The 96,123-nt window shown below is 66.7% G+C and carries 83 protein-coding genes, 2 tRNA genes and 1 pseudogene (1 of these 86 running past the window's edge); 39 read left to right on the forward strand and 47 right to left on the reverse strand.

Translation table 11 applies throughout. The features are described 5' to 3' along the window. Both ACFDR9_RS00910 and ACFDR9_RS00915 read right to left on the reverse strand, forming a co-directional pair. A protein-coding gene (locus tag ACFDR9_RS00910) for an SAM-dependent methyltransferase (RefSeq protein WP_409029756.1) crosses the window boundary here: on the reverse strand, nt 1-887 show its 5' end (the start). 1,003 nt of this gene lie to the left of the window's left edge; only the first 887 of its 1,890 coding nucleotides appear in the window; its start codon is at nt 885-887; the stop codon falls past the left edge of the window. Nucleotides 888-994: 107 nt separating this feature from the next. Continuing rightward, on the reverse strand, nt 995-1,558 hold the full coding sequence (locus ACFDR9_RS00915; protein WP_017875686.1) for a TetR/AcrR family transcriptional regulator: 564 nt from the start codon (nt 1,556-1,558) through the stop codon (nt 995-997). Between the two features lie 197 nt (nt 1,559-1,755). On the opposite strand from ACFDR9_RS00915, the gene ACFDR9_RS00920 reads away from it, so the two are divergent. Then, the gene (locus ACFDR9_RS00920; protein ID WP_409029757.1) at nt 1,756-2,046 is read left to right on the forward strand and encodes an antibiotic biosynthesis monooxygenase family protein; all 291 of its coding nucleotides are present in this window, start codon (nt 1,756-1,758) and stop codon (nt 2,044-2,046) included. A 327-nt stretch (nt 2,047-2,373) separates the two neighbouring features. On the opposite strand, the gene ACFDR9_RS00925 is transcribed toward ACFDR9_RS00920, so the two are convergent. The 3 genes from ACFDR9_RS00925 to ACFDR9_RS00935 all read right to left on the reverse strand — a co-directional run bounded on the left by ACFDR9_RS00925 (nt 2,374) and on the right by ACFDR9_RS00935 (nt 7,851). After that, a complete protein-coding gene (locus ACFDR9_RS00925; protein ID WP_409029758.1) occupies nt 2,374-4,557 on the reverse strand; it encodes a prolyl oligopeptidase family serine peptidase in 2,184 nt (727 codons plus the stop codon). A 205-nt stretch (nt 4,558-4,762) separates the two neighbouring features. Further along, complete coding sequence (locus ACFDR9_RS00930) at nt 4,763-7,195, reverse strand: putative bifunctional diguanylate cyclase/phosphodiesterase (RefSeq protein ID WP_409029759.1); 2,433 nt, start codon at nt 7,193-7,195, stop codon at nt 4,763-4,765. Nucleotides 7,196-7,203: 8 nt separating this feature from the next. After that, the gene (locus ACFDR9_RS00935) at nt 7,204-7,851 is read right to left on the reverse strand and encodes a methylamine utilization protein (RefSeq protein WP_051068235.1); all 648 of its coding nucleotides are present in this window, start codon (nt 7,849-7,851) and stop codon (nt 7,204-7,206) included. A 365-nt stretch (nt 7,852-8,216) separates the two neighbouring features. Here ACFDR9_RS00935 and ACFDR9_RS00940 point away from each other — a divergent pair, with 365 nt between their 5' ends. Beyond that, a complete protein-coding gene (locus tag ACFDR9_RS00940; protein WP_035788306.1) occupies nt 8,217-9,998 on the forward strand; it encodes a GGDEF domain-containing protein in 1,782 nt (593 codons plus the stop codon). A gap of 25 nt (nt 9,999-10,023) precedes the next feature. Here the strand turns inward: ACFDR9_RS00940 and ACFDR9_RS00945 are convergent, their stop codons facing one another. From ACFDR9_RS00945 to ACFDR9_RS00975, 7 genes are all read right to left on the reverse strand, one after another. Continuing rightward, nucleotides 10,024-11,394: a tetratricopeptide repeat protein gene (locus ACFDR9_RS00945; protein ID WP_409029760.1), complete on the reverse strand. Its 1,371-nt coding sequence runs from the start codon at nt 11,392-11,394 to the stop codon at nt 10,024-10,026. Between the two features lie 309 nt (nt 11,395-11,703). Beyond that, nucleotides 11,704-12,468, reverse strand: a complete 765-nt coding sequence (locus ACFDR9_RS00950; RefSeq protein ID WP_409029761.1) for a metal ABC transporter permease — start codon at nt 12,466-12,468, stop codon at nt 11,704-11,706. Then, nucleotides 12,468-13,385, reverse strand: coding sequence for a metal ABC transporter solute-binding protein, Zn/Mn family (locus ACFDR9_RS00955; protein WP_017875694.1), 918 nt, complete (start codon nt 13,383-13,385; stop codon nt 12,468-12,470). Before ACFDR9_RS00955 ends, ACFDR9_RS00950 begins: the two co-directional genes overlap by 1 nt. A gap of 10 nt (nt 13,386-13,395) precedes the next feature. After that, entirely contained in the window at nt 13,396-14,745 is a 1,350-nt protein-coding gene (locus ACFDR9_RS00960; RefSeq protein ID WP_409029762.1) for a hypothetical protein, read from the reverse strand. Between the two features lie 80 nt (nt 14,746-14,825). Continuing rightward, complete coding sequence (locus ACFDR9_RS00965; protein WP_017875696.1) at nt 14,826-15,137, reverse strand: hypothetical protein; 312 nt, start codon at nt 15,135-15,137, stop codon at nt 14,826-14,828. A 223-nt stretch (nt 15,138-15,360) separates the two neighbouring features. Beyond that, nucleotides 15,361-15,996, reverse strand: coding sequence for a PolC-type DNA polymerase III (locus tag ACFDR9_RS00970; RefSeq protein ID WP_409029763.1), 636 nt, complete (start codon nt 15,994-15,996; stop codon nt 15,361-15,363). Nucleotides 15,997-16,065: 69 nt separating this feature from the next. Beyond that, the gene (locus ACFDR9_RS00975) at nt 16,066-17,316 is read right to left on the reverse strand and encodes an Hsp70 family protein (RefSeq protein ID WP_026132651.1); all 1,251 of its coding nucleotides are present in this window, start codon (nt 17,314-17,316) and stop codon (nt 16,066-16,068) included. 198 nt (nt 17,317-17,514) lie between these two features. Between ACFDR9_RS00975 and ACFDR9_RS00980 the strand changes: the two genes are divergently transcribed. Then, nucleotides 17,515-19,563 (forward strand): Ig-like group 1 domain-containing protein, encoded by a 2,049-nt coding sequence (locus ACFDR9_RS00980; protein ID WP_409029764.1) that lies wholly within the window; start codon nt 17,515-17,517, stop codon nt 19,561-19,563. A 66-nt stretch (nt 19,564-19,629) separates the two neighbouring features. On the opposite strand, the gene ACFDR9_RS00985 is transcribed toward ACFDR9_RS00980, so the two are convergent. Continuing rightward, nucleotides 19,630-20,307 (reverse strand): YidB family protein, encoded by a 678-nt coding sequence (locus ACFDR9_RS00985; protein WP_409029765.1) that lies wholly within the window; start codon nt 20,305-20,307, stop codon nt 19,630-19,632. 32 nt (nt 20,308-20,339) lie between these two features. Here ACFDR9_RS00985 and ligA point away from each other — a divergent pair, with 32 nt between their 5' ends. Genes ligA through ACFDR9_RS01000 form a run of 3 tightly spaced genes read left to right on the forward strand, consistent with a single transcriptional unit; the run spans nt 20,340 to nt 22,771 of the window. Then, the gene (gene ligA, locus ACFDR9_RS00990) at nt 20,340-21,329 is read left to right on the forward strand and encodes an NAD-dependent DNA ligase LigA (protein WP_409029766.1); all 990 of its coding nucleotides are present in this window, start codon (nt 20,340-20,342) and stop codon (nt 21,327-21,329) included. A gap of 25 nt (nt 21,330-21,354) precedes the next feature. Next, nucleotides 21,355-21,897 carry a GNAT family N-acetyltransferase gene (locus tag ACFDR9_RS00995; protein WP_409029767.1) on the forward strand — a complete coding sequence of 181 codons (543 nt, stop codon included), beginning with the start codon at nt 21,355-21,357 and terminating at the stop codon, nt 21,895-21,897. 52 nt (nt 21,898-21,949) lie between these two features. Beyond that, nucleotides 21,950-22,771, forward strand: a complete 822-nt coding sequence (locus tag ACFDR9_RS01000; RefSeq protein ID WP_017875703.1) for a TlpA disulfide reductase family protein — start codon at nt 21,950-21,952, stop codon at nt 22,769-22,771. Nucleotides 22,772-22,877: 106 nt separating this feature from the next. On the opposite strand, the gene ACFDR9_RS01005 is transcribed toward ACFDR9_RS01000, so the two are convergent. Both ACFDR9_RS01005 and ACFDR9_RS01010 read right to left on the reverse strand, forming a co-directional pair. Then, a complete protein-coding gene (locus ACFDR9_RS01005) occupies nt 22,878-24,842 on the reverse strand; it encodes a methyl-accepting chemotaxis protein (RefSeq protein WP_157406487.1) in 1,965 nt (654 codons plus the stop codon). An 87-nt stretch (nt 24,843-24,929) separates the two neighbouring features. Beyond that, complete coding sequence (locus tag ACFDR9_RS01010; protein ID WP_409029768.1) at nt 24,930-25,739, reverse strand: TorF family putative porin; 810 nt, start codon at nt 25,737-25,739, stop codon at nt 24,930-24,932. 394 nt (nt 25,740-26,133) lie between these two features. Here ACFDR9_RS01010 and ACFDR9_RS01015 point away from each other — a divergent pair, with 394 nt between their 5' ends. Then, on the forward strand, nt 26,134-26,634 hold the full coding sequence (locus ACFDR9_RS01015) for an MgtC/SapB family protein (protein WP_409029769.1): 501 nt from the start codon (nt 26,134-26,136) through the stop codon (nt 26,632-26,634). A gap of 28 nt (nt 26,635-26,662) precedes the next feature. On the opposite strand, the gene ACFDR9_RS01020 is transcribed toward ACFDR9_RS01015, so the two are convergent. Beyond that, nucleotides 26,663-27,598: an SDR family oxidoreductase gene (locus ACFDR9_RS01020; RefSeq protein WP_409029770.1), complete on the reverse strand. Its 936-nt coding sequence runs from the start codon at nt 27,596-27,598 to the stop codon at nt 26,663-26,665. A gap of 497 nt (nt 27,599-28,095) precedes the next feature. Between ACFDR9_RS01020 and ACFDR9_RS01025 the strand changes: the two genes are divergently transcribed. The 4 genes from ACFDR9_RS01025 (at nt 28,096) to ACFDR9_RS01040 (ending at nt 35,541) form a co-directional block, all read left to right on the forward strand. After that, nucleotides 28,096-31,269 (forward strand): lantibiotic dehydratase, encoded by a 3,174-nt coding sequence (locus ACFDR9_RS01025; RefSeq protein WP_409029771.1) that lies wholly within the window; start codon nt 28,096-28,098, stop codon nt 31,267-31,269. Further along, nucleotides 31,266-32,492 carry a lanthionine synthetase LanC family protein gene (locus tag ACFDR9_RS01030; RefSeq protein WP_409029772.1) on the forward strand — a complete coding sequence of 409 codons (1,227 nt, stop codon included), beginning with the start codon at nt 31,266-31,268 and terminating at the stop codon, nt 32,490-32,492. The genes ACFDR9_RS01025 and ACFDR9_RS01030 overlap by 4 nt, the downstream gene beginning before the upstream one ends. A gap of 410 nt (nt 32,493-32,902) precedes the next feature. After that, nucleotides 32,903-33,418 carry a hypothetical protein gene (locus ACFDR9_RS01035; RefSeq protein WP_409029773.1) on the forward strand — a complete coding sequence of 172 codons (516 nt, stop codon included), beginning with the start codon at nt 32,903-32,905 and terminating at the stop codon, nt 33,416-33,418. Then, nucleotides 33,415-35,541, forward strand: a complete 2,127-nt coding sequence (locus ACFDR9_RS01040) for a peptidase domain-containing ABC transporter (RefSeq protein WP_409029774.1) — start codon at nt 33,415-33,417, stop codon at nt 35,539-35,541. The genes ACFDR9_RS01035 and ACFDR9_RS01040 overlap by 4 nt, the downstream gene beginning before the upstream one ends. Before the next feature lie 84 nt (nt 35,542-35,625). Here ACFDR9_RS01040 and ACFDR9_RS01045 read toward each other — a convergent pair. Together ACFDR9_RS01045 and ACFDR9_RS01050 are read right to left on the reverse strand one after the other, a co-directional pair. Beyond that, nucleotides 35,626-35,700, reverse strand: a tRNA-Val gene (locus tag ACFDR9_RS01045). A 222-nt stretch (nt 35,701-35,922) separates the two neighbouring features. Continuing rightward, entirely contained in the window at nt 35,923-36,819 is an 897-nt protein-coding gene (locus ACFDR9_RS01050; RefSeq protein WP_017875713.1) for a LysR substrate-binding domain-containing protein, read from the reverse strand. A gap of 156 nt (nt 36,820-36,975) precedes the next feature. Here ACFDR9_RS01050 and ACFDR9_RS01055 point away from each other — a divergent pair, with 156 nt between their 5' ends. From ACFDR9_RS01055 to ACFDR9_RS01065, 3 genes are read left to right on the forward strand one after another with little or no spacing between them, the layout of a single operon-like run. Further along, nucleotides 36,976-37,851, forward strand: coding sequence for a xanthine dehydrogenase family protein subunit M (locus tag ACFDR9_RS01055; RefSeq protein WP_017875714.1), 876 nt, complete (start codon nt 36,976-36,978; stop codon nt 37,849-37,851). A gap of 5 nt (nt 37,852-37,856) precedes the next feature. Beyond that, a complete protein-coding gene (locus tag ACFDR9_RS01060) occupies nt 37,857-38,336 on the forward strand; it encodes a (2Fe-2S)-binding protein (protein WP_409029814.1) in 480 nt (159 codons plus the stop codon). Beyond that, nucleotides 38,333-40,615: a xanthine dehydrogenase family protein molybdopterin-binding subunit gene (locus ACFDR9_RS01065; protein WP_409029775.1), complete on the forward strand. Its 2,283-nt coding sequence runs from the start codon at nt 38,333-38,335 to the stop codon at nt 40,613-40,615. Before ACFDR9_RS01060 ends, ACFDR9_RS01065 begins: the two co-directional genes overlap by 4 nt. 248 nt (nt 40,616-40,863) lie before the next feature. Here the strand turns inward: ACFDR9_RS01065 and ACFDR9_RS01070 are convergent, their stop codons facing one another. From ACFDR9_RS01070 to ACFDR9_RS01130, 13 genes are all read right to left on the reverse strand, one after another. Beyond that, entirely contained in the window at nt 40,864-42,246 is a 1,383-nt protein-coding gene (locus tag ACFDR9_RS01070) for a UbiD family decarboxylase (protein ID WP_409029776.1), read from the reverse strand. 94 nt (nt 42,247-42,340) lie between these two features. Continuing rightward, nucleotides 42,341-43,255 (reverse strand): amidohydrolase family protein, encoded by a 915-nt coding sequence (locus tag ACFDR9_RS01075; RefSeq protein ID WP_017875718.1) that lies wholly within the window; start codon nt 43,253-43,255, stop codon nt 42,341-42,343. Nucleotides 43,256-43,301: 46 nt separating this feature from the next. Beyond that, nucleotides 43,302-44,216: an amidohydrolase family protein gene (locus ACFDR9_RS01080; protein WP_409029777.1), complete on the reverse strand. Its 915-nt coding sequence runs from the start codon at nt 44,214-44,216 to the stop codon at nt 43,302-43,304. A 348-nt stretch (nt 44,217-44,564) separates the two neighbouring features. After that, nucleotides 44,565-45,983, reverse strand: coding sequence for an amidohydrolase family protein (locus ACFDR9_RS01085; protein WP_017875720.1), 1,419 nt, complete (start codon nt 45,981-45,983; stop codon nt 44,565-44,567). A gap of 89 nt (nt 45,984-46,072) precedes the next feature. After that, the gene (locus ACFDR9_RS01090) at nt 46,073-47,182 is read right to left on the reverse strand and encodes a BMP family ABC transporter substrate-binding protein (RefSeq protein ID WP_026132656.1); all 1,110 of its coding nucleotides are present in this window, start codon (nt 47,180-47,182) and stop codon (nt 46,073-46,075) included. Between the two features lie 91 nt (nt 47,183-47,273). Beyond that, complete coding sequence (locus ACFDR9_RS01095) at nt 47,274-48,206, reverse strand: ABC transporter permease (protein WP_409029778.1); 933 nt, start codon at nt 48,204-48,206, stop codon at nt 47,274-47,276. Further along, a complete protein-coding gene (locus ACFDR9_RS01100) occupies nt 48,191-49,285 on the reverse strand; it encodes an ABC transporter permease (RefSeq protein WP_409029779.1) in 1,095 nt (364 codons plus the stop codon). Before ACFDR9_RS01100 ends, ACFDR9_RS01095 begins: the two co-directional genes overlap by 16 nt. Continuing rightward, nucleotides 49,275-50,849, reverse strand: a complete 1,575-nt coding sequence (locus ACFDR9_RS01105; RefSeq protein ID WP_409029780.1) for an ABC transporter ATP-binding protein — start codon at nt 50,847-50,849, stop codon at nt 49,275-49,277. Before ACFDR9_RS01105 ends, ACFDR9_RS01100 begins: the two co-directional genes overlap by 11 nt. Further along, nucleotides 50,846-52,063 carry a CobW family GTP-binding protein gene (locus ACFDR9_RS01110; RefSeq protein ID WP_409029781.1) on the reverse strand — a complete coding sequence of 406 codons (1,218 nt, stop codon included), beginning with the start codon at nt 52,061-52,063 and terminating at the stop codon, nt 50,846-50,848. Before ACFDR9_RS01110 ends, ACFDR9_RS01105 begins: the two co-directional genes overlap by 4 nt. Then, nucleotides 52,060-52,266, reverse strand: coding sequence for a hypothetical protein (locus ACFDR9_RS01115; protein WP_409029782.1), 207 nt, complete (start codon nt 52,264-52,266; stop codon nt 52,060-52,062). Before ACFDR9_RS01115 ends, ACFDR9_RS01110 begins: the two co-directional genes overlap by 4 nt. 167 nt (nt 52,267-52,433) lie before the next feature. Beyond that, a complete protein-coding gene (locus ACFDR9_RS01120; RefSeq protein WP_409029783.1) occupies nt 52,434-53,075 on the reverse strand; it encodes a UbiX family flavin prenyltransferase in 642 nt (213 codons plus the stop codon). Next, nucleotides 53,072-54,091: an XdhC family protein gene (locus ACFDR9_RS01125; RefSeq protein WP_409029784.1), complete on the reverse strand. Its 1,020-nt coding sequence runs from the start codon at nt 54,089-54,091 to the stop codon at nt 53,072-53,074. The genes ACFDR9_RS01120 and ACFDR9_RS01125 overlap by 4 nt, the downstream gene beginning before the upstream one ends. Before the next feature lie 28 nt (nt 54,092-54,119). Then, nucleotides 54,120-55,505, reverse strand: coding sequence for a nucleobase:cation symporter-2 family protein (locus tag ACFDR9_RS01130; protein WP_409029785.1), 1,386 nt, complete (start codon nt 55,503-55,505; stop codon nt 54,120-54,122). 424 nt (nt 55,506-55,929) lie between these two features. Here ACFDR9_RS01130 and ACFDR9_RS01135 point away from each other — a divergent pair, with 424 nt between their 5' ends. The 4 genes from ACFDR9_RS01135 (at nt 55,930) to ACFDR9_RS01150 (ending at nt 58,162) form a co-directional block, all read left to right on the forward strand. Further along, entirely contained in the window at nt 55,930-56,841 is a 912-nt protein-coding gene (locus ACFDR9_RS01135; protein WP_409029786.1) for a LysR family transcriptional regulator, read from the forward strand. Between the two features lie 182 nt (nt 56,842-57,023). After that, nucleotides 57,024-57,350, forward strand: a complete 327-nt coding sequence (locus ACFDR9_RS01140) for a BON domain-containing protein (protein ID WP_409029787.1) — start codon at nt 57,024-57,026, stop codon at nt 57,348-57,350. A gap of 15 nt (nt 57,351-57,365) precedes the next feature. After that, the gene (locus ACFDR9_RS01145; protein ID WP_409029788.1) at nt 57,366-57,893 is read left to right on the forward strand and encodes a hypothetical protein; all 528 of its coding nucleotides are present in this window, start codon (nt 57,366-57,368) and stop codon (nt 57,891-57,893) included. A 98-nt stretch (nt 57,894-57,991) separates the two neighbouring features. Next, nucleotides 57,992-58,162, forward strand: coding sequence for a hypothetical protein (locus ACFDR9_RS01150; RefSeq protein ID WP_409029789.1), 171 nt, complete (start codon nt 57,992-57,994; stop codon nt 58,160-58,162). Here ACFDR9_RS01150 and ACFDR9_RS01155 read toward each other — a convergent pair. Continuing rightward, complete coding sequence (locus ACFDR9_RS01155; RefSeq protein ID WP_409029790.1) at nt 58,134-59,234, reverse strand: catalase family protein; 1,101 nt, start codon at nt 59,232-59,234, stop codon at nt 58,134-58,136. The genes ACFDR9_RS01150 and ACFDR9_RS01155 overlap by 29 nt on opposite strands. 150 nt (nt 59,235-59,384) lie before the next feature. Beyond that, nucleotides 59,385-59,459, reverse strand: a tRNA-Val gene (locus ACFDR9_RS01160). A gap of 152 nt (nt 59,460-59,611) precedes the next feature. Between ACFDR9_RS01160 and ACFDR9_RS01165 the strand changes: the two genes are divergently transcribed. Then, nucleotides 59,612-60,214 carry a substrate-binding periplasmic protein gene (locus ACFDR9_RS01165; RefSeq protein ID WP_409029791.1) on the forward strand — a complete coding sequence of 201 codons (603 nt, stop codon included), beginning with the start codon at nt 59,612-59,614 and terminating at the stop codon, nt 60,212-60,214. Nucleotides 60,215-60,224: 10 nt separating this feature from the next. Here ACFDR9_RS01165 and dnaQ read toward each other — a convergent pair whose 3' ends face one another. The 3 genes from dnaQ to ACFDR9_RS01180 all read right to left on the reverse strand — a co-directional run bounded on the left by dnaQ (nt 60,225) and on the right by ACFDR9_RS01180 (nt 62,284). After that, entirely contained in the window at nt 60,225-60,932 is a 708-nt protein-coding gene (gene dnaQ, locus ACFDR9_RS01170; RefSeq protein ID WP_026132660.1) for a DNA polymerase III subunit epsilon, read from the reverse strand. Between the two features lie 133 nt (nt 60,933-61,065). Beyond that, nucleotides 61,066-61,509 carry a ribonuclease HI gene (rnhA, locus tag ACFDR9_RS01175; protein WP_409029792.1) on the reverse strand — a complete coding sequence of 148 codons (444 nt, stop codon included), beginning with the start codon at nt 61,507-61,509 and terminating at the stop codon, nt 61,066-61,068. Then, entirely contained in the window at nt 61,502-62,284 is a 783-nt protein-coding gene (locus ACFDR9_RS01180; protein ID WP_409029793.1) for a class I SAM-dependent methyltransferase, read from the reverse strand. Before ACFDR9_RS01180 ends, rnhA begins: the two co-directional genes overlap by 8 nt. Nucleotides 62,285-62,303: 19 nt before the next feature. On the opposite strand from ACFDR9_RS01180, the gene gloB reads away from it, so the two are divergent. Continuing rightward, nucleotides 62,304-63,107 carry a hydroxyacylglutathione hydrolase gene (gene gloB, locus ACFDR9_RS01185; RefSeq protein WP_409029794.1) on the forward strand — a complete coding sequence of 268 codons (804 nt, stop codon included), beginning with the start codon at nt 62,304-62,306 and terminating at the stop codon, nt 63,105-63,107. Between the two features lie 85 nt (nt 63,108-63,192). On the opposite strand, the gene aceB is transcribed toward gloB, so the two are convergent. After that, nucleotides 63,193-64,791, reverse strand: a complete 1,599-nt coding sequence (gene aceB, locus ACFDR9_RS01190; RefSeq protein ID WP_026132663.1) for a malate synthase A — start codon at nt 64,789-64,791, stop codon at nt 63,193-63,195. Between the two features lie 214 nt (nt 64,792-65,005). Between aceB and ACFDR9_RS01195 the strand changes: the two genes are divergently transcribed. After that, complete coding sequence (locus ACFDR9_RS01195) at nt 65,006-65,917, forward strand: LysR family transcriptional regulator (RefSeq protein WP_017875742.1); 912 nt, start codon at nt 65,006-65,008, stop codon at nt 65,915-65,917. Between the two features lie 156 nt (nt 65,918-66,073). Here the strand turns inward: ACFDR9_RS01195 and ACFDR9_RS01200 are convergent, their stop codons facing one another. The 5 genes from ACFDR9_RS01200 to ACFDR9_RS01220 form a co-directional block, all read right to left on the reverse strand. Beyond that, the gene (locus tag ACFDR9_RS01200) at nt 66,074-66,277 is read right to left on the reverse strand and encodes a cold-shock protein (RefSeq protein WP_010398811.1); all 204 of its coding nucleotides are present in this window, start codon (nt 66,275-66,277) and stop codon (nt 66,074-66,076) included. Between the two features lie 285 nt (nt 66,278-66,562). Then, on the reverse strand, nt 66,563-66,922 hold the full coding sequence (locus ACFDR9_RS01205; RefSeq protein ID WP_017875743.1) for an Hpt domain-containing protein: 360 nt from the start codon (nt 66,920-66,922) through the stop codon (nt 66,563-66,565). Between the two features lie 16 nt (nt 66,923-66,938). Continuing rightward, nucleotides 66,939-67,589 carry a uracil phosphoribosyltransferase gene (gene upp / locus ACFDR9_RS01210; protein WP_017875744.1) on the reverse strand — a complete coding sequence of 217 codons (651 nt, stop codon included), beginning with the start codon at nt 67,587-67,589 and terminating at the stop codon, nt 66,939-66,941. 127 nt (nt 67,590-67,716) lie between these two features. Then, the gene (locus ACFDR9_RS01215; RefSeq protein WP_017875745.1) at nt 67,717-68,331 is read right to left on the reverse strand and encodes a TetR/AcrR family transcriptional regulator; all 615 of its coding nucleotides are present in this window, start codon (nt 68,329-68,331) and stop codon (nt 67,717-67,719) included. Continuing rightward, entirely contained in the window at nt 68,332-70,008 is a 1,677-nt protein-coding gene (locus ACFDR9_RS01220; RefSeq protein WP_026132664.1) for an isovaleryl-CoA dehydrogenase, read from the reverse strand. Nucleotides 70,009-70,359: 351 nt separating this feature from the next. On the opposite strand from ACFDR9_RS01220, the pseudogene ACFDR9_RS01225 reads away from it, so the two are divergent. The 3 genes and pseudogenes from ACFDR9_RS01225 to ACFDR9_RS01235 form a co-directional block, all read left to right on the forward strand. Next, nucleotides 70,360-70,473, forward strand: a pseudogene (locus ACFDR9_RS01225) (hypothetical protein); the annotation flags it as partial. Between the two features lie 379 nt (nt 70,474-70,852). Next, nucleotides 70,853-72,577 carry a bifunctional diguanylate cyclase/phosphodiesterase gene (locus tag ACFDR9_RS01230; protein WP_017875749.1) on the forward strand — a complete coding sequence of 575 codons (1,725 nt, stop codon included), beginning with the start codon at nt 70,853-70,855 and terminating at the stop codon, nt 72,575-72,577. After that, nucleotides 72,574-74,067: an HDOD domain-containing protein gene (locus tag ACFDR9_RS01235; protein WP_017875750.1), complete on the forward strand. Its 1,494-nt coding sequence runs from the start codon at nt 72,574-72,576 to the stop codon at nt 74,065-74,067. Before ACFDR9_RS01230 ends, ACFDR9_RS01235 begins: the two co-directional genes overlap by 4 nt. A 74-nt stretch (nt 74,068-74,141) precedes the next feature. Here ACFDR9_RS01235 and aroC read toward each other — a convergent pair whose 3' ends face one another. Then, nucleotides 74,142-75,236: a chorismate synthase gene (gene aroC, locus ACFDR9_RS01240; RefSeq protein ID WP_017875751.1), complete on the reverse strand. Its 1,095-nt coding sequence runs from the start codon at nt 75,234-75,236 to the stop codon at nt 74,142-74,144. Between the two features lie 304 nt (nt 75,237-75,540). Between aroC and ACFDR9_RS01245 the strand changes: the two genes are divergently transcribed. Further along, entirely contained in the window at nt 75,541-77,802 is a 2,262-nt protein-coding gene (locus tag ACFDR9_RS01245; RefSeq protein ID WP_409029795.1) for a putative bifunctional diguanylate cyclase/phosphodiesterase, read from the forward strand. A gap of 44 nt (nt 77,803-77,846) precedes the next feature. Here ACFDR9_RS01245 and ACFDR9_RS01250 read toward each other — a convergent pair whose 3' ends face one another. Next, a complete protein-coding gene (locus tag ACFDR9_RS01250; protein ID WP_409029796.1) occupies nt 77,847-78,710 on the reverse strand; it encodes a LysR substrate-binding domain-containing protein in 864 nt (287 codons plus the stop codon). A gap of 133 nt (nt 78,711-78,843) precedes the next feature. Between ACFDR9_RS01250 and ACFDR9_RS01255 the strand changes: the two genes are divergently transcribed. From ACFDR9_RS01255 to ACFDR9_RS01265, 3 genes are read left to right on the forward strand one after another with little or no spacing between them, the layout of a single operon-like run. Next, a complete protein-coding gene (locus tag ACFDR9_RS01255) occupies nt 78,844-79,185 on the forward strand; it encodes a carboxymuconolactone decarboxylase family protein (protein ID WP_409029797.1) in 342 nt (113 codons plus the stop codon). Next, nucleotides 79,176-79,577 (forward strand): tautomerase family protein, encoded by a 402-nt coding sequence (locus tag ACFDR9_RS01260; protein ID WP_409029798.1) that lies wholly within the window; start codon nt 79,176-79,178, stop codon nt 79,575-79,577. Before ACFDR9_RS01255 ends, ACFDR9_RS01260 begins: the two co-directional genes overlap by 10 nt. Next, nucleotides 79,574-80,164 (forward strand): DUF4865 family protein, encoded by a 591-nt coding sequence (locus ACFDR9_RS01265; protein WP_409029799.1) that lies wholly within the window; start codon nt 79,574-79,576, stop codon nt 80,162-80,164. Before ACFDR9_RS01260 ends, ACFDR9_RS01265 begins: the two co-directional genes overlap by 4 nt. Before the next feature lie 152 nt (nt 80,165-80,316). On the opposite strand, the gene ACFDR9_RS01270 is transcribed toward ACFDR9_RS01265, so the two are convergent. Continuing rightward, nucleotides 80,317-80,763, reverse strand: coding sequence for a CBS domain-containing protein (locus tag ACFDR9_RS01270; RefSeq protein ID WP_026132667.1), 447 nt, complete (start codon nt 80,761-80,763; stop codon nt 80,317-80,319). Between the two features lie 184 nt (nt 80,764-80,947). Between ACFDR9_RS01270 and ACFDR9_RS01275 the strand changes: the two genes are divergently transcribed. Together ACFDR9_RS01275 and ACFDR9_RS01280 are read left to right on the forward strand one after the other, a co-directional pair. Then, nucleotides 80,948-82,258, forward strand: coding sequence for an O-acetylhomoserine aminocarboxypropyltransferase (locus ACFDR9_RS01275; protein ID WP_409029800.1), 1,311 nt, complete (start codon nt 80,948-80,950; stop codon nt 82,256-82,258). A gap of 1 nt (nt 82,259) precedes the next feature. Then, entirely contained in the window at nt 82,260-83,075 is an 816-nt protein-coding gene (locus ACFDR9_RS01280) for an alpha/beta fold hydrolase (RefSeq protein ID WP_409029801.1), read from the forward strand. A gap of 75 nt (nt 83,076-83,150) precedes the next feature. Here ACFDR9_RS01280 and ACFDR9_RS01285 read toward each other — a convergent pair whose 3' ends face one another. After that, the gene (locus ACFDR9_RS01285) at nt 83,151-84,521 is read right to left on the reverse strand and encodes a YihY family inner membrane protein (RefSeq protein WP_409029802.1); all 1,371 of its coding nucleotides are present in this window, start codon (nt 84,519-84,521) and stop codon (nt 83,151-83,153) included. Between the two features lie 68 nt (nt 84,522-84,589). On the opposite strand from ACFDR9_RS01285, the gene wrbA reads away from it, so the two are divergent. Genes wrbA through ACFDR9_RS01320 form a run of 7 tightly spaced genes read left to right on the forward strand, consistent with a single transcriptional unit; the run spans nt 84,590 to nt 92,974 of the window. Next, on the forward strand, nt 84,590-85,198 hold the full coding sequence (wrbA, locus tag ACFDR9_RS01290) for an NAD(P)H:quinone oxidoreductase (protein WP_026132668.1): 609 nt from the start codon (nt 84,590-84,592) through the stop codon (nt 85,196-85,198). After that, nucleotides 85,198-85,599, forward strand: a complete 402-nt coding sequence (locus ACFDR9_RS01295) for a DUF2069 domain-containing protein (RefSeq protein ID WP_409029815.1) — start codon at nt 85,198-85,200, stop codon at nt 85,597-85,599. Before wrbA ends, ACFDR9_RS01295 begins: the two co-directional genes overlap by 1 nt. After that, a complete protein-coding gene (locus ACFDR9_RS01300) occupies nt 85,596-87,014 on the forward strand; it encodes an FAD-binding oxidoreductase (RefSeq protein WP_409029803.1) in 1,419 nt (472 codons plus the stop codon). The genes ACFDR9_RS01295 and ACFDR9_RS01300 overlap by 4 nt, the downstream gene beginning before the upstream one ends. Then, nucleotides 87,011-87,448, forward strand: a complete 438-nt coding sequence (locus ACFDR9_RS01305) for a DUF4124 domain-containing protein (protein ID WP_409029804.1) — start codon at nt 87,011-87,013, stop codon at nt 87,446-87,448. Before ACFDR9_RS01300 ends, ACFDR9_RS01305 begins: the two co-directional genes overlap by 4 nt. Next, nucleotides 87,445-90,006 carry an FtsX-like permease family protein gene (locus tag ACFDR9_RS01310; RefSeq protein WP_409029816.1) on the forward strand — a complete coding sequence of 854 codons (2,562 nt, stop codon included), beginning with the start codon at nt 87,445-87,447 and terminating at the stop codon, nt 90,004-90,006. Before ACFDR9_RS01305 ends, ACFDR9_RS01310 begins: the two co-directional genes overlap by 4 nt. Beyond that, nucleotides 90,006-91,082 (forward strand): lipocalin-like domain-containing protein, encoded by a 1,077-nt coding sequence (locus tag ACFDR9_RS01315; RefSeq protein WP_409029805.1) that lies wholly within the window; start codon nt 90,006-90,008, stop codon nt 91,080-91,082. Before ACFDR9_RS01310 ends, ACFDR9_RS01315 begins: the two co-directional genes overlap by 1 nt. 29 nt (nt 91,083-91,111) lie before the next feature. After that, on the forward strand, nt 91,112-92,974 hold the full coding sequence (locus tag ACFDR9_RS01320) for an ABC transporter transmembrane domain-containing protein (protein WP_409029806.1): 1,863 nt from the start codon (nt 91,112-91,114) through the stop codon (nt 92,972-92,974). A 101-nt stretch (nt 92,975-93,075) separates the two neighbouring features. On the opposite strand, the gene ACFDR9_RS01325 is transcribed toward ACFDR9_RS01320, so the two are convergent. Further along, nucleotides 93,076-94,638, reverse strand: a complete 1,563-nt coding sequence (locus ACFDR9_RS01325; RefSeq protein WP_409029807.1) for a methyl-accepting chemotaxis protein — start codon at nt 94,636-94,638, stop codon at nt 93,076-93,078. A gap of 276 nt (nt 94,639-94,914) precedes the next feature. Between ACFDR9_RS01325 and ACFDR9_RS01330 the strand changes: the two genes are divergently transcribed. Both ACFDR9_RS01330 and ACFDR9_RS01335 read left to right on the forward strand, forming a co-directional pair. Continuing rightward, a complete protein-coding gene (locus tag ACFDR9_RS01330; protein WP_409029808.1) occupies nt 94,915-95,562 on the forward strand; it encodes a class I SAM-dependent methyltransferase in 648 nt (215 codons plus the stop codon). 84 nt (nt 95,563-95,646) lie between these two features. Further along, the coding region (locus ACFDR9_RS01335; protein WP_409029817.1) for a transposase DNA-binding-containing protein at nt 95,647-96,123 on the forward strand (477 nt) is incomplete at its 3' end.

Raw genomic sequence — 96,123 nt, forward strand, 5'->3', positions numbered from 1 at the left:
CGGAACAGCGCCTCCCAACGGCGCGCCAGCGCCTGCACGGCCGGTTCGTCGAGGCCGGCGCCGGCGTCCATCTGCCGGCGCAGCTGCTCGATCAGCGGATGCCATTGCGGGGCGTGCGCAACCATGCGCCGGCGCACCTGCTCGAACTCGGCCGGCGTCAGATGGCATTCGAACAGGCTGGCGCGGGCGCAGGCGAAGGCCGCCAGTATCCATTCGATCATCGCCGGCGTGATGCCGGTGATCTGCTGCGCCCTGCTCTCGCTTTCCTGCATGGTTTGCAGCTTGATGGCCAGGCCGATGTCGCTGCCGGTGCCCTGGTCGAGCAGGCGCATCCAGCGCTGCGCCAGCGAGCGCGCCAGTTCGCCGCTTGCCGGCAGCGCCTGGTCGAGCGCGTTTTGCACCTGCGCGATCAACGCCTTCCAGGCACTGTCGGCGGCCGGGCCGGCCTGCTCCTGGCGCGCGCGCAGCGCGCCCAATTCGGCTTTTGAAAAGTATTTTTCGTACATTGTCATTTTCTCCATGAGGGTGAGCCACTCGTCGACGCTGGTATCGCGGCCGTCGCTGAGTTCCCTGAGCATCAGCCGAAGGCGCTGTCCGAGTCGCTGTCCACGCTGGACCTGATCGTCCACAGCGGCGATCTGGTGCGTGATGACGTCGACCGGCGAGATACCGGTGCCGTCCAGCAGCGCGCCGATGTCGGCCAGCGAACAACCAAGTTGCTTCAGGGCGTGGATGCGGTGCAGGCGCACCACGTCGTCCTGGTTGTACAGCCTGAAGCCGCTGTTCGAGCGCGCCGACGGGGAAAGCAGACCGATGCTGTCGTAGTGGTGCAAAGTGCGTACGGTCAGACCGGCCCGCTTTGCGAGTTCACCAATTTTCAAGGGCATCGCCGCTTCCTCCATGCAAACCATCGTAGAACCTGACGTAAGGTCAGGATCAAGGGAAAAATCGTTTTGACACAAATATGGAATGGGCGGCTGGGGGCGGCCGATGCCTAACACGTCATCAGCAAACGTTCCAAGGCGCCGATTTGCGCCTCGGTGTAGGCGGCTAGCCCGCGCTCGCGGGTCAGCAACTCGCCCATGGCCCAGGCATAGATGATGTGCGCCCGCACTTGCGCCTCGCCCGCCTCCAGGCCCAGCTCCCCCAGCAACTTGGCCAAAAAATGCACGCGCCTGTCGTGCACGCGACGCAGCACGGCAGCCAATTCCGGGTTTTGCCCGCCCAGGTGGTTGATGGCCTCGTAAAACTGGATATCCATCCGCCCCACCTTGCGCAGCAGAAAACGCAGTTTTTCAATGGCGCTGCCCTGCTGGCGCTCGACCAGCGCCATCACCTGCTCGGTGGCCCTGGCTTCCCAGCGCTCCACCACCGCCAGCATGAAACTGCCCGCACTCTCAAAGTGCCAGTAAAAACTGCCGCGGGTGACGCCCAGGCGTTTGCACAGCGGCTCTGCTTTCAGCGCCTGCGCCCCCTCGTCGCGCAGCACGGTCAAACCAAAATCAAGCCAATCTTCGCGTGACAGGCGCTGCTTCGGGGCGGCCGGCGGTTGGATCATTACGACTCCTAAAAAAATTCAAACAACGGGGGCGGTCGTGGCGCGACGCGGGCAAATCATATCCTATGAGCTTAAGATTGCAAGATTGGCAACGGCGCGGTATAGTCTTACCATACATACTGTACTGACGGTCGGCAGGCCGCTTCGCCGCCGACTGCCGGTACGCCGCCGCCGATTTATTAACGCTGGAGAAAACCATGTTCGCAAGAGTGACCCATGTTCAATCAAAACCCGAAAAACTCGATGAAATCGTCGCGCTATTTCAGGATTCCGTCATGCCGCTCTTGAAGCAGCAGCAAGGATTCAAGAGCAGCTTGCTGCTGACCGACCCGGCCACCGGGAAAGGCATGTCAATTACGATATGGGAATCGGAAGCGGATCTGCAGGCTGGCGACAGCAATGCCGTGCTGCTGGAACAGGTGCTCAAAGTCATGCCCATGCTGGCCGCGCCGCCGGTGCCGGAGATTTTCGTCGCCGCTTTGGCATAAGGCTATTCTGTGGCAGCGCACAAGGTGTATCCGTGCATACGACATGGCTATACCAGAGCGCTGCACAGCTGCTGCCGGGCTTGAAGCGAGGCGCGATCGACAGTCGCGGCTTGCTCGCTACCTATCCGGCACGGATTGACGTGCGGCGGCGGCGCTGGCGGCGGGATTTAGCGCGCTGGAACTGGGCGGCGATGTCGGCGGTTCGATCCGCATTCCGGCCCACTTTTGCGGCATGTATGGATTTCATGGCCGGCGCCGCGCAAAGCCAAAGGCGGGCGACGCCGCCGCCCGCCCCCGCTGCGCCCGCCTATTACGGCGCCGTGGCGCTTACTGCGCGGCGACCTTGGCCGGTTCGCCCGCCTCGTTCATCCGCAGCGCGCGGCTGAGGAAGCCCCAGCGGTCGGCCACTTCCTCGATCTGCTTGGCGGTCGGCTTGCCGGCGCCGTGGCCGGCCTTGCGGTCGATGCGGATCAGGATCGGCGCCGGGCCGCCCTGCGCCGCCTGCGCGGCGGCGGCGAACTTGAAGCTGTGCGCCGGCACGACGCGGTCGTCGTGGTCGGCGGTGGTGATCATCGTGGCCGGGTAGCAGCGGCCCTTTTTCACGTTGTGCAGCGGCGAGTAGGCCATCAGCGCCTTGAACTCGTCGGCGTTGTCGGACGAGCCGTAGTCCGATGTCCAGGCCCAGCCGATGGTGAACTTGTGGAAGCGCAGCATGTCGAGCACGCCCACCTGCGGGATCGCCGCGGCGAACAACTCGGGACGCTGGGTCATTGCCGCGCCGACCAGCAGGCCGCCGTTGCTGCCGCCGCCGATGGCCAGCTTGGCCGGCGAGCTGACCTTGTTATCGACCAGCCACTCGGCCGCGCCGATGAAGTCGTCGAACACGTTTTGCTTGTGCAGCTTGGTGCCGGCGGTGTGCCAGGCCTCGCCGTATTCGCCGCCGCCGCGCAGGTTGGCCATCACGTAGACGCCGCCCATTTCAAGCCAGGCCAGGTTGGCCACCGAGAAGGCGGGCGTGAGCGAGACGTTGAAGCCGCCGTAGCCGTACAGGTAGGTCGGGTTCGAACCGTCGAGCTTGATGCCCTTTTTCGAGACGATGAACATCGGCACCTTGGTGCCGTCGCGGCTGGTGAAGAACTGCTGCCGCGTGTCGAAATCGCTCGGGTCGAAGTCGACCTTTGGCTGGCGGTAGACGCTGCTCTTGCCGGTTTTCATGTCGTAGCGGTAGATGGTCGTCGGCGTCGTGAAGCTGGTGTACGAGTAGAAGGTTTCGGTATCGCCGCGCTTGCCGCCGAAGCCGCTGGCCGAACCGATGCCCGGCAGCGCCACCTCGCGCACCGGTTTGCCTTTCAGGTCGACCACCTTGACCTGGCTGCGCGCGTCGCTCAGGTACTCCAGCACCAGTTGGCGGTTGACGATGCCGGCGTTGGTCAGCGTCTGGGCCGCCTGCGGCACGATCTCCTTCCAGTTGGCCGCTTGCGGGCGGCGCGTGTCGATGGCGACCACGCGCGACGTCGGCGCCTTGTTGTCGGTCATGAACCAGAACACCGGGCCGTCGTTGTCGATGAATTCATAGGACGCGTCGAAGCCGTCGAGCAGGGTCGCGACCTTGCCGTCCTTGCGCCGCAAGTCTTTGTAGAAGACGCGGTTCTTGTGCGCCGTGCCCTGGGTGGCGGTGATCACCAGGTAGTTGCCGTCGTCGCTGACTTTGCCGCCGAAACCCCATTCCTTCTGGTCCGGGCGGTCATAGACCAGCACGTCGCTGCTTTGCGGCGTGCCGACCTGATGGAAGTACAATTTCTGGAAGTAGTTGATGTCGGCCAGCTTGGTGGCCTCCTGTGGCGCGTCGTAGCGGCTGTAGAAGAAGCCGCTGCCATCCTTGGTCCACGAGGCGCCGGAAAATTTGACCCACTTCAGCTCGTCGTCGAGGTCCTTGCCGGTGTCGATGTCGCGCACCTTCCAGACGTTCCAGTCGGAGCCGGAGGCGGCCGTGCCGTAGGCCAGGTATTTGCCGTTCGGGCTGACCGAGGTGCCGGCCAGCGCCACGGTGCCGTCGGCGGCCAGGGTGTTCGGGTCGAGCAGCAGGCGCGGCGTGTCATCCAGCGACGCCAGCGTGTACAGCACGGCCTGGTTCTGCAGGCCGTCGTTGCGGCTGTAGAAGTAGCGCCCGCCCTCTTTGAACGGCACGCTGAAGCGCTCGTAGTTCCACAGCTTGGTCAGGCGCTGCTTGATGCCGTCGCGCCCGGCGATTTGGCCCAGGTAGGATTGGGTCAGCTGGTTTTGCGACTCGACCCAGTCGTGGGTCTCGGCGCTGTTGGCGTCTTCCAGCCAGCGGTAGGGATCGGCGACCTGGGTGCCGTGGTAGTTGTCTTGCTGGTCGCCGGTCTTGCTGTTCGGGTAGCCGGGGGCCGCGCCGGCGCCGAAGGCCGAGGCCGGGCAGCTCTGCGCGCCGGCGTTGCCGCCGAGGCTGGCGATCAAACTGAATATCAGGGTGGCGCTACGTACATGCATGGGTGATCCGTATCATCGAAGAGCAAAGTGGATGGCGGCGCCGGGCCGGCGCCGCCGTTGCAGGACAGGATGGGGTGGGAGGAAAATCCGACCGCTTCTTTCGCCGATGAAATCATAGCGCGAAATGTGGCCTTTAAAGCACACTAATCGCGCCGCGCCGCCATATTTTATTTGGCCGCCCGCCGCGGTTTAGGATGACGCCGAGCTAATCCGAGCTGCGGCGCTGTGGCGTCGTCGTCGCCGGCGCGCGCGCCCGCCATGTGGCCAGCCAGGCCAGCAACTGCTCGCCGGGCATCGGCCGGCTCATGAAGTAGCCCTGGCCCTGGTCGCAGCCCATTTCGGCCAGCAGGCGCCAGACCGCTTCGCTTTCGATGCCCTCGGCGACGACGCGCAAGCCCATGTTGTGGCCCAGGTCGATGGTCGAGCGCACGATCTTGGTGTCGCCCTCGTCGTGCTCCATGTTGAGCACGAAGGATTTGTCGATTTTCAGTTCGTCCACCGGCAACCGTTTCAGGTAGGCCAGCGAGGAGTAGCCGGTGCCGAAGTCGTCGATCGACAGGTCGACGCCCATCGCGTGCAGGCGCTCCAGCGTCAGCTGGGCGCGCACCGGGTCGTCCATGATCGCGCTCTCGGTGATTTCCAGACAGAACGAGGACGGCTGCAAGCGATAACGCGCCAGGATCTCGGCGAATTTCACCGGCAGGTTCTGGTCCAGCAGGTCGCGCGTCGACAGGTTCACCGACACTTTCAAGTGCACGCCCTCGGCCGCCAGTTGCTGGCACAGCGCCGCCGATTTCTCCAGCACCCAGCGGGTCAGCACGCGGATGAAGCCGCTCTGCTCGGCGAACGGGATGAAGTCGTCGGGGAAGACGTTGCCGCGCTCGGGGTGCTGCCAGCGCACCAGCGCCTCGACGCCGACCACGTCGCCGCTGCCGAGCATGATCTTCGGTTGCACGTGCAGGCGGAACTGCTCGCCCTCGATGGCGTTGCGCAGTTCGGTCAGCAGCGACAGGCTTTGCTCGCTCGCCTTGTCCAGGCCGGCCTGGTACACCACGGCGCCGTCGTTGCGCTGCTTGGCCGCGTACATCGCCACCTCGGCCATGCTCAGCAAGGCTTCGCCGGTGCCGGCGTGCGACGGGTAGCCGGCGATGCCCAGGCCGGCGCCGATGTCGACCATCTGGTCCTCCAGCGACAGCGGGCTTTCCAGCGCGGCCAGCACCTGCGCCGCCGTAAGGCGGGCCTGCTCCAGGCTGGCGTTGGGCAACAGGATGGCGAACTCGTCGCCGCCCAGGCGCGCCACCTGGGCGGCGCCGTGCCGGTCCTGCGCCAGTTGCAGTTGCAGGCGCTCGGCCACCTGGCGCAGCAGCGCGTCGCCGAAGCTGTGGCCCATGACGTCGTTGACGTGCTTGAAGCGGTCCAGGTCCATCATCAGCACGAACACTTGCTCGTCGCGGCGGCCAGCCTGCTCGATCGAGTCGTCCAGCAGCAGCACGAACTGGGCGCGGTTCGGCAGGCCGGTCAGCGAGTCCCAGTACGCCAACCGGCGGATTTCCTGTTCGCGCTTGGCGATCCCGTCGCGCATGCTCTCGAAGGCCTGTGCCAGCGCGCCGATCTGGTCGTCGCGCTTGATGTCGAGCTGGCCCTTGTAGTCGCCCTGTTCGAGCCGCTTGGCGGTGGCCGCCAGCGCGCTCAGCGGCTGGGCGATGCGCTTGGCGGTGAGCACGCTGGCGAGCGCGGCGACGCCGATGCCGGCCACGCTGAGCGCCAGCAACAGGCGCCGCAGGCTGGTGTATTCGGCCATCGCCTCGTCGATCGAACGCGCCAGCACGACGCTGGCGACGCGCGCGCCGTCCTGGCCGATCGGCAGCAGGCGCGCGCTGTAGTGGCTGCCCTCGACGTCCAACTCAAGGTCGACGACGGCGTCGCTGTCGAGCTGGGCCGACAACGGCGCCGCCGGCAGCGCCTGGATGCGCGCCAGCGCCGGGCCCACCGACGTCACCGGCAGCGTGGTGGCGGTGGCGAGCCAGTCGCCGCCCTCGTCGCGCGTCAGGACCGCCACCTGCAGCGAGGAGATGTCGCGCATGTCGTTGGCCAACTGGCGGTCGATCGGGAATGCCATGACGACGTAGCCGATGATAATCGGCGCGCGCACCGGCACCACCACGATCTGGTAGGGGCGCCGCTCGACGATGGCGATGCCGCTGGCGCCGTCATACTGCTCGGCCTTGTCGAGCATGCTGACGACGAGTTGCTCCAGGCCGGCCGACTGGGCCGCGTTGGTCGAGGCCTTGATGGTGCGCTCGGCGCCGACCAGCATCGTCAGCGAGGCCTTGATGCGCCGCCCGCTGTTGGCCAGCGCCGATTCGATGGTGGCGCGGTCGCTCTCGTCGTCGTTGCCGATGGCCTGCACGAAGGCGGTGTCGCGCGCCAGCACGCTGGCGCCGAAGCGCAGCTTTTGCGCGTTCTGTTCGAGCAGGCGGCGGAACACCTTGGCGCCGGTGCCCAGCTCGGCGCTGATGGCGCTGCGCGCGTTGCTGGCGATGCCCTGCTGGATCACCAGCAGGCCGAGCACCTGGACCACCACGATCAACACCAGGAACAGCGTGACGATCCGGCTTTCGAGACTGCGAAAACGCATGGTCGCGCCTAGTAACTGGCGTTGGCGTCGGCGTCGGCGGCGCCGGCCGGCTTGAGCGCGAGCTTGAAGGCAGCGGCGGTGACGCCGTCGGCCTTGACGGCGACGGCCTGCTCGGCCGTGGCGCCGCCGACGGCGTGGTAATGCCAAGCCTTGAGCACGTATTTGCCGGCCGCCGGCAGCTCGATCACGGCCGCGCCGGCGGCGTCGGTCTTGGCGAAGTACGGCGTGTCGACGACCTTGATGTAGGCGAGCATCTTGTCGTGGATATTACAACCGAGCACGACGGTGCCGGCCTTGTCGAACACCTGCGGGCTGGCCGCCACGCCCGAATACAGTTTCTGGTCGAATTTCTTGGCCGGCGAAAAGGAATAAATGTGGTGGCGCACCTTGTCGTTATTCGGGAAGCTGACGCTGCTGCCGGTTTGCACCACGCTCACCAACGGCGCGAATTTCAAGCCCTTTTGCTCGATCGAAGCCGGCCGCGGCGGCCTGGCCGCGGCGCCGTCGGCCTCGGCGTACACCACCACGTCGGCCAGCGGCAGGCCGGCGCCGTCCCTCACCTGCACCGCGATCCCGGCAGCGGAGGCGGAGGCGGAGGCGGCCGCCAGCAGGGCGGCCAACACGGTCGTGCGACGAAGCGTTGCGGAGATAGTCATGCTGTAATCCTGGCGAGTGGGGTGGTCGGGCGGCGCGGCGAAGACGACCTTGCCGGTGGGCCTATTGTAGCCCCTGCGAAATCTTCCCCAAAGAAGATTTAGGTGCCGGGCAGTATTTCCTTTGAGAAAAAATAACTGCATTTCATTAAGATGTCACATACCGGCATTAGAATTGGCAATATGACCATGGCCCCAGGGCCGTGCCGACCGCCCAGCACCGCCACCAGACCGCCGCCGTGAACTCTACCTTGCCGCTCGCCCTCTTCGCCCACCTGCCCGCCGCGCCGGCGCCACCTTCGAAGGCCGTGCATTTGCGGGCGGTGCCGGCGCCGCCGGCGCTCGCGGAACCGACTTCGGAGGACGACATGTTGCGTGAACAATTACTCGACATTATTGCGACGCGCCATCTGAGCGCCTTGTTCCAGCCCATCATCCAGATGCAAAGCGGCGACGTCATCGGTTACGAGGGCTTGATACGCGGGCCGTCCGACAGCCCGCTGCACGCGCCGATGAAGCTGTTCAAGGTGGCGCGCGCCAACGGCTTGACGCTGGAAGTGGAGCACCTGTGCCGCCAGGTGGTGCTGGAGCGCTTCGCCGAACTGGATCTGCCGGGCAAGCTATTTCTCAACGTCAGCCCGGAGTGCCTGCTGCTGCGCCACGACCGCCACGGCCACACGCTCGATTACATCGCCCGCATCGGCATCAACCCGGCGCGCGTGATCATCGAGCTGACCGAAAACCAGCCGACCTACGATTACGAGTTGATGCGCGAGGCGGTACTGCACTACCGCAAGATGGGCTTCCAGATCGCCATCGACGACCTCGGCGAGGGCTTTTCCAGCCTGCGCCTGTGGTCCGAGCTGCGCCCCGAGTACGTCAAGATCGACATGCATTTCATCCAGGGCATCAACCACGACCCGGTCAAGCTGCAGTTCGTGCGCTCGATCCAGGAAATCGCCGAACAGTCGGACACGCTGGTGATCGCCGAGGGCATCGAAACGCAGGCCGAGTTGCTGGTGCTGCGCGACCTTGGCGTCGCCTTCGGCCAGGGCTACCACCTGGGGCGGCCGCACGCGGCGCCGGCCAGCGCCGTGCCGGCCGCGGTGCGCAAGGCGCTGGGCGGCAACGGCGTGGCGGTGTACCCGCAACGCAGCGGAATCGAGAAGAACGCCGTGACTATTTTTAAACTGTTACAACAGGTGCCGGCGGTGTCGCCGGCGCTCAGCAACAACGAGGTCTACGAGTTGTTCCTGCGCGAACCCAAGCTGTTGATCATCCCGGTGGTCGACGCCGGCGTGCCGCTGGGGCTGATCAGCCGCTTCGACATGATCGACCATTTCGCCCGGCCCTACCAGCGCGAGCTGTACGGCAAGAAGCCGTGTACGCTGTTCATGGACGCCAACTCCTTGATCGCCGACAAGGACACCAGCCTGCAGGACCTGAGCTTCAGCATGGTCCAGGGCGACGCCCACCACCTGTTCAACGGCTTCATCATCACCGAGCACGGCCGCTACCTGGGCATGGGCCGCGGCCACGACCTGATGCGCGAGATCACGCAGATGCAGATCCACGCGGCGCGCTACGCCAATCCGCTGACGCAGTTGCCGGGCAACGTGCCGATCAACGAGCATATCGAGCGCTTGCTGGAAAGCGACAGCCGCTTCTGGGTCTGCTATTGCGACCTCGACCACTTCAAGCCCTTCAACGACGTCTACGGCTACCGCCGCGGCGACGACGTGATCCAGCTGTGCGGCGACATCCTCAGCCGGCACTGCGACGCCAACCGCGACTTCATCGGGCACATCGGCGGCGACGACTTCATGATCCTGTTCCAGAGCGAGGATTGGGAGGCGCGCTGCCACGCCATGCTGGCGCAGTTCGGCGCCGCCATCGACGACTTCTATAGCATCGACGACCGCGAGCGCGGCGGCTACCTCAGCGAAGACCGCCAGGGCATGAAGGTGTTTTGCTCGCTGATCGGCTTGTCGCTGGGCGTCATCAAGGTCGAACCGCGCCAGTACCACACCCACCACCAGATCGCCACGGCCGCCGCCGAGGCCAAGAAGCAGGCCAAGAAAATCCACGGCAACAGCCTGTTCCTCGACCGCCGCCAGGAGCCGCAGGGGCAGCCGCGCCGGCCGGTCTGATCGCGGCTAACCGGGGTGGCGGCCGTCAGCCCCGGTGCGCCTGGCGCCACTGCCGCGTCAAATCCAGCGCCGAACCGATTTCCGCCGCCGTCATTCTGCCGGCGAGCACGCCGCGGTTGCTGTTGGCCGTCTCGTCGCCGGCCTCCGCCGCCAGAGAAATCCACATATAGGAACGCACCGGATCGCGCTCGACGCCGCGGCCGCTGTTGTACATGCCGCCCAGATTGTACTGGGCCAGCGCATGGCCCTGCTCGGCGGCGCGGCAGTACCAGCGCACCGCCAGCGCGTCGTCCTGGGGCACGCCGTGGCCGTTGGCGTACATCACGCCGAGGTTGTTTTGCGCGCTGGCGTCGCCCTGGTCGGCGGCGATCCGATACCAGTGCACCGCGCGCTCGTCGTCCTTGTCAACGCCCTGGCCGTTGGCGTAAATGACGCCGAGGTTGAACTGCGCGTTCGGCGCGCCCTGCTCGGCCGCCTTGCGATACCACGTCAGCGCCTGTTGCAGATCGCGCTCGACGCCGCGGCCGGCCGCGTACATGCCGCCGAGATTGTATTGCGCCAGCACGTGGCCGTGCACGGCGGCCCGGCTGTACCACGAGAACGCCTTGACCTCGTCCTTGTCGACGCCCTGCCCCTTGGACAGCATGACACCCAGGTTGAACTGGGCGTCGGCGTCGCCCTGCTCGGCGGCGCGCGACAACCACGCATAGGCGCGCAACTGGTCCGGCGCCACGCCCAGGCCCTCGGCGTAGGCGACGCCGACCTGGCGCTGCGCGACGGCGGCGCCCTGGGCGGCGGCCTGGCGGAACCACGCCAGCGCCTGTTCGTCGCTCTGCGCCACGCCTTGTCCGTGCTTGTAGACCAGCCCCAGGTTGAGCTGGGCGGTGGCGTCGCCTTGCAGCGCGGCCTTGCGGAACCAGGCCAGCGCCAGGGCGGTGTTTTGCTTGGCGCCCAGCCCGCGCGCGTAGGCCTCGCCCAGCAGCGACTGGGCGCTGGCGATGCCCTGTTCGGAGGCGCGGTAGAACCAGGCCAGCGCCAGCGAGTCGCTTTGCGGCACGCCGCGGCCCTTTTTATACATCTGGCCGAGGTTTTGCTGGGCCGACGCGTCGCCTTGCCGGGCCGCGCGGCGGAACCAGAACACCGCTTCCTTGTCGCTCTGGGCCACGCCGCGGCCGTTGTAATACATGGAGCCCAGGTGGTTCTGCGCGAAGGCCAGGCCTTGCAGGGCCGCCAGGCGCAGCCAGATGAAGGCGCGCTCGTCGTCGCGGGCGATACCCTCGCCCTTTTTGTACATCAAACCAAGGTTGAATTGCGCGTAAGCGTTACCCTGCTCGGCCGCCGTCCGAAACCAGACGTAAGCCTGGTAGTTTTCCTTGGCGGTCTGTCGATTGTTCATGCTCGTCCCCGGCACTCAAATCAGCGTTGAACCGGACCAATGCCGGGCCTTCACCGGCACCTGGAACAGCCCCGGCCGGCGAATTTGGTCATACCTAAATATGTTGTTCAAATTATAAAACTTGGTTCGGCGGGGGCGTTTGACACGACTCAATGTTGATGACAAAATGTCATTTTATGGTTGAGTTCGCCAACAGATATTTCCCGTTGGATTTAAATGCGAAAAAACCCGCGGCGATCGCTCGCCGCGGGTTCTCTGTGATGCGCCGGCGCCGGGTAAACCGGCTACAGCAACGGCCCTAGCTTCGCTTCAGCGCGGACGCGCCGGTTTCGGGCCGAAGGCGTACACCAGCGTGGCCAGCAGCGTCAGGCACCAGACGATCAGCGCGCCGGACGGCAGGTCCAGCACGGTCGACAGCACCAGCCCGCTCAGGTAGCCGGCGGCGCCGACGCCGTAGGCCAGCGGCAGGCGCTGGCCGGTCGGATAATGCCGCACCGCCAGGCTGGGCACGATCAAACTCGTAAACACCAGATACACGCCGACCAATTGCACCGAGGCCGTGACCGCCAGCGCGAAGATCAGGTAGAACCCCAGCCGGCTCAGGCGCTCGTTGTAGAAGTACAGCACCGCGCCGACCAGCACCGTGCCGAACAGCGGCGCCAGCAGTTGTTGGTAGCGCACCCACAGGATCTGGCCGGCGAGCAAGTCCTGCAGGTGCTCGCCGCCGTGCGGATTGTGCGCCACCAGCAGCAGGCCGCCGGTCGCCGCCAGGATGAACAGCACGCCGATCTGCGCCTCCTGCACCTCGGGCCAGCGTTTTTCGGTCCAGGTCAGCAACAAGGCGCCCAGCACGGCGGCGATGCCGGCCGCCGCCTGCACCGCCCAGCCTTGCGGGTCGAGGTCGCCCGAGCCGGCGATGATGACGCCCAGCGCGGCGATCTGGGCGATCGCCAGATCGATGAAGACGATGCCGCGCTTGAGCACTTGCGCGCCCAGTGGAATATGCGTCGCGAGCACCAGCAGGCCGGCCACGAAGGCCGGCAAGATGATCATCAGATCGATCTGGCCCAGCATCACTTGGCCGCCTCCAGCAGGCGTTGCACGGTGCTGTCGAAGAAGCCGAACAAGTCCTTGCTCCTGTCGTCGGCGCCCACGGTGAACGGCAACACCACGGCCGGAATGCCGGCCCGCTCGGACAGCCATTGCGAGGCGCGGCCGTCTTGGTAGGCGGCGCGCAGCACCATCTTGGCCGGTTGGCGCTGCAACTGCGCCAGCAGCGCCGACAGGTGCGCCGCGCTCGGTTCGACGCCCGGCTTGGGTTCCAGCGTGCCGACCTGGCGCAGGCCGAGCCAGCCCATCAGGTACTCCATGTTTTTATGGTGTTCGACGACGGCCAGCGACTTCAACGGCGCGGCCTGCTTTTCCCATTTCAGCGTGGCGGCGCTCCAGCGCGCCGAAAAGTCCTTCAGGCGCGACTGGTACTCGGCGGCGTTGGCCGGATCCACCTCGGCCAGGCGCTTGCCCAGCGCGGCGGCGACCAGCGCGATGTTGTGCGGGTTTTGCTGGATGTGCGGGTTGCCGGCCGCGTGCACGTCGCCCTCGCTGCGGTCGACCTTGCCGGGTATGTCGAGCCGCGGCACCACGGCGCCGGCCTCGAAGTTGCCGGGCTGGCCGGGGGCGATCTTGGCGTTGCCCGATTGCTGCAGCAGCACCGGCAACCAGCCCACCTCCAGCTCCAGGCCGGTGCACACCAGCAAGTCGGCGTTGCGGGTGCGGGCGATCAGGCTGGGGCGCGCTTCGACCCGGTGCGGGTCTTGCAGGGCGGTGGTGGCGCTGCCCACTTTCACCTTGTCGCCGCCCAGTTCCTTGCTCAGCGCCTCCCACTCCGGCTCGCAGGCCAGCACGTTGATGGCGGCGTGCGCCGACAGCGGCGCCAGCGCGGCGCCGGCCAGCGCGGCGGCCAGCCAGGTTTTGTTGAATGTCGTATGCATTGCCAACTCCTTAGAAAGCGTGGGCCGCGTGCGTGCCCAGGCTCATGATGTACTGAAGGAAAATCTGCTTATCGACGACACCCGGACGCGTCTTGTCGCGCGCCAATTGCAGGCGCAGGCGTGAAAACTCGGACGGGCTGTAGTCGAACATCAGGCTGGCGCGCGACGGCGCGTACGCGTCGAGGATCGGCACGTTGGCCAGCGTCAGCTCGCCATCGAGGTCGCGGCGGCCGGACGACAGGCGGTCGTAGCGCAGGCCGGTGCGCCAGTTCGGCATGAACTGGTAGACGCCCTGCAGATACCAGCCGGACTGGGCGCTGCGATAGGCGGCGGCGCCGGCGTCGGCGACGTCCAGGCTGCCGCTTTCCTTGTTGCGGAAGTACTCGCCCTGCAGCTTGAAGTTGCTCACGGTCGAATTGCCGTTCGGCGCCCATTTATAGATGGCGTCGGCGATCCACATGGACGACTTGCCGCTAAAGCTGGACAAGTCGTCGATGGCGCGTTCGGTCGCGCCGGTGTGCAGGTAGGAGACGCCGGCGCGGTAGCTCGACGAGGCGCCGATGTCGTCGCCGACGTGGGCGAACAGCGAGGTGGCGCCAACGCCGTTCTTGTTGCGCTCGTTGCCGGGGAAACCGCCGCCGGCGGACACTTCCATGCCCAGTTCGACGAACTGGTCGGTCGGCGCCAGCCACTTCGCCTGCACGCCGTCGGCCTTGTACTGGCCGCCGAAGAAGGCCTGGTAGGCCAGCGGCGCGTCGACGAAGTCCCAGGTATGGGCGTGTTGCGAGTTCAGGTAGCCGACCGAGGACAGGAAGCGGCCGGCGCGCACGTTCACGCCGTTCGCCAGCGCGCGGGTCTGGACGAAGGCTTCCTCGACTGCGGCCTCGTTCTCGCCGCTGAGGGCGAACGTCAGCTGGCCGGCGAAGCGCGGATCGATATTCGCCGACAGCGTCAGTTCCGACTCGCCCAGGCTGAAGCCGCGCTTGCCGGGGCCGACCTCGCCGCCGGACGGCAGGAAGCCTTGCAGGCGGAAATCGGCCGGGCTGTGCGACAGGCGTGACATCGTGCCGCCCAGAACCAGCGCGACGTTCGGATTGAAGATGTTGCTGGCGGCGGCAGGGTTGGCGGCGCGCGCGTCGACCGGCGCCGGGGCGGCGGCCGGGGCCACGGCGTTGGCGGCGACGGCCTGGGCCTGCTGCAAGCGCAGCTCCAGCGCTTGCAGGCGCGCCTCGTAGGATTCCTTCATGACGCGAATCTGGTCGCGGATCTCGCCCAGCTCTGTATCGCTGGCGGCGGCGGCGACGCCCGGCGTGGAAAACGACACGGCCAGGGCGGCCGCGAGTACGGTGTATTTGAACATGAAAATCCTGCCTAAATGGGATAGATATGGCAAGCCCGCGCGCGGCAAAGCGCGCACCAGGCTGCGGCAATAACTGACAATCAGGCGAGGACGGGTGGCGCGCGGGACTGGAACACGCACACGGTGCGCAGGCAAGTGGTCGGCGTGGCGTAGGCGATGTCGGCCGCGGCGGCGGCATGGCTGGCGGCAACGGCGTGCGCCGGCGTGCCGAGCGCGGAGCCGATCTGGGCGAAGGCCAGGCACTGGGCGCAGCTCTGGTCGGGCGCCAGCGACTTGGCGGCGGCGCGCTGGTGCTGTGCGCCGCCCTGCTCGACGCGGCGGGCGTCGGTCCAATGCGACATGCCGTGCGACAGCCCCATCTGCTGGGAAAGTACCAGCAGAAGCGACAACAAGGCATAGGCAAGGGAGCGGCGTAATCTCACGGCGGATCGGATCGGGGTTGCATCGATGGCAGCATTGTAATGCCGACGGCGGAATTGCGGCGGATATTTGTGCGCGGCCGCTAACGCGCGTCAAACCAAGGGCGCAACCCTGGGTGCCAGACCCTCAGGGTCCGACTCCGGCTCGTTGCCCTTGCTTGAGCGGGACGTTAGCGGCCTGTTTGCAAAAGACCGGCTACTGCCGGCGGGCCAGCGCCTGCTTTTGCAGGAATTGCGGCACCTTGGCCGCGCTCAGCCGGTTCACCGACACCAGCAGCTCCGGGTCGACGCCGGCGATGCCGTATGCCTGGCCGAGGTGGCGGCCGATGTGGATCAGCACCTGCGCCGCCACTTCCGCGTCCGACTCGGCCCTGTGGGCGGCGCTGTTGAAGCGGATGCCGAGCTGGCCCGACAGCAGGCCCAGCTTGTAGCTGGCCAAGCCGGGAAAGACCCGGCGCGACAGTTTCAGCGAGCACACTAGCCCGCGGTGCGCCGGCGTCAGGCCGAGCCGGCCGCTTTCGGCCTGCAGGAATTTTTCATCGAAGCTGGCGTTGTGCGCCGACAGGGCGTCGCCGCCGATGAACTCCAGTAGGCGCGGCAACACCTGCGCCACCGGCGGCGCGCCGTCCACCATCGCCTGGGTGATGCCGGTCAGGCCGGTGATGAACGAGGGGATGCGGGCGTTGCAGTTGATTAGCGAGACGTAGCGGTCGACCACCTGGCCGCCGACGATGCGCAGCGCCGCCACTTCGGTGACGCGGTCGCCCATGTCGGGCGACAGGCCGGTCGTTTCAAAGTCGATCATGACGATCGGTTTTTCAAACACGTTCATGGGCGTTTCCGCTTTCGCTGTGGGTGGTGACGATGGTGGGGATGGTGGCGATGGTGACGAGCTGGCAGCCTAGCCGAATTTGCGCACGGCGTCGAGCGCCAGGCCGGCGCCGATGCTGCCGAACAGGTCGCCCTCGACGCGCCGCGCCGACGGCACCAGCGCGGCGATCTGCTCGCGCAGCAGGCGCACGCCGCTCGATCCGCCGGTGAAGAAGACGGTGTCGACCGCCTGCGGCGCCACGCCGGCGTCGCGCAACAGGTTCAGCACGGTCTGCTCGACCGAGGTGCACAGGTGGCCGATGGCGTCGTTGAACTGGCCGCGCCGCAAGGTCAGCGTGTGCGCCGGCGACAGGCGGTCGAGTTCCAGTTGGACCTCGGCGGCGTCGGACAGGGCGATCTTGCCCTCCTCCACCTTCATTGCCAGCCAGTGGCCGGCGCGCTGGTCGATCAACTTTTGCAGGCGCCCCATCTTGTCCTGCTCGCGCGCATCGCGGCAGACGTCGGCCAATTGCACCCAGATCTTCTTGGTGTAGGCTAGGTTGATGGTGTGCCAGGTGGCCAGGTTGAAGTAATAACTGGACGGCACTTCGCTGTTGTTGTTGAGCTTGCTGCCATAGCCGAGCAGCGGCATCACCGACGACAGGCTCAGGTATTTATCGAAGTCGGTGCCGCCGATGTGCACGCCGCCGGTGGCGAGGATGTCGTCGCGACGCTCGGCTTTTTTGGCGCGCTCGGGCGACAGGCGCACCAGCGAAAAGTCCGAGGTGCCACCGCCGATGTCGGCGATCAACACCAGTTCCTCGCCGGCGATCTGCGACTCGTAGTCGAACGCCGCGGCGATCGGCTCGAACTGGAAGGCGACGTTCTTGAAGCCGACCGAGTGGGCCACCTCGGCCAGCGTGTCCTGGGCCAACTGGTCGGCCGCCGGGTTGTCGTCGATGAAGAAGACCGGGCGGCCGAAGACGGCCGAATGCAATTCGCGCCCCGCCGACTGTTCGGCGCGCCGCTTGAGCTCGCCGATGAATTGCGACAGCAACAGGCGGAACGGCAGCGCGCGGCCGCCGACCTCGGTCTGGCCGTCGATCAGGCTGGTGCCCAGCAAACTTTTGAGCGAGCGCATCAAACGCCCCTCGTAACCGGCCAGATAACCGGCCAGTGCGGCACGTCCGAAGCTGACTTCTTCGTCCTCTGCGTTGAAGAATACCACCGACGGCAAGGTCGTTTTACCGTCTTCGAGAGCGAGCATGGTTGGCTGTCCCGGTCGTACCCAACCCACTGTGGAATTTGACGTGCCAAAATCGACGCCGCAAGCATTGGCCATGTCGACCCTTCACGTAATAAAGGGGCGTTATATTAACAGAAAAATTTCTGAAAATGAAGAAATTGCGCGCTTGTGCCGGGCCGCAACGATGCAGAAAAGCTTGCTCCCGATCAAAATCGGCCGCCGCCGCCAAAGATACCCTATGGAAACTGCCTGACCGCGGAGGTCGGGCGCTCCACTTTGAACCGGGGGATCATCTTGAACAGTACAGCAATGGCGGCCTGGGCCGCGGCGGCGATGACGGCGCTGGTCCTGGGCGGCTGCGGCGGCGGCGCCGCCGACCCGCAAACGAGTACCTGCTCGCTGACCAACCCGTCCGGCTGCGGCGGCAACCCGCCGACCGTGCCAGTGACGCCGCCGACGCCGCCGACGCCGACCACGCCGACCACGCCGCCCAACCCGGCCACCCAGGCGGCCACGGTCAGCCTGTTGTTTAGCAACACCGAATTGAAATCGGCCGGCGCCGCCGGCACCGAGGTCACCGTCACCGCGCTGGTGAAGAACGCCGCCAGCGCGGCGCTGCCCGGCGCCAGCATCGCCTTCAGCGCCGATTCGGGCATCCTGACGGCGGCCGACGCCGTCACCGACAAGAACGGCCAGGCCAAGGTCAAGCTGGGCATCGGCGGCTCGAACGCCAACCGCCGCATCACCGTGCTGGCCAAGGTCGGCGCGCAGAGCGGCAGCGGCACCGTCGAGGTGGTCGGCACCACCCTGGCGCTGGGCGGCCCGGTCGTCGTCAGCCAGGGCGCCAGCGCCGACTTCACCGCCACCCTGCGCGACTCGGCCGAACGCGCCATCAGCGGCGCCACGCTGACGCTCAGCGCCAAGAACGGCAACGCCCTGACGGTCAAGGGCGGCGCGCCGGCCGTCACCAACGCGCTCGGGCAGGTGGTGCTCAGCCTGAAGGGCACGCAACTGGGCGCGGAAGCGGTGTCGGTATCCGGCCTGGGCGCCAGCGTCTCGACGGCGCTCAGCGTCGAGGGTACCGATCTGCGCATCACGCCGGCCGTCGGCAGCGACGCCAACGGCGCCGAGCTGCTCAAGGAGGTGGCCACCGGCGCCTGCCAGGCGGTCGACGTGCGCTACGAAAAAGACGGCGTCGGCCAGGCCGGCATCGTCAACCTGAGCACCTCGCGCGGCCGGCTGTATGCCGACGGCGCATGCCTGCAGCAACTGTCGGGCGCGCTGACGCTGCTCAACGGCAACGCGCGCAGCTACCTGAAGTCGGGCAACGCCGGCGTCGCCAGTCTGAGCGCCGCCGTCGGCAACGGCCCCACCGCGCTCAGCCGGATTGAATTCGTCGCGCCGCTGGTGCCGTCCAGCACGCTCGCCTTGCAGGCCGAGCCGGCCGTGATCGGCAGCAACGCCGGCGCCGCCCAAACCGAACGCAGCGCATTGACCGCGGTGGTGCGCGACGGCAGCGCCGCCAACAACTTGGTCAAGGGTGCCACCGTGGTGTTCTCCATCCTAGCCGACCCCAGCGGCGGCGCGCTGGCGCAGCCGTTCAGCGTCACCACCGGCAGCGACGGCGTGGCGCGCGCGACGTACGTGGCCGGCCCGTCCGACAGCGGCACGGACGGCGTGCTGATCCAGGCGCAGATCCAGGGCATGGGTACGGCCGTCAGCGGCGCGCTGAGCAGGTTGACGGTGGCCAGGAAGGCGCTGTCGATCCAGTTCCGCACCGGCAACACCGTACTCGACTATTCGCCGTCGCTGCTGCAACAGGAGTTTTCGGTGTTGGTGTCGGACGGCGCCGGCAACGGCGTAGCCGGCGTCGACATTAGCGTGGCGGCTTGGCCGACCCACTACCGCAAGGGCTACCACCAGTTTGTGACGGACCCGCCCACGACCGCGGGCGGCGCCGTCGACCTCGACAAGGGCCAATGGCAGATGGCGCCGACGTTCTACACCTGCGCCAACGAGGACATCCTGCGCAAAGGCATCTACGAGCCGGCCTATGACCAGAACAACAACGGCGTGCTCGACCCGGGCATTCCGATTACCGTCGGCAGCAGCGGCAAGACCGACGCGCTGGGGCTGACCAAGATCGCGCTGAACTATCCGCGCGACCGCGGCCATTGGGTGAGGGTGGAACTGACGGTGCGCGGCAGCGTGGCCGGCACCGAGGCACTGGCAAGGTCGGCGCTGTGGCTGCCCGCGCTGGCGTCGGACTACGACGACCGCCGTGTTGCGCCGCCAGGCGCGACCAGTCCGTATGGCAGCGGCGCCTGCGCCAGCGCGTTCTAGCGCTAACGCCAGGTATGCCGGGGCCGGCCCGCGCCGCGCCTCTGCGGCGCGGGCCGGGCTGGCCGGTCAGCCGAACAGCTTGCCTTTCAGCAGGCTCAGCCCCTGCTGCAACAAATCGTTGTCGGGCACCTCCCCGTGCGGCGTCAGCTTGTCGATGATCTGCGGCAGCAATTGGGCCAGGCCCGTGGAGGCGTGCTCGGGTTCGATTCCGGCCTGCCGGGCGATTTGGCCGACCGCGTCCGCCCCCAGCGCGTCCTTGATCTGCTCGCCCGACACGCTCTGGTTGGCGCCCACCCCGACCCATGATGCGACTTGGTCGCCCAAGCCGCTTTCCTGGAATTTGCGCAACAGCCCGGGCAAGCCGCCGGCGCTGTCGATCAAACCCATCACACCGGTGAGCAGCGCCGATCGCGGCATCGAGTCTTGCTGCTGCGCGCCCGACGACCCCAATACCTGTCCTGCAAGTTGATCTAGCAAACCCATCATAGCTCCTTGGTGATGCTTCATCGGATACCGCGTCGCATCGATTGTACTGCAGGCGCGGCATTTTCGATGTTTGATAGTCATCAAAATGGCCCGCTCGTCCTCTAACCGGGCCATTTCTCTGCCTGCCAACCGCATCCGGGCGCCGCGGCCAGCGCGACGCCGGCCCGATTGAGCTGCCTCAATCCGGCCCGCTCCGGCGGGCGCACACTGGAGTTCGTTTTGATCCACCGCGCCGCGGCGCACATGGGAGGCAGGCATGTCAGGCAGGGGAAAAAGGATGGAAGGCGTCGATGAGCGATGAGGCCAGTGCGCTGGTACGCCACCTCGACAAGCTGCGCCGCGAAATCGACCATCACAACTATCGCTACTACGTGCTCGACCACCCGGTGATTTCGGACGCGCAATACGACCAGCTGTTTCGCGACCTGCAGACCATCGAGCTGGGCCACCCCGAGCTGCTGACGTCGGACTCCCCGACCCAGCGCGTCGGCGCGCCGCCGCGGCCCAGCTTCGGCGAAGTGCGGCACCACGTGCCGATGGCGTCGATCGCCAGCGCCTACACCGCGGCCGAGATCGAGGCTTGGGACCGGCACGTATGCCAGCATCTGGGCGCGCACGGCGACATTTCCTATACGGCCGAGCCGAAGTTCGACGGCGCCTCGGTCAGCCTGCGTTACGAGGGCGGCAAGCTGACGCTGGCCGGCACCCGCGGCGACGGCGCCACGGGCGAGGACGTTACCGCCAACGTGCGCACCATCAACAGCGTGCCGCTGCGGCTGCAAGGCAAAGACTGGCCCGACGTGCTCGAAGTGCGCGGCGAGGTATACATGCAAAAGACCGACTTCGAGCGGCTCAACGCGGCCCAGGCCGGGGCCGGCCGCACGCCCTTCGCCAACGCCCGGAACGCCGCCGCCGGCTCGCTGCGCCAGCTCGACGCCCGCGTCACCGCCGCCCGCGCGCTGGCGTTTTCGCCGTGGGGCCTGGGCCAGGCGTCTGCCGAGATCGCCCAGACCTATTCCGAGGTCACGCTGCACCTGCGCCAATGGGGCTTTCGCACCAGCGCGCTGTTCGACACCGTGCGCGGCGCCCGCGGCTGCCTCGACTACCACCGCCGCATCGCCGCCCTGCGCCAGCGCCTCGGCTACGAGGTCAATGGCGTGGTCTACAAGGTCGACGCGCTGCGCCAGCGCGAGCGGCTCGGTTTCACGGCGCGCGCGCCGCGCTGGGCCGTCGCCTACAAGTTCGCGGCGCCGACCGCCGGTCCGGCTCCCCTCGGTTAGGGACGTGCGCCCATCACGACAAAACGTGAACCTTTCAGCCAGGCAGGATGCTATCCTGAGCGTCGTCGTCCCGGTGTTCGCCAAGCGCTACCGGCCATGCTGCCACACGCCTATCCAAAAACTGCTCATGACTTGCAAGCAACTGCCCCATTTCCGCCGAGCGAACTCGCGTGACATTCCCGCGATGTCAAAGATCCGGCTAGCCGTCAGCGAAAATGTTCTGTCCAGCCTCGGTCGTATTACCGAGAAAATGTATGAAGATTATCTGGAACTGCTCGGACGAGGTTGGGTGGCGGAGGTGGATGGGATAGTCGCCGGTTTTTGCTACGCCAGCAACGCGGATGCATCGATTTGGGCGCTGTTCATCGAGCCAAGCCGCGAGGGGCGCGGACTGGGGAAGCAACTGCTCAATATGGCCGTGGACTGGCTTTTTGAGCGGGGTCACGACGTCGTCCGATTGAGCACCGGTTCGGGAACCAGAGCAGAGCGCTTTTACGCCTCCCAAGGGTGGACCCGCGAGCGAACCGAGGGGAACGATGTTTTCTACCTGCGCGGCAAGCGCCGTTAATTCAGTTTTAAGTGGCATGGGCGACAATGGCAATTTTATTTGCTAGGCAAGCATGCTAAACCTCAATATCGGCCCCTTCAACGTGCAGGTCGCGCACCTGCTGATGCTGGCCGCGCTGCTGGTCGCGGTCGTCGTCGGCAAGCTGGTCGCCCGCGGCGCCAAGCTGAACATCGGCGGCGCGCTGACCGACATGGTGCTGGCCGCGCTGCTGCTCGGCCGCGTGGTCTTTGTGGCGCTGTGGTTCGAGCTGTACCGGCGCCAGCCGTGGAGCGCCTTCGACGTCCGCGACGGCGGCCTGACGCCGTGGGCCGCCCTGGCCGGCGCCTTGGCCGTCGGCGTGTGGCACTGCTACCGCCAGCCGGCCTTGCGCCAGCCCCTGGTGGCCGCGGTCGGGGCCGGCTTGCTGGCATGGTTCTTTTCCGGTGCCAACACCATGCTGGCCGCCGCCAGGCAGCCGTTGATGCCGGCCATCGCCCTGCGTACGCTGAGCGGGCTACCGGCGACGCTACCCGGTTTGGCGCTTGGCAAACCGGCGGTGGTGAACCTGTGGGCCAGTTGGTGCGGCCCCTGTCGTCACGAAATGCCGGTATTGGCAGCGGCCCAGGCGCGCGACGCCGATATCGCCTACATCTTCGTCAACCAGGGCGAGGACGCCGGCGCCGCCGCGCCCTACCTGGGCCAACTGCAGCCGACGCTGTCGAACGTGTTGCTCGATCCGCGCGCGCAACTCGGCAAGAGCGTCGGGTCGAGCGCGCTGCCGACCACCCTGTTCTACGACGCCGGCGGAAAGCTGGTCGACCTGCATCTGGGCACGCTGTCGGAGGCAACGTTGGCCAGCCGTCTGCAGCGCCTGCGCGCGCAGCGTCCGAAATAGGAGCATGTGGGCCGAAGCGAGACGCGCTGCTCCAAGACACGGTTGTCGGGTTACGCCCGATGGGCTAGCCCGACCTACGAAAATCAGGCCAACTGAACGGCCAAATTTACAGCTTGAAGACGCTGACGGCGCGCGCCAGCTTTCCGGCCTGGTCCTGTAGGCTTTCGGCGGCGGCGGCGGCCTGCTCCACCAGCGCCGCGTTCTGCTGCGTCACGCCGTCCATTTGCACGATCGCCTGGTTGACCTGGGCAATGCCGTCGCTCTGCTCGGCCGTCGCGACGGTGATCTCGCCCATGATTTCGGTGACCCGGCGCACGCTGGCGACGACCTCGTCCATCGTGTTGCCGGCGTGGTCGACCAGCTTGCTGCCGGCGGCGACCTTGTCGACCGAGTCGCCGATCAGCGTTTTGATTTCCTTCGCCGCGGCGGCGCTGCGGTGCGCCAGGTTGCGCACCTCGGACGCCACCACGGCAAAGCCGCGTCCCTGCTCGCCGGCGCGCGCCGCCTCCACCGCCGCGTTCAACGCCAGGATGTTGGTCTGGAAGGCGATGCCGTCGATGACGCTGATGATGTCGACGATTTTTTTCGACGAATCGTTGATCGAGGCCATAGTCTGCACCACCTGGTGCACCGCCGCGCCGCTCTGCTGCGCCACCGCCGAGGCCGACGCCGCCATCTCGTTGGCCTGGCGCGCGTTGTCGGCGTTCTCGCGCACCGTGCTGGTCAGTTCCTCGATCGAAGCGGCGGTCTCCTCCAGCGAACTGGCCTGCTGCTCGGTGCGCGCGGACAGGTCGTTATTGCCCTGCGAAATTTCCGCACTGGCCCTGGCGACGTTGTCCGCGCTGGCTCGCACCTCCAGCAAAACCGCGTGGATTTTCTCGACGAAATGGTTGAAGCCGTTGCCGATGACGGCCAGCTCGTCGCTGCCGCGCACCGCCAGCTTGGCGCTCAGGTCGGCGTCGCCGCTGGCCAGGCCGGTCATCGCCTCGCCCAGGGTACGCAGGGGGCGCATCAGGCGCGACACCACCGCGATCAGGATCAAGGCCGTCGCCGCCGCGCAGATCAGGGCCACCGCCAGCGTGTACAGCAACAATTCGCGCGAGGACGCCGTCGCCACGCTTTTCGGAAAGCTCAGCCGCACGCTCCACGGCGCGATATCCGGATACACCATCAACGGTTGCAGCAAGTGGATCACACCCTGGGCGTCCTCGTATTCGTAGCTCTGGCCCTGGCGCACCCGCTCCAGGCCGGCCGCCGGCACGTCGTCGGCCTTCTTCCCAAGCAGCTCGGCCGCCGGGTGGCTGGCGTACAGGCCGCCGTTCGAGATCAGGCTCAGTTTGCCGCCCTCGATCACCTTCAGCCCCGTCAAAATCTTGCCCAGACGCGTGAGCATGAAATCGGCGCTGCCGGTGCCCTTGAACTCGCCGTTGATCATGATGGGGGCCACCAGCGAGGCCATCAGCACGCTCTTGCCGTCGACCGGATACGCATACGGTTCCGTGAAGAACACCTTGCCGGTGCGCTTGGGCACGTCGTACCAGTCGTTTGCCCCTGGCGCCGGATCGAAGACGATCGGCTCGACCTGCATCGCGCCGGTGCTGCTGCGCGTCCAGTACGGCATGAAGCGGCCGCTGGCGTCGTACAAGGGCTTCTGGCCGGCGAACTCGGCGTCCTTGCCGTCCAGGGCGTTGGCTTCCCACGTCACGGCCGCGCCGACCAGGTCGTCGGAACCGGCCAGCGTCGCCTTGACCATTTCGTTGATCTGCTCGCGTTGCAACGTCTGGTTGCCGGCCTTGGTCGCGCGCATCGCGCCGGCCAGATTGATCACCGCCGCCAGGTTCGAGCCGATCCGGCTTTGCAAGGCCCCGGCCACCTCGCGCGCCGAGGTGCGCGCCAGTTCCATCGCCGCCGCCTCGGCGGCGCTGCTGCTCTTGATGCCGATCACCACCGCCGTCATCGCCAGGCTCAACACAACCAGCGCGGTGGCCGCCACACAAATCTTGCTCTTGAGCGAAAGCGGCAGGCCAGCGAAGGCCGGCGTACCGGGCAGGCGTTTGATGGAATTATTCATGGTCGGCGTTCCTTTGTGCATGCGGGCGTTGCGGTCAACGTCGCTGAGTGTATTGTCACTGCCGGCGCGCATCCGCCGCCGGCGAATTTAGAACGTTTTGGTCAAGGAAACGACCAGCGTGCCGCTGGCCGGATTCGACGTCTCGATCACCCCGGCGGAATTCGCAATCCCGAGCGTATAGGCGTCGTAGGCGTCGCTCGCCCCTTTCGCCCGGGTATACGCGGCGGTAGCGGTCCAGCCGCCATCGAAAGCCTTGCTGAGGCCGACCTTGACGTCACGCCAATTCCAGATGTCGTTGCCGGCGCCGGCGACGCGGCCGTTGCCCGCATGCAGAATCAGGGTATAGCCGGAACCGAGGTCGACGTTGGCGCCCGCGTCCAGATAGCCGGTGCCGCGCGCATGCTTGATGCCGAAGAAATCCTGGGTGACGGTGTAGTAGTACTTGGCGTACAAAAAGCGGTAGCTCAGGCCGAGGGCAAACTCGCCGTAGTCGTATTTCGTCGCCGTCGCGCGGTATTCGGCGCCGGGATAATTGTAGTAGTACAGCATGCCGCTGTAGCCGACATCGCCGAGCGTACCGGCGTAGCCGCCATATACGTCCCATTCCAACGTGGCGTTTTCGGCAAAGCGATTGCTGACGGTGGACAACCAGGTGCCGAGCGACCAGCCGCTTGGGTGGGCATAGTCGAGACCGCCTTGCAGCGCTGGCTTGCCCCAGGTCTGGCGGAAGCCCCGCGACACGTACTGCGACGCCACGGTGACGTTCGCGGTAAAGGATGGCGCGGGCGCGGCGGCGGGCGCCGACTTGCCGTCCGCGTCCACCGTTTGGGCCTGCGCGGCGACGGCGCACAGGCTAAAGCAGAACGGCACCCAACACTGACTTGAAAAATAGTTCACGTTCACCCCTCCAATTTTAAAAACTGTAACAAACAGCTCTACGACGCCAAGTCGAGCGCGTTCGAATGAAAACAATTTGCCGGCGGGGTCGTGGCCGTGGAAAGCATTCCTTATCAACTTCGTTGCCGAGAAAATAACCTCAGGGCAACATTGTCAATTCATGGTAGGCCAGATCGGCGGGAAAAGTCAAACGCTGTCAACCAATTGCGTCAATATACGCAACGATGTCCGGCGTGCGCCGGCGGGGCGCGCCAGGTTGACACTTGAAATGTTGTCAAGTCGCCTCTTTTGGCGCAAGCTGAAACCCTCCGCCGCAAGGCGCGCCGCGAAATGATACGATGAAGATGAATCGAATGGCAGGGCCGCCGGCAACCGTCCTGCGCCGGACCGGGCCATGAACGGCCCACTGGGCAGCTACAGCGAAGTCGTCTTCCGGCTGTTTTCAGCCTTGTTGATCGGCTGCATTGTCGGTCTCGACCGCGATCTGCACGGCAAGCCAACCGGTATGAAGACCATGGGCCTGGTGTCGCTGGGCGCCTCGTTGGTGACGATGGCCAGCATGGATTTTTCCCTGACGCATGGCGGCCACAGCGCCGACGCCGTCAGCCGCACCATCCAAGGCGTGATTACAGGCATCGGTTTCCTCGGCGCGGGCGTGATTGTGCACGACCGCAACACCGAGCATATCCGCGGCCTGACGACGGCCGCGTCGATCTGGGTCACCGCCGCCCTCGGCATCGTGTGCGGCATCGGCTCCTGGCAAATCGCCGCCATTGCCATGGGCATGGTGCTACTGCTGTTTTTCGTCGGCCGGCCACTGGAAAAAATGCTGCACACAATGTGGCTCAGCAAAAGCAGCGAAGAGCGCGACGAAATATCCAAGGGCGACGAATGAGCGCGCCGGCGGCGCTGCCGCGCTGAGTCTACGCGGCAGGCGGAAGATTGCGCAGGTCCACGCAGGCCTCGTCGCCAAAGCGCGCCGACAGCACATAGTCGACAAACTGCCGTGCCGCCTCGGCGGGGCTGGCCAGCTCCCGGTTCGCCTTCATCGCCTCGAAGCGGGGCCGGTTGGGGAACGCCTCGATGCTGGCGTCGCGGATTTCGGCCTGCATCGCGGTGTCGATGACGCCCGGCGCAATGCTCGCAACGCTCAAGCCCGGCACCGCGTCGAGCTGCAGCGCCCGCGCATGGTGGTCGAGCGCGGCCTTGCCGGCCCCGTATATACTCCAGCCGGCATAGGCGCTGCGCCCGGCGCCGCTGGACACATGCGCGACGCGGCGTTCGCCACAAGCAGCCGTCGCGGCGACGAAGCCGTCGGTCAGCATCAACGGCGCGGTGACATTGATCGCCACCGCGTAGCGGATGGCGTCCGCGCCCTGCCGCCCCGGCGCGCCCATCGGCGCAAGTTGCCCGGCGTTGTTCACCAACAACACCCGCGCCGCGCCGGCCGCGAAGCGCCCGAGTTGACCCTCGTCCAGCCAGCGGGCCAACGCCGGGCTGTCGGCCAAATCCATCGCCACCTCGGTCAGGCCGGGGTAACGGCGCGCCAAATCCCGATTGCCGTCTCGCGCAATCGCCAACACGGCAAAGCCCCGCTCCAGCAAGCGTTCGGCAATCGCCGCGCCCAATCCCCGGCTGTGCCCGGTGATGAGCGCCCGGTCCCTACTTTCTGTCTTAGCCACATGCTCGTCCATATGTTTCTCCTGGTACTGCTTGGTGCGGCCACTACTTTGTGGCACGACTTCAATTAACGTTCCCTCGCGCAGACGCGCGTCGACGACGAACCGATAGGTCTGGCATATCCCCGCGCCCTGCTCGGCCACGTCGCCCATGTGGTCGAATTGCCGCGCCATTCCCATTTTTCAATAACAAATGAATTGCCAGCCAGGCCGTTTATCTGCCCCGCAGGCATAAGTATAGTGGCAACTGTTATTGATCACCGGGCAAAATCCGGCCTCGGCGCCGGGCGTGGCGGACGCACTCCTGGCGAGGCTCAAAGCCGGCGCTCGATAACACACAGTGCCGGACGCGCCGCAGCCCTGGTATTTCTACCGGCTCAGTCCCGCCACCGCGACGCCAGACGCACAGTCCAATACCACTTCAAAGCCAATTCCAATTGGTATGGCTACGTCCAGCATCCGCAGGGGCGTGACCGACCGCCCCCCATCTCCACCGGTATTGTTTTCAATAATATTGCCGAAACCACTAGACGCTACACTGGCGCGCGCCGACACTTGCTGCTCATCAAACCGCGCCTCAGGTGCTTGGGCGCGCGATGGGAATCGACCGGCCGCGCTTGCGGCCGTTTGCCAACATGGCGGCGTGCGGTGGCACGTCCCAACGGACGGATGTATTCATGACGAAGACGATCGGTAGCGCAACTTTTGCCCTCATCCGGCGCCCTTTGCTGCCGATGGCAACGTTCACCGACTGGCACGCCAGCGCCGGCGCCGAGCAGTTCGTCATCGACCAATACCTTGACCCGCTGCTGGAGGAGGCCCTGTACATCGCCAGCGCCGCCTTGCATGGGCGGCTGCTGCAATTGCGCGGAAGCGGCGCCGCCCTGGAGGGCACGGAGCGCAGGAGCGCGCTCGTCAGCCTGAGCAAATTCCTCAGCCGCGCGGCATTCCGCTGCACCCCGTTCGGTCTGTTCGCCCAGGTCCAGTACGCCCGCGTTGACGCGGCCGCAGCGCCGGCGTCCCCGCGCGCCATCCGCCGCGGCATCCACCTCGACGCCGGGGTCGAAGCGCGTCTGCTCGAAGCGGCCCTGAAGGACCACGACTGGCGCGCCACCCTGTGCTGGCAAATCAGCAGCACCGCGCACGTCGTCGGCGCCCACCTGGCCTATGTCGACTGGATTTACCAGGACAACGGACAGCGCAACTACCGCGCCATCGAGCTGGCCATGAACGAGGGCCTGGCGCTGCTCAAGCAACGCTGCCAGGAGCCGCAGCCATTCGAGCAACTGTGCGCAGCGCTGGTCGGCGAGCTGGAAGTGGACGCCGACGAGGCGCGCCAGTTCCTGCACCAGAGCATCGACCGGCGCCTGCTACTACCGCAGCTGGCGGCGACGGCGGCCAGCGGCTGCTCGCTGGACCGGTTGCTGTCCGCTGGCGCGCCGCATCCCGCTACCGCCACGCTGCGCGCGGTGCAGCGCCAACTGCACGCACTGCGCGCCCATGCCGCCAGCCCGGCCGCGCTGGTACCCCACTACCAAGCCTTGCAGGCCACCGTCGAAACCCAGGTCGACGCCGCCCACCTCAAACATGGCGCCGTCCAAGTCGACTCGATCGACGACGCCAACGCCAGCATCGAGCCGGCCGTCGCCGAACGCATCGCCGTGGCGGCGCAAATGCTGGCGCGCCACACGGCGCGCCGGCGCGGCGCGCTGGACGACTACAAGCGCCTGTTCCGCGAACGCTTCGAGGACCGCGAAGTGAACCTGGCCTACGCCCTGCATTCCGAGCTGGGCATCCCCTTCCCCGCCAAGGGCGCGCTGGGCTCGCCCCTGCTCGACGGCTTGAGACTGGCGCCGGAGGCGCCGCCGGAGAGCGCCGCGCCACTGCTGAACGCCTTCGACAAACTGCTCGTCGAGCGCTTGTTCGAGGCGGCCGCCAGCGGCCAGTCGAGCATCGTCATCAGCGCCGCCGACCTGGCCGCACTGCCGGCGCCGACGCCCTCGCCGCATCTGCTGGCCGAGGGTTTGTACGCGCATGTCAGCGTGCTGCCGGGCGCCGACGGCGCGCCGCCGCCGATCCAGTTGCACGGCGTCGACGGCCGCAACGGCCTGGAAATGCTGGGCCGCTTCTGCCACCTGAGCGACCAGCTGGGCGCCGCCGCGCGCCAGTACAGCGACAGCGGCGCGCGCGACGACGCGGCAATCTACGCCGAAATCATCCACCACCCGCAAGACCGCCTGCTCAACATCCTGCGCCGCCCGCGTCTGGGCACGCACGACATCGTCTTCGCCGGCGCCAGCGAGCTGCCGCGCGATCGGCAGCTGTGGATGGAAGACCTCACCGTGCAACTGGTCGGCGAGCGCTTCGTGCTGCGCGAGCGCGACAGCGGCCGCCAGGTCATCGCGCGCCTGACCAGCGCCCACAACTACAGCGCGCGCCAGCTCGGCACCTACCAGTTCCTGTGCCAACTGCAGGACGACGACGCGGCCTGGATCGGCTTCCACTGGCCGCACGCCACGCGCCACCTGCCGCGCCTGCCGCGCGTCGAAGTGGCCGGCCTGATCGTCGCGCGCGCCCAATGGACCTTGAAAAAGGACGACATCGAGGCGCTCAACCGGGCGCTGGTCGGCCACGCGCTGCCGCACTGGCGCAACGCGCGTCGCCTGCCGCGCTTCGTCACCATCGACCAGGGCGACAACCGCCTGCCGATCGACCTGGACAATCCAGCCTCGGCCTACATGCTGCTCGACGAAATCATCAAGCTGCCCAGCGCGACGGTGCAGGAATGCCTGGCCCTGAACTTGGCGCTGGAGCACGCCGGCATGTCGCTGCATAACCAGGAATGGGTGTTGCCGCTGAACCTGGCGCGCGCCGACCCGCCGGCGCGCAAGCCGGCCGCGGCGCCCGCCGCCCGCCCGCCGCGGCAACTGCAACGCGAAGGCCAGGTCTGCGCCGCGCTGGACGACTGGGCCTACCTGCGCATCTATACCGGTAGCGGCCATGCCGACCGGGTGCTGCGCGACGTCGTCATGCCGGCCATGCAGGCCGCTGTGGCGGCCGGCGCCATCGAACGCTGGTTTTTCGTCCGCTACCAGGACCGCTTCGAGCACCTGCGCCTGCGCTTTCACGGCCGCCGCCACGACGCCCTGCTGCACACCCTGGCGGGGCTGCACCGGGACTTGGAACGCGCGCGCGCCGACGGCTTGCTGTGGCGCGTCGTCGGCGACCACTATGTGCCGGAAACGCAGCGCTATGGCGGCGCGCCGGCGATGGCGCTGTGCGAACAGCTGTTCCGTATCGACTCCGACGACATGCGCGTGCTGCTCGATATCGAGTCGGCGCTGGCCGACAGCGCCGCCGCGGACGCGCCGCCGCGCTGGTTGTTCGCACTCGCCTCGCTCGACGCCTACGCGCTGCGCCTGTGTCCCGAGCACGCCGAACGCGAACGCATGCTCGACACCCTGGCCGCCGATTTCCTCAACGAGCAGGCGCCCGGCGCGGCCCGCTCGCAGGCGCTGGTGGCCCTCGGCGGGCGCTTCCGCGACATGCGCAAGGAGCTCGACGGCCTGCGCCACGACAGCGGCCCGCTGGCGCGCTGGCAGGCGCACCTGCACAGCCGCGCGGCCGAGCGCGACACGCTGATCGGCGCCCTGCGCGCGCAGCTGGCGCGGGAACGGCAGGCGCGCCACGAAGACGTCTGGCACAGCCTGCTGCACATGCACTGCAACCGCCTGGCGCCGAGCGAACCGCGACGCCACGAAGTGGTGCTGTACGACTTCGCCCGACGCCTTGAGCGCGCGCGCCAGGCCCAGCGCCGCGGCGCGGCGGCGGCCGCCGGAGCGAGCGCGTGACTCTGCCGATGCCGATGCCACGGCCGCCGCAAGCGCTGCGCCAGCACCTCATGCGCAGCGTACTGGCGCGGCTGGCCGCCAGCGTCGCCGGCGCATGGGACAACCCGTCCTACGCCAGTGGCGCGGCCGGCCACCTGCTGGCCATGGCCGTGCTGGCCGAGCGCTGCCCAGACGCCCGGCTCGACGTCGCGCTGATGGAAGACTGCGTGCAGCGCCTGCTCGGCGCCATTCCGCAACTGGAGCACGGCCTGTACCAGGGCGCCGAGGGCGTGATGTACGCCGCGCTGGAGCTGGACCGCCACTTCGGCTTCGGCCTGGCGCAAGACGCCGCCTGCGACTTCGACGACTATCTGCACGACTGCCTACGCCACGAGCGCGACCTGCCGTATCGCTTCGACCTCATTAGCGGCATCAGCGGGCTGGCCGTCTACGCCGGCTACCGCGCCAGGCAGGGCGCCGACCCGGCCGCGCTGCACGCGGCGCTCGACCGGCTGGGCGCCATGGCCAGCCGCGACGAGCGCGGCGCCAGCTGGTTCACGCCGCCGGCCTGGGTGCATGGCCTGCCGATGGGGCAAGCCTACCCGCTCGGCTGCGTCGACATGGGCGTCGCCCACGGCCAGGCCGGCGTGCTGGCCACGCTCGGCTATGCGCTCGCCGGCATGCCGGCGCCGCACGCCGGCGCACGCGCACTGCTGACCGAAGCTCTGGCCTTCCTGCGCCATCACGAACACACGGGCCAAAAGTCGCACTTCGGCGTCGTCGCCGGCGACGCCGACGGGGCGCGCTGCGCCTGGTGCTACGGCGACCTGGGCATGGCGGGCGCGCTGCGCCTGGCCGCCGCGGCGTTGGCCGCGCCGGCGCTGGACGACTGGGCCGACCGACTGCTGCACAGCATGCGCCGGCGTCCGCTCGGCGAACTCGGCTTCGTCGACCCGTGGTTGTGCCACGGCAGCGCCGGCGCCGGCTGGCTGCTGCGCCAGCTCGGCGGCGATAGCGCCGACCTGGCCGACATGGCCGCCGCCTGCGACGCGCTGCACCTGCACGAGGGCGCCGGCGGCGTCGTCGCGCGCCTCGAACAGGCGCCGCAGTTAAGCCTGCTCGAAGGCATGGCCGGCGTCGCGCTGGCTTGCGCGCACGTCGACGGCAGGCCGCCCGCGCTGCACTGGTCGCTGCCGCTGCTGGCCGGACGCAACGCCCTCGCCCCCCCTATTCATCCTCGATGAGGAAAGCATTGCAAGCCTGTTTGCAATACCTGTTAGCGGACCAGCAGGTTGAAAAATGGTCCTTTTTTGAAAGCAGTCAATGTCTACAAATAGCAAACTCAAGCTGAACACGACGTCCTTGCGCAATCTGAGCGACAGCGAAATGGGTGCCGCAGCCGGCGGACAGGCACAAGTATCCCATTCGTGGGTCGCTTGCGGCCAATGCCCAACGAATATCCCTTGCATCACGCTGAACGCCATGTCCGGCTGCCCTACCGGCGTGCCTCAGCGCTAAGTCCCGGCCAGATACCCGCGCCAGGTCCGTTTCCAGGACCGCGCGGGTAGGCAGCAGGCCCCGTCACCGAACCGGCAGCCGCCGGTTCGGTGTGCCACCCCCATTCCCCCTGCCCATGCTTTTTCGCGCCCAGGCCTTGAGCCACTCCCAGCAAGACCCGACCGAAGGCAGCATTCTGCTGCGCAGCCCGCGCATTCTGTGGGGCTGTTGCGGCGCCGCCCTGCTCGCCGCCGCCGGCATCGCGCTGCTGCTGTCGAGCGCCCACTACACGCCGCAGTTGCGGGTCGGCGGTCGCCTGCTGGCCGACGCGGCGGCGCCACACGGCACCACGCCAACGGCTCAATTGCTAGTCCCCGCCAGCGCCCTGCCCTTGCTGCGGCGCGGCCAGCGCATCGCGCTACGCTATCCGGCGCTGCCGGCGGACGCGGGCCGGCACGGTTACGCCAGCATCAGTTCGGTATCCCGCGCGCCGCAGCCGCAGGCCGACGCTGGCGCCCAGCCGCGCTTTAGCGTGCTGCTCGCGCCAGAAACACTGGCGCTGCAAGAGCCGCTGCAAGCAGGCATGGCGATCGAGTCCAATATCGCGCTGCCGCAAGTGCGGCTGATCGACTGGATCATTCACGCCAAGCCGGCGCAACAGGAGCAACGATGAACCCCGTTTCCGAGCTGGTATTTGGCTTTGGCAAACGCTTGCCGATGCTGCTGCAAACCGAAACGTCCGAATGCGGCGTCGCCTGCCTGGCGATGATAGGCGCCTACCACGGCCAGCGGCACGACCTGATCGGCTTGCGCGCCACCTTGCATACGTCGGCCAAGGGCGCGTCGGTCAAGGACCTGGTCGGCTATGCGGGCCAGCTCGGCCTGGCCGGCCGCGCGTTGCGGCTGGAGCTGGACGACCTAGACCAGTTGCAAACGCCGTGCATCCTGCACTGGGACCTGAACCATTTCGTCGTACTGAAGAAAGCCGGCCGGCGCGGCATCACGCTGCACGACCCGGCCACTGGCGTGCGCAAAATCGGCTGGCAGGAGGCGTCGCGCCACTTCACCGGCGTCGCGCTGGAACTGTCGCCGATGGCCGACTTCGAGCCGGCCGACCACCGCCGCAGCGTCAGCCTGGGGGCCTTGGTCGGTGGCGTCACCGGCATGAAGCGCGCGTTGACGCAGGTGCTGATGGTGTCGCTGGCGCTGGAGCTGGTGGCGGTGCTCGCGCCGTTTTTCCAGCAATGGGTACTGGACGCGGTGGTGCTGCACAACGATACCGACTTGCTGGGCGTGCTGGCGCTGGGCTTCCTGATGCTGCTGGTGCTGCAACTGGCGCTGTCGACGCTGCGCACCTGGCTGGTGATCTATTTTTCCACCCAGATCAACCTGCAATGGTCCAGCGGCGTCCTGACGCGCCTGCTGCGCCTGCCGATGGACTACTTCATCAAACGCCACCTGGGCGACGTCATCTCGCGCTTCGGCGCCGTGCAGGCGATCCGCCAGACGCTGACCACGGCCGCGCTGAGCGCCGCCCTCGACGGTCTGATGGCGGCCGTCGCCTTCGCCATGATGTGGGCCTACAGTCCCAGGCTGGCCAGCGTGACGCTGGCCGCGCTGGCCGTCTACCTGGCGGTGCGCCTGCTGTCGAACCGGCCGTTCCAGTTGGCCACCGAGGCGCGCATCGGCCACGCGGCCCGGCAGGACAGCCACCTGCTGGAAAGCGTGCGGGCGATGCAGTCGATCAAACTGTTCAACCACGAAGACCAGCGCCGCCACGCCTGGATCAACCTGCTAGTGCACACCACCAACCGCGAACTGGCGGCGCAGCGCCTGAGCACGCTGTTCCAGGGCGCCAACACGCTGGTGTTCGGCGTAGAAAACATCCTGGTGATCTACCTGGGCGCGCTGCTGATCATGCGCAACGAGATGTCGATCGGCATGACGTTCGCCTACGCCGCCTTCAAGCTGCAATTCTCGGCCCGCATCAGCGCGCTGGTGGACTTGTACTTCCAGGTGCGCCTGCTGCGCATCCAACGCGAGCGCCTGGCCGACATCGTGCTGAGCGAGGCGGAGCCGCGCGGCGGCAACGGCTTGCCGCGGGCCGGCATCCCCGACCTGGAACTGCGCGGCGTGCGCTTCCGCTACGCCAGCACCGAACCGTGGTTGTTCGACGGCCTGAACCTGCGCATCGAAGCGGGCGAATCGGTGGCCATCGTCGGCCCCTCCGGCTGCGGCAAGACCACGCTGCTCAAGCTGATGCTCGGCCTGCTCACGCCGACCGAGGGCGAGGTGCTCGTCATGGGGCGGCCGCTGGCCGCGGTGGGCCTGCAGGCGTGGCGCGCCAGGCTGGGCGCCGTGATGCAGGACGACCAACTGCTGGCCGGCACCATCGCCGACAACATCGCCTTCTTTTCCTCGCCGCTGGACCTGGAGCGGGTCGGCGCCTGTGCCCGCATGGCCGCCGTCGAGGCGGACGTGCTGGCCATGCCGATGGCGTGGCAAACCCTGATCGGCGACATGGGCGCGGCGCTGTCGGGCGGCCAGAAGCAGCGCCTATTGCTGGCGCGCGCGCTCTACAAGCGGCCCGACATCCTGTTCCTCGACGAGGCGACCAGCCACCTCGACGTCGGCTGCGAACGGCTGGTCAACGAATCGGTGTCGGCGCTGAAGCTGACCAAGGTGGTGATCGCCCACCGCCCCGACACCATTCGCATGGCCGGGCGGGTCATCGCCCTGGCGGCGAATGGCGCGGCGCTGCCGGGCGCACTGGAAAACATGCCGGAAGCTGTTTGAAGGGGAAACTACACGGGCGAAAAAAAACCGACCATCTGAGTGGTCGGCGTATTTTTTTTCGTACTAGTCCAACTAGGTATTCTTTGGTGGGAAGTGCAAGTTTCGAACTTGCGACCCCTGCAGTGTGAATGCAGTGCTCTACCCCTGAGCTAACCTCCCGAAGCGGCCGCATTATGACACATCGCGGCGGAAACGTCACCCCCGCCGGCGAAGAAATAATTCCGCAGCGCCAGATTGGCCGGCTCGGCCACATAACGCGACACCAGCGCCGCCGCCAGCGCGCTGGGCAAAACGAACAGCAGCGGCCGCGGCGGGCGCTAGGCTCGGATGGTATACGCGGCGCAGTCGATTGACCGCGACCGATAACTCACGAGTGCGTGATCACTCCATGTCGAAGCGCTTGCGCACCAGCGCGTCGCGGAAACGCTGGGCGGTCGGCGACAGCGAGCGGTCGGCGTGGCACAGCAGCGACACCTCGCGCTTGATCACCGGTTCGCTCAACGCCCGCGTGACCAGGCCCAGCGCCGTCGCCAGCCGCGTCACAGCGGTACTCATGATCGCGACGCCCAAGCCGGCCTCGACCATGCCGACCATCGTTAGCGGCAGGTATACCTCGTGCAGCCGGGTCAACACGATGCCCTCGCCGGCCAGCGCGCTGTCGAGCCGCTCCCGGATCGGATTGCCCTGGCGCGGACCGATCAAGGGCAGGTCGGCGACGTCGCGCCAGCGCACTTGGCGCCGTTCGGCCAGCGCGTGGTCGGCGCGCATGACGACGACGAAGGGGTCGGCCGACAGCAGGTGCGCCGACAGGTCGAGCTTGCTGTCGGCCTCGGTGCCGATGCCGAAGTCGACCTCGCCGGAGCGCACCATCTTGGCCACCTCGTGCTCGGCGACGTCGTGCAACTCCACCGTCACGCCCGGGTACTCGATGGAAAACTGCTTGATGAAGCGCGGCAACATCAACGCCGCCTGCACCGACGACGCCGCGATCGACACCCTGCCCCGCCCCAGCGCCTTCAATTCGCTTGAATTGAAGATGACGCTGTCGATGTCGGACACCGCCTTTTTTATCAGTGGCAAGAGGTCGGCGCCGGCCTGCGTGATGCGCAGCAAGCGCGTGTGGCGGTCGAACAGGCGCAGGCCCAGGTTGGCCTCCAACTCGTTGACCAGCGTGCTCACCGACGACTGCGACAACTCAAGCTTGTCGGCCGCGCGCGTGAAATGCTGCTCGGTGGCGACGGCGATAAAGGCGCGCAACTGGCGCAGCGAGACGTTCATATTAGCCATCGGATTCATCGCCTTTTACGATCAATAAATATGATTGTAGTCATTTACTGATGGTTGGGAAAGCGACATTATCACCTTGCCGCGGCGATGGATGCCGGGCCGCCCCGACAGCCCCGCTGCCGTCCGCCGTTTCGACAAGGAAGAACGATGAGAAATTTTGACTATTTTGAGCCGACCACGCTCGACGAGGCCGTCGCCTTGCTGCGCAGTAACCAAGGCAGCGCCAGCGTGCTGGCCGGCGGCACCGACTTGCTGGTGCAGATGAAGGAGCATTTGCGGCATCCGGCGCAGGTGATCAACATCAAAAAGATCGCCGCCATGCACGGGCTGGAATACGCCGCGCCGGACGGGCTGCGCATCGGCGCGCTGGTCACCACGCGCGCCGTCGAGACCTCGGCCGTGGCGCGCCGTCACTACGCCGGCCTGTGCCGCGCCAGCACCGACTTCGCCTCGGTCCAGGTGCGTAACCGCGCCACCGTGGTCGGCAACGTCTGCCGCGCCTCGCCGTCGGCGGACACGCTGCCGCCGCTGATCGCCGACGCCGCCGTCCTGGGCATCCACGGACCGGACGGCGCGCGCACGGTGGCGCTGGAGGATTTCTTCACCGGCGCCGGCAAGACCGTGCTGGGATTCGATGAAATCGCCACCCACGTTACGGTCCCGGCGCCGCCGCCGCACACCGGCAAGGTGTATATCAAACACGGCCGGCGTATCGCGATGGAATTAGCCACCGTCGGCGTGGCGGTGACGCTGACGCTGGAAGGCGGCGTCTGCAGCGCGGTGCGCATCGTGCTGGGCGCGGTCGCGGCCACGCCGCTGCGCGCCAGGCGGGCGGAAACCTTGCTGCTCGGCCAGCGCGTCGACGCCGCCCTGGTCGCCGCGGCGGCCGCGCAAGCGATGGCGGCGGCGCGCCCGATCAGCGACGTGCGCGCCAGCGCCGACTACCGCCGCCAGATGGTCGGCGTGCTGACCCGCCGCGCCCTGGAACAAGCACTCCAACAAGCACGGGAGAACACCCAATGAAACGCATGATTGCCGTCACCGTCAACGGCGAGGCGCGCGAGCTCGCCGTCGAGACCCACCGCAGCCTGCTCGACGCGCTGCGCACCGAAGCCGGCCTGACCGGCACCAAGAAAGGCTGCGACGTCGGCGAGTGCGGCTCCTGCACCGTCCTCCTCGACGGCAAGCCGGTCAACGCCTGCCTGGTATTGGCCGCCGAGGTCGACGGCTGCGACGTCGTCACCATCGAGGGCATCCAAAGCTCGCACCAGCAACTGCACCGGCTGCAAGAGAACTTCATGCGGTGCGGCGCGGCCCAGTGCGGCTTTTGCACGCCCGGCATCATCGTCATGGCCAAGGCGCTGCTCGACGACAACCCGGCGCCGAGCGTGGCGGAGATCCGTTTCGCCATCGCCGGCAACATCTGCCGCTGCACCGGCTACACCAAGATCATCGAGGCGATCGCCCTGACGGCGGCGCAACAAATCCTGCAGCGGGAGAACGCATGAACCACGCCATCATCGGCAAGAGTGTCACACGCACCGATTTGCTGGGCAAGGTCACCGGCGAGGCGCGCTACGCCGGCGACATCGACCTGCCCGGCCTGCTCTACGGCAAGATCAAGCGCAGCACGGTGGCGCACGCCAACATCAAGCGCATCGACACCAGCAAAGCGCTGGCGCTGCCCGGCGTGAAGGCGGTGCTCACGCATGCCAACGTGCCGCGCGTGTTGCACGCCGGCTCACCGCATCCGCGCTCGGCGTCCGTCACCTGCGACCAGTACATCCTCGACGACAAGGTGCGTTACTGGGGCGAAGGCATCGCGGCCGTGGCCGCCGTGACGGAGGAGATCGCCGAGTTGGCGCTGGCGCTGATCGAGGTCGACTACGAGGAGCTGCCCGCCGTGTTCACGGTCGAGGCGGCGCAACTGCCCGACGCGCCGACTATCCACCAAACCGGCCCCGGCGGCAACCTGGTGCTGGCCCCGGTCGCGTTCAGCCGCGGCGACGTGGCGCGCGGCTTCGCCGAGGCCGACCTCATCATCGAGGGCGAGTACGAGGGTGGGCGGCCGACGCCGGCCTATATGGAACCGAACGTCTGCGCCTGCCGCTGGGACGGCAACGGCAACCTGACGGTGTGGATCTCGACCCAGACCGCTTTCATGGTGCGCGGCATCATGGCCGAGGTGCTGGGGCTGCCGCTGCACAAGGTGCGGGTGCTGGTCGACCATATGGGTGGCGGCTTCGGCGCCAAACAGGACCTGTTCCAGCACGAATTCCTGTGCGCGCTGCTGGCCAGGGAAACCCGGCGGCCGGTGCGCATGGAATACAGCCGCGAGGAAACCTTCGTTGGCGGCCGCTCGCGCCACCCGGCCAAGATTTGGCTCAAGCAGGGTTTCCGCAAGGACGGCACGCTGACGGCGCGCCAGGCCCGCGTGGTGTTCAACTCCGGCGCGTACGGCTCGCACGGGCCGGGCGTGACCATCGTCGGCACCTCGGCGCTGCTGTCGCTGTACCGCTGCGAGCACATCCAGCTGGAGGGGCGCTGCGTCTACACCAACAGCCCGATCGCCGGCGCCTTCCGCGGCTACGGCGTGGTGCAAACCTACTACGCGCTCGACATCCAGATGGACGAGGCGGCCGCCAGGCTGGGCATCGACCCGGTCGAGCTGAAACTGAAGAACGCGGTGCGCGAGGGCGATATCGCGCCGTCCAACCACGCGCTGATCGGCCACGGGCTGGAGGACTGCATCAAGCGGGGCCGCGAGCTCAGCGGCTGGGACGCGCGACGCCGACAGGCGCGCCCGCCAACCGGAGCGCTGCGCAGCGGCTGGGGCTTGGGCTGCGAAATGCACGGCAGCAGCGCCTATCCCGGCATCCAGGAGCAAGGCAACGCCATCGTCAAAATGAACGAGGACGGCACCGTGGTGCTGCTCACCGGCACCGCCGGCCTGGGCACCGGCGCCCACACGGCGCTGGCGCAGATCGTCGCCGAGGAGCTGGGCGTGGCGTTCGACGACGTCTCGGTGGTGCACGGCGACACCGACGTGGTGCCGTGGGACATAGGCGCGTTCGCCAGCCACACCACCTATATGGGCGGGCGCGCCGCGCAGATGGCGGCGGCCGAGGTCAAGCGGCAACTGCTGGCGCGCGCGGCGCGGCAGCTCGACGTCGCGCCGGAGGAACTGGAACTGGGCCAGGGCGCCATCACCGTGCGCGGCGACGGCATGCGCGGCATGACGGTGTGCCAGGCGGTGATGGCGCGCAAGGGCGTTCCGGCCGCGCAGCTGGTCGGCACCGCCACCTACCACCCGACCAAGTCGTATTCGTTCGCGGCCCACTACGTCGAGGTCCAGGTCGACATTGAAACCGGTTACATCACCGTCAGCCAGGTCATTCCGGTGCATGAAATCGGCAAGGTGATCCATCCGGTCGGCGCCGCCGGCCAGATCGAGGGCGGCATTCAGCAAGGCATCGGCCACACGCTGTACGAGGATTACCAGATCGACCTGCGCACCGGGCGCTCGCTCAACGCCAACTTCGTCGACTACAAGATGCCGCTGTCGATGGACATGCCGCCTATCCACACGGTGATTCTGGAAACCGCGCCCGATCCGGGCGGGCCGTTCGGCGCCAAGGGCGTCGGTGAAGACCCGATCGTGGCCATCGGGCCGGCCATCGCCAACGCCGTGTACGACGCCATCGGCGTGCGCTTTCGCCACTATCCGATCAAACCGGAGCAGGTGTTGCAGGCGCTGGCGCGGCAAGCCGGTACGCCGACGGTCTAGCGGCGTTGCCGGGAAAATTTTTTGCGGACCAGACGGCGCGCGTTGCCGTCCGGTTAACGCCCTGATAGCGCCCGAGTGAGCCGTTGTTACGTACAGCGACCTCATATTCCGCTTATCGTACAACATGCGGAAGCGGATTTCGCCCGCAACGGCTACAAAAGCCAGGTACCTGAGCCGTCTTGAAAACGTCAACTGTTGGCGCTGACCGTCGACCTGGCCGGGGAGCAAGGGCGGTCGGCGCCGCCTGGCTAGGCGTGCACGCGCGCCAGGATTTGCGCGGCGCGCGCCATGGCGTCGTGGTCCAGCGTCGCGCGCACGCCGTCGAAGTCGGGGCCGCGCGTGGCGTCCAGGCCCATGCGCGAGGTGGTGCCGACCCCCGACGCCGACGGGTCCAGCGCGCTGCCCGGCAAGCCGTCGACGATGACGACGTCGCGGTGCGGTTGCAAATGCGTCGCCAGCGCCCACAGCACTTCCTCGTCGCGCGTGATGTCGACGTCGGCGTCGACCGCCACCACCGTTTTCAGGTACGGGTCCCAGCCCAGCAGGCCGAGCATGATCTGGCGCGCCTCGCCGGCGCGCGTTTGCCGCACCGCGACGTAGGCGTGGAAGTGCGTGCCCGAACTCGGATAATGCACCGCCGTCACGCCGGGGAAGCGCTCGCGCAGTTTTTCGACCATTTCGGACTCGCGCGGAATCCGGCCCAGGTTCAAGTGCTCGGCCGAATTGCCGCCAACGACGTCGACCAGGATCGCGTCGCGCCGGCGCAGCACCGACTCCACCCGCAGCAGGTTGTTGGTGGAGCGGTCGGACGAATAGCCGGTGAACTCGCCGAACGGCCCCTCCTCGACCCGCGCCTCGGGGTCGATCACGCCCTCCAGCACGAACTCGGCCGAGGCCGGCACCGCGATGCCGTATTTCGGCGTGCGCACCACCTCCAGCGGCGCGCCGAACAGGCCGCCGGCGACGTGGCGCTCGTCGACGCCGAACGGCAGCCGCGCCGCGCCGGCCAGCATGAACAGCGGATGGGCGCCGATCACCATCGCCACCGGCATCGGCCGGCGCCGCTCGATGGCGATCTGCAGCAGGCGCCACAAATGCCCGCGCGAATGCAGGCTGGTGGCGATCTCGGTCGACGAATGCAGCATCGAGCGGTGGTAACTCATATTGCCGGCGCCGCTGTCCGGGTGTTCGGCGACGATGATGGCGTTGGTAATGTACGGCCCGCGATCCGAGCCGAAGTGCTGGATAATCGGCAGCGTGCGCAGGTCGATGCCGCTGTCCTCGACGCGGTCGAGCAGCGCGCCGCTGGCGACCAGCCGCGGCGGCAGCAGGCGGCGCGCGCGCGCCTGGTATTCGGCGTGGATCTGCGCCGGCTCGACGCCGAGCATGCGCGCGACCCGTTGGCGCGAGGCGAACACGTTGGTGACCAGCCTGGCGCCGAGGTCGCGCACCCGCTCGCACACCAGCATCGGATGGCGGCCGCCCGCGGCCAGCTGCCACACCAGCGCGGTGGCGTCCTGGTTGGCGCTGATTTCCTCGCGCACCGTCAGCACGTCGTCCGGGTAGCGGTCGCGGTAGCTGGCTAAAAATTCGTGAAAGTCTTGCTGGGCTGGCGCCTGGATCGAAGTCATATCGGCTCTCTTTCGGGTTCTTTCCGCTGGGGTGCGGCGGCGCCCGGGACCAGCCCGCGCGCCGCCGCTCTTGCTCTACGACGCTTGCGCCGCCCTACTTCACACCCGCGTAGGTGTCGCTCAGGCGGGCCTGCGCGTCCTCCAGGTCGCGCGGCGGCGGCGTGGTCTTGATGCCCACCAGGCGCGCGATATTGTTGCCCATATAGTCTTCCAGGCCATCCTCGTCGAGGCCCATGCCCTGCGGCGCGGGCGAGCACAGCACTTCGAGTTCGCGCAACCACATGCCCGGCTCGTTCGGCGGCGTATCGGTACCGAAAACGATCTTGCTGCGCGGCAGTTGCTTGGCAAACTCGACGATGCGCGACTGGAAGCACCAACCCGACTCGCATACCACGTTCGGCGTGTCCATCGCCATCCAGAACGCTTCGAACGAGTAGTTGCCGCCGGTCTGGATGCCGAAGTGGCCGATGATGAAGTTCACCATCGGAAACTCGCGGATGATCGGGTAGAACTGCGTCGGGATCGTGTACGGGCCGTCGCCGGTGTGGATCAGCACGACGATGTTGTACTTGGCGCAAACCTTCATCGCCGGGCGCAGCCAGTCCAGCGCGCGGTCCGGCCGGTAGCCGTGCATGTTGGCGTGCAGCTTGAGCATCTTGAAACCGTATTCCTTGATGTGGAATTCGAGTTCCAGCGCGCCCTCCTCCGGGCCCCAGCGCGGGTTGAAGGTGAAGTTGCCGATGAAGCGGTCGGGATATTTCTGGCACAGCTCGGCGATGTAGGCCATATAGTCGCGGATGCCGTCGCGGCCGCGGCGGTTGCCGTCGCGGTAGCCGGTGTTGCCCGGCGGCGGCTGGATGAAGCCCATGTCGATGCGGCGCGGTTTGCCGTTGATCATGTAGGGGCCGTCCATCATTTTGAGCATGCGCTCGCCGTTGAACGGTTCGCCGGTGTGGCGCCACGCTTCGTCGACCAGGTTGGTTGGGTGCAGATGGGTATCGATAATCATGTGAAACTCCAAATCGGATGGATCAAATCAAGGAATAGGCGGCGCGCTAGCGCTGGTTGCTCTCGCCCAGGCGCGCCCGGGCCTCGTCGAGCGAGCGCGGCGGCGGGCTCGGCGTCAGGCCGACCATCCGGGCCAGGTTGTTGCCCAGGTAATCCTCCAGCGTGTCCTCGTCCAGGTTCAGGCCCTGCGGCGGTTCGAAGCACAGCACTTCGAGCAGGCGCAACCACATGCCCGGCTCGTTCGGCGGCGTGTCGGAACCGAACAGGATCTTGTGCGTCGGCAGGACCTTGGAAAATTCGACGATGCGCGACTGCAGGCACCAGCTCGACTCGCAATACACGTTGGGCAAGTCCATCGCCATCTGGAACGGCTCGAAGCAATACACGCCGCCGGTCTGCACGCCGAAGTGGGCCATGATGAAATTGACGGAAGGGAATTCCTTGATCATCGGCACCCATTCGGTCGGAATACTGTACGGGCCGTCGCCGGTGTGCAGCTTGACCAGCAGGCCCAGCTCGGCGCATTTTTTCAACGCCGGACGCAGCCAGTCGAGCGCCCGGTCGGGCCGGTAGGCGTGCATATTGGCCTGGAACTGGACCATCTTGAAGCCGAGTTCCTTGGCGTAATACTCGATCGCCTCGACGCCGTTCTCCACGCCGCAGCGCGGATTGTAGACGAAGCAGCCGATCAGGCGGTCCGGGTAGGTCTTCACCATCTCGACGGTGTAGGCCATGTAGGCGTCGATCGACTCGCGCCCGGTCAGCTCGCCGTCGGTCCAGGTGTAGATGGTGTTACCTTGCGGCGGCTGGATGAAGGCCTTGTCGATCCGGCGCGGCTTGCCGTTGACCATGTACGGGCCGTCCATCATCTGGATCAGGCGTTCGCCGGTGAACGGTTCGCCGTCGTGGCGCCAAGCGAGATCGACCAGGTTGGTGGGATAACAACTGGTGTCGACAATCATGGGGGTGCTCCTCACAATACTTCAGGTTGGGATGACGCGCGCCTCAAACCGAGATGCACGCTCTACTTTCCGAAGGACTGTCAGGGGCGCTCTGAAAAACAGACGAGCTGCCACTGACGAACCCTCCGCCAGTGAGCAATCTCCTGTCGAACCGTGGCGCTTGCGCGGCCGCGTATCAACTGAACGCTTCTACCCACTTAACACCGCTACTGCTACTGCTACTGCTACTGCTACCGCTATTTATACCGACTGGCGAATCACCGTGTCAATCGGCAATAAACAAGGAAATCAATATATCGGAAACGCAATGAATGGCCCGGCGTCGCCAAGGCGCCGCGCCGGGCCGCCTCACGCCGCGCGCATCAGGCGCAGCACGTCGGCGTTGGCCTCGGCCCGCAAGCGCGCCATGTCCAGGCCCGGTATGGCGTCTTCCTCGACCACCACGCGCCCGTCCACCAGCAGCCAGCGCAGGCGCGGCCGGCCGGCGCAGACCACCGGGCCGATGGCCATGTCGTGCAGGCCGAAGTAGCGCGGCGTGTCGAGGTCGTACACAGCCAGGTCGGCGGCCTGGCCGACCTCCAGCGTGCCAACGCCGTCGAAGCCGAGCACGCGCGCGCCCCCGGCCGTGGCCCAGCGCACCACTTGCTCGACCGAGACCCGGTCGGCGCCGGCCTCGCCCCCGCCTTCAAGCTTGGGGCGGGTCGCGGCGCCGGCGTGGGCGCGGTGCATCAGCCAGCAGAAATGCACCTCGCTGAGCATGTCGGCGGCCTCGTTCGAGGCGGCGCCGTCGACCCCGATCGAGACCGCCCCTCCCAGCAAGTCGAGGTCCGGCGCGCGCGCCACGCCGTCGGCCAGGCGCGCGTTGCTTTGCGGACAGTGCGCCATGCCGGTGCCGGAGCTGCCCAGCAGTCGCAGCTCGCCGTCGCTCAGGTGGGTCAGGTGGGCCAGCGAGACGTCCGGGCCTAGCCATTCGTGCTCGGCCAGATACTCGATCGGCAGACAGCCGTAGGCGGAGCGGCAATGTTCAATGACGGCGACGCTCTCCGACATGTGCGTGTGCAGGGGAATGTCCATGCCGCGGGCGGCGCGGGCGATCAAGGTCAGCTCCTCCCGGCGCACCGAGACGTTGGCGGTGGTCGGCGCCATCGACACCCGCGTGCGCGGCCGCGGCCCGCGCTGGTGGAAGCGCGCCGCGGTGCGTTCGACGCCCGCCAGCATGCCGTCCAGCGTTTCCGGCTCCAGCGAATGCCTGTCGTTCGCCTCGAGCTTGCGCGCGACGGTGGCGCCGCCGCGTTGCAGCATGAAACGCGCGCCAAGCTTGTCGGCCTCGTCAAACAGCGCCGCCGAGGCGTCGTAAGACATGCCCGGGTAATACAGATAGTGGTGGTCGGCGATCGTGGTGCAGCCCGACAGCATCAGCTCGACAATGCCGATGCGCGCCGCCAGCCGCAGCCGTTCCTCGTTGAACATGCGCCGGTAGCTGAACGGCACCGCCTGCAACCACGGGCTGAGCGTCAGGTTGATACCTGCCGGCACGCCTTTCAACAACGATTGGAACAAATGGTGGTGCGTGTTCACCCAGCCCGGGTAGATCACGCAATCGCGCGCGTCGAGCACGCGTTCGCCCGGCAACGCCGGCAAGGCCTTGCCCATCTGCGTGATGACGCCGTCGGCGACGCGCACATCGCTTGCCGGGCTGCGCGCGGCGTCGCCGCGCAAGCCGGTCAGGACGCTGTGGGCGTTCTTGATCAAGATATTGTTTGCCATGTCCTAGTTACCCTATACAAATTCAATCGGATTGCGGGCGCCGCCGGCGCGCGCCAGTGGCCGCGCGCGCCGGCCCCGCAGCGCAGCCGTCATCGCTTCGGCACGCTGCCGTCGATGCCGGTGACCAGGTAATTCATGTTGTCCAAATCGGCGTTGCCCATCACCTTGCCGGCGGCCACGCGCTGCTTGCCGCTCTGGTCGTAGATCGGTCCGGCAAACGGAAACAGCCGGCCCTCGACGATGTCGCGCTCGACGGCGGCGAACTTCTCCCGCAACTCGGGCGCCAGCGCGCCGTTCAACGGCGCCATCTTGATCATCCCCTCGCGCAATCCGCCCACCACGCTGGCCGACTTCCAGCGCCCGGCCAACACGTCGTCGACCACCTTGATGTAATAACCGCCCCAGGTTTGCAGCACCGAAGTCTGGCTGGTCTTCGGGCCGAACTTCGACATGTCCGAGTAATAGCCCAGCGTGGGGATGCCCTTTTCCTCGGCCGCGGTCACCACCGCGACGCCGGAGGTGGCGTAGGCCAGCACGTCGACGCCGAGCGTGGCGAGGGTGTTGGCGGCGTCGCGTTCCTTGCCCGGGTCGTACCAGGCGTTGACCCAGATCAGCTTGACCTGGGCGTTCGGATTGACGCTGCGCAGGCCCAGGGTAAACGCGTTCAAGCCCTGCAACACCTCGGGGATCGGGAAGGCGCCGACATAGCCAACCACGCCTTTCTTGCTGACATGGCCCGCCAGCACCCCCTCCAGATAGCGCCCTTCGTAATAGCGGCCGTTGTAGGCGCCGACGTTGGGCGCGGTCTTATAGCCGCTGGCGTTCATGAAAATCACCCGCGGCGCCTGGCGCGCCACCTTCAGGGTCGGCTCCATGAAGCCGAACGACGGAGTAAAGATCAGCTTGCAGCCTTCCTGGACGAAATTGCGGATGACCCGCTCGGCGTCCGGCCCCTCGGCCACGTTCTCGACGTATTTGGTGCTGATCTTGTCGCCGTAGGCCGCCGCCAGTTCGCGCCGCGCCAGCTCGTGCTGGTAAGTCCAGCCGCTCTCGCCGATCGGATTCGAGTACAGAAAGCACGTCTTGAGCGGCTCGGCCGCCTGGCCCTTGCCGGCCATGGCAAAGCCCAGCAGCGCGGCCAGGCCGGCCAGCAAGCGCGCGGTCTTGTTCAGGTGCGTACGGCGAAAATCGTGTGACATGTTGAGACTCCTATTTTTGATAGTTGAACAACCAACGGATGACGCGGGGTGAAGCGGGAAACACAGCAAGCGAGCGGTCCGCGGGCGGACCTCAGGCGTCCGGCCGGAACGGCTGGCCCAGCGACGCCGGCGAATGCAGCCGGATGGTGTGGGCGTTGCGCGAAATCAGCACCAGCACGACGATGGTGGCGATATAGGGCAGCGCCGACAGCAGTTGCGACGGCACGTCGAGCTTCAGGCCGGAGCCTTGCACGAATAGCTGGGCGATCATCACGCCGCCGAACAGGTAGGCGCCCAGGACCACCCGCAGCGGGCGCCAGGTGGCGAACACCACCAGCGCCAGCGCGATCCAGCCGCGGCCGGCCACCATGCCCTCGGCCCACAACGGCGTGTAATACACCGACATGAAGGCGCCGCCCATGCCGGCCGTGGCGCCGCCGAAGGCGACGGCGGCGTAGCGCAGCGCGATCACCCGGTAGCCGACCGCGTGGGCCGACGCCGGCGATTCGCCGACCGCGCGCAGCACCAGGCCCCAGCGGCTGCGGTACAGGAACCACAGCACCGCCGCCACCAGCAGCCAGGAAACATACACCATCGATTGCTGGTTGAAGCACGCCGCCCCCAGTACCGGAATATCGGCCAGGATGGGAATGCGCAGCGGCGCCACCAGCGGCAACGGCGCCGACTCGTAGGGCTTGCCGATGAAGGCGGCCAGGCCGACGCCGAAGATCGCCAGCGCCAGGCCGGAGGCGACCTGGTTGGCCAGCATCGTCAAGGTCAGGAAACCGAACAGCAGCGACAGCGCGCTGGCCGCCGCGACGCCGGCCAGCACCGCCAGCGGCGGGCTGGCGCCGGAGAAGGCGGCCGCGAACGCCGCTACCGCGCCGATCGACATCATGCCCTCGGCGCCCAGGTTCAGCACGCCGGCCTTTTCGGTGACGAGTTCGCCCATGGCGACCAGGATCAGGGGCGTGCCGGCGACGATGGCGGCGGCCAACATCGAGGTGATCAGGTGGTTTTCCATATCAACTTTCCAAGTGTGGCGTTGCGATCGAGACGCAGACGGTAGCCGATGAACAAGTCGGCCCCGAGCAGGAAGAACAGCAACATGCCCTGGAATACCTTGGAGATCGACGACGGCAGGTTGATGAACTGCTGGGCCTGTTCGCCGCCGAGGAACAGCAGCGCCATCAGCAGGCTGGCCAGACAGATGCCGAGCGGGTGCAGGCGCCCGACGAAGGCGACGATGATCGCCGCGAAGCCGTAGCCGCTGGAGATGGACTCGGTCAGCTGGCCCATCGGCCCGGCCACCTCCGCCATGCCGGCGACGCCGGCCGCGGCGCCGCCGGCCAGCAGGCCGATCCAGACGGTGCGCCGGCTCGAATAGCCGGCGTAGCGCGCCGCCGCGTCGGCCTCGCCGGCAACCCGCATCTGGTAGCCGTGGAAGCTGCGTTCGAGGAAGATGTAGCCGACCCCGAGCGCGGCCAGCGCCATCAGGAACGCCGCGTTCAGGCGGCTGCCCTCTATGAGCAGCGGCAACATGGCCGCGTCGGGGAACAGCCGGGTTTGCGGAAAATTGAAGCCCTCGGGGTTTTTCCACGGTCCGTGCACCAGCCAAGAGGCCAGCAACTGGGCGATATACACCAGCATCAGCGTCACCAAGATTTCGTTGGCGCGGAAACGGCTGCGCAGCAGCGCCGGGATCGCCGCCCACGCGGCGCCGCCCAGCGCGCCCGCCAACACCATCGCCGCCAGCAGCCAGGCGCCGCCGGCCTGCCGGAAATACAGCGCGACGCCGGTGGCGGCAATCGCGCCGAGGATGAACTGGCCCTCGGCGCCGATGTTCCACACGTTGGCGCGGTAACCGACGGCCAGGCCAATGCCGATCAGCATCAGCGGCGTCGCCTTCAACAACAATTCGGACAGCGCATACAGGTCGCGCAGCGGATTGATGAAGAACACCTTGAACCCCAGGACCGGGTCCTTGCCGAGGGCGGCGAACAGGAACAGGCTGGCCAGCAGCGTCAACGCCACCGCGATCAACGGCGACAGCGCGCGCATGCGCGGCGACGGCGCCGGCCGCGCTTCAAGTTTAAGCGACATATTCACTCCCCCTGGCGCAAGCGCCCTTGTCGGCGCCGCCCGCGCTCGCGCCGTCCCACACGCCGCTCATGCGCAGCCCGACTTCCTCGGCGTTGGTCAGATGCGTCGGCGTGGCCGGCGACAGCCGTCCGCCGGCGATGACGGCGATGCGGTCGCTGATTTCAAACAACTCGTCGAGTTCCTCCGAGATCACCAGCACCGCCGCGCCGGCGTTGCGCAGGTCCAGCAGCGACTGGCGGATGAAGGCGGCGGCGCCGACGTCCACGCCCCAGGTCGGCTGGGCGATGATCAACAGCTTGGGCTGCTGCATGATTTCGCGCCCGACGATGAACTTTTGCAGGTTGCCGCCCGACAGCGAGCGGGCCTGCGCGTCGGCGCCGCCGCACTTGACGTTGAAGCGGGCGATGCAGCGTTCGGCGAAGTCGCGCGTCGCCTTGAAGCGGATCAGCCCGTGGCGCAGCAAGCCGCTGCCGTGCGCCGTCAGCAGCGCGTTCTGCGCCAGCGACATGCGCGGCACGGCGCCGCGGCCGAGCCGTTCTTCCGGCACGAAGCACAGGCCCAGCAGGCGGCGCCGGTCCGGCGTCATGCGCCCGGCGGCCACGCCGCACACCTGCACCGCCGCGTCCCGCCGCAGCGGGGTTTCGCCCGACAGCGCGCACAACAGCTCCTGCTGGCCGTTGCCGGAGACGCCGGCGATGCCGACGATTTCGCCGGCCCGCACCTGCAGGCCGATCTCCCGCAGGTCGACGCCGAAGGGTTCGAGCGACGCCAGCGACAAGGCGTCCACGCACAGGCGCGCCTGGCCGGTGGCGGCGGCCGCGCCGCGGTTGCATTGCGGCAGGTCCTTGCCGATCATCAAGCGCGCCATCGAGCGCAGCGTTTCCTGCGCCGGCACGCAGGCGCCGCTGACCTTGCCGGCGCGCAGTACCGTGGCCTTGTGGCACAGTTCCTTGATTTCATCGAGCTTGTGGCTGATGTAGAGGATGCTGCAACCTTCGGCGGCGAGCTGGCGCAGCGTGTCGAACAGCTTGCGCACCGCCTGCGGCGTCAGTACCGAGGTCGGCTCGTCCATGATCAGCAGCTTCGGGTTTTGCAGCAGGCAACGAATAATCTCGACCCGCTGGCGCTCGCCGACCGACAGGCCGTGCGCGAGCCGGCGCGGGTCGACCGGCAGGCCGTAGCGCGCCGACACCGTCTCGACCCGCCGCGCCAGGTCGGCCAGGTCGGGCCGGCCCGGCAGCGACAGCGCGACGTTTTCCACCACCGTCAAGGTGTCGAACAGCGAAAAATGCTGGAACACCATGCCAATGCCCAGGCTGCGCGCATGCGCCGGGCTGCTCACCTGCACCGGGCGGTCTTCCCAGATCATCTCGCCGGAGCTCTGCCGGGTGACGCCGTAAATTATTTTCATCAGCGTTGATTTGCCGGCGCCGTTCTCGCCCAGCACCGCGTGGATTTCGCCCGGCATCACGCGCAGGTCGATGCCGTCGTTGGCCACCACCGACGGATAGACCTTGCGGATGCCGCGCAGCGCCAGCCGCGGCGTATTGTTGATGTCGTTCATGCGCCGGCCTCCGTCGCCACGGCGGCGGTTGCGCGCGCGGCGCCCGGCAAGCCCAGGATGGCGCGCGGCGCCGGGGTCTCGATACAGGCGCGCAAGCCGGCGTCCAGGCCGGCCCTGTCGAGGTTGCGGCCGATGAACACCAGCTTGCTGGAGCGCGCGGCGGCGCCGTCCCAGGCGTCGGCGGCGCGCAACTCCAGCACCCGGTGAACCGCCTGCAACACGTAGCGCCGCCCTTCCCCGGCGATGGACAAAATGCCCTTCAGGCGGAACAGGTCGTCGCCGCGTTCGGCCAGCAGTTGCGCCAGGTAGGCGTCGAGGCCTTGCTTGTTGAACGGCGCGCCGAAGGTGAAGGAAACCGACAGCACCGACGGATCGTGCGCGTGGCCGTGGTCGCGGCGCGCGCCGTGCGCGCCGGCGTCGGCGCGCCCGTGTTCATGGCCGTGCTCGTGCGCGCAAACGTCGTCGCACACGTGCTCGTGCTCATCCATGAAGTGCGGATCGCAGGCCAGCACCGACGACGATGCGAAGCCGCCGATGCCCAGGATCTTGCCCAGGTCGACCTGGGCGTGGCTGGAGCGCATGATCTGCGCGCCCTGGTTGATGCCGCGAATGCGCCTTTCCAGCAGCTGCAGCGCGGCGTCGTCGACCAGGTCGGTCTTGTTGATGATGATGCGGTCGGCCGCGACAATCTGGTCGACGGCCTGGTTGTCCATGCCCGCCAGCGCCGGATCGCTGAGGTGGCTGTCGATGTGCAGCGCGTCGACCAGCGTCACCACGCCGTCGAGGCAGACTTGGCGCGCCACCTCGTTGTCCATGAAAAAGGTCGCGGCCACCGGCGTCGGATCGGCCAGGCCGCTGGTTTCGACCAGGATGTGGTCGAACTTGTCGCTGCGCGCCAGCAGCGTTTGCAGGATGCGCACCAGGTCGGTACGCACGTCGACCACGCAGCAGATGCAGCCGTTGGTCATCTGGAAGATCTCTTCCTCGGACGTCAGCACCAGGTCCGAGTCGACGTCGATTTCGCCGAACTCGTTTTCAATCACGGCGATGCGCAGGCCATGCTTCTCGGTCAGGATGTAGTTGAGCAGCGTGGTCTTGCCCGAGCCCAAAAAACCGGTCAGTATCGTCACCGGAACCTGTTTCTGCTCGTTGCGCTCGCCGCTGCCGTGCGCATTGCGCGGCTGGTGCGGGGTCTGGTTGTTGGGCTGGTTCATGTCGTCTCCAAATGGTTGGTGGCAGGGCTGGGGAAATGCCGGCGGGCGGGCGCGGCGGTGTTCGCGCCGATGGCCGGGACAGCGGCCGGATCGGCGCCGCGCGCCAGGGTATAGCGCGGCAGGCGCGGCGGCACGGGATCGGCGCGGAAGGGGTCGGCCTGCAAGGTGCACGGCGCAACAAGGCGAAAAGGCAAGTGATGCATGCGGCTCTCTGGTAGAAGGGTCACTGTCGGGCCGTCCGCGTCCGCGGACGACGGCTGTAACAGTGAGCAATTTCCCGCTCGCATCCCGGCATGGCGCCCGGAAACGAAGAGCTGATCGCTTCTACCCACTAGATATGGCTTAAGTTTTCATGTTAATCAGCTGTCGATCACCCCTCCTTCGCGGCGCCGGAGCCGCGCCCATTGTGTTCGCCGATGGATAGATCAAGCCCGGCGCCCGCTTGGATGCCCTGCCAGCGCCGCACCAGGCCGGCGTGCGCGACGTCGAACAGGTCGAGCGCGCGGCCGACCGTGTGGTCGACGATCTCGTCGATGCTCTGCGGCCGGGTATAGAAAGCCGGCACCGGCGGGCAGACAATCGCGCCCAGTTCCGTGACCGCCGTCATGTTGCGCAGATGCGCCAGATTCAGCGGCGTCTCGCGCGCCAGCAAGACCAGCCGGCGCCGTTCCTTGAGCATAACGTCGGCCGCGCGCGTGACCAGGTTGTCGGCCAGCCCGTGCGCGACGGCGGCCAGCGTGCGCATCGAACACGGCGCGATAACCATGCCGTCGCACCGGAACGAGCCGCTGGCGACGCTGGCGCCGATGTCGCGCACGTTGTACACCACGTCGGCCAGCGCCTCGATCTGCGACTTGCGCATGCCCAGCTCGTGCGTGGCGGTCAGCGCGCCCGAGGCCGACATCACCAGATGGCTCTCCCATTCGTCGAGCCGGGCCAGCACCTGCAGCATCCGCACGCCGTAGACCGCGCCGCTGGCGCCGGTGATGGCGATGACCAGGCGTTTTTTCATAACTGGCACGCCGCGTCGGAATCGGCCCGCCGCAGCGCCAGCTTGGCGTTTTCGATGCGCGCCTCGGCCAGCAGGGGCACGCCATTCTTTACCGCCGTCATCTCGGCGAGGATGGCGATGGCGATCTCGGCCGGTGTCGTGCTGCCGATGTACAAGCCGATCGGGCCGTGCAACCTCTCCAATTGCGCCTCGCTGACGTCGAACAGCATCAGCCGCTCGCGCCGCCGGGCGTTGTTGTGGCGCGAACCGATCGCGCCGACATAGAACGCGTCGCTGCGCAGCGCCTCCATCAACGCCAGGTCGTCGAGTTTCGGATCGTGCGTGAGCGCAACGACGGCGCTATGGCCGTCGAGGCGCATGGCGACGGCCAGGTCGTCCGGCATGGCGTGCACCAGGTCGACGCCGGCCACCTGCCAGCCGGCGCGGTACTCTTCGCGCGGATCGCACACCGTCACGTGGTAATCCATGCCGACGGCGATCTGCGCCAGGAAGCGCGACAATTGCCCGGCGCCAATGATCAGCAGGCGCCAGCGCGGCCCGTGAAAAGTGGTCAGCGCCGTGGCCGACAGCCGCAAGCCGATGGCGCCGCCGGCCGGCATCAGCGTCACCGCGCCGGTGGCCAGGTCGAGCCGGCGCGCCACCAGTTCATGCCGCGCCAGGCGCCGCAGCAGCGCCGCGATCTGGCTGGCGGCGCCGAGCGGCTCGATCGCCAGTTCGATGGCGCCGCCGCACGGTAGCCCGAAGCGGTGCGCCTCGTCGGCGCCGACGCCGTAGCGTACGATCCGCGGCAAGCCGGCGCCGATGCCGCGCTTGCCCACCCGTTCGATCAAATCGTCCTCGATACAGCCGCCGGACACCGAACCGACCACCGCGCCGTCCTCGCACAGGGCCAGCATGGCGCCTTCCGGGCGCGGGCTGGAACCCCAGGTCTTGACGACCGTCACCAGTTCGCAGCGGCGCCCCTCGGCTATCCACGCCGCGCAGGCGCTTAATACTTCCAGGTTGATGCTATCCATAATTGTTATCCATGTCGTAGAAAACGGTTCAAGCCACGTTGCGCGGTTCGTCGCGGGCGCCGAACGGCGTCCGGGCGGCCCTGCCCGGACGGTTGAAAAGCAGGTTCAGCAGCACGGCCGAGAACGATCCCAGTAAAATGCCGTTATGCAAGAACTTGGCCGCCAACTCGGGCAACTGCGCGAAGAAATGCTCGGCCACCAGCGGGATCATGCCGAGCGCAACGCTGACGGCGACCACATACAGGTTCTTGCCGTTGCCGTGGAAATCGGCGCGCGACAGGATCTTGACGCCGCTGGCGGCCACCATGCCGAACATCACCATGGCCGCGCCGCCCAGCACGTACGGCGGAATCGAGGCCGCCAGGAAAGCCAGTTTCGGCACGCAGCCGAGCACCACCAGCATGGCGCCGGCGACCGCGCAGACCCAGCGGCTGCGCACGCCGGTGATCTGGACCAGGCCGATATTTTGCGAATACGAGGTGTAGCTGAAGGTGCCGAAGACGCCACCGATGATGTTGCCGACGCCGTCGGCGCGCAGTCCGCGCGCCAGGTCCCGTTCGCTCACCGGCCGCTCGCTGATCTCGCCCAGCGCCATGAACAGGCCGGTCGACTCGATCATGATGACGACCATGACGACGCTGAGCGTGGCGATGGCCATCGGGTCAAAGCTGGGCGGGCCGAAATGGAACGGCGTGACCAGGTTGAACCATGCGGCGGCGCCGATGCCGGCGAAGCTGACCTTGCCGAAGACGACGGCAATGGCGCAGCCCACCGCGATGCCGAGCAAGACCGAGATGTTGGCAAGGAAACCGCGCAGCGTTGCGCTGACCAGCAACACCGTCGCCAGCACGCTGGCGGCGATGCCCAGGTTGAGCGGCACGCCGTACAGGGGATTGGCGACCGGCCCGTGGGGCCCCGGCAGCGTCGGCTGGCCGCCGGCGACCCAATTGATGCCGACCCGCAGCAGCGAGATGCCGATTACCAGCACCACCGTGCCGGTGACGACCGGGGGGAACCAGCGCGCCAGGCCGCTCATGTACGGCGCCGCCACGTAGGTGAAGACGCCGGAGGCGATCACCGCGCCGAACACCGCCGGCATGCCGAGCCCGGGACCGAGGCCGATGGCGATGATCGGCGCGACCGCCGTGAAGGCGACGCCCATCATCACGGGCAGGCGGATGCCGATATTCCACACGCCTATGCACTGCAACATGGTGACGAGGCCGCAACAAAACAGGTCGGCGCTGATCAGGAACGCCAACTCCTCCTTGGGCAGGCGCAAGGCGCCGCCGACAATCAGCGGCACGGCGATGGCGCCCGCGTACATCACCAACACATGCTGCAGGCCCAGCACGCACAGCGTGGCCCGGGGCAACACTTCATCGACGGAATGCAATTGCGCTGAGCTAGTCATGCGGTCCCCAATCGGTGGGCGCCAGTCGCGTTCCAGTGCCGCGCAGTTTCCTGCTCGTGGCCTTGCGGCGATGCGCAAACATCGGTGCTGCGAAAATCAAGCTGCCACGTGGCCGGCGGCGCCAACGCGCTCACCCGGCCTATGGCCATCCTTTACTCGGCGGCGGCGCCGGTCAGCGCCAGATGCTCGCGCAGCACCCACAGGGCCGGGGTCTCGGCCGCGGCCCGGACCGGAGAGGATTTACCGTAGACGTTCGGGTGGATCATGTTCAGCTCTCCTGGATCGCCGGCGCGAGCGCTGCAATCAACTGTTGCGGTGTCGACACGCCGGACTGGAATGTTTCGTGATGACGTGGCTGAAAGTATGGCGAGGGGCTATTTATTTGTACAATATATTCTTCAGCCATCATTGATATCGACAGGATATGGATCTGCGCCTTCTACGCTACTTTTCCGTGCTTGCGGAAGAGCTCCATTTCGGCCGCGCGGCGACCCGGCTGAACATGTCGCAACCGCCGCTAAGCCAGCAAATCCGCCTGCTCGAAGGCGAGCTGGGCACGCCGCTGTTCCTGCGCACCCAACGCCGCGTCGAGCTGACGGCGGCCGGCGTGGCGCTGAAAAGCCAGGCCGCGCTGGTCTTCGCGCAAATGGCGCGCGCCGTCGACCTGACCCGCCAGGCGGGGCGCGGCCACCTGGGCACGTTGGAAATTGGAATGATCAGTTCGGTGATGGTCGGCGTGCTGCCGCGCGCGCTGCGGCTGTTCCAGGACCGCCATCCCGACGTCAAATGGACCTTGCACGAGATGATGCCGGCGGCGCAACTGGTGGCCTTGAAGGAGCGCCGGCTCGACCTGTGCCTGTTCCGCACCGCGCAACAAGACCCGCAACTGGTCAGCGAGGCGCTTGCCAGCGAGGCGATCGCCGTCGTGCTGCCGCAGCTGCACCCGCTGGCCAAGCGGGCGCGCCTGCGCCTGGCGGACCTGGCCGAGCAGCCCTTCATTTCGTTCAAACTCGACCAGTCGCAATTTGCCGCCTACCTGTACCAAAGCTGCATCGAAGCGGGCTTTACGCCGCGCATCTACCAGCAAGTTGTCGAAGTGCAGACCTTGCTTAGCCTGGTCAGGGAAGGCCTGGGAATCGGCCTGCTGCCGGCCTCGACGGTGATGTTCCCCCACGCCGGCGTGTCCTACCGCAAGCTGGTCGAGCCGGCGCCCAGCACCACGCTGTACGCGACCTACCGCAAACAAGACCCGTCGCCGGTGCTGCAGGTGTTCCTGGCCATCATGCGCGGGTTGGCCGAGCAGAAAGCCATCCCGCCCGCGCTTTCATTGCCCTAAGGTTGGGTGTTTAACAGACCAGCACGCTTGCCTTGTTTATTCTGGCTACTCCGGCGCTGAGCACGCCAATTCACCGAAGGGAGTACGCCATGCGACACGCAGCAACATTTATCGGACTGTCTCTCGTCTTATCTTGTGGCGCCGCCCTGGCCACAGACCAGAGCAGCGCGCCAAAGGCCACCATGCCGGCCGCCCACGGCCAGGCTTCGCCGGTAGCCGACAATACGCTGCTGAACGCGCGCGATAAGAGCGCCGCCAGCGCCACGCCGCAAGCCCAATCGAACGCCGGGTCGGACCGCAAGCTGCTGGCGGCGGTGCGCCGCACCGTGGTCGACGACAAGTCGCTGTCGACCAGCGCGCACAACGTCAAGATCCTGGTCGCCAACGGCGTCGTCACGCTGCGCGGGCCCGTCAACAGCGACACCGAGAAAAGCAAGATCGAAGCGCTGGCGAAGCAGGTCGCCGGCGTCTCCAGCGTCAATAACAGCCTCGATATCAAAACCCATTAATTTTAGGAGCACACCATGCACAACGCCGTCTATTGCATCGCCCAGGACCATCCACACGCCGAGATCATCGTCAACAATTTGAAGAGCGCCGGCTTCTCCAGCAACGACATTTCGGTCCTGTTCCCGGACAAGTCCGGCACGCGCGACTTCGCCCACGAACAGAACACCAAAATGCCTGAGGGCGCCGCCAGCGGCGGTGTCGCCGGCATGGGCGCCGGCGCAATCCTCGGCTGGCTGGCCGGCATCGGTTCGCTGGCCATTCCGGGCGTCGGTCCGTTCATCGCCGCCGGCCCGATCATGGCGGCGCTCGGTGGCGCCGCGCTCGGCGGCGCCACCGGCGGCATTATCGGTGGGCTGGTCGGCATGGGCATACCCGAGTTGGAGGCCAAGCAGTACGACAACAAAGTGCGCAACGGTAATGTATTGATCTCGGTCCACGCGGAAAATGGCGACCAGATCAAGGTTGCCAAGGATATTTTCGAGCGGGCCAACGCCGAAGACATCAAGTCGACCTCCGAGGCGCATGCGCCGGCCTCGGCCTGACGCCAGTGGGTTGCCGGGGCGTTTGCCCCGGTCGGTCATCGAAAGCCGCCCTTGAGCGGCTTTTGTCGTTTTTATCGCCTGCATCCTATGGCAAGTACATGGACGTTCAACAAGCGATCCTGCTGGCGGCGCTGGAAACGTTCGACCAGCTCGGCGTCACCGCCAGCAACCCCGCCTACCATGTAGTGCTCGACAAGGCGTTCCAGCAGGCCGCCGCGCCGGCGCCGCGTACCCGCGCCGTTAATCTGGAACTTCCTCGATGCGGCTAATTTCCAGGCGCGGCTGCGCGTTCATCTGGTGGCGGTAGGCCGACGACATCTCATACGCCTTGATGCGCACGCGCATGATGGAGCCGAGCGGCCGATGCGCGTCGATACCGTGCCATGGATTGAACGACAGCACGTCGTCGGCGAAGACCCTGCGCGCCGGGCTGTAAGCCTGCTGCGCCGGTATGCTCAGCCTGGCGACCGGGATATATGGCGACTCCTGTTCCGGCCAGGGCACGGACGCGTCTTCGATCGGCATGCGCCCGGTATCGGTGCATAGTTGCCCCCGTACCTCGTACTCGGCGCCCTGCTTTTCAAAGTAGGCGACCACCAGATCGCGCAACTCCGACGGGTCGGCGCCGTCGCGCAGCAACTGCCCGGTCAGTTGCCGCACGCCGTAGGACAACGGCGCCACGCACACCTTGGCGACATAGTCGACGTAGCGGATGGCGGCCATGCTGTAGAAGGTTTCGCCGAGAATGTGGCTATTGGGCGCGCCCAGCGTATCGATAGCGGCGTTTTCCACGCCGATCGCGTGCAGGGCTTTGCTGCCGCCCCGCGCCAGCGCGGCGGCGATGTGCCGCGACACTTCCGGCGCGTCGACGTGCTTCTCGACAAACGGCTGGATTGTCGCGTACGCCGCGACGTGGCCGAACGCAATCACCGGGTGGTTTACCGGCAGCAAATCCTGGGTGGTGGCCAGTTCGCGACCGGGCAACAACTGGCGACCGTCGACGCCCAGCATCTTGATGGCCATGCCGCGCGGCATCGAGGTGCGGTCGCTATGGATATCGCCGGCCGCCGTCGACAGGCGCAGCACCGCCGGATACGATGCCGGCCGGGAAAACACGCCCTGCCGCAGCGGTTCCGGCAAGTTGTCGTAGACGCTGATCCGGCCTTTGAGAATGCCGTGGCTTTTGGCGTGGGCGTCGCGCACGGCATGGCGCAGCTTGTCGAAGGTTTTGCGCTTGACCCGCGCCATCGACGCGACGATGTCCTCGATCAGCGCGTCCTCGTTTTCCTGTTTTTTCTCCAAGCCATCGTGATAGCGGACAAACTGTTGGGTAACTGACATCTGGCGCCTCCGTCGCCCCGCAGGGCCGCACTCGCCGGGTCCAGCTGGGACCACTGGACCGATGCCCGATGCCCGGTGCAGAAGGCGGCGCCCGAAACAAAAATGGCCCGACTCAAAAAGAGCCAGGCCATCGATGCGATACAAAATTCTTGGTGGGAAGTGCAAGTTTCGAACTTGCGACCCCTGCAGTGTGAATGCAGTGCTCTACCCCTGAGCTAACCTCCCGAAGCGGGGCGAATTATGACATCACCGTTCGAATTTTGCAAGACGACGGAGGGGAAATTCCACAACAAGATTTTCCTTTATTTCCCGATTCCAACAGCAGTAAGCTTGGCGGGTAACGTTGGCACCCTGTCGCGTCGATCAAGGAGTCCGCAATGAAGCTCGTGCATACCTGTGGCGTCACCCTGTTGTTGTCCGCAATGCTGCCGGCGCTCGCCGCCGACGCGCCCAAAACGTTGCATCTGGCAAGCCTGGACTGGCTACCGTTTTCCGGCAGTTCGCTACCCAACGACGGACTCTCCGGGGCGATTGTCACGGCAGCGGCCAAGCAGATCGGCGGCAGCGTCAAGGTCGACTACTTCACCTGGAAGGAAGCGGTGGAAAAAGGCGAAGCCGACCCCTCCTTCATTGGCTATTTCCGGGTGTTTTACAGCGAGGAGAGAACTAAGAAATGCTATTTTTCGGCGCCGATCGGCAAGGCCGTCACCGGCATCGGCTGCCACAAGGATGCGCCGGTGCAGTGGAAAACCCAGGCCGACCTGGCCACCCTGAAAATCGGCATCGTCGATGGTTACGCCAACGGCGACGCCTTCGACGCCGCCGTGAAACAGGGTAAGCAGCCGGTCGAGGTGAGCGCCAGCGACACCAACAACATCCGCAAACTGGTGACGAAAAAATTGCCGGCAATCGTGGTCGACAAACAGGTGCTGCATTTCGAAAGCGCCTACATGGCGCAACTCGAAGCGAGCGCCAAGTAAGCCGCCTGCGTTAAGCCGGCGTGGTCAGCACGCGCCAGATGCAGGCGCCCTTGACGGCCTTGTCCAGTCCCGCCAGCGTCGCTTCGTGTTCGGCCAGCTCGTCCGGCGCCGCCGGCAGGAAAATGATGTCGGCCAGCGCCACGTTGTCGAGCGCGTCGCCGTCGGCGCTCACCTCGACCTCCTCCTCCATGACCAGGCTGTTCTGGCCGCGCGTCATCGACAGGTAGACGTCGGCCAGCAGCTCGGCGTCGAGCAAGGCGCCGTGCAGCTTGCGGTGCGCGTTCGACACGCCGTAGCGGTCGCACAGCGCGTCGAGCGAGTTGCGCTTGCCCGGATGCATTTCCTTGGCCTGCACCAGGGTGTCGATGACGTTGCCGATGTGCTCGCTGAAGCTGGGCACGTTCAGGCGCTTGAACTCGGCGTTCAGAAAGCCCAGGTCGAACGGCGCGTTGTGGATGATGACTTCGGCGCCGGCGATATATTCGCGCAGCTCCTCGATGATCTCGGCGAACTTCGGCTTGTCGCTGAGAAATTCGGTGGTCAGGCCGTGGACCGCCAGCGCGCCCTCTTCCGAGTCGCGCTCCGGGTTGATGTAGCGGTGGAAGTTATTGCCCGTTAACATGCGGTTGTGCATCTCGACGCAACCGATTTCGATGACGCGGTCGCCGGTGCGGGGGTTCAAGCCGGTGGTTTCAGTATCTAGAACAATTTGGCGCATGGGGAGTCAGTAGGTTGAATCGAAAGCAAGCCGGGCAGTATAGCAAAGCGCGGCGGCGGGCAGTGTCTTGGCGGCGCCGCGGACATATACACCAAGGGCGTGGGGCTGGGGTCGGGTCTGCCCCCCCCCCGATTTAACGCGCCACGCGCACGGTTTCGACGCCGCGGTTGGCCAGTTGGTCGGCGCGCTCGTTGCCGGCGTGGCCGGAGTGGCCGCGCACCCAGCGCCATTCGACCTGGTGCGCCGCCTGCGCCGTGTCGAGCGCCTGCCACAGGTCGACGTTCTTCACCGGCGCCTTGGCCGCCGTCTTCCAGCCGCGCGCCTTCCAGCCGTGGATCCACTCGCTGATGCCTTTTTGCACGTACTGGCTATCGGTGTACAGCACCACTTCGCAGGGCCGCTTGAGGGTGTTCAGCGCCTGGATTACGGCCAGCAATTCCATGCGGTTGTTCGTCGTGTTCAGCTCGCCGCCGAAAATTTCCTTTTCCGCGCCGTCGGCCACCATCAAGGCACCCCAGCCGCCGGTGCCCGGGTTCCCCTTGCAGGCGCCGTCGGCGTAAATTTCCACTTTATCCATCTTGATGTTCCCGCCTTTTATTAGTGACCGGCACGCCCGCGGAGGCCGCTACCGGTTTTTTGGTCCACGCCGGACCGATCAGCCGCATCCCTTTGACGCGCTTGATCGCCTGCACGATATATACGGCGCCCAGGTACGGCCACCAGCGCGCGCCGGCCTGGTCCATGAAGGCGTACCGGTGCAACCACTTTTCCGTCCTGCATGCCGGGGCGTAACAGCCGAAATGGCTCTGGGTGACGCCCATATTCAATAATTTTAACCAGTCTTTCATGCGCGGCATAGAGATGAATTCGCCCGCCCGCGGCAGATAGGGCGAGCCGGTCATCCTGCCGGCCATCTGGCGCAAGCCCCACAGGCTGGCGGGATTGAAGCCGCACACGATCAATTGCCCCTCGGGAATAAGAACCCGCTCGACTTCGCGCAATACCTGGTGCGGCTCGGCGGCGAACTCTAACACATGCGGCAGCACCACCAGGTCCAGGCTTTGCGAGGCGAACGGCAATTCGTCGAAATTCAGGACCACCTTGGTGCGGCGCGGTTGCGCCTGCGGCGCCGGGCCGGCCAGGCGGGTCTCGGCCAGCCATTGATTGGGCATGCGGTTGGCCGCCAGCGCGTCGAGTTGCGGCATGCCGATCTGCACCGCGTTGTAGCCGAAAATGTCGGCCGTCAACTCGTCCAGGCGCGCCTGCTCCCACGCCCGCACATACACGCCGGCCGGCGTTTGCAACCAGCCATCAAGCGCTATAATGGATTTCTCGGATGTCGCACTGTCCATGTCAGCCTACCCCCACATAATGACTTCCACTGCCAAGCACGCCGCCACCGTACTCACCGTCCCGGCCTTCGCCGACAACTACCTGTGGCTGATCCACGATGGCGTCCACGCCGTCGTCGTCGACCCGGGCGACGCGGCACCGATCCTCGCCGCCCTGAACCAGCATCGGCTTACCCTGACTGCCATTTTACTCACCCACCACCATGCTGACCATATCGGCGGCGTTCCTGAATTGTTGCAGCATTATGCCGTACCCGTGTTCGGTCCACGCAATGATGCCATCGCCGCCGTCGCGCGGCCGTTGGTAGAGGGCGACGTGGTGAGCCTGCCGCGGCTCGACGTCGAGTTCGCCGTGCTGGACGTGCCGGGCCACACCCGGGGCCACATCGCCTACGTGCGGCGCGACGGCGCGGCCGAGCGCTGGCTGTTTTGCGGCGATACCTTGTTTGCGGGCGGATGCGGGCGCCTGTTCGAGGGCACGCCGGAGCAGATGGTGGCATCGCTGAGCAAGCTGGCCGCGCTGCCCGACGACACCCAGGTGTTTTGCGCGCACGAATACACGCTGTCGAACCTGCGCTTCGCCGCCGCCATCGAGCCGAACAACCTGGCCTTGATGGCGCGGGTACGCATTGAAGCGGCCAAGCGCGAGGACGGCGTGCCGACCGTGCCGACCAGCATCGGCGTGGAAAAGGCCACCAATCCCTTCCTGCGCTACAGCGAGCAGGAAATTGTCGAATCGCTGGTCGAGGCCGGCAGGCTGGCGCCGGGCGCCTCGCCGGTGGCGGCGTTCGCCGCGCTGAGGCAGTGGAAAAATAGCTTTTAAGATCGCTCAGGCAACGCAAAGGGCGCAACGCCGGGGCCGGACCTTCTGGTCCGCCCCCGGGGTTACGCCCCTGGTTTGAGATAGCTTAGATTTCTTCGTACAGCGGCAGGGTCAGGAATTCGGCGAACGATTCGGACGTCGACATTTCCTCGAAAATCACCGCGGCGCGGGCATACGTCGGGTTGTCGCCGTTGGGCGCAACTTGCTTAACCTTGAGCAACTCTTCCGGAATCATCGCGCGCACCATGTCGGCGCTAACTTTGCGTCCATCTTCCAGCACGCCCTTGGTCGAACGAATCCATTGCCACACTTGCGAGCGGCTGATTTCGGCGGTGGCGGCGTCTTCCATCAGGTTATGGATAGGCACGCAACCGTTGCCGGCCAACCAGCTGCCAAGGTAATGGATACCGACGTTGATGTTGTAACGCAGGCCGGCTTCGGTGATTGGCGCTTCCGGCTGGAAGTTCAGCAGGTCGGCCTGGGTCGTTGCGACGTCGGGGCGTTGCTTGTCGATTTGGTTCGGCTTCTCGCCCAGCACTTTTTTGAATTCCGTCATGGCCAGTTCGACCAGGCCCGGATGGGCAACCCAGCCGCCGTCGTAGCCGTCGGTGGCGTCGCGGGCCTTGTCGGCGCGCACGGCGGCCATGGCGATGTCGTTCTTTTCCGGATCATTCTTGATCGGGATCAGCGCGGCCATGCCGCCGATCGCCGGCGCGTTGCGCTTGTGGCAGGTTTGCAGCAGCAGCAAGGCGTAGCCGCGCATGAACGGTGCGGTCATCGTCACCTTGGCGCGGTCGGCCAGGCAGAAATCCTTGTCGAGCTTGAATTTCTTGATGCACGAGAAGATGTAGTCCCAACGGCCGGCGTTCAGGCCCGAGCTGTGCTCTTTCAATTCGTACAGGATTTCGTCCATCTCAAACGCGGCCAGGATGGTTTCGATCAAGACGGTGGCTTTGATCGTGCCCTGCGGCAAGCCCAGTTCCGTTTGCGTCATCACGAAGATGTCGTTCCACAGGCGCGCTTCCAGGTGCGATTCCATCTTCGGCAGGTAAAAATACGGGCCGGCGCCACGCGCCAATTGTTCTTTGGCGTTGTGGAACATGAACAGCGCGAAGTCGAAAATGCCGCCGGAGATGCGCTGGCCGTCGACCAACACATGCTTCTCGTCCAGATGCCAGCCGCGCGGACGCACCACCAGGGTCGCGACCTTGTCGTTAAGCTTGTAGGATTTGCCATTCTGTTCCAAGGCAATGGTCTTGCGCACGGCGTCCATCATATTGACCTGGCCGGAAATCTGGTTGTCCCAGTTCGGCGTGTTCGAATCTTCGAAGTCGGTCATGTAGCTGTCGGCGCCCGAGTTCAGCGCGTTGATGACCATCTTGCGCTCGACCGGGCCGGTGATTTCGACGCGGCGGCATTCGAGCGCGGCCGGAATCGGCGCGATTTTCCAGTCGCCGGCGCGGATGTGCGCGGTTTCAGCCAGGAAGTCCGGGCGCTCGCCGGCGTCGAGGCGCTTGGCGCGCGCGACGCGCACTGCCAGCAATTCCTGACGGCGCGGTTCGAACGCACGGGTCAGCTTGGCAACCAGGGCCAGCGCTTCCGGGGTCAACACTTGCTCGTAGCCGGGCTTGATCTGGCCCGTGATTTGCATTCCTGCCGGCATAGCGATGGTGGACTGTGTCATGAAAATCTCCGCATAAAAAAGGTAATAAATACAACAAACAATAAGTACAGCGAATACGTTTACAAGCCGAAACGGGCGGCCCGGGCTAGCCGGTCCAGCACTCCGCCAGTATAGGCGACTTGGTGTTTTATATGTATTACAGTATATTCACTATAAAGTATTCAAACGAGACTATAAATCACTTCATCTATGCATTTTTGTCACAAGTGAGACCATGGGACAATTCAGACAAATCTCCACCTTCGTCGACGTCGTGGCCAAGGGCAGCCTGTCGGCCGCCGCCCGCGCCGAGGGCATTGCACCGGCAATGATCGGCCGCCGCCTGGACGCGTTGGAACAGCGCTTGGGCGTTAAATTATTACAACGGACCACGCGCAAGCTGGCGCTGACCAACGAGGGCGCCGCCTTCCTGGAGGATTGCCAGCGCATTCTGGGCGAACTGGAAGACGCCGAAGCGGCCGTGGCGGAGCGCAGCGTCAAGGCCAGCGGCCACCTGCTGATCTCCGCGCCGGCCGGCTTCGGGCGCCAGCACGTGGCGCCGCTGCTGCCCTCCTTCGTCGCCGAACACCGCGACGTCACCGTCGCGCTGAATTTGAACGACCGCATCGTCGACCTGATCGGCGAAGGCGTCGACGTGGCCATCCGCATCGCCAGCCTGTCCGACTCGAACCTGGTCAGCGCCAAGCTGGCCGACAATATGCGCGTGCTGGTCGGCTCGCCGGCGTATTTGAAACGGTTCGGCACGCCGCAGACGCTGGCCGACCTGGCCAAGCACAATTGCCTGGCGATCAGCAGCGAGGGCAGCCAGCGCGGCTGGACCTTCCGCGAACACGGCAAGAACGTGACGTTGAAGGTGTCGGGCAATATGGGCTGTAACGACGGCGAGGTGCTACACGACTGGGCGCTGACCGGCAAGGGGCTGGCGTGGCGCTCGATGTGGGAAGTCGGCGCGGAGATCGAATCGGGGAAGTTGGTGACCGTGCTCGACCAGTACGCCGCGCCGGGCAACGACATCTACGCGGTGTTCGCGCAGCGCCGCCACCTGCCGCTGCGGATACGCGCGTTCGTGGATTTTTTGCGCCACAGCTATGCGCAGTCGGACTACTGGCGCGCGCCGGTCTTGTAGGTCGGATGAGCGATAGCGTCATCCGACGCTGGGCCGCCGGCGACGCCAGCCGCGTTACGCGCCGGCGCGCCAGGCCGACCGACAAAAACCGCGGCGTACAGGCGAAAAAAAATCCCCGGAGACCGAGGATTTCTTTATTTCGTTTGATTCAGCGTATTAGATTGGCTGAATGTTCGAAGCTTGCTTGCCCTTAGGACCAGCAGTCACTTCAAAAGAAACACGTTGGTTCTCTTGCAGGGACTTGAAGCCGTTCGACTGAATCGCCGAGAAGTGAGCGAACAGATCTTCGCCGCCTTCATCAGGAGTGATAAAGCCAAAACCCTTCGAATCATTGAACCATTTTACGATGCCAGTTGCCATTACAATTTCCTATTTCAGTTAAGTTGGGATTGCTCCCGTTATATCGTTTGAAGCAAGAAAGGAATGACAGACAAACTGCACTACTACCTCGAATCCAACGATTGCCTATTATACCCACTAAAACAGAAAAAACACGTTTTTACGCAAAAAAAACTTGCGGACACTGCATTGACGGCTTCAAATTTCCCTCAACCCTGTGGTGCAGTGCGCTGTTTCAGCTTAGAAGTCACTATAGCCAAGCGCCCCGCCCCGTACTTTGCGCTAGATCAAACGTGCAAACGCCTGTCAGGCCGGCGGCCCGCCCTTGGGGTCGTTCGCGGCCCAAGTCAGCAAACGCTCCACGCCAGCGCCCAGCGCCGCCCAGCCGGGCGCGTCGGCGCCGCCGCCGTCGACCAGCGAACGCAGCGCCTGCTCCAGCTGGCGGCACTCTTGCCCCAGCACGGCGAAGCCGAAGGTGGCGCCAGAACCGGCCACCGTGTGCAGCGCCGTGTGCAGCTCGGCCGACGCCGGCGCGCTCCACCGCTCCGCCCGGCAGCGCGCCAACGCCTGGCCGATACCCGCCAGCAGGCCCGGCACGCCGGCCGCGTATTTATCGCGCAACGCATCCAGGCGGGCGCGGAAGTCGGGGTCGATCAGCGTCGCCATGCGTGCGCGGCGCCGCTTACTTGGTGCCGAAGATGCGGTCGCCGGCGTCGCCCAGGCCCGGCACGATGTAAGCGTGCTCGTCGAGGTGCGAGTCGAGCGCCGCGGCGTACATCTTGACGTTCGGATGGGCGTTCTGGAACACCGTCACGCCCTCCGGCGCGGCCACCAGCGCCAGGAAAATGATCTGCTCGTCGCTGACGCCGCGCTTTTTCAGCACGTCGACCGCGTGCACCGCCGAATTGCCGGTCGCCACCATCGGGTCGCACAGGATGAAGGTGCGCTCGACCAGGTCCGGCAGGCGCACCAGGTATTCCACCGGCTGCTTGGTGTCGGGGTCGCGGTAGACGCCGATGTGGCCGACGCGGGCCGACGGCACCAGATTCAGCAGGCCGTCGCTCATGCCGATGCCGGCGCGCAGGATCGGCACGATCGCCAGCTTTTTTCCGGCGATGACGGGCGCGTCGATCATCATCAGGGGGGTCTGGACCGGGCGCGTCGTCAGCGGCAGGTCGCGGGTGATTTCGTAGCCCATCAGCAGAGTAATTTCCTTGAGCAACTCGCGGAAGGTGCGCGTCGACGTGTCGTGCTCGCGCATGTGGCTCAGTTTGTGCTGGATCAGCGGGTGGTCGGTGATGAACAGGTTGGGAAAACGCGGATCTTGTTTCATATTGTTTTGCTCTTTTCTGGAGAAGCGCCCGCGGCCTGAGGCCACCGCGCAAGTTGCTTTTTATTTACTATGGTTGTATACGCATTATCACAGCCAATGCCGCGCCACGTATCGAATTTCGTGAAATTTAGAGCAAAAACATGTCCACCGCCTCGTCGGCCAGCTGGTCCAGCGTGCAACCCTTGCCGGGCTGATACCACTGCACGCTGAAGTTGATCGCCCCCAGCAGCAGCAGGCGGGCGACCTTGCTGTCGCTCTTGACCTGGCCGGCCCGCTTCAACTCGCTGAGCGCGCTTTGCCAGACGCGGTCGTAGCGGTCGCGCAAGGCGACGATGCCCTCGCGCAGCTCGGGGCTGAGCGAGCGCCAGTCGTACAGCAGCACCGGGATGAAGTCGTGGCCGTCGCCCAGCACGGTTTCCAGGTGGGCGCGCACCAGCGCGTGGAACTTCTGGCGCGGCGGCAGCGCCCCGCCGACGATCAGTTCGACCGCCGGCAGGCACGACAGCAAGCCCTCCTCCATCACCGCCGCCAGGATCTCCTGCTTGCTCTTGAAGTGGTAAAAGGGGCTGCCGGAGCGCATGCCGACGGCGTCGGCGATGTCGCGGATGGTGGTGCCGTCGTAGCCGCGGTCGCGGAACAGGCGCGCCGACACGCGGATCAGGTCGGCGCGGCGGTTGCCGTCGGAAACGGCCGCCGCGGGGGCGGCCGGGCTAGGTGCCTGGGGAATTGTATTGGTCGTCATTTACGCTATTAAAGCACGAGCGAGAATCGCCGCGCAATCGACGCCGGCCGGCAGGCGCCCGTAGGCGCCGCCCACTTCGCGCGCCAGCCGCGAGGCGACGAAGGCCGACGCGACGAACGGCGGCGCGTGCCGCAGCAGCAACGCGCCCTGCACCGCCAGCACCACGCGCTCGGCCAGCACGCGCGCGCCGTACTCGTCCGTCTGCGACCGCGCCAGCTCGTCCAGCAGGCGCGCGGCGAAGGCGTGGAAGTCCGGGTCGGCCGTGCCGGCCAGCGCCAGTTCGGCCGCCAGCGCCTCGCGCGCGGCGCAGTTCTTGCCGAGCGCGCGCAGCAGGTCCAGGCACATCACGTTGCCCGAACCTTCCCAGATCGAGTTGACCGGGAACTCGCGGTACAGCCGCGCCAGCGGCCCGTCTTCGACGTAGCCGCCGCCGCCCATCACCTCCATCGCCTCGGCGCCGAAACCCGGGCCGCGCTTGCAGATCCAGTATTTGCCGGCCGGCGTCAGCAAGCGCCCCAGCAGCGCCTGGGCCGGGTCGGCGCCCTCGTCGAAGCAGCGCGCCAGGCGCAGCGCGAACGCGGTCGCCGCCTCCGACTCCAACGCCAGGTCGGCCAGCACGTTTTGCATCAAGGGCTGCTGCGCCAGCGGCTTGCCGAACGCGGCGCGCGCGCGGGCGTGGTGCAGCGCGTGCGTCAGCGCCGCGCGCATGATGGCGGCGCTGCCGAGCACGCAGTCGAGGCGGGTGTGGCCGGCCATCTCGATGATGGTCGGAACGCCGCGCCCCGGCTGGCCCACCAGCCAGGCGTAGGCGCCGGTGAATTCAACTTCGGACGAGGCGTTCGAGCGGTTGCCCAGCTTGTCCTTCAAGCGCTGCACGCGGATCTGGTTGCGGCTGCCGTCGGGCAGGTAGCGCGGCAGCAAGAAGCAGCTCAGGCCGGCGCCGCCGGCGTCCCCGCTCTGCGCCAATATCAAGTGGGCGTCGCTTTGCGGCGCCGAGAAAAACCATTTATGACCGACGACGCGGTACAGGCCCTCGGCGTCGTCCAGGCCGACCACGGCCGCGGCCTCGTCCAGCTCGACTTTGGTGGCGCGCGTGGCGTTGCTGCGCACGTCGGTGCCGCCCTGTTTTTCGGTCATGCCCATGCCAATCAGGGCGCCGCGTTTTTGGGCGATCGGCAGCGAGCGCGGGTCGTACTCGCGCGACAGGATTTTCGGCAGCCAGCGCGCGCCGATGTGCGGCGCCTGCCGCAGCGCCGGCACCGACGCGTAGGTCATCGTTACCGGACACTGCGAGCCGTTTTCAAGCTGGCCGAACAGCATATATTGGGCCGCCCGCGCCACCTGGGTTTGGCTGCCGTCCCACGCCGAGCAGTGCGCGCCCGATTCGATCAGCAGCGCCATCAGTTGGTGCCAGGCGGGGTGGAATTCGACCTCGTCGATGCGCTTGCCGGCGCGGTCGAAGTTGTGCAGCCGCGGCGCGTTGACGTTGGCCTGGCGCGCCAGGTCCAAGGTCTCGGCGCGGCCGAGGCGCTCGCCGAGCGCGCTCAGCGCCGCCGCCGAGGCGCCACCGCCCTCGCGCTGCAGCGCCTCGCGCAGCGCCGGGTCGCAGTCGAACAGGTTGACGTTTTCGAACGGCGGGGCTTGGTTGAATACTTCGTGCGTGTCGAACTGGTTCATGTGTTTGCTCTCCATGGTGGATGGGTGCCGGGGCGGATGAGCGACAGCCTAATTTCTGCTTCCACTCGTCGACGTGGGGGCTGATTTCGGCGTCGATGAAGCGCGTCAAGGTCGCCTGCAATTGCTGGTGTTCGTGGCTGTGGAACGCGGCGCTCCCGGTGGTATGGCGCGGGCTGGCAGGGCCGGTCGCACCGCGCAGATTTGACATTAGCGCAATCGGCCAAGCGAAGCAAGCAGTTGCTTTGCGGGTAAATTGGCACTACCATGGCGCTCAACTGGATTCCGCAGACCGTCGACGCCTACGCGCCGCGCTCGCAGCAAAAGGCCGCCGCCGCACGCGCCGCCGGCCGCTTCGCCTCGGTGGTGCTGCGCTTCATGCGCGAACTCGACGTGCCCGAGGAAAAGGTCAACGTCAACGGCGGCGCCATCGCGCTGGGCGAGGCGCTGGCGCGGCTGGAGGCGCTGGCGCCGCGCCGGCCGCCGAGCACGAGCTGGAACACCTGCTCGCGCTGACGCCGGCCCAGGCCGGCGACCGCATGGCCACGCTGGCGAGCTACCACGCGCGGCGGCGCTGGCCGAACGCTACGGCAACCGTTTCGCGCCGCCGCAAGCGCCACTCCAATTTATGTAGTCAGCAATTTAAAGACTGTTTTCTTTACTTCCATCAATGGCTATTCTGTATTCATGGCTGGATATTGCTATTTTCCATGTAATTTTCGCCTGTTCGGTGATACATTTCGTCTTGATGCGGCTTCATTTTGCCCGGGGCAATGTGAAGTTTCTGCCGGCCTACGAATTTAGTAGGAATTCTGACATGCAATAAAAGAAAGTTTAGAAACAGACGATGCTCTCCAGTTCACCCGCGATAGCCGAGCGCGCCCTGCGCGACACGCTAGACAACCTTCTGGAAGAGGCCGGCGACGTCGTGTTCCGGCTCGACCTGGAGGGACGGGTCCTGTTTGCCAGTGAACGCGCCGCGGCGCTCATTGGCGCGGCCGACGCGCCGCTCGGCTTACCCTTCACCGGACTTTTTTGCGACGAGGGCCAAAGCGCCTTGGCGCTGGCGCTGCAAGACGCCGCCGCGCCGCGGCATGCCAACGCGCGCCTGAAAACCCCGCAAGGCAACATCTGGTTCGCGCTGCGCGTGTCGGCTTATCTCGGCCAGGGCGGCCTGCGCGAACTGCTGGTGGTCGGCCACAACACCGACGCCCAACACGCCACCGAGGCGCACCTGCGCCACATGGCCACCCACGACGCCCTCACGGAACTACCGAACCGCTCGCTGCTGTCGGACCGCATCCGCATGGTCATCGCCCAGGCCAGTCGCTCCGGCCAGGGCTTCGCCGTGGCCACCGTCGGCCTGGACGGCTTCAAGAAGGTCAACGACGGCCTCGGCCACCCGGTCGGCGACGCGCTGCTGCGCATGGCCGCGGCGCGCCTGCGCAAGACGCTGCGCGACAGCGACACGCTGGCGCGCGTGGGCGGCGACGAATTCGTCGCGGTGCTGCCCGGCACCGCCAGCGACCCCCAGATCAAGCTCGTCACCGGGCGCCTGATCGCCACGCTGCAGTCGCCCTTTGAAATCGACGGCCACACGATCTACGTCGGTGCCTCGGTCGGCGTGTCGGTCTATCCGCAGCACGCCGAGGACGAGGTGCGCCTGGTGGCGCTGGCCGACGCCGCCATGTCGCACGCCAAGTCCACCGGCAAGGGCCGCTGCCTGGTCTACCACCCCGGCCTGTCCGGGCCGCCGGAGCACGACATCTCGCTGGAGGCGGCGATGTTCCAGGCGGTGCGCGAGGGCGAGTTCCTGCTGTACTACCAGCCCATCGTCGACGCCCGCACCCGGCAGATCCAGGGCTTCGAGACGCTGATGCGCTGGAAGCACCCGAGCTTGGGCATGGTGCCGCCGTCGCGCTTCATCCCGATCGCCGAAAGCAACGGCCTGATCAACCTGCTGGGCGCCTGGGCGCTGAAGGCCGCCTGCGTGCAGTTGCGGCAATTCGAAGAAGTTGCCAAGCGGCATCTATATATCTCTGTTAATATTAGTCCACGGCAATTTCGCAACGACAAGTTTCTTGATATTCTTGACGATGCGATTGCGTTTTCGGGACTGCGCGGTGAGCAATTGGTACTAGAAATTACAGAAGGCACACTGATGATCGACCCGGTGCACGCCGAAACCATCCTGACGAAAATGGCGGAACGCAAGGCGCGCATCGCCATCGACGACTTCGGCACCGGCTATTCCTCACTGGCCTACCTGAAGCGTTTCCCCATTTCCGTGTTGAAAATCGACCGCGCCTTCGTCAAGGACCTGCCGGACGCCGAGAAAGACGGCGCCATCTGCAACGCCGTGCTCGACCTGGCCAAGCACCTGTCGCTGTCGGTGGTGGCCGAGGGCGTCGAGACCGAGGCGCAGATGCTGTTTCTCGAGTCGCGCGGCTGCCAGTACATTCAGGGCTACCTGACCGGCAAGCCGATGCCGGCCCACGTCGCGCTGGCCGCGCTGAAGGAAAAGACCCATGCCGCGCTGCTGCCGTCGGAGCTGCGCCTGGGCGTCCAATGAGCGCCGCCTTCATCCCCGCCAGCCAGCTCGGCAAGAATACCCTGGAACTGCTGTGGGCGCGCACCCGCCAGCAGGGCGACATGCCCGGCTTCGCCAAGGCCGTCAGCGCGATCCTGGGGGCCATGCGCGGCGAGGACGAGCACGGCTTCAACATGACGCAAACGGTGCTGTCGGACCCGGTGCTGACGCAGAAGGTGCTGCGCCTGGCCAACAGCGGCATGTACTCGGCGTTCGGCCAGAGCGTCAACACGGTGTCGAAGGCGGTGCTGGTGCTGGGTATCGACGCCATCGGCCACCTGGCGCTGGGCCTGAAGTTGATCGAGGAACTGTCGCACGCGACGCCGGACTCGGTGAGCGCCCATATTGAAATGGAAAAAGCGGTGCTGGCCGGCATGGTGGCGCAGCAGGTCGCCAGCAGCGCGGCCAGCCAGAACGCCGAGCAGGCCGTGGTGTGCTCGATGCTGCACACGCTCGGGCGCATGATGGTGACGTTCTACATGACCGACTTCTGGGCCAAGCTGCAGGCGCACGGCGGCCCCGGCAACGAAAGCGCGGCGGCCCCGGACATCCTCGGCTTGACCCTGGAGGAAGTCGGCTACGCGACGGCGGCGCACTGGGGCCTACCGCCGCACCTGATCAGCGGTATGCGGCCGATGGAGCCGGCCGAAGCCGGCGCCGAGATCAGCCGGGCCGACTGGATGGCCGGGCTGTGCACCATGTCGGCGCGTTGCGCCGACTCGCTGTGGCACGACGACGACGCCGGTGCCGCCCAGGTGCAACTGCTGATCGGGCAGTACACCGAGATGCTCGGCGTGGCGCCCGACAACCTGGTCGAGGCGATTGAAAAAGCCAAGGCGATGGCGGCGCTCGACCTGTCGATCGCGCCGCTGTCGAAGCCGGCCGAGCGGCGCGCGCGGGCGCTGGCGTCGACGCGCATGCGCGCCGAGGGCAACCGTCTGCTGGTCAGCGGCCTGGCCGACATGCGCGACGCGCTCGGCAGCGCCAGCCCGGGCCAGATGGTGTCGATGGGCTTGGAGACGCTGTACCAGGGTTTCGATTTTTCGCGCGCGGTGGCCTTCGTGCGCAACCACAAGGAAAAGAAATACGTGGCGCGCATCAGCCTGGGGCAAAACATCAAGGATTTGCAGGCGCAGATGGCGTTTTCCGACGCCTACGAGCCGAACGTGTTCCACGCCGCGCTCAGCAGCGACCGGGTGATCTTCATTGAAAACGCCCGCGACCCGAAATTCGCCGCCAAGCTGCCGGCGTGGTGGAAGGCCACGCTGCCGGACGCGCGCTGCTTCGTCATCCTGCCGCTGTCGTCGAACGGCCAGCCAACCGGCTTCATCTACGGCGACTGGGACGACAGCTTCCCGGCGATCCAGCTGAACCAGGCCGAATTCGAACTCATCAACGAGATCCGCGCGATGCTGGTGAAATCGGTCGAGATGCGCCGCCAGCGCGAAATCATCGCCAACAAAGTCGCTTAACCGCGCCGTCAACAGGCGCGCGGCAACATCACAAGCACCGGCGCGCAGCCGGGGTCACGCCCTTGGCTTGCCCGTCAGGCCAGCTTCGGCGTGGCGACGCTGACGTCGCCGCACTGGGCGCGGTGCATCAACGCATGGTCCATCAGCACCAGCGCCAGCATGGCCTCGGCGATCGGTGTGGCGCGGATGCCGACGCAGGGGTCGTGGCGGCCGAAGGTTTCGACCATCACCGGTTTGCCCTCCTTGTCGATGGAGCGGCGCGGCGTGCGGATCGACGAGGTCGGTTTGATGGCGATCGACACCGTGATGTCCTGGCCGGTTGAAATGCCGCCCAGCATGCCGCCGGCGTTGTTGCCGACGAAGCCCTCCGGCGTCAACTCGTCGCCGTGCTCGGAACCCTTCTGCGCCACCGACTTGAAGCCGGCGCCGATCTCGATGCCCTTGACCGCGTTGATGCCCATCATCGCGTAGGCGATGTCGGCGTCGAGCTTGTCGTAAATCGGCTGGCCCAGGCCGACCGGGACGTTGTGCGCCACCACGTCGATGCGCGCGCCGATCGAATCGCCGTCGCGGCGCAACTGGTCCATCGCCTCCTCCATGCGGGCGATCAGCGCGGCGTCGCCGCTGGCGGCAAAGAAGGGGTTGTCGGCGACGTGCCGCCAAGACTGGAACGGCACCTCGATGTCGCCCAGCTGGCTCATGCAACCCATGAAGACGGTGCCGTATTGCTGCAACAGCCACTTCTTGGCGATCGCCGCGGCGCCCACCACCGGCGCCGTCAGGCGCGCCGACGAACGGCCGCCGCCGCGCGGATCGCGCACGCCATATTTGTGCCAATAGGTGTAATCTGCATGGCCGGGGCGGAAACTCTCGGCGATGTTGCCGTAGTCCTTGCTGCGCTGGTCCTCGTTGCGGATCAGCAGCGCGATCGGCGTGCCGGTGGTGACGCCCTGGTAGACGCCGGAGAGGATTTCCACGGTGTCCGATTCCTGGCGCTGGGTGACGTGGCGCGAGGTGCCTGGCTTGCGCCGGTCCAGCTCGGGCTGGATGTCGGCTTCCGACAGGACCAGGCCGGGCGGACAGCCGTCGATGACGCAGCCGATGGCCGGGCCGTGCGATTCGCCGAAGGTGGTAACAGTAAACAGCTTGCCAAATGAGTTGCCGGACATAGTAGGGACGCGAAAGGCTGAAACGGTCAATTCTACCAGCCCGCGGCGGCTCGGGCGGCGCTATCGCGCGCAATCGGCCACTTTGATGCCGGCCCGGCGGCGAAACGGCGCGCCGCGCGCAAGTCGGCGCCGCAACAGATTATTAAGGAATATATATTGTTTTTGATTAAATCTAGCGAAATACGCCGAATTCTTCTATCCTGCCGCGTATTGCGTCGCTGAATACGCCTAAACAGTCGTTTCGCATATGAATTCGCTATATACTTATTCACAAGAACACCGAGACATCTTGGAGAAGCGACACATGCCCGCACCGATCACCCCCCTTGAGCACAACAAGGACGATCACGACGATCTGGTATTCTTAGAAGAACATCCGACGCCGACGTCGGCGCCGGCCACGCGCAACGTCTGGCGGGTGATGATCATCGACGATGACGAGGACGTCCATTCGACCACGACCTTCGCGCTCGGCAACCTCGACATGCAGCACCGGCCGCTCGAATTCGTCCACGCCTACTCGGCCGCGCAGGCGCGCGACATGCTCAAGCACGAACAGGAAATCGCCGTCATCCTGCTCGACGTCGTCATGGAGCAGGACGACGCCGGCCTGCACCTGGTGCGCTACATCCGCGAAACGCTGAAACTGGCCGACGTGCGCATCATCCTGCGCACCGGCCAACCCGGCTACGCGCCGGAAATCGACGCCATCCGCGACTTCGACATCAACGACTACAAGACCAAGTCCGAGCTAACCCGCATCAAACTGTTTACCACCGTGACGGCGGCGATCCGCTCGTACGAGCAGATCCGCTCGATCAGCGCCAGCCGGCGCGGCCTGAACCAGATCGTCCACGCCAGCACCCAGTTGATGGCGCTGCACGGCGTGCAAAACTTCGCCGCCGGCGTGTTGACGCAGATCGCCGACCTGCTCAGCGTCAAGGCCGACGGCCTGCTGTGCGCGCAGGAATGCCCGGACGGCCGATGCCGCGAACTGATGGTCAGCGCCGCCGCCGGCAGCTACAGCCGGCTGCCGCACGGCCAGATCACGGCGGCCGACGACGAGCGCGCGGTCGGCGCGATGGAGCGCACGCTGGAACAGCGCCGCAACATCTACAGCCACGACTTCGTCACCTTGTACTTCGCCGGCAAGGCCAGCCGCGACTTCGTCGCCTTCCTGCAACTGCCGCGGCCGATCACCGACATCGACGAGCGCCTGCTGGAAGTATTTTGCAGCAACGTCGCGGTCGGCCTCGACAACGTCGAGCTGGTCACGCACCTGCACAACGCCGCCTTCTACGACCAGCTGTCGAAACTGCCCAACCGCACCCGCCTGGTGGAAATCCTCGACGCCACGCTGGCCGGGCCGGCGCGCGACGACGCCACGCTGTCGCTGGTCGACCTCGACCACTTCGCCGAAACCAACGACGCGCTCGGCCACCAGTTCGGCGACCTGCTGCTGCTGGCGGTGGCCGGCCGGCTGCAATCGCGGCTGGGCCAGCAACTGACGGTGGCGCGCCTGGGCGGCGACATCTTCTGCGTGCTCGGCGACGCCGCCCAGGTCAACCCGGCGATGATCCTGGCGCTGTTCCAGACCCCGTTCAGCATTGACGGCCAGGACGTGCAACTGTCGGCCACGCTGGGCCTGGTGCGCCTGGGCGAGCACGACGGCTGCGGCGCCGACGCCCTCAAGGACGCCGACATCGCCCTGAAGCGCGCCAAGACCCAGCAGCGCGCCGGCCACTTCTACTTCTCGCGCAGCATGGGCGTGGAAATCCGCGAACGCGTACGCATGATGCACGCGCTGCGCACCGGGTTCGGCCAGAACCAGCTGTTCGTCGTGTACCAGCCGCAGATCGACCTGACCACCCGGCGCCCGGTCGGCGCCGAGGCGCTGCTGCGCTGGCAGACGCCGGACGGCAAATTCATCTCGCCGGACCGCTTCATCCCGATCGCCGAATACTCGGGCCTGATCATCGAACTGGGCGAATGGGTGCTGCGCACCGCCTGCCGCGAACTGGTGCTGCTGCGCGAACAGGGCCACCGCGACTTCATGATGTCGGTGAACGTCTCGCAGGTGCAATTCCGCCACCCGCGCTTCCTCGAGATGCTCAGCCAGGCGCTGGAAGACACCCAGGCGCCACCCGAATACATCGAACTGGAAATCACCGAATCGATGGCGATGGAAGAGCCGGACCTGCTCATCAAAATGCTGTGGCAAGTCAAGCAGACCGGCGTCAGCATCGCCATCGACGACTTCGGCACCGGCTTCTCGTCGCTGTCCTACCTGCAGCGCCTGCAAGTGGACCGGCTCAAGATCGACCGCGCCTTCGTCACCGAAATCACCGGCTCGGCGCGCGGCAGCAGCATCGCCGAAATGGTCATCCAACTGGGGCGCAACCTCGGCCTGGCGGTCATCGCCGAGGGCGTCGAAGACGAGCGCCAGGCGCAGATCCTGCAGGCGCTGGGCTGCCCGCTGGCGCAAGGCTTCCTGTTCGCCCGGCCGATGACGGCGGCGGCCCTGATCGGCTGGCTCAACAACGACGTCCTCGAAGGCGCCGCCTGACGCAACACCCCTGGGGTCGGGTCGCAAAATGACCCCAGAGACAATCAAACGGGTATCAACGGCGCGACGGCGTGCAGCACGCTGTCGCGCAAGCGCTGCGTGGTCGGGTCGGGCTGCGCCGCGGCGCGGTGCAGAACCAAGTCGACCCGCGGCAGCGGCGGCAGCCCCGCCGCCGCGTGGCCGAGCGCGCGCAAGCCCGGCGGCAGTCCGATTTCGGTGCGCACCGTCACGCCCAGCCCGGCCGCGACGGCGGCCCACACGCCGCCCAGGCTCGGGCTGCTGAAGGCGACCCGCCACGGCATGCCGGCGCGCTCGAGCGCCTCGATCGCCGCCGTGCGCATCAGGCACGGCGACTCGAACAACACCAGTGGCAGCGGCTCGCCATCGACGCCCGCCACCGGCTCGGCCGAGGCCGCGGCGATCCAGCGCATCGGCACCCGCCCCAGCAGCTGCGAGTGCGGCATGGCGACGCCGCTATCCCACGCCAACGCCAGGTCGAGCTGGCCGGCCGCCATGCGCTCGAGCAGGGCGGTGTTGCGCGCCACCATCGCCTCTATCCGCACCTTCGGATGGGCGCGCACAAAACGCCCCAGCACATCGGTCAGGATACGCTCTCCAAAATCCTCCTGCATCCCCAGCCGTACGCTGCCGGCCAGTTCCACCCCGCGCACGGCGCTGGCCGCCTCGTCGTTCAGCTCCAGCAAACGGCGCGCGTAAGCCAGCAGCGCCTCGCCGGTGGCCGTCGGCAGCATGCCGCGCCCGACCTTGCGCAGGATCGGCGCGCCGACCTGCTCTTCCAGCTTCTGCATCTGGGCGCTAACCGCCGACGTGGACCGCCCAAGCCGCTGCGCCGCCTTGGCAAAGCTGGCCAGCTCCACGCCGGTGACGAAACTGCGCAGCACATCCATGTCAAACGATATTCGCCGCATATATCATCCCGTTTTTTTGGACCAATACTTCATATATTCCCGATTTTCAGAATAACGATACGCCGCTATGCTGCAAGTGTCAATTCCGACCGCAAGCACAAGGAGAGTACACATGAGCACAGGTATCGGGCAACAGAGCATGGGCGACACCGCCCCCAAGCTGGCGGCGCTGACCGACGAGGTCCTTTTCGGCGACGTCTGGGAGCGCCCCGGACTGTCCAAGCGCGACCGCAGCGTCGTCACGGTCGCCGCCCTGGTCGCCATGAACCGCGGCGCGCAACTGCCCTTCCACTTGGGCCGGGCGCTGGAAAACGGCGTCACGCGCGACGAACTCGGCGAACTGATCACCCATCTGGCCTTCTATTCCGGCTGGCCGACGGCGGCGTCGGCGGTGTCGGCGCTGCGGCAACTCGACGCCGGCGCGGCGGACACGGGAGCGGCATCATGCCAATGACCCGCATCTCCCTCCTGAAGGGCAAGCCGCCGGCGTACCTGCAGGCGCTCTCGGACAGCCTGGACCGCGCATTGGTGGAAGCCTTCGAGGTACCGCCCAACGACCGCTTCCAGCTCATCCACCAGCACGAAGCGAACGAACTGATCTTCGACCGCCACTACATGGGCGGGCCGCGCTCGGACGACTTCACCGTGTTCGCCATCTCGGCCGGACGGCCGCGCTCCGACGCCACCCGGGCGGCCTTCTTCCGCCGGCTGGTCGAACTGCTGGCCGAGGCGCCCGGCATGCGGCCGGAGGACGTGATGGTCAGCATCACCACCAGCGAGTCGAACGAATGGTCGCTCGGCGGTGGCAACGCCGGCATACTGGCGCCACCGGGAGCGCCGCGATGATCGCCATGCAGTACAGCTTCGTGCTGCCGGCCGACTACGACATGGCCGTGATCGAACGGCGCGTCGCCAGCAAGGGCCACCTGCTCGACGGGTTCCCCGGCCTGCTGCTGAAAGCCTACCTCAGCGCCAACAAGCGCGGCGGCGGCCCAACCGACAACCTGTACGCGCCCTTCTACCTGTGGCGCGACAACGAGGCGATGAGCGCCTTCCTGTGCGGACCCGGATTCGTCGCCGTGTCGCAGGCGTTCGGCTGGCCCGCGGTGCAAACCTGGTCGGTGTGGCACGCCGAGCAGGCCGCGGACGTGGCGCGGGCCCGCTACGCCACCCGCGAGACGCTGGCGATTGCGCCGCACACCGCGCTGGAGCGCCTGCGCGCCGATGAAACGGCGGCGGCGCGCCTATCGTTCGAGCGGGACGGCGCGCTGGCCGTGGCGGTCGGCTTCGAGCCGGGGACGTGGACGCTGGTGCGCTTTAGCCTGTGGCGCGAACCGGACGGCGGCGCCGGCGGCGACCGCGAGCAGCGCTACGCGGTCGGCCACGTTTCACTGCCAAACAACTCAGGCGCGGCACGACATCCTGGGGTCTGACCTCAGGACAAACCGCGGGCAAGGGCTGTGGTCGGACCCCGAGGGTCCGGCCGCGTTTTTGACGCCGCGGATTTTATCTTGGCCAACTGCGGGCCAATGCAAAACGCCACCTAGGCGGGTGGCGTTTTGCGTTGGCTGCGCTGGCGCGCGAATCAGTCGGTGGTCTCTTCCGGCCAATCGCGGATGTAGGCCTTGAGCATTTTGTTCTCGAAGTTTTGCGCTTCCAGCATCGCCCGCGCGACGTCGTAGAAGGAGATCACGCCGAGCAGGGTTTTCGCGTTCATCACCGGCAAATAGCGCGCGTGCTTTTCCAGCATGATGCGGCGCACTTCGTTTACTTCGGTGTCCGGCGTGACGGTGATCGGGTGGTCGTCCATGTGCTTGCGCACGGTGCCGCCGCCGATGGTGCCCTTGTTTTGGTGCAGCGCCTTGAGCACTTCGCGGAAGGTCAGCATGCCGACCAGGTCGCCGAACTCCATGACGACGAGCGAACCGATATCTTTTTCGGCCATCGTGTTGGCCGCGTCCAGCAGGGGATGGTCGGGTGTGACTGTGTAAAGGATATTACCTTTAACTTGGAGAATTTCGGATACTTTCATTTGGGCCGCCTGTCCACTGTGAATAAGGTTTTAGTTATTGTAAGCCTTCCTGACGAATGTAGCGTATGCCCCGAGAAAAATCCAGTATTGCGTATTATCAAAGCGCCTGCCACGGCAAAATACTTATATAAAAGCCAAAAACGGAGTACGATCCGTGCCATTCCAACTTTTGCTGGAGACATCCATGAGCGCTCCGAAGTACCTTGGCTTTGACACCTTGTCGCTGCACGCCGGCGCGGCGCCCGACCCGGCCACCGGCGCCCGCGCCACCCCGGTTTATTTCACCTCCTCGTTCGCCTTCAAGGACTCCGACCACGCCGCCTCGCTGTTCAATATGGAGCGCGCCGGCCACGTCTATTCGCGCATCTCGAACCCGACCAACGCGGTGCTGGAAGAGCGCATCGCCGCGCTCGAAGGCGGCGTGGCCGGCATCGCCACCGCCAGCGGCCAGGCCGCCATGCACCTGGGCCTGGCCACCATCGCCGGCGCCGGTTCGCACATCGTCGCCTCGCGCGCGCTGTACGGCGGCTCGCACAACCTGCTGGCCTACACGCTCAAGCGCTTCGGCATCGAGACCACCTTCGTCAAGCCGCGCGACCTCGACGCGTGGCGCGCGGCGATCCGCCCCAACACCAAGGTGCTGTTCGCCGAAACGCTGGGCAACCCCGGCCTGGACGTGCTCGACATCGAAGCGGTGGCGGCGCTGGCGCACGACAACCACCTGCCGCTGATGCTGGACTCGACCTTCACCACGCCATATCTGCTGCGCCCGTTCGAGCACGGCGCCGACCTGGTGTTCCACTCGGCCACCAAGTTCCTGTGCGGGCACGGCACCGCCATCGGCGGCCTGCTGGTCGACGGCGGCACCTTCGACTGGCAGGCCGCCTACGACCAGAGCGGTCGCTTCGGCGAGCTGTGCGAGCCGTACGACGGCTTCCACGGCATGGTCTTCGCCGAGGAGTCGAGCGTGGCCGCGTTCGCGCTGCGCGCGCGCCGCGAGGGTTTGCGCGACTTCGGCGCGGCAATGAGCCCGCACAACGCCTTCGCCGTCCTGCAGGGCATTGAAACGCTGGGCCTGCGCATGGACCGCCACGTCGCCAACACCCGCAAAGTGGTCGAGTTCCTGCTATCGAATCCGGCCGTTGAATCGGTCTCGTATCCCGAGCTGGAGTCGCACCCCGACTACGCGCTGGCCAAGACGCTGTTGCCGAAGGGCTGCGGCGCCGTCTTCACCTTCAACATCAAGGGCGACCGCGCCGCCGGGCGCCGCTTCGTCGACGCGCTGAAGATTTTCTCGCACCTGGCCAATGTCGGCGACGCCAAGTCGCTGGCGATACACCCGGCTTCGACGACGCACTTCCGCGTGCCGGCCGAGCAGCTGGCCGCGTCCGGCATCACCGAGGGCACGCTGCGCCTGTCGGTCGGCCTGGAAGACGCCGACGACTTGATCGAGGATTTGGCGCGCGGCCTGAAACTGTCACAGAAGGGAGCCTGAGATGCTGCTACAAGTACAGGGCGTGGACGCCTATTGCTACACCGGCGGCAAGGCCTTCGACGCCGCCCGCCCGACTGCGGTGTTCATCCACGGCGCGCAAAACGACCATTCGGTGTGGGCTTTGCAGACGCGCTATTTCGCCCACCACGGCTTCAACGTGCTGGCGCTCGACCTGCCAGGGCACGGCCGCAGCAAGGGCGCGGCCAAGGCCAGCGTCGAGGCGCTGTCGCAGTGGTTGCTGGAACTGCTGGACGCGGCCGCGGTGGCGCGGGCGCTGCTGGTCGGCCACAGCATGGGCTCGCTGATCGCGCTGGAAACCGCGCACGCGGCGCCGGACCGCGTCAGCCAATTGGCGCTGCTCGGCTCGACCTACCCGATGAAGGTGTCGGAGGCGCTGCTGGAGGCGGCGCGCAGCGACGAGCAGAGCGCCATCGACATGGTCAACATCTGGTCGCATTCGTCGATCGCGCAAAAGCCGTCGTTTCCCGGGCCGGGTTTTTATGCCATGGGCGGCGCGCGCCGGCTCAAGCAGCGCATCGCGCAGATCAATCCAGAGCGGGTGTTGTATACCGATTTTTCGGCTTGCAACGGCTACGCCAACGGCACAGCGGCGGCCGCTTCGGTGCGCTGTCCAACGCTGTTCATCTTCGGCCTGCGCGACATGATGACGCCGGCGAAATCGACCCGGCTGCTGACCACCGCCATCGCCCACGCCCAGGTGGTCCAGGTCGACGCCGGCCACGAGTTGATGGCCGAGCAGCCGGACGCCGTGCTGGACGCCTTGTTCGCCTTCGCCAGCGCGCCGGCGGCGGCGTAGCCGGAGGCGCCGCGTGATGTCGGGTGACGCTGCGCTAACCCGACCCAAGGCGCGCGCCAAAGGGATTCGTCGGCGTCAACGGCTGGCGCCGAAATACTCCGCCAGCGGCTGGTTCAAGCCCTCCTCCACCGCCGTCTCGACCTGGCGCGCCAGCACGGCGGCGTCGTGCGCGGCCTGCTGGTCGCCCTCTTCGCTGGTCAGCCCCGGGTAGCCGGCGTTGACGGCCATGCCGCCGAAGACGAACAGCCGGTACACGTCGGCCAGCGAGAGCCGGTTCAAATTGGCCAGCAAGACCCAGTGGTCGGCGCCGTCGCTGATGTGCTTGCCCCACTGCACCCGCACCGAGGCCTCGACGTTGACGCGGCCAACCCAGCCCTGCCCCAGCATCCGTTCAAGCAGCGTTTCCATCTCGTCGAAACCGAGCCGGGTGCCGGCGCGGATGGCGCCGGCGCTGACCAGCGCCGTGTCGCCGCTGTGGCAAGCCGCGTGCAGCACCTTCAGGATCGCCATCGCGTCGACGAACTCGCCGCCCGGCGCCGCCTCGTGCCACCAGCGCTCGTATTTCACCACCGGCAGCGCCGCCACCAGCAGCGCGCCGACCAGCGTGATCATCCAGCTCAGGTAGATCCACACCAGGAACAGCGGCAGCGCCGCCAGCGCGCCGTAGATGCGCGAATAGGTCGGGAACTGCTGGATGAAGGCGCCGAAGCCGCGCTTGGCCACTTCGAACGCCAGCGCCGCCACCAGCCCGCCCCAGGCGGCGTCGCGCCAGTCGACGTCGCGGTTCGGCACGGCGAGGTACAGCAGCGTGAACGCGCCCATGGTCAGCAGCACCGACACCAGCGTGTAGAACAGCGCGCCGAGGAAGGGCACGGCGCCGACCAGGCCGCTGGTGGCCATGAACACCTGCGACGTCACCGTCAGCGAGATGCCCACCAGCAGCGGGCCGAGCGTGACGATGGCCCAGTACACCAGCAGGCGCTTGCTCCAGCGGCGCTCGCGCTTGACGCGCCAGATGCGGTTGAAGACGCGCTCGATCAAGCCCATCATGCCGATCGACGTCAGGATCAGGGCCACCGCGCCGAACGCCGACAGGCGCGTCGCCTTGGCCGAGAACGTCGTCAGGTAGCCCAGGATGGTGTTGGAAATCGCCTTCGGCATCACGCTCTGGACGAAGTACTGCTCCAGCGCGGCGCGGAAGGTGTTAAACAGCGGGAAGGTGGTAAAGATCGCCAGCGCCAGGGTCAGCAGCGGCACCAGCGCGAACACGGTGGCGAAGGTCAGGCTGCCGGCCACTTGCGGCAGGCTTTCCTCGCGCAGGCGGCGGCGCGCGAACAGGCCCAGGTCGCGCACTTCGGACCAGGACAGGCCTTGCACGACGGCGACGCCGCCGCGGCAGGTGTGGAACAGGGAATGGAAAAACGGCTGTATATATTTTAAAAACATGTGACCTATAGGTGAAAGCGGCGGTTTCGCGCCGATGCGAGCCCGCAAAGCGCCCTATAATACCAACCATGAACCGACCTAATCTGATTATTCTTGTATTGTTTTACTCGCGCCATGGCGCGACGCGCAAATTAGCCGAACTGATCGCCCAGGGCGTCGAGAGCGTGCCCGGTTGCGACGCCCGCCTGCGCACCGTGCCGGCCGTCTCCAGCGTGGCCGAGGCCACCGCGCCGGCGCTGGCCGCCGAGGGCGCGCCCTACGTCGAGGCGGCCGACCTGGCCGACTGCGCCGGCCTGGCGCTGGGTTCGCCCACCCGCTTCGGCAACATGGCCGCGGCGATGAAGTATTTCTGGGACGGCACCGCCAGCGAGTGGCTCGGCGGCACCCTGGCCGGCAAGCCGGCCTGCGTCTTCACCTCGACCGGCAGCCTGCACGGCGGCCAGGAATCGACGCTGCTGTCGATGATGATCCCGCTGTTCCACCACGGCCTGGTGGTGCTCGGCCTGCCCTACACCAACGCGGAGCTGATGACCACGTCCAGCGGCGGCACGCCCTACGGCGCCAGCCACTGGTCCGGCGTCGACGGCGACAAGGCCATCACCGACGACGAGAAACGCCTGGCCGTCGCGCTCGGCCGGCGCCTGGCCGACACGGCCTGCAAATTGCGGGGGGCATGATGGAAACGCCAATGCACAAGTACTTCCACTGGGGCGCGATCGGCAGCCTGATGACGCTGATCGTCTGGTGCCTGCTGTGGGAAATGCTGGTCGCGCCGCTGCACCCGGGCGGCTCGTGGCTGGCGCTGAAGGCGCTGCCGCTGCTGATTCCGCTGGCCGGCGTGCTGCGACGCGACGTCTACACGCTGCAATGGTCGTCGATGGTGATCCTGCTGTACTTCACCGAGGGCGTGGTGCGCGGCTACAGCGACAAAGCGGCGCTGTCGCAGTTCATGGCCTGGGGCGAGGCGTTCATCGTCTGCGTCTATTTCGTCTGCGCGGTGCTGTACCTGCGGCCGTATAAGAAGGCCGCCAAGCGCATCGCCAAGGAATTGCTGGACAAGGTCAATCCCGCCAAATGAGCCAAGCCGACCCGGCCTTCCTGGCCCATTGCCGCGAGCTGCTGGGCCAGGCCCACGTGCTGACCGGGGCCGCCGCCATGGCGCCCTTCCTGGCCGACTGGCGCGGCCGCTTCACCGGCAGCGCGCAGGCGGTATTGCGCCCGGCCACGGTGGAGCAGGTGGCGGCGCTGGTGCGCGCCTGCGCGCGCTGGCGCGTGGCGCTGGTGCCGCAAGGCGGCAACACCGGCCTGGTGCTGGGCAGCGTGCCCGACGCCAGCGGCGCCGCCGTGGTGCTGTCGCTGGCGCGGCTGAACCGCATCCGCGCGGTCGATCCGGTCAACCGCACCATCACGGTCGACGCCGGCTGCATTTTGCAGCACGTGCAGGAGGCCGCCGCGCTAGCCGGCTGCCTGTTCCCGCTGTCGCTGGCGGCCGAGGGCAGTTGCACCATCGGCGGCAACCTGTCGACCAACGCCGGCGGCACCGCCGTTCTACGCTACGGCAACACGCGCGAGCTGTGCCTGGGCCTGGAGGTGGTAACGCCGCAGGGCGAGCTGTGGAGCGGCTTGCGCGGCCTGCGCAAGGACAACACCGGCTACGACCTGCGCGACTTGTACATCGGCGCCGAGGGCACGCTGGGCGTCATCACCGGCGCCGTGCTGAAGCTGTATCCGCAGCCGAAGGCCCGCGTCACCGCGCTGGCGGCGCTGGCCTCGCCGGCGCACGCGCTGCGCCTGCTGGGTGTGATGCAAGACCATTGCGGCGCCAGCCTGACCGGCTTCGAGCTGATGTCGCGCTTCTGCCTGGACCTGGTCGCCGCGCACTTCCCGCAACTGCCGCGGCCCTTCGCCGGCGCCCACGCGCAGTACGTCCTGCTGGAACTGTCGAGCAGCGAATCGGAGGCGCACGCGGTCGCCCTGCTGGAAACGAGCGTCGCCGCCGCGCTCGACGCCGACGTCGTCGAGGACGCCGTGGTGGCGACGTCGGTGGCGCAATCGCAGGGACTGTGGCAGTTGCGCGAGCATATTCCGCTGGCCCAGGCGGCGGCCGGCAAAAACATCAAGCACGACGTCTCGCTGCCCATTTCCGCCATCGCCGACTTCATCGCCGGCACCGCGGCAAGCCTGGAGCGGGCCTTCCCCGGCGCGCAACTGGTGTGCTTCGGCCACCTCGGCGACGGCAACCTGCACTACAACGTGGCGCCGCCGGCCGGCGCCGGCGAGCGGCAATTCCTGGCCCACCAGGACGCCATCAACCGCATCGTCCACGACAGCGTCGACAGCTACGGCGGCTCGATCTCGGCCGAACACGGCATCGGCGCGCTCAAACGCGACGAGCTGGCGCGCTACAAGTCGCCGCTGGAATTGCAGCTGATGCGCGCAGTCAAAGCCGCGCTCGACCCGCTCGGCATCATGAATCCCGGGAAGGTACTGTGAAGACCCTGCTGGGCGCCGCGCTGCTGGCCGCCGCCGCGTGGAGCGCCGCGGCCGCCGCGCAAACGCTGTACAAATGCAGCGCCGACGGTCACACCAGCTACCAGCAAACGCCCTGCGCGAGCGGCCAGTCGGTGGAGCTGAGCGTGCCGCCGGCGCCGGCGCAGTCGGCCGCCGACGCCGCCAACCTGGCGCGCCAGCGGCGCGGCGCCGACGAGATGGAGCGCGACCGGCTGCGCCGCGAAGCCGGCGACGAGCGCGCGCGGGCCCGCGCCGCCCAAGCCGGCGCGGCGCACCGCAAAAAGTGCACCGGACTGCAGCTGGAGCGCAAGTGGGCCGCCGAAGACGTCCGCGCCGCGTCCCACCAGAACGCCGACAAGGCCAGGCTGAAGGCGCGCCGCGCCGACGAGAAACTGGCAGTCGAGTGCCCGCTTTGACGCGCGGGCCGGCGCTGAGCCGTTTGTACGGCTGGCTGCTGCTGGGCGAGTGGCGCGCGCATCCGGTGCGCGCCGTCGTCGCCGTCACCGCCATCGCCATCGGTATCGCGCTGGGTTTTGCGATCCACCTGATCAACGCCGCCGCCTTCAATGAATTCTCGTCGGCGGTGCGCAACCTGTCCGGCCAAGCCGACGTGCAGGTGGCCGGGCGCGAACCCTGGTTCGACGAGGCCATCTACCCGCGCCTGGCGCAACGCGCCGGCGTGGCGCTGGCCTCGCCGGTGCTGGAGTTCGACGCCAGCATGCCGCGGCAACGCGCTTCGCTGAAAATCATCGGCCTCGACGCCATGCGCGCCGGCTTTATTTCGCCCGACCTGATCGGCGCGCCGGCGGCGGACAAGGTATTCGACACGCTGGCCGACGACGCGCTGTTCCTGTCGCCGGCGGCGCTGGCCTGGCTCAAGCTCGACGCCGGCGCCACGCTGGCGCTGCAGGAAGGCACCCGCGCGGTCGCGCTGCGCGTGGCCGGTTCGCTGCAACGGGCGCGGGTCGGCCAGCGCATCGGCGTCATGGACCTGGGCGCGGCGCAGTGGCGCTTCAACAAGCTCGGCCAGTTGTCGCGGGTCGACCTGAAGCTGCTCGAAGGCGTCAACCGCGACGCCTTCCAGGCCGCGCTGGCGGAGCAACTGGAACGCGACTTCCCGGGCCGCTTCCTGGTCAGCCAGCCAAACGACGAGAACCAGAACAGCCGCACCGACAATATGAGCCGGGCCTACCGCGTCAACCTGACGGTGCTGGCGCTGGTGGCGCTGTTTACCGGCGCCTTCCTGGTGTTTTCGACCCAGGCGCTGTCGGTGATACGCCGGCGCAGCCAGTTCGCGCTGCTGCGCGTGCTCGGCATGGCGCGCGGCCAACTGCTGCGCCAGATCCTGCTCGAAGGCGCGGCGCTGGGCGTGGCCGGCTCGCTGCTGGGCATCGCCGGCGGCTACGCGCTGGCGGCGACCGCCCTGCACTTCTTTGGCGGCGACCTCGGCGCCGGCTACTTTTCCGGCGTGCGGCCGCAGGCGCAATTCGCGCCGCTGGCCGCGCTGGTGTACTTCGGCCTCGGCGTCGGCGTGGCGCTGCTGGGTTGCGCCGGACCGGCCTACGAGGCGGCCCGCGCCGCCCCGGCCGCCGCGCTCAAGTCCGGCGCCGAGGAAGGCGCGCTGGCGCCGCTGGCCAAGATCTGGCCGGCGCTGGCCTGCCTGCTGGCGGCGGCGCTGGCCACGCGCGCGCCGCCAGTGTTCGAATTGCCGCTGTTCGGCTACCTGTCCATCGCGCTGCTGCTGGTGGGCGCCATCAGCCTGATGCCGCAACTGGCGTCGGCCGTGTTCCGCCTGGCCAACCGGGCCTGGCTGGCCGGGCGCCACGCCAACGCGGCGCTGCCGACGCTGACGCTGGCGCGCCTGGCGAACGCCTCCGGCCAGGCCGGCATCGCGCTGGGCGGCGTGCTGTCGAGCTTTAGCCTGATGGTGGCGATGGCGATCATGGTGTCGAGCTTCCGCGCCTCGGTCGACGACTGGCTGGTGCAAATCCTGCCGGCCGACCTGTACGCGCGCACCGCCTCGAACGGCAGCACGGCGCTGCTGAAGCCGCCGGAGCAGGCCGCCATCGCCGCCCTGCCCGGCGTGGCCAACATCGCGTTCCAGCGCGCGCGCCCGGTGACGCTGGCGCCGGAGCGCCCCGGCGTGGCGCTGCTGGCGCGCGACATCGACGCCGCCGATCCGGGCAAGAGCCTGGCCCTGGTCGGCGCCTCGCTGCCGGTGCCGGCGGGGGCGCGCCCGGCCTGGGTCTCGGAGGCGGCCGCCGACCTGTACGGCCACGCCCCCGGCGACAGCGTCGCGCTGCCGCTGAACGGCCGGCTGCACACCTTCTTCATCGCCGGCGTGTGGCGCGACTACGCGCGCCAGTTCGGCGCGATCCAGATCCAACTGGCCGACTACCGCGCGCTCACCGGCGACCGCGACGCCAACGACGCCGCCATCTGGCTGGCGCCGGGCACCAGCGCCGCCCAGCTGCAAGGGCGCATCAAGCAACTGCCGTTCGGCGCGCTGCTGGAATTCGCCGCGCCGTCCGACTTGAGGGAATTGAGCATGCAAATATTCGACCGCAGTTTCGCCGTCACCTACGTGCTGGAGGCGATCGCCATCCTGATCGGCCTGTTCGGCGTGGCCGCGACGTTCTCGGCGCAGACGCTGGCGCGCGCCAAGGAATTCGGCATGCTGCGCCACATCGGCGTGACGCGCCGGCAGATCCTGGCGATCCTGGCGCTGGAGGGCGGCGGCCTGACCGCGCTCGGCATCCTCACCGGCTTCGCGCTGGGCCTGGTCATCAGCCTGGTCCTGGTCTTCATCGTCAACCCGCAGTCCTTCCACTGGACCATGCAGTTGCACCTGCCGTGGCGGCTGCTGGCCGCCGTCGCCGCCGCGCTGCTGGCCGCCGCCACGCTGACGGCGTTGCTGGCCGGCCGCTACGCGCTGTCGGGCGGGCCGATCCGCGCCGTGCGGGAGGACTGGTGATGCGCGCGCTGCTGGCCTTGTTGCTGTTGCTCGCCCAGCTGGCGCTGGCGGCGGCGCCGGCGTTCGCGCCGGTGACGCCGCTGGCGCCCGGCCAGTCGCTGCGCCTGCCGGCCGACTTCGGCGCCCACCCCGACTACAAGACCGAATGGTGGTACGCCACCGGCTGGCTGACGACGGCGGCCGGCAAGCAGCTCGGCTACCAGGTGACGTTTTTCCGCAGCGCGACCGAACACGACCGCGCCAACCCCAGCGCCTTCGCGCCCCAGCAGCTGATCATTGGCCACGTCGCGCTGTCCGATCCGTCCGTCGGCAAGCTCTTGCACGACCAGAAAAGCGCGCGCGAAGGCTTCGGCCTGGCCTACGCCAAGGTCGGCGACACCGACGTCAAGCTGGACGGCTGGCGCATGACGCGGGCGGCCGACGGCAGTTACCAGATCACGGTGGCGGCGCGCGAATTCAACCTGCAACTGCGGCTGGCGCCCAGCCAGCCAGTGCTGGCGCAGGGCCAGCGCGGCTACTCGCGCAAGGGGCCGCACGCGGCCCAGGCCAGCTATTACTACAGCGAGCCGCAGCTGCGCACCAGCGGCAGCGTCACGCGCGCCGGCGCCGCGCCGCAGACCGTCAGCGGCGTTACCTGGCTCGACCACGAATGGTCCAGCCAGGCGCTCGACCCGGACGCCAGCGGTTGGGACTGGGTCGGCGCCAACCTCGACGGCGGCGGCGCCCTGATGGCGTTCCAGATACGCGGCCGCACAGGTGCTAAACTGTGGGCCCACGCGACTTTGCGCGACGCATCCGGTAAGATGACGCAGTTCGCGCCGGAGCAGGTCAGTTTCGCCCCGCGAAGGCTATGGCGTTCGCCGCGCACGAACGCCCAGTACCCGGTCGCCACCCAGCTCACCACCGGCGGCACGACCTGGCAGATCACACCCTTGCAGGATGATCAGGAACTCGATTCGCGGCGCTCGACCGGCGCCGTGTACTGGGAAGGCGCGGTGACGATCAGCCGCGACGGCGCGCCGGCCGGACGCGCCTATTTGGAAATGACCGGTTACGACCGGCCGATGAAACTATGAACACGCTTACTAATAACACTGCCAACACAATGACCAATAGCACCGCCAGCACCACATTGACGCCGTCCGCGGCCGCCCCCGGCGACACCAGGGAACTGAAAAAAGGCAGCCTGGCCGCGTTCAAGGGCCTGCTGCCCTTCCTGCGCCCGTACCGCAAGCAGTTCGCCCTGGCCGGCGTTGCGCTGGTGGTGGCGGCCGCCTCGACGCTGGCGATCCCGGCGGCGTTCAAGCAGATGATCGACCTGGGCTTCGGCGGCCCGTCCGGCGGCAAGAGCATCGAACACGTCGACCTGGTGTTCCTGGCGCTGTTCGGCGTCGCCTCGGTGCTGGCGCTGGCGACGGCGGCGCGCTTCTACACGGTGTCCTGGCTTGGCGAGCGCGTCACCGCCGACATCCGCAGCGCCGTCTACAGCCACGTCGTCACGCAAAGCCCGGAGTTTTTCGAGACCACGCAAACCGGCGAGGTGCTGTCGCGCATCACCACCGACACCACCCTGATCCAGGCCGTCGTCGGCACCAGCATCTCGATGGCGCTGCGTAACGTGCTGCTGTTCATCGGCGGCCTGGCGATGCTGTTCGTCACCAGCCCGAAACTGTCGTCCATCATCATCGGCCTGCTGGTGCTGGTGGTGGTGCCGATCGTGGTGTTCGGGCGGCGCGTGCGCAAACTCTCGCGCGACTCGCAGGACCGCATCGCCGACGCCTCGGCGATGGCCGGCGAAATCCTCAACGCGATGCCGACGGTGCAGGCGTTCACGCACGAAAAAATCGAATCGGCGCGCTTCGGCGCCTCGGTCGAGGGCGCTTTCCAGACCGCGATGCGGCGCATCCGCGCGCGCGCGCTGCTGACCGTCATCGCCATCCTGCTGGTGTTCGGCACCATCGTGTTCGTGCTGTGGCTGGGTGCGCACGCGGTTATCGAAGGCAGCATGACGGGCGGCGACCTCGGCCAGTTCATCCTGTACGCCTCGATCGTCGCCGGCGCCATCGGCGCGCTGTCGGAAGTGATGGGCGAGGCGCAGCGCGCCGCCGGCGCCACCGAGCGCCTGCTGGAGCTGATCAGCGTGAAGTCGGAAATCCAGTCGCCGGCGCAGCCGCTGGCGCTGCCGCCGCGGGCCGCCAACGGCGCCGCGCTGAGCCTGTCGGACATCTCCTTCTCCTACCCGTCGCGCCCGGACACGGCCGCGCTGGCGCACCTGAACCTGGACATCAAGGCCGGTGAAACGATCGCCGTGGTGGGCCCGTCGGGCGCCGGCAAGACCACGCTGTTCCAGCTGTTCCTGCGCTTCTACGATCCGCAGCACGGCAGCATCAAGCTCGACGGCGTCGACATCACACAGCTGGAATTGCACACGCTGCGCGACGCCATCGGCATCGTGCCGCAGGATACCGTGATCTTCTCGGCCGACGCGATGGAAAACATTCGCTACGGCCGCGCCGGCGCCAGCGACGAGGAAGTGGTCCACGCCGCCAAGCTGGCCGCCGCCCACGAATTTATCGAGAAACTGCCGCAGGGTTACAAGTCCTTCCTCGGCGAGCGCGGCGTGCGCCTGTCGGGCGGCCAGCGGCAACGCATCGCGATTGCCCGCGCCTTGCTGAAGAACCCGCCGCTGCTGCTGCTCGACGAAGCGACCAGCGCGCTGGACGCCGAATCGGAGCGCCTGGTGCAAACGGCGCTGGAGGCGGCGATGGTCGGCCGCACCACCGTCATCATCGCGCACCGTCTGGCGACGGTGCAGCGCGCCGACCGCATCATCGTCATGGAAGACGGCCGGATCGTCGAAACCGGCACCCACTCGTCGCTGGTGGCGCTGGGCGGCATCTACGCCAACCTGGCGGCGCTGCAGTTCCACAGCGTGTACGTGACGCACGCGGCGCCGCTCAGCGCATAAAACACCAGCGGGCCGGCAAGGCCGCAAATCAAGCAGCGGCAAGTAGCCGGGGTCACAGCTTCTCGCCATGGCGCCGAGGGTCTGACCCCGGGGGTGCGCGCTCAGCTCAGCGCCACGGCGCCTTCGAGCTTGAAGCGGCTGACCACTTGCGCCAATCCCGCCGCCTGCTCCTGCAGCGACTCGGCGCCGACCGCGGCCTGCTCCACCAGCGCCGCGTTCTGCCGCGTTACCTTGTCCATCTCCGCCAGCGCCGCGTTGATCTCCTCGATGCCGCTCTCCTGCGCGCGGCTGGCCGAGCTGATCTCGCCCATGATGCCGGTTACCCGCTGCACGCTGGCGACGATCTGGTCCATCGTCGCGCCGGCCTGGCCCACCAGTTTGCTGCCGGCATCCACCTGCGCGACCGAGTCGTCGATCAAGGCCTTGACTTCGCGCGCGGCGCCGGCCGAGCGCTGCGCCAGATTGCGCACTTCGCTGGCCACCACAGCGAAGCCGCGGCCCTGCTCGCCCGCGCGCGCCGCCTCGACGGCGGCGTTCAGCGCCAGGATGTTGGTTTGGAAGGCGATGCCGTCGATGACGCCGATAATGTCGACGATCTTGCGCGACGAGGCATTGATCGCGCCCATCGTCCCCACCACCTGCGCCACCACGGCGCCGCCCTGTACCGCCACCGCCGACGCCGACGCGGCCATCTGGTTGGCCTGGCGCGCGTGGTCGGCGTTTTGTTTAACGGTGCCGGTCAGTTGCGCCATCGAGCGCACGGTGTCGCGCAGCGCGCCGGCCTGCCGCTCGGTGCGGGCGGACAGGTCGGCGTTGCCGCTGGCGATGCGGCGCGTGGCCTCGGCGATGGTGTCGGTGCCGCCGCGCACCTGGCCGACGATTTCCTGCAGGCTGCCGCTCATCGTGTTCAAGGCCTGCAGCAACTGGCCGGTCTCGTCGCGGCTGCCGCTCGCCGCGGCGCAGCGAAGGTCGCCGCCGGCCACCTGGCGCGCCACGCCCAGCGCCTGGCGCAGCGGCCGCGTGATGCTGCCGCTGGCGTGCAAGGCCAGCGCCGCACCGCCCAGCGCCGCCGCCGCCGACAGCAACAACACAATGCGCCGGGTCTGGTCCGCCTGTGCCGCCGACGCCTTGCCGGACGACTCCATCAGACCGGTCTGGTAGCTGATCAACTGCTCGAGCGCGGCGAAATAGGCGCGCTGGCGCGGCAGCAACTCCTTGAACAACATCACTTTCGCCTCGTATTTGCGCTCGCCGCCGACCAACGCGATGACCCCTTGCTTGGCGCCGTCGAATTGCGCGCGCGCGGTCTTGAGCTGGCCGATGCGCTCGCGTCCGGCCGCCGACGCCGGCATCCGCTCCAGCTTGGCGATCAAGGCGGCGCTGCGGCGCCCGCTGGCGTCGATATTGGCGAAGGCCTGCTTGATCAGGTCCGCTTCCACCGTCACAAAGATGTTGCGCATATCCATCATGGTTTCGTTGACCTCGTCCTTGATGGCGTGCAGCAGCACGGTTTTCGGATAGCTGTCCTCGTTCATCAGACGGATCTCGTCGCCCAGCGCGCTGACCCGGCTGTAGGCCACGCCGGCCAGGATCAGCAGCAGCGCAAGGATCGCGCCGAAGCTCAAAGCAAGGCGCCGGCCGATTTTCAGGTTATTGAAGTTCATTTTTTTCGCCATCTCCATTCTATTTTTTTGCCATCCACATGCCATTTCCCGGGCGCGCGCGCACCCGGCCGCGCGGTGGCCCATGTTAGAACCGATGCCGATATCTATCCAATTAAATATTGACGGGTAGCAATATCAATTTCGATATCTCATGTCCTGCCGCTTGCGCGCCGCGACACCATGAGTTACAACAACAAAAATATTGACATAAATGTTATCGCATGAAAAACTTCGGGCGCTTCAAGCGGTTGAGCCGGCCACCACAACGGGAGATGTATGGATTCGATAGTCATCAAGCAAGAACAGCGCAAAAACTGGAATGGTTTGGCGAATGCCTGGGGCGAATGGGGCGACGTGTTCGAACTCGGCGCAGCGCCGGTGAGCAAGGCGCTGTTCGACATGGCCGGTTTGAAGCCGGGCGACCAGGTTCTCGATATCGCCTGTGGCATCGGCGAACCCGCGCTGAGCGCCGGGAAAATCGTCGGCGCCAAGGGCAAAGTGGTCGGTATCGACATTGCCGAGGATATGATCGCGCAGGCAAAAATGCGCGGATCGGCAAGCGCCAATGTGCAATGCCTGGCTATCGACGCCGCCGCCTATGATATCGGCGTTTCCTGCGACGCGATATTGAGCCGGTTCGGCTTCATGTTCATGCCGGATTATCAGGAAGTGTTCAAGACCAGTTACGCCGCCCTCAAGAGCGGCGGCGTGCTCGCCTTTTCCGTGTGGGACACGCCGGACCAAGCCCTTACGATCAGCATGGCGGTCGGTTTCTTTTTCCGCGAATTAAATCTGCCGCCGCCAAAGGATTTGCCCAATCCGTTTTGCATGGCCAATACCGACCTGGTCGGCATCCAACTTGCCGCGCTGGGATTCAAGGCACCTCGTTATACACAAGTCCGGACCAACGCCCAGCCGGTTTGAAAACACGTTTACATTCAATAAACTAACGCGCCCCTTGTAAACTTGCCATTATTCAGGTTTACTCTCGTCTTTTGCGTGGACGAATTGGCGACAGCATCAGCACCTTGGACCGAGACGGAATTTGAACAACTCGACTTGGGCGATGCGCGCCTGAACAAACGAGCGAGGATCTTGATGGAACGATTTGCGGCTGACCCGACGGCGAGCGTGCCGAAGGCCTGCCAAGGCTGGGGCGAGACGATAGCGGCCTACCGCTTCTTCGACAACGACAGCGTGGACTGGCAGGCGATTATGGCGCCGCATTGGCAGCAGACACAGCAACGCATGGCCGCGCTGCCGGTGGTGCTGTGCTTGCAGGACACGACCGAACTCGATTTCAATGGCCAAGGCGCGTTCGGCCTCGGTCCCTTGAGCTATGAAGCCCAGCGCGGCATGTACCTGCACCCGACGTATGCGGTCACGCCCTCGCGCGAGCCGCTGGGCATCGTCGACGCGTGGATGTGGGCGCGTGAAAAGAAGGACAAGACCGGTGCGCGCGGCGGGCCGAAGGAAAGCCTGCGC

The organism is Janthinobacterium sp. CG_23.3 (genome assembly GCF_046115965.1).
In the GTDB taxonomy this organism is placed as follows: domain Bacteria; phylum Pseudomonadota; class Gammaproteobacteria; order Burkholderiales; family Burkholderiaceae_D; genus Janthinobacterium.

Bases quoted from the DNA above. Each gene is read 5' to 3' on its own strand.
- ACFDR9_RS00915 (WP_017875686.1), bottom strand. From the start codon at position 1,558: ATGATCCAACCGCCGGCCGCCCCGAAGCAGCGCCTGTCACGCGAAGAT.
- ACFDR9_RS00920 (WP_409029757.1), top strand. From the start codon at position 1,756: ATGTTCGCAAGAGTGACCCATGTTCAATCAAAACCCGAAAAACTCGAT.
- ACFDR9_RS00925 (WP_409029758.1), bottom strand. From the start codon at position 4,557: ATGCATGTACGTAGCGCCACCCTGATATTCAGTTTGATCGCCAGCCTC.
- ACFDR9_RS00930 (WP_409029759.1), bottom strand. From the start codon at position 7,195: ATGCGTTTTCGCAGTCTCGAAAGCCGGATCGTCACGCTGTTCCTGGTG.
- ACFDR9_RS00935 (WP_051068235.1), bottom strand. From the start codon at position 7,851: ATGACTATCTCCGCAACGCTTCGTCGCACGACCGTGTTGGCCGCCCTG.
- ACFDR9_RS00940 (WP_035788306.1), top strand. From the start codon at position 8,217: ATGTTGCGTGAACAATTACTCGACATTATTGCGACGCGCCATCTGAGC.
- ACFDR9_RS00945 (WP_409029760.1), bottom strand. From the start codon at position 11,394: ATGAACAATCGACAGACCGCCAAGGAAAACTACCAGGCTTACGTCTGG.
- ACFDR9_RS00950 (WP_409029761.1), bottom strand. From the start codon at position 12,468: ATGCTGGGCCAGATCGATCTGATGATCATCTTGCCGGCCTTCGTGGCC.
- ACFDR9_RS00955 (WP_017875694.1), bottom strand. From the start codon at position 13,385: ATGCATACGACATTCAACAAAACCTGGCTGGCCGCCGCGCTGGCCGGC.
- ACFDR9_RS00960 (WP_409029762.1), bottom strand. From the start codon at position 14,745: ATGTTCAAATACACCGTACTCGCGGCCGCCCTGGCCGTGTCGTTTTCC.
- ACFDR9_RS00970 (WP_409029763.1), bottom strand. From the start codon at position 15,996: ATGAACGTGTTTGAAAAACCGATCGTCATGATCGACTTTGAAACGACC.
- ACFDR9_RS00975 (WP_026132651.1), bottom strand. From the start codon at position 17,316: ATGGCCAATGCTTGCGGCGTCGATTTTGGCACGTCAAATTCCACAGTG.
- ACFDR9_RS00985 (WP_409029765.1), bottom strand. From the start codon at position 20,307: ATGCCTGCCTCCCATGTGCGCCGCGGCGCGGTGGATCAAAACGAACTC.
- ligA (WP_409029766.1), top strand. From the start codon at position 20,340: ATGAGCGATGAGGCCAGTGCGCTGGTACGCCACCTCGACAAGCTGCGC.
- ACFDR9_RS01000 (WP_017875703.1), top strand. From the start codon at position 21,950: ATGCTAAACCTCAATATCGGCCCCTTCAACGTGCAGGTCGCGCACCTG.
- ACFDR9_RS01005 (WP_157406487.1), bottom strand. From the start codon at position 24,842: ATGAATAATTCCATCAAACGCCTGCCCGGTACGCCGGCCTTCGCTGGC.
- ACFDR9_RS01015 (WP_409029769.1), top strand. From the start codon at position 26,134: ATGAACGGCCCACTGGGCAGCTACAGCGAAGTCGTCTTCCGGCTGTTT.
- ACFDR9_RS01020 (WP_409029770.1), bottom strand. From the start codon at position 27,598: ATGGGAATGGCGCGGCAATTCGACCACATGGGCGACGTGGCCGAGCAG.
- ACFDR9_RS01025 (WP_409029771.1), top strand. From the start codon at position 28,096: ATGACGAAGACGATCGGTAGCGCAACTTTTGCCCTCATCCGGCGCCCT.
- ACFDR9_RS01040 (WP_409029774.1), top strand. From the start codon at position 33,415: ATGAACCCCGTTTCCGAGCTGGTATTTGGCTTTGGCAAACGCTTGCCG.
- ACFDR9_RS01050 (WP_017875713.1), bottom strand. From the start codon at position 36,819: ATGAACGTCTCGCTGCGCCAGTTGCGCGCCTTTATCGCCGTCGCCACC.
- ACFDR9_RS01055 (WP_017875714.1), top strand. From the start codon at position 36,976: ATGAGAAATTTTGACTATTTTGAGCCGACCACGCTCGACGAGGCCGTC.
- ACFDR9_RS01060 (WP_409029814.1), top strand. From the start codon at position 37,857: ATGATTGCCGTCACCGTCAACGGCGAGGCGCGCGAGCTCGCCGTCGAG.
- ACFDR9_RS01065 (WP_409029775.1), top strand. From the start codon at position 38,333: ATGAACCACGCCATCATCGGCAAGAGTGTCACACGCACCGATTTGCTG.
- ACFDR9_RS01070 (WP_409029776.1), bottom strand. From the start codon at position 42,246: ATGACTTCGATCCAGGCGCCAGCCCAGCAAGACTTTCACGAATTTTTA.
- ACFDR9_RS01075 (WP_017875718.1), bottom strand. From the start codon at position 43,255: ATGATTATCGATACCCATCTGCACCCAACCAACCTGGTCGACGAAGCG.
- ACFDR9_RS01080 (WP_409029777.1), bottom strand. From the start codon at position 44,216: ATGATTGTCGACACCAGTTGTTATCCCACCAACCTGGTCGATCTCGCT.
- ACFDR9_RS01085 (WP_017875720.1), bottom strand. From the start codon at position 45,983: ATGGCAAACAATATCTTGATCAAGAACGCCCACAGCGTCCTGACCGGC.
- ACFDR9_RS01090 (WP_026132656.1), bottom strand. From the start codon at position 47,182: ATGTCACACGATTTTCGCCGTACGCACCTGAACAAGACCGCGCGCTTG.
- ACFDR9_RS01095 (WP_409029778.1), bottom strand. From the start codon at position 48,206: ATGGAAAACCACCTGATCACCTCGATGTTGGCCGCCGCCATCGTCGCC.
- ACFDR9_RS01100 (WP_409029779.1), bottom strand. From the start codon at position 49,285: ATGTCGCTTAAACTTGAAGCGCGGCCGGCGCCGTCGCCGCGCATGCGC.
- ACFDR9_RS01105 (WP_409029780.1), bottom strand. From the start codon at position 50,849: ATGAACGACATCAACAATACGCCGCGGCTGGCGCTGCGCGGCATCCGC.
- ACFDR9_RS01110 (WP_409029781.1), bottom strand. From the start codon at position 52,063: ATGAACCAGCCCAACAACCAGACCCCGCACCAGCCGCGCAATGCGCAC.
- ACFDR9_RS01115 (WP_409029782.1), bottom strand. From the start codon at position 52,266: ATGCATCACTTGCCTTTTCGCCTTGTTGCGCCGTGCACCTTGCAGGCC.
- ACFDR9_RS01120 (WP_409029783.1), bottom strand. From the start codon at position 53,075: ATGAAAAAACGCCTGGTCATCGCCATCACCGGCGCCAGCGGCGCGGTC.
- ACFDR9_RS01125 (WP_409029784.1), bottom strand. From the start codon at position 54,091: ATGGATAGCATCAACCTGGAAGTATTAAGCGCCTGCGCGGCGTGGATA.
- ACFDR9_RS01130 (WP_409029785.1), bottom strand. From the start codon at position 55,505: ATGACTAGCTCAGCGCAATTGCATTCCGTCGATGAAGTGTTGCCCCGG.
- ACFDR9_RS01135 (WP_409029786.1), top strand. From the start codon at position 55,930: ATGGATCTGCGCCTTCTACGCTACTTTTCCGTGCTTGCGGAAGAGCTC.
- ACFDR9_RS01140 (WP_409029787.1), top strand. From the start codon at position 57,024: ATGCCGGCCGCCCACGGCCAGGCTTCGCCGGTAGCCGACAATACGCTG.
- ACFDR9_RS01145 (WP_409029788.1), top strand. From the start codon at position 57,366: ATGCACAACGCCGTCTATTGCATCGCCCAGGACCATCCACACGCCGAG.
- ACFDR9_RS01150 (WP_409029789.1), top strand. From the start codon at position 57,992: ATGGACGTTCAACAAGCGATCCTGCTGGCGGCGCTGGAAACGTTCGAC.
- ACFDR9_RS01155 (WP_409029790.1), bottom strand. From the start codon at position 59,234: ATGTCAGTTACCCAACAGTTTGTCCGCTATCACGATGGCTTGGAGAAA.
- ACFDR9_RS01165 (WP_409029791.1), top strand. From the start codon at position 59,612: ATGAAGCTCGTGCATACCTGTGGCGTCACCCTGTTGTTGTCCGCAATG.
- dnaQ (WP_026132660.1), bottom strand. From the start codon at position 60,932: ATGCGCCAAATTGTTCTAGATACTGAAACCACCGGCTTGAACCCCCGC.
- rnhA (WP_409029792.1), bottom strand. From the start codon at position 61,509: ATGGATAAAGTGGAAATTTACGCCGACGGCGCCTGCAAGGGGAACCCG.
- ACFDR9_RS01180 (WP_409029793.1), bottom strand. From the start codon at position 62,284: ATGGACAGTGCGACATCCGAGAAATCCATTATAGCGCTTGATGGCTGG.
- gloB (WP_409029794.1), top strand. From the start codon at position 62,304: ATGACTTCCACTGCCAAGCACGCCGCCACCGTACTCACCGTCCCGGCC.
- aceB (WP_026132663.1), bottom strand. From the start codon at position 64,791: ATGACACAGTCCACCATCGCTATGCCGGCAGGAATGCAAATCACGGGC.
- ACFDR9_RS01195 (WP_017875742.1), top strand. From the start codon at position 65,006: ATGGGACAATTCAGACAAATCTCCACCTTCGTCGACGTCGTGGCCAAG.
- ACFDR9_RS01200 (WP_010398811.1), bottom strand. From the start codon at position 66,277: ATGGCAACTGGCATCGTAAAATGGTTCAATGATTCGAAGGGTTTTGGC.
- ACFDR9_RS01205 (WP_017875743.1), bottom strand. From the start codon at position 66,922: ATGGCGACGCTGATCGACCCCGACTTCCGCGCCCGCCTGGATGCGTTG.
- upp (WP_017875744.1), bottom strand. From the start codon at position 67,589: ATGAAACAAGATCCGCGTTTTCCCAACCTGTTCATCACCGACCACCCG.
- ACFDR9_RS01215 (WP_017875745.1), bottom strand. From the start codon at position 68,331: ATGACGACCAATACAATTCCCCAGGCACCTAGCCCGGCCGCCCCCGCG.
- ACFDR9_RS01220 (WP_026132664.1), bottom strand. From the start codon at position 70,008: ATGAACCAGTTCGACACGCACGAAGTATTCAACCAAGCCCCGCCGTTC.
- ACFDR9_RS01230 (WP_017875749.1), top strand. From the start codon at position 70,853: ATGCTCTCCAGTTCACCCGCGATAGCCGAGCGCGCCCTGCGCGACACG.
- ACFDR9_RS01235 (WP_017875750.1), top strand. From the start codon at position 72,574: ATGAGCGCCGCCTTCATCCCCGCCAGCCAGCTCGGCAAGAATACCCTG.
- aroC (WP_017875751.1), bottom strand. From the start codon at position 75,236: ATGTCCGGCAACTCATTTGGCAAGCTGTTTACTGTTACCACCTTCGGC.
- ACFDR9_RS01245 (WP_409029795.1), top strand. From the start codon at position 75,541: ATGCCCGCACCGATCACCCCCCTTGAGCACAACAAGGACGATCACGAC.
- ACFDR9_RS01250 (WP_409029796.1), bottom strand. From the start codon at position 78,710: ATGGATGTGCTGCGCAGTTTCGTCACCGGCGTGGAGCTGGCCAGCTTT.
- ACFDR9_RS01255 (WP_409029797.1), top strand. From the start codon at position 78,844: ATGAGCACAGGTATCGGGCAACAGAGCATGGGCGACACCGCCCCCAAG.
- ACFDR9_RS01260 (WP_409029798.1), top strand. From the start codon at position 79,176: ATGCCAATGACCCGCATCTCCCTCCTGAAGGGCAAGCCGCCGGCGTAC.
- ACFDR9_RS01265 (WP_409029799.1), top strand. From the start codon at position 79,574: ATGATCGCCATGCAGTACAGCTTCGTGCTGCCGGCCGACTACGACATG.
- ACFDR9_RS01270 (WP_026132667.1), bottom strand. From the start codon at position 80,763: ATGAAAGTATCCGAAATTCTCCAAGTTAAAGGTAATATCCTTTACACA.
- ACFDR9_RS01275 (WP_409029800.1), top strand. From the start codon at position 80,948: ATGAGCGCTCCGAAGTACCTTGGCTTTGACACCTTGTCGCTGCACGCC.
- ACFDR9_RS01280 (WP_409029801.1), top strand. From the start codon at position 82,260: ATGCTGCTACAAGTACAGGGCGTGGACGCCTATTGCTACACCGGCGGC.
- ACFDR9_RS01285 (WP_409029802.1), bottom strand. From the start codon at position 84,521: ATGTTTTTAAAATATATACAGCCGTTTTTCCATTCCCTGTTCCACACC.
- wrbA (WP_026132668.1), top strand. From the start codon at position 84,590: ATGAACCGACCTAATCTGATTATTCTTGTATTGTTTTACTCGCGCCAT.
- ACFDR9_RS01295 (WP_409029815.1), top strand. From the start codon at position 85,198: ATGGAAACGCCAATGCACAAGTACTTCCACTGGGGCGCGATCGGCAGC.
- ACFDR9_RS01300 (WP_409029803.1), top strand. From the start codon at position 85,596: ATGAGCCAAGCCGACCCGGCCTTCCTGGCCCATTGCCGCGAGCTGCTG.
- ACFDR9_RS01315 (WP_409029805.1), top strand. From the start codon at position 90,006: ATGCGCGCGCTGCTGGCCTTGTTGCTGTTGCTCGCCCAGCTGGCGCTG.
- ACFDR9_RS01320 (WP_409029806.1), top strand. From the start codon at position 91,112: ATGACCAATAGCACCGCCAGCACCACATTGACGCCGTCCGCGGCCGCC.
- ACFDR9_RS01325 (WP_409029807.1), bottom strand. From the start codon at position 94,638: ATGAACTTCAATAACCTGAAAATCGGCCGGCGCCTTGCTTTGAGCTTC.
- ACFDR9_RS01330 (WP_409029808.1), top strand. From the start codon at position 94,915: ATGGATTCGATAGTCATCAAGCAAGAACAGCGCAAAAACTGGAATGGT.